Annotated in this window: 112 protein-coding genes, 1 tRNA gene, 1 rRNA gene and 2 pseudogenes (1 of these 116 running past the window's edge); 41 read left to right on the top strand and 75 right to left on the bottom strand. The window is 68.4% G+C overall.

Annotation, left to right across the window (positions count from 1 at the left end; all coding sequences use genetic code 11):
* Positions 1-622: the 3' portion of an acyl-CoA dehydrogenase family protein gene (locus BHQ18_RS12930; RefSeq protein ID WP_069414018.1), read on the top strand. It extends 176 nt beyond the left edge of the window; 622 of the gene's 798 nt are visible here — the last part of the coding sequence; its start codon lies off the left edge, out of view; it ends in the stop codon at positions 620-622.
* Positions 623-813: 191 nt separating this feature from the next.
* Complete coding sequence (locus BHQ18_RS12925; RefSeq protein ID WP_069414147.1) at positions 814-1701, top strand: type IV toxin-antitoxin system AbiEi family antitoxin; 888 nt, start codon at positions 814-816, stop codon at positions 1699-1701.
* Positions 1702-1773: 72 nt separating this feature from the next.
* Here the strand turns inward: BHQ18_RS12925 and BHQ18_RS12920 are convergent, their stop codons facing one another.
* The gene (locus BHQ18_RS12920) at positions 1774-2556 is read right to left on the bottom strand and encodes an enoyl-CoA hydratase (protein WP_069414017.1); all 783 of its coding nucleotides are present in this window, start codon (positions 2554-2556) and stop codon (positions 1774-1776) included.
* A gap of 11 nt (positions 2557-2567) precedes the next feature.
* Positions 2568-3743 carry an acyl-CoA dehydrogenase family protein gene (locus BHQ18_RS12915; RefSeq protein ID WP_069414016.1) on the bottom strand — a complete coding sequence of 392 codons (1176 nt, stop codon included), beginning with the start codon at positions 3741-3743 and terminating at the stop codon, positions 2568-2570.
* A 121-nt stretch (positions 3744-3864) separates the two neighbouring features.
* On the opposite strand from BHQ18_RS12915, the gene BHQ18_RS12910 reads away from it, so the two are divergent.
* The 5 genes from BHQ18_RS12910 to BHQ18_RS12890 all read left to right on the top strand — a co-directional run bounded on the left by BHQ18_RS12910 (position 3865) and on the right by BHQ18_RS12890 (position 9496).
* Positions 3865-4581: a TetR/AcrR family transcriptional regulator gene (locus BHQ18_RS12910; protein ID WP_084294039.1), complete on the top strand. Its 717-nt coding sequence runs from the start codon at positions 3865-3867 to the stop codon at positions 4579-4581.
* A 218-nt stretch (positions 4582-4799) separates the two neighbouring features.
* On the top strand, positions 4800-6011 hold the full coding sequence (locus BHQ18_RS12905; RefSeq protein ID WP_069414014.1) for a cytochrome P450: 1212 nt from the start codon (positions 4800-4802) through the stop codon (positions 6009-6011).
* Positions 6012-6049: 38 nt separating this feature from the next.
* The gene (locus tag BHQ18_RS12900) at positions 6050-6889 is read left to right on the top strand and encodes a mycofactocin-coupled SDR family oxidoreductase (RefSeq protein WP_069414013.1); all 840 of its coding nucleotides are present in this window, start codon (positions 6050-6052) and stop codon (positions 6887-6889) included.
* A 4-nt stretch (positions 6890-6893) separates the two neighbouring features.
* Entirely contained in the window at positions 6894-7964 is a 1071-nt protein-coding gene (locus tag BHQ18_RS12895) for a phosphotransferase (protein ID WP_069414012.1), read from the top strand.
* A gap of 83 nt (positions 7965-8047) precedes the next feature.
* Positions 8048-9496, top strand: coding sequence for a WS/DGAT/MGAT family O-acyltransferase (locus BHQ18_RS12890; protein ID WP_069414011.1), 1449 nt, complete (start codon positions 8048-8050; stop codon positions 9494-9496).
* Here the strand turns inward: BHQ18_RS12890 and fadD12 are convergent.
* Together fadD12 and BHQ18_RS12880 are read right to left on the bottom strand one after the other, a co-directional pair.
* Positions 9493-11094 carry an acyl-CoA ligase FadD12 gene (fadD12, locus tag BHQ18_RS12885; RefSeq protein WP_069414010.1) on the bottom strand — a complete coding sequence of 534 codons (1602 nt, stop codon included), beginning with the start codon at positions 11092-11094 and terminating at the stop codon, positions 9493-9495. The two genes, BHQ18_RS12890 and fadD12, sit on opposite strands and share 4 nt — an antisense overlap.
* A 6-nt stretch (positions 11095-11100) precedes the next feature.
* Positions 11101-11910, bottom strand: a complete 810-nt coding sequence (locus BHQ18_RS12880; protein ID WP_069414009.1) for a lysophospholipid acyltransferase family protein — start codon at positions 11908-11910, stop codon at positions 11101-11103.
* A 100-nt stretch (positions 11911-12010) separates the two neighbouring features.
* On the opposite strand from BHQ18_RS12880, the gene BHQ18_RS12875 reads away from it, so the two are divergent.
* Together BHQ18_RS12875 and BHQ18_RS12870 are read left to right on the top strand one after the other, a co-directional pair.
* Positions 12011-13075: an NAD-dependent epimerase/dehydratase family protein gene (locus BHQ18_RS12875; RefSeq protein ID WP_069414008.1), complete on the top strand. Its 1065-nt coding sequence runs from the start codon at positions 12011-12013 to the stop codon at positions 13073-13075.
* Between the two features lie 19 nt (positions 13076-13094).
* On the top strand, positions 13095-13919 hold the full coding sequence (locus BHQ18_RS12870) for an SDR family NAD(P)-dependent oxidoreductase (RefSeq protein WP_069414007.1): 825 nt from the start codon (positions 13095-13097) through the stop codon (positions 13917-13919).
* Positions 13920-14003: 84 nt separating this feature from the next.
* Here BHQ18_RS12870 and BHQ18_RS12865 read toward each other — a convergent pair whose 3' ends face one another.
* From BHQ18_RS12865 to BHQ18_RS12775, 19 genes are read right to left on the bottom strand one after another with little or no spacing between them, the layout of a single operon-like run.
* Positions 14004-14810: an SDR family NAD(P)-dependent oxidoreductase gene (locus BHQ18_RS12865; protein ID WP_069414006.1), complete on the bottom strand. Its 807-nt coding sequence runs from the start codon at positions 14808-14810 to the stop codon at positions 14004-14006.
* A gap of 8 nt (positions 14811-14818) precedes the next feature.
* Positions 14819-17236: a CaiB/BaiF CoA-transferase family protein gene (locus BHQ18_RS12860; RefSeq protein ID WP_084294038.1), complete on the bottom strand. Its 2418-nt coding sequence runs from the start codon at positions 17234-17236 to the stop codon at positions 14819-14821.
* Positions 17236-18186 carry an enoyl-CoA hydratase/isomerase family protein gene (locus BHQ18_RS12855; RefSeq protein ID WP_069414004.1) on the bottom strand — a complete coding sequence of 317 codons (951 nt, stop codon included), beginning with the start codon at positions 18184-18186 and terminating at the stop codon, positions 17236-17238. The genes BHQ18_RS12860 and BHQ18_RS12855 overlap by 1 nt, the downstream gene beginning before the upstream one ends.
* Before the next feature lie 4 nt (positions 18187-18190).
* Positions 18191-19333, bottom strand: coding sequence for a M24 family metallopeptidase (locus tag BHQ18_RS12850; RefSeq protein ID WP_069414003.1), 1143 nt, complete (start codon positions 19331-19333; stop codon positions 18191-18193).
* Complete coding sequence (locus tag BHQ18_RS12845; RefSeq protein ID WP_205866094.1) at positions 19334-20515, bottom strand: M24 family metallopeptidase; 1182 nt, start codon at positions 20513-20515, stop codon at positions 19334-19336.
* A 59-nt stretch (positions 20516-20574) separates the two neighbouring features.
* Entirely contained in the window at positions 20575-21741 is a 1167-nt protein-coding gene (locus BHQ18_RS12840; protein WP_069414001.1) for an amidohydrolase family protein, read from the bottom strand.
* A gap of 36 nt (positions 21742-21777) precedes the next feature.
* On the bottom strand, positions 21778-23016 hold the full coding sequence (locus BHQ18_RS12835) for a cytochrome P450 (protein WP_069414000.1): 1239 nt from the start codon (positions 23014-23016) through the stop codon (positions 21778-21780).
* Positions 23017-23023: 7 nt separating this feature from the next.
* Positions 23024-23218 (bottom strand): ferredoxin, encoded by a 195-nt coding sequence (locus BHQ18_RS12830; RefSeq protein WP_069414146.1) that lies wholly within the window; start codon positions 23216-23218, stop codon positions 23024-23026.
* A complete protein-coding gene (locus BHQ18_RS12825) occupies positions 23215-23877 on the bottom strand; it encodes a TetR/AcrR family transcriptional regulator (RefSeq protein ID WP_069414145.1) in 663 nt (220 codons plus the stop codon). Before BHQ18_RS12825 ends, BHQ18_RS12830 begins: the two co-directional genes overlap by 4 nt.
* A 53-nt stretch (positions 23878-23930) precedes the next feature.
* A complete protein-coding gene (locus BHQ18_RS12820; protein WP_069413999.1) occupies positions 23931-24740 on the bottom strand; it encodes an SDR family NAD(P)-dependent oxidoreductase in 810 nt (269 codons plus the stop codon).
* Positions 24737-25615 carry an alpha/beta fold hydrolase gene (locus tag BHQ18_RS12815; RefSeq protein ID WP_069414144.1) on the bottom strand — a complete coding sequence of 293 codons (879 nt, stop codon included), beginning with the start codon at positions 25613-25615 and terminating at the stop codon, positions 24737-24739. The genes BHQ18_RS12820 and BHQ18_RS12815 overlap by 4 nt, the downstream gene beginning before the upstream one ends.
* Before the next feature lie 32 nt (positions 25616-25647).
* Positions 25648-26232 carry an NADPH-dependent FMN reductase gene (locus BHQ18_RS12810; protein WP_069413998.1) on the bottom strand — a complete coding sequence of 195 codons (585 nt, stop codon included), beginning with the start codon at positions 26230-26232 and terminating at the stop codon, positions 25648-25650.
* A gap of 9 nt (positions 26233-26241) precedes the next feature.
* Positions 26242-27237, bottom strand: coding sequence for a cyclase family protein (locus BHQ18_RS12805; protein ID WP_069413997.1), 996 nt, complete (start codon positions 27235-27237; stop codon positions 26242-26244).
* A gap of 10 nt (positions 27238-27247) precedes the next feature.
* Positions 27248-28066, bottom strand: a complete 819-nt coding sequence (locus BHQ18_RS12800; protein WP_069413996.1) for a coniferyl-alcohol dehydrogenase — start codon at positions 28064-28066, stop codon at positions 27248-27250.
* Positions 28067-28072: 6 nt separating this feature from the next.
* Positions 28073-29383, bottom strand: coding sequence for an LLM class flavin-dependent oxidoreductase (locus BHQ18_RS12795; RefSeq protein WP_069413995.1), 1311 nt, complete (start codon positions 29381-29383; stop codon positions 28073-28075).
* Complete coding sequence (locus BHQ18_RS12790) at positions 29380-31149, bottom strand: FAD-binding protein (protein ID WP_069413994.1); 1770 nt, start codon at positions 31147-31149, stop codon at positions 29380-29382. Before BHQ18_RS12790 ends, BHQ18_RS12795 begins: the two co-directional genes overlap by 4 nt.
* Positions 31142-32086, bottom strand: coding sequence for a 3-carboxyethylcatechol 2,3-dioxygenase (locus BHQ18_RS12785; protein WP_084294048.1), 945 nt, complete (start codon positions 32084-32086; stop codon positions 31142-31144). The genes BHQ18_RS12790 and BHQ18_RS12785 overlap by 8 nt, the downstream gene beginning before the upstream one ends.
* On the bottom strand, positions 32010-33698 hold the full coding sequence (locus tag BHQ18_RS12780) for a bifunctional 3-(3-hydroxy-phenyl)propionate/3-hydroxycinnamic acid hydroxylase (protein WP_069413993.1): 1689 nt from the start codon (positions 33696-33698) through the stop codon (positions 32010-32012). The genes BHQ18_RS12785 and BHQ18_RS12780 overlap by 77 nt, the downstream gene beginning before the upstream one ends.
* A complete protein-coding gene (locus BHQ18_RS12775) occupies positions 33691-34566 on the bottom strand; it encodes an alpha/beta fold hydrolase (RefSeq protein WP_069413992.1) in 876 nt (291 codons plus the stop codon). Before BHQ18_RS12775 ends, BHQ18_RS12780 begins: the two co-directional genes overlap by 8 nt.
* A 139-nt stretch (positions 34567-34705) precedes the next feature.
* On the opposite strand from BHQ18_RS12775, the gene BHQ18_RS12770 reads away from it, so the two are divergent.
* Positions 34706-35434 (top strand): IclR family transcriptional regulator domain-containing protein, encoded by a 729-nt coding sequence (locus BHQ18_RS12770; protein ID WP_069413991.1) that lies wholly within the window; start codon positions 34706-34708, stop codon positions 35432-35434.
* Positions 35435-35460: 26 nt separating this feature from the next.
* Positions 35461-37074, top strand: a complete 1614-nt coding sequence (locus BHQ18_RS12765; protein ID WP_069413990.1) for an FAD-dependent oxidoreductase — start codon at positions 35461-35463, stop codon at positions 37072-37074.
* Positions 37075-37135: 61 nt separating this feature from the next.
* Here the strand turns inward: BHQ18_RS12765 and BHQ18_RS12760 are convergent, their stop codons facing one another.
* A complete protein-coding gene (locus BHQ18_RS12760) occupies positions 37136-38011 on the bottom strand; it encodes an ArgK/MeaB family GTPase (protein ID WP_069413989.1) in 876 nt (291 codons plus the stop codon).
* Positions 38012-38152: 141 nt separating this feature from the next.
* Here BHQ18_RS12760 and BHQ18_RS12755 point away from each other — a divergent pair, with 141 nt between their 5' ends.
* Complete coding sequence (locus BHQ18_RS12755; RefSeq protein ID WP_069413988.1) at positions 38153-38917, top strand: SDR family NAD(P)-dependent oxidoreductase; 765 nt, start codon at positions 38153-38155, stop codon at positions 38915-38917.
* Positions 38914-39654 carry an SDR family NAD(P)-dependent oxidoreductase gene (locus BHQ18_RS12750; RefSeq protein WP_069413987.1) on the top strand — a complete coding sequence of 247 codons (741 nt, stop codon included), beginning with the start codon at positions 38914-38916 and terminating at the stop codon, positions 39652-39654. Before BHQ18_RS12755 ends, BHQ18_RS12750 begins: the two co-directional genes overlap by 4 nt.
* A 275-nt stretch (positions 39655-39929) precedes the next feature.
* Here BHQ18_RS12750 and BHQ18_RS12745 read toward each other — a convergent pair whose 3' ends face one another.
* From BHQ18_RS12745 to BHQ18_RS12730, 4 genes are read right to left on the bottom strand one after another with little or no spacing between them, the layout of a single operon-like run.
* Positions 39930-40697: an enoyl-CoA hydratase/isomerase family protein gene (locus tag BHQ18_RS12745; RefSeq protein ID WP_069413986.1), complete on the bottom strand. Its 768-nt coding sequence runs from the start codon at positions 40695-40697 to the stop codon at positions 39930-39932.
* On the bottom strand, positions 40697-41782 hold the full coding sequence (locus BHQ18_RS12740) for an acyl-CoA dehydrogenase family protein (RefSeq protein ID WP_069413985.1): 1086 nt from the start codon (positions 41780-41782) through the stop codon (positions 40697-40699). Before BHQ18_RS12740 ends, BHQ18_RS12745 begins: the two co-directional genes overlap by 1 nt.
* A complete protein-coding gene (locus tag BHQ18_RS12735) occupies positions 41769-42581 on the bottom strand; it encodes an acyl-CoA dehydrogenase family protein (RefSeq protein ID WP_069413984.1) in 813 nt (270 codons plus the stop codon). Before BHQ18_RS12735 ends, BHQ18_RS12740 begins: the two co-directional genes overlap by 14 nt.
* Complete coding sequence (locus tag BHQ18_RS12730) at positions 42566-43966, bottom strand: class I adenylate-forming enzyme family protein (protein ID WP_069413983.1); 1401 nt, start codon at positions 43964-43966, stop codon at positions 42566-42568. Before BHQ18_RS12730 ends, BHQ18_RS12735 begins: the two co-directional genes overlap by 16 nt.
* Before the next feature lie 104 nt (positions 43967-44070).
* Here BHQ18_RS12730 and BHQ18_RS12725 point away from each other — a divergent pair, with 104 nt between their 5' ends.
* Positions 44071-44379 carry a 2Fe-2S iron-sulfur cluster-binding protein gene (locus BHQ18_RS12725; protein WP_069413982.1) on the top strand — a complete coding sequence of 103 codons (309 nt, stop codon included), beginning with the start codon at positions 44071-44073 and terminating at the stop codon, positions 44377-44379.
* Here BHQ18_RS12725 and BHQ18_RS12720 read toward each other — a convergent pair.
* From BHQ18_RS12720 to BHQ18_RS12705, 4 genes are all read right to left on the bottom strand, one after another.
* On the bottom strand, positions 44367-45422 hold the full coding sequence (locus BHQ18_RS12720; protein ID WP_069413981.1) for a CaiB/BaiF CoA transferase family protein: 1056 nt from the start codon (positions 45420-45422) through the stop codon (positions 44367-44369). The genes BHQ18_RS12725 and BHQ18_RS12720 overlap by 13 nt on opposite strands.
* On the bottom strand, positions 45419-46375 hold the full coding sequence (locus BHQ18_RS12715) for an LLM class F420-dependent oxidoreductase (protein ID WP_069413980.1): 957 nt from the start codon (positions 46373-46375) through the stop codon (positions 45419-45421). The genes BHQ18_RS12720 and BHQ18_RS12715 overlap by 4 nt, the downstream gene beginning before the upstream one ends.
* Before the next feature lie 93 nt (positions 46376-46468).
* Positions 46469-46879, bottom strand: a complete 411-nt coding sequence (locus BHQ18_RS12710; RefSeq protein WP_069413979.1) for a cobalamin B12-binding domain-containing protein — start codon at positions 46877-46879, stop codon at positions 46469-46471.
* A gap of 25 nt (positions 46880-46904) precedes the next feature.
* On the bottom strand, positions 46905-48482 hold the full coding sequence (locus BHQ18_RS12705; RefSeq protein WP_069413978.1) for a methylmalonyl-CoA mutase family protein: 1578 nt from the start codon (positions 48480-48482) through the stop codon (positions 46905-46907).
* 208 nt (positions 48483-48690) lie between these two features.
* Between BHQ18_RS12705 and BHQ18_RS12700 the strand changes: the two genes are divergently transcribed.
* The 6 genes from BHQ18_RS12700 to BHQ18_RS12675 are packed head-to-tail and all read left to right on the top strand — an operon-like array spanning position 48691 to position 55504.
* Positions 48691-49515 carry an SDR family oxidoreductase gene (locus BHQ18_RS12700; RefSeq protein ID WP_069413977.1) on the top strand — a complete coding sequence of 275 codons (825 nt, stop codon included), beginning with the start codon at positions 48691-48693 and terminating at the stop codon, positions 49513-49515.
* A complete protein-coding gene (locus BHQ18_RS12695; protein WP_069413976.1) occupies positions 49512-51002 on the top strand; it encodes a class I adenylate-forming enzyme family protein in 1491 nt (496 codons plus the stop codon). Before BHQ18_RS12700 ends, BHQ18_RS12695 begins: the two co-directional genes overlap by 4 nt.
* 10 nt (positions 51003-51012) lie before the next feature.
* Positions 51013-51315, top strand: a complete 303-nt coding sequence (locus BHQ18_RS12690) for a hypothetical protein (RefSeq protein ID WP_069413975.1) — start codon at positions 51013-51015, stop codon at positions 51313-51315.
* A 13-nt stretch (positions 51316-51328) separates the two neighbouring features.
* Positions 51329-52798: an adenylate/guanylate cyclase domain-containing protein gene (locus BHQ18_RS12685; RefSeq protein ID WP_069413974.1), complete on the top strand. Its 1470-nt coding sequence runs from the start codon at positions 51329-51331 to the stop codon at positions 52796-52798.
* 29 nt (positions 52799-52827) lie between these two features.
* Positions 52828-54126, top strand: a complete 1299-nt coding sequence (locus BHQ18_RS12680) for an MFS transporter (RefSeq protein WP_069413973.1) — start codon at positions 52828-52830, stop codon at positions 54124-54126.
* 46 nt (positions 54127-54172) lie between these two features.
* Entirely contained in the window at positions 54173-55504 is a 1332-nt protein-coding gene (locus BHQ18_RS12675) for an MFS transporter (protein ID WP_109789275.1), read from the top strand.
* Here the strand turns inward: BHQ18_RS12675 and BHQ18_RS29105 are convergent.
* From BHQ18_RS29105 to BHQ18_RS12615, 14 genes and pseudogenes are all read right to left on the bottom strand, one after another.
* A pseudogene (locus tag BHQ18_RS29105) lies at positions 55421-56009 on the bottom strand (isomerase). The gene BHQ18_RS12675 and the pseudogene BHQ18_RS29105 sit on opposite strands and share 84 nt — an antisense overlap.
* The gene (locus tag BHQ18_RS12670) at positions 56009-57229 is read right to left on the bottom strand and encodes a cytochrome P450 (protein ID WP_069413971.1); all 1221 of its coding nucleotides are present in this window, start codon (positions 57227-57229) and stop codon (positions 56009-56011) included. The pseudogene BHQ18_RS29105 and the gene BHQ18_RS12670 overlap by 1 nt, the downstream one beginning before the upstream one ends.
* Positions 57226-57648 carry a VOC family protein gene (locus tag BHQ18_RS12665; protein ID WP_069413970.1) on the bottom strand — a complete coding sequence of 141 codons (423 nt, stop codon included), beginning with the start codon at positions 57646-57648 and terminating at the stop codon, positions 57226-57228. Before BHQ18_RS12665 ends, BHQ18_RS12670 begins: the two co-directional genes overlap by 4 nt.
* On the bottom strand, positions 57645-58700 hold the full coding sequence (locus BHQ18_RS12660) for an NAD(P)H-dependent amine dehydrogenase family protein (protein WP_069413969.1): 1056 nt from the start codon (positions 58698-58700) through the stop codon (positions 57645-57647). The genes BHQ18_RS12665 and BHQ18_RS12660 overlap by 4 nt, the downstream gene beginning before the upstream one ends.
* Complete coding sequence (locus BHQ18_RS12655) at positions 58693-59742, bottom strand: NAD(P)H-dependent amine dehydrogenase family protein (RefSeq protein ID WP_069413968.1); 1050 nt, start codon at positions 59740-59742, stop codon at positions 58693-58695. Before BHQ18_RS12655 ends, BHQ18_RS12660 begins: the two co-directional genes overlap by 8 nt.
* Positions 59739-60956, bottom strand: coding sequence for a cytochrome P450 (locus BHQ18_RS12650; protein ID WP_069413967.1), 1218 nt, complete (start codon positions 60954-60956; stop codon positions 59739-59741). Before BHQ18_RS12650 ends, BHQ18_RS12655 begins: the two co-directional genes overlap by 4 nt.
* Complete coding sequence (locus tag BHQ18_RS12645) at positions 60953-61393, bottom strand: hypothetical protein (protein ID WP_069413966.1); 441 nt, start codon at positions 61391-61393, stop codon at positions 60953-60955. The genes BHQ18_RS12650 and BHQ18_RS12645 overlap by 4 nt, the downstream gene beginning before the upstream one ends.
* Before the next feature lie 16 nt (positions 61394-61409).
* Complete coding sequence (locus BHQ18_RS12640; RefSeq protein WP_069413965.1) at positions 61410-62111, bottom strand: hypothetical protein; 702 nt, start codon at positions 62109-62111, stop codon at positions 61410-61412.
* Positions 62096-62224 carry a hypothetical protein gene (locus tag BHQ18_RS30755; protein ID WP_264010335.1) on the bottom strand — a complete coding sequence of 43 codons (129 nt, stop codon included), beginning with the start codon at positions 62222-62224 and terminating at the stop codon, positions 62096-62098. Before BHQ18_RS30755 ends, BHQ18_RS12640 begins: the two co-directional genes overlap by 16 nt.
* Positions 62225-62239: 15 nt before the next feature.
* Positions 62240-63043 (bottom strand): CbbQ/NirQ/NorQ/GpvN family protein, encoded by an 804-nt coding sequence (locus tag BHQ18_RS12635; protein WP_069413964.1) that lies wholly within the window; start codon positions 63041-63043, stop codon positions 62240-62242.
* 31 nt (positions 63044-63074) lie between these two features.
* Complete coding sequence (locus BHQ18_RS12630) at positions 63075-64607, bottom strand: nitric oxide reductase activation protein NorD (RefSeq protein ID WP_069413963.1); 1533 nt, start codon at positions 64605-64607, stop codon at positions 63075-63077.
* A 157-nt stretch (positions 64608-64764) separates the two neighbouring features.
* Positions 64765-65367, bottom strand: a complete 603-nt coding sequence (locus BHQ18_RS12625) for a TetR/AcrR family transcriptional regulator (protein ID WP_069413962.1) — start codon at positions 65365-65367, stop codon at positions 64765-64767.
* Between the two features lie 62 nt (positions 65368-65429).
* Positions 65430-66077 (bottom strand): hypothetical protein, encoded by a 648-nt coding sequence (locus BHQ18_RS12620; protein WP_109789282.1) that lies wholly within the window; start codon positions 66075-66077, stop codon positions 65430-65432.
* Positions 66078-66186: 109 nt separating this feature from the next.
* Complete coding sequence (locus tag BHQ18_RS12615; RefSeq protein ID WP_069413961.1) at positions 66187-66786, bottom strand: TetR family transcriptional regulator; 600 nt, start codon at positions 66784-66786, stop codon at positions 66187-66189.
* Positions 66787-66860: 74 nt separating this feature from the next.
* On the opposite strand from BHQ18_RS12615, the gene BHQ18_RS12610 reads away from it, so the two are divergent.
* From BHQ18_RS12610 to BHQ18_RS12600, 3 genes are read left to right on the top strand one after another with little or no spacing between them, the layout of a single operon-like run.
* Positions 66861-67649, top strand: coding sequence for an SDR family NAD(P)-dependent oxidoreductase (locus BHQ18_RS12610; protein WP_069413960.1), 789 nt, complete (start codon positions 66861-66863; stop codon positions 67647-67649).
* Between the two features lie 17 nt (positions 67650-67666).
* Positions 67667-68740 (top strand): NAD(P)H-dependent amine dehydrogenase family protein, encoded by a 1074-nt coding sequence (locus BHQ18_RS12605; RefSeq protein WP_069413959.1) that lies wholly within the window; start codon positions 67667-67669, stop codon positions 68738-68740.
* Complete coding sequence (locus tag BHQ18_RS12600) at positions 68737-68964, top strand: hypothetical protein (RefSeq protein ID WP_131815682.1); 228 nt, start codon at positions 68737-68739, stop codon at positions 68962-68964. The genes BHQ18_RS12605 and BHQ18_RS12600 overlap by 4 nt, the downstream gene beginning before the upstream one ends.
* Before the next feature lie 6 nt (positions 68965-68970).
* Here the strand turns inward: BHQ18_RS12600 and BHQ18_RS12595 are convergent, their stop codons facing one another.
* Positions 68971-70233 carry an amidohydrolase family protein gene (locus BHQ18_RS12595; RefSeq protein WP_069413957.1) on the bottom strand — a complete coding sequence of 421 codons (1263 nt, stop codon included), beginning with the start codon at positions 70231-70233 and terminating at the stop codon, positions 68971-68973.
* A 25-nt stretch (positions 70234-70258) separates the two neighbouring features.
* Between BHQ18_RS12595 and BHQ18_RS12590 the strand changes: the two genes are divergently transcribed.
* Positions 70259-71122, top strand: coding sequence for an AraC family transcriptional regulator (locus BHQ18_RS12590; RefSeq protein ID WP_069413956.1), 864 nt, complete (start codon positions 70259-70261; stop codon positions 71120-71122).
* Between the two features lie 3 nt (positions 71123-71125).
* On the opposite strand, the gene BHQ18_RS12585 is transcribed toward BHQ18_RS12590, so the two are convergent.
* Positions 71126-71752 carry a TetR/AcrR family transcriptional regulator gene (locus tag BHQ18_RS12585; RefSeq protein WP_069413955.1) on the bottom strand — a complete coding sequence of 209 codons (627 nt, stop codon included), beginning with the start codon at positions 71750-71752 and terminating at the stop codon, positions 71126-71128.
* A 127-nt stretch (positions 71753-71879) separates the two neighbouring features.
* On the opposite strand from BHQ18_RS12585, the gene BHQ18_RS12580 reads away from it, so the two are divergent.
* The 3 genes from BHQ18_RS12580 (at position 71880) to BHQ18_RS12570 (ending at position 73025) form a co-directional block, all read left to right on the top strand.
* A complete protein-coding gene (locus BHQ18_RS12580) occupies positions 71880-72185 on the top strand; it encodes a WhiB family transcriptional regulator (RefSeq protein ID WP_109789274.1) in 306 nt (101 codons plus the stop codon).
* An 84-nt stretch (positions 72186-72269) separates the two neighbouring features.
* Entirely contained in the window at positions 72270-72488 is a 219-nt protein-coding gene (locus BHQ18_RS12575; RefSeq protein WP_069413954.1) for a hypothetical protein, read from the top strand.
* Between the two features lie 45 nt (positions 72489-72533).
* Positions 72534-73025 carry an SRPBCC family protein gene (locus BHQ18_RS12570; protein WP_069413953.1) on the top strand — a complete coding sequence of 164 codons (492 nt, stop codon included), beginning with the start codon at positions 72534-72536 and terminating at the stop codon, positions 73023-73025.
* 9 nt (positions 73026-73034) lie between these two features.
* On the opposite strand, the gene BHQ18_RS12565 is transcribed toward BHQ18_RS12570, so the two are convergent.
* Positions 73035-73117 (bottom strand) — tRNA-Leu (locus BHQ18_RS12565).
* A 92-nt stretch (positions 73118-73209) separates the two neighbouring features.
* Here BHQ18_RS12565 and BHQ18_RS12560 point away from each other — a divergent pair.
* Positions 73210-73590 (top strand): hypothetical protein, encoded by a 381-nt coding sequence (locus BHQ18_RS12560; protein ID WP_084294036.1) that lies wholly within the window; start codon positions 73210-73212, stop codon positions 73588-73590.
* Positions 73587-73916: a DUF3817 domain-containing protein gene (locus BHQ18_RS12555; RefSeq protein ID WP_069413951.1), complete on the top strand. Its 330-nt coding sequence runs from the start codon at positions 73587-73589 to the stop codon at positions 73914-73916. The genes BHQ18_RS12560 and BHQ18_RS12555 overlap by 4 nt, the downstream gene beginning before the upstream one ends.
* Here BHQ18_RS12555 and BHQ18_RS12550 read toward each other — a convergent pair.
* From BHQ18_RS12550 to map, 3 genes are read right to left on the bottom strand one after another with little or no spacing between them, the layout of a single operon-like run.
* Complete coding sequence (locus tag BHQ18_RS12550; RefSeq protein ID WP_069413950.1) at positions 73894-75351, bottom strand: MFS transporter; 1458 nt, start codon at positions 75349-75351, stop codon at positions 73894-73896. The two genes, BHQ18_RS12555 and BHQ18_RS12550, sit on opposite strands and share 23 nt — an antisense overlap.
* Positions 75352-75399: 48 nt before the next feature.
* The gene (gene rdgB / locus BHQ18_RS12545; protein ID WP_069413949.1) at positions 75400-76008 is read right to left on the bottom strand and encodes an RdgB/HAM1 family non-canonical purine NTP pyrophosphatase; all 609 of its coding nucleotides are present in this window, start codon (positions 76006-76008) and stop codon (positions 75400-75402) included.
* Between the two features lie 18 nt (positions 76009-76026).
* Positions 76027-76797: a type I methionyl aminopeptidase gene (gene map, locus BHQ18_RS12540; protein WP_069414140.1), complete on the bottom strand. Its 771-nt coding sequence runs from the start codon at positions 76795-76797 to the stop codon at positions 76027-76029.
* 91 nt (positions 76798-76888) lie between these two features.
* On the opposite strand from map, the gene BHQ18_RS12535 reads away from it, so the two are divergent.
* A complete protein-coding gene (locus BHQ18_RS12535) occupies positions 76889-77155 on the top strand; it encodes a helix-turn-helix domain-containing protein (protein ID WP_069413948.1) in 267 nt (88 codons plus the stop codon).
* Here the strand turns inward: BHQ18_RS12535 and rph are convergent.
* From rph to clpS, 10 genes and pseudogenes are all read right to left on the bottom strand, one after another.
* Positions 77152-77934: a ribonuclease PH gene (rph, locus tag BHQ18_RS12530; protein WP_069413947.1), complete on the bottom strand. Its 783-nt coding sequence runs from the start codon at positions 77932-77934 to the stop codon at positions 77152-77154. The two genes, BHQ18_RS12535 and rph, sit on opposite strands and share 4 nt — an antisense overlap.
* A gap of 38 nt (positions 77935-77972) precedes the next feature.
* Positions 77973-78748, bottom strand: a pseudogene (locus BHQ18_RS12525) (cyclic nucleotide-degrading phosphodiesterase).
* Positions 78749-78806: 58 nt separating this feature from the next.
* Positions 78807-79628 carry a glutamate racemase gene (gene murI, locus BHQ18_RS12520; protein WP_069414139.1) on the bottom strand — a complete coding sequence of 274 codons (822 nt, stop codon included), beginning with the start codon at positions 79626-79628 and terminating at the stop codon, positions 78807-78809.
* Between the two features lie 8 nt (positions 79629-79636).
* Positions 79637-80326, bottom strand: coding sequence for a rhomboid family intramembrane serine protease (locus BHQ18_RS12515; protein WP_069413946.1), 690 nt, complete (start codon positions 80324-80326; stop codon positions 79637-79639).
* Positions 80317-81291: a cysteine synthase gene (locus BHQ18_RS12510; RefSeq protein ID WP_069413945.1), complete on the bottom strand. Its 975-nt coding sequence runs from the start codon at positions 81289-81291 to the stop codon at positions 80317-80319. Before BHQ18_RS12510 ends, BHQ18_RS12515 begins: the two co-directional genes overlap by 10 nt.
* Positions 81292-81293: 2 nt before the next feature.
* Positions 81294-81575 carry a MoaD/ThiS family protein gene (locus BHQ18_RS12505; protein WP_069413944.1) on the bottom strand — a complete coding sequence of 94 codons (282 nt, stop codon included), beginning with the start codon at positions 81573-81575 and terminating at the stop codon, positions 81294-81296.
* 13 nt (positions 81576-81588) lie between these two features.
* Positions 81589-82002 carry a M67 family metallopeptidase gene (locus BHQ18_RS12500; protein ID WP_069413943.1) on the bottom strand — a complete coding sequence of 138 codons (414 nt, stop codon included), beginning with the start codon at positions 82000-82002 and terminating at the stop codon, positions 81589-81591.
* 77 nt (positions 82003-82079) lie between these two features.
* Positions 82080-83099 (bottom strand): P1 family peptidase, encoded by a 1020-nt coding sequence (locus BHQ18_RS12495; protein ID WP_069413942.1) that lies wholly within the window; start codon positions 83097-83099, stop codon positions 82080-82082.
* Positions 83100-83103: 4 nt separating this feature from the next.
* Complete coding sequence (aosR, locus tag BHQ18_RS12490; protein WP_069413941.1) at positions 83104-83688, bottom strand: oxidative stress transcriptional regulator AosR; 585 nt, start codon at positions 83686-83688, stop codon at positions 83104-83106.
* 7 nt (positions 83689-83695) lie between these two features.
* Complete coding sequence (gene clpS, locus BHQ18_RS12485; protein WP_069413940.1) at positions 83696-84010, bottom strand: ATP-dependent Clp protease adapter ClpS; 315 nt, start codon at positions 84008-84010, stop codon at positions 83696-83698.
* Positions 84011-84034: 24 nt separating this feature from the next.
* Between clpS and BHQ18_RS12480 the strand changes: the two genes are divergently transcribed.
* From BHQ18_RS12480 to BHQ18_RS12470, 3 genes are all read left to right on the top strand, one after another.
* Positions 84035-85396 carry a nicotinate phosphoribosyltransferase gene (locus tag BHQ18_RS12480; protein WP_069413939.1) on the top strand — a complete coding sequence of 454 codons (1362 nt, stop codon included), beginning with the start codon at positions 84035-84037 and terminating at the stop codon, positions 85394-85396.
* Between the two features lie 67 nt (positions 85397-85463).
* Positions 85464-87341: an ATP-dependent DNA helicase gene (locus BHQ18_RS12475; protein WP_276046312.1), complete on the top strand. Its 1878-nt coding sequence runs from the start codon at positions 85464-85466 to the stop codon at positions 87339-87341.
* 48 nt (positions 87342-87389) lie between these two features.
* Entirely contained in the window at positions 87390-88826 is a 1437-nt protein-coding gene (locus tag BHQ18_RS12470) for a neutral zinc metallopeptidase (protein WP_069413937.1), read from the top strand.
* A 5-nt stretch (positions 88827-88831) separates the two neighbouring features.
* Here the strand turns inward: BHQ18_RS12470 and BHQ18_RS12465 are convergent, their stop codons facing one another.
* From BHQ18_RS12465 to BHQ18_RS12455, 3 genes are all read right to left on the bottom strand, one after another.
* A complete protein-coding gene (locus BHQ18_RS12465) occupies positions 88832-89593 on the bottom strand; it encodes an MspA family porin (protein ID WP_234794164.1) in 762 nt (253 codons plus the stop codon).
* Between the two features lie 82 nt (positions 89594-89675).
* A complete protein-coding gene (locus BHQ18_RS12460; protein WP_069413936.1) occupies positions 89676-90524 on the bottom strand; it encodes a virginiamycin B lyase family protein in 849 nt (282 codons plus the stop codon).
* Positions 90521-93145, bottom strand: coding sequence for a glycosyltransferase family 1 protein (locus BHQ18_RS12455; protein WP_069413935.1), 2625 nt, complete (start codon positions 93143-93145; stop codon positions 90521-90523). Before BHQ18_RS12455 ends, BHQ18_RS12460 begins: the two co-directional genes overlap by 4 nt.
* 137 nt (positions 93146-93282) lie before the next feature.
* Here BHQ18_RS12455 and BHQ18_RS12450 point away from each other — a divergent pair, with 137 nt between their 5' ends.
* On the top strand, positions 93283-95370 hold the full coding sequence (locus BHQ18_RS12450; RefSeq protein WP_069413934.1) for an alpha-1,4-glucan--maltose-1-phosphate maltosyltransferase: 2088 nt from the start codon (positions 93283-93285) through the stop codon (positions 95368-95370).
* 4 nt (positions 95371-95374) lie between these two features.
* Positions 95375-97573 carry a 1,4-alpha-glucan branching protein GlgB gene (gene glgB / locus BHQ18_RS12445; protein ID WP_069413933.1) on the top strand — a complete coding sequence of 733 codons (2199 nt, stop codon included), beginning with the start codon at positions 95375-95377 and terminating at the stop codon, positions 97571-97573.
* Positions 97574-97657: 84 nt separating this feature from the next.
* On the opposite strand, the gene BHQ18_RS12440 is transcribed toward glgB, so the two are convergent.
* Genes BHQ18_RS12440 through BHQ18_RS12430 form a run of 3 tightly spaced genes read right to left on the bottom strand, consistent with a single transcriptional unit; the run spans position 97658 to position 100176 of the window.
* On the bottom strand, positions 97658-98557 hold the full coding sequence (locus tag BHQ18_RS12440; protein ID WP_205866089.1) for a tetratricopeptide repeat protein: 900 nt from the start codon (positions 98555-98557) through the stop codon (positions 97658-97660).
* A gap of 13 nt (positions 98558-98570) precedes the next feature.
* On the bottom strand, positions 98571-98945 hold the full coding sequence (locus BHQ18_RS12435; RefSeq protein WP_109789273.1) for a DUF3817 domain-containing protein: 375 nt from the start codon (positions 98943-98945) through the stop codon (positions 98571-98573).
* A 49-nt stretch (positions 98946-98994) separates the two neighbouring features.
* Positions 98995-100176 carry an acetyl-CoA C-acetyltransferase gene (locus BHQ18_RS12430; protein ID WP_069413931.1) on the bottom strand — a complete coding sequence of 394 codons (1182 nt, stop codon included), beginning with the start codon at positions 100174-100176 and terminating at the stop codon, positions 98995-98997.
* 81 nt (positions 100177-100257) lie between these two features.
* On the opposite strand from BHQ18_RS12430, the gene mce reads away from it, so the two are divergent.
* A complete protein-coding gene (mce, locus tag BHQ18_RS12425; RefSeq protein ID WP_069413930.1) occupies positions 100258-100728 on the top strand; it encodes a methylmalonyl-CoA epimerase in 471 nt (156 codons plus the stop codon).
* Between the two features lie 13 nt (positions 100729-100741).
* Here the strand turns inward: mce and BHQ18_RS12420 are convergent, their stop codons facing one another.
* Both BHQ18_RS12420 and nucS read right to left on the bottom strand, forming a co-directional pair.
* Positions 100742-101023: an Rv1322 family protein gene (locus tag BHQ18_RS12420; protein ID WP_069413929.1), complete on the bottom strand. Its 282-nt coding sequence runs from the start codon at positions 101021-101023 to the stop codon at positions 100742-100744.
* Positions 101023-101694: an endonuclease NucS gene (gene nucS / locus BHQ18_RS12415; RefSeq protein ID WP_069413928.1), complete on the bottom strand. Its 672-nt coding sequence runs from the start codon at positions 101692-101694 to the stop codon at positions 101023-101025. The genes BHQ18_RS12420 and nucS overlap by 1 nt, the downstream gene beginning before the upstream one ends.
* A 45-nt stretch (positions 101695-101739) precedes the next feature.
* On the opposite strand from nucS, the gene BHQ18_RS12410 reads away from it, so the two are divergent.
* Entirely contained in the window at positions 101740-103344 is a 1605-nt protein-coding gene (locus tag BHQ18_RS12410; protein WP_069413927.1) for an adenylate/guanylate cyclase domain-containing protein, read from the top strand.
* Here the strand turns inward: BHQ18_RS12410 and glsA are convergent.
* Positions 103333-104610 (bottom strand): glutaminase A, encoded by a 1278-nt coding sequence (gene glsA / locus BHQ18_RS12405; protein ID WP_069413926.1) that lies wholly within the window; start codon positions 104608-104610, stop codon positions 103333-103335. The genes BHQ18_RS12410 and glsA overlap by 12 nt on opposite strands.
* 10 nt (positions 104611-104620) lie before the next feature.
* Complete coding sequence (locus BHQ18_RS12400) at positions 104621-106054, bottom strand: carotenoid oxygenase family protein (protein WP_069413925.1); 1434 nt, start codon at positions 106052-106054, stop codon at positions 104621-104623.
* A 64-nt stretch (positions 106055-106118) separates the two neighbouring features.
* Here BHQ18_RS12400 and BHQ18_RS12395 point away from each other — a divergent pair, with 64 nt between their 5' ends.
* Positions 106119-106769: a TetR/AcrR family transcriptional regulator gene (locus BHQ18_RS12395; RefSeq protein WP_084294034.1), complete on the top strand. Its 651-nt coding sequence runs from the start codon at positions 106119-106121 to the stop codon at positions 106767-106769.
* Positions 106770-106895: 126 nt separating this feature from the next.
* Here BHQ18_RS12395 and BHQ18_RS12390 read toward each other — a convergent pair whose 3' ends face one another.
* The gene (locus BHQ18_RS12390; RefSeq protein WP_069414136.1) at positions 106896-108332 is read right to left on the bottom strand and encodes a cytochrome P450; all 1437 of its coding nucleotides are present in this window, start codon (positions 108330-108332) and stop codon (positions 106896-106898) included.
* 94 nt (positions 108333-108426) lie between these two features.
* Here BHQ18_RS12390 and BHQ18_RS12385 point away from each other — a divergent pair, with 94 nt between their 5' ends.
* Positions 108427-109086 (top strand): TetR/AcrR family transcriptional regulator, encoded by a 660-nt coding sequence (locus BHQ18_RS12385; protein WP_069413923.1) that lies wholly within the window; start codon positions 108427-108429, stop codon positions 109084-109086.
* Between the two features lies 1 nt (position 109087).
* On the opposite strand, the gene BHQ18_RS12380 is transcribed toward BHQ18_RS12385, so the two are convergent.
* On the bottom strand, positions 109088-109579 hold the full coding sequence (locus tag BHQ18_RS12380) for a hypothetical protein (protein ID WP_069413922.1): 492 nt from the start codon (positions 109577-109579) through the stop codon (positions 109088-109090).
* A gap of 149 nt (positions 109580-109728) precedes the next feature.
* Between BHQ18_RS12380 and BHQ18_RS12375 the strand changes: the two genes are divergently transcribed.
* Both BHQ18_RS12375 and BHQ18_RS12370 read left to right on the top strand, forming a co-directional pair.
* On the top strand, positions 109729-111213 hold the full coding sequence (locus tag BHQ18_RS12375) for a DNA-3-methyladenine glycosylase 2 family protein (RefSeq protein WP_069413921.1): 1485 nt from the start codon (positions 109729-109731) through the stop codon (positions 111211-111213).
* The gene (locus BHQ18_RS12370; RefSeq protein WP_165614557.1) at positions 111213-111716 is read left to right on the top strand and encodes a methylated-DNA--[protein]-cysteine S-methyltransferase; all 504 of its coding nucleotides are present in this window, start codon (positions 111213-111215) and stop codon (positions 111714-111716) included. Before BHQ18_RS12375 ends, BHQ18_RS12370 begins: the two co-directional genes overlap by 1 nt.
* Positions 111717-111778: 62 nt before the next feature.
* Here BHQ18_RS12370 and rrf read toward each other — a convergent pair.
* Positions 111779-111893: ribosomal RNA gene (gene rrf / locus BHQ18_RS12365) — 5S ribosomal RNA — on the bottom strand.
* Positions 111894-111896 lie beyond the last annotated feature (3 nt).

Below are 111896 nucleotides of genomic sequence, written 5' to 3'. Positions count from 1 at the left end.
TGGCTCGCACGCCTCGGTTCTCAACGATGTGCTGCTCGAGACCATCGGCGGTCTGCCCGGCGGCACCCCGCCGATGCCGTTCGCCGGTGGCGGCTGGGTGGTGTGGGAGCGCACCGCCAACGCGGAGCCGACGCTCGGCGGGCTGCCGCTGCGCGCGGTGCCCGACGGTGAGCTGATGCGGATGGGTGAGGCGCGGCGGGCGGTCGGCTGGTGGTTGGTCGGTACGGCCAGGGCGATGCTGGCGCTGGCCCGTCAGCACGCACTGGACCGGGTGCAGTTCGGTAAGCCGATCGCGTCGTTCCAGGCGATCCGGCATCGGCTGGCCGAGACGCTGGTGGCCATCGAAGGCGCCGAGGCGACGTTGGGCCTGCCGGGCACCGAAAGCCCCGACCTGACCGCGATGCTGGCCAAGGCCGCCGCGGGCAAGGCGGCGTTGACCGCGGCCAAACGCTGTCAGCAGGTGCTCGGCGGGATCGGCTTCACCGAAGAACACGACCTGCACGTGCACATCAAGCGCGCACTGGTGCTGGACGGATTGCTCGGCAACACAAGGGAGTTGACGCGACGGGCCGGCGCGGGTCTGCGGGCGCGCGGCTCGGCCCCCCGCCTCGCCGAACTGTAGCCCCCGCCTCGTTGGGGCGAGGGCCCTCACCTCGTCGGGGCGAGCGTGCATTGCTTTGCACTCGACACGCCCACGAAAATCGTGCACTTGTGCACGTTCGCGCCGCCGCGACTGTGCACAAGTGGTGATCCATCCACAGGTTAAGTCTCACGTGTGTTCGCGACGGCGTCACCAGGCTGACGATGGCCGGTATGGATGCGGCACTGAAGCAGTTGTTCGACGCGCAGGGTGGAGTGGCGACGAGCGGTCAGATCCTGGCGCTCGTCTCGCGCTACGAGTTCGAATCGGTCCTCAAAACCCGGTATCTGGAGCGTCTCTGGCACGGAGTGTATGGCCTCGGCGAACCGACCGACGACATGCGGTTGCGCGGTCTCGACCTCGCGTGCGGGGTCACCGTGCCGGTGTGTCTGTCGACCGCGGCCGCGCTGTTCGGCTTCGACACCGAGCAACCCGCTGACCTGCATGTGCTCAATCCGCCCCGCCGGCAACTGCGCAACGCTGACGGTCTGGTCGTGCACCGCCGCGACGGGGCGCCGCTGGTGATGGTCGACGGCCGGGCGGCGACGACGCCGGCCTGGACCGCCGTCGAAGTGGCCCGCGCGCTGCGCCGCCCGCGAGCACTCGCGACACTCGATGCGGCGTTGCGTTCCGGCACCTGCAGCCGCGGCGAAATGTGGCGCGCGGCAATCGAACAGGCTGGCCGGCGCGGGATCGTCGCGGTACGGGATCTTCTGCCGCTCGCCGATGCCCGCGCGGAGTCGCCGATGGAGAGCGAGACGCGCCTGGTGATGATCGACGGGGGGCTGCCGGTGCCGGACCTGCAGTACGAGGTGGTCGACGGCAACGGCGAGCTGCGTCGCCTCGACTTCGCATGGCCGGAGTTCCGCGTCGCGGTCGAGTACGACGGCGTCGACTGGCACTCCGATCCCGAGGCGGTGCGCAACGACCGTCGTCGCCGACTGGCATTGCAGGACATCGGCTGGATCGTCATCGCGATCGTCTTCGACGACGTACGGCATCACGCCTGGGACTTCGTGGCCCGGGTCCGACGACAGCTTGTGCACGCTCAGGCGGCGTGAGCGTGCACAAGATGCTGAAAATGCGCGGCGTGTCGTGTGCACACGCGCACGCTCGCCGTAAAAAGGGGGGCGCTACTTGATGTTGGCTTTCATCTCTTCGAGGTTCACCAGCACCGGCCACCCGCCGACACTGAGCGCGTTGCCGTGCCCGGTCTGATGGATGTCGAACACCGACTGGATCGCCGCGTAGAAGCCCTGCACGTCGAGCGTCTGGTTCACCGCCCGCTTGGCCTGGCGCAGCTTGAACGGCGGCATCTTGGCGATCTGCTCGGCCAGCGCCCTGGTCTCGGTGTCCAGGTCCTCGCGCGGCACCACCTTGTTCACCATGCCGGTGGCGGCGACCTCCTCGGCGGTCATCGCGCGGCCGGTGAACAGGATCTCCTTGGCCTTCCGCGGCCCCAGTTCCCAGGTGTGTCCGTGGTATTCGACGCCGCCGATGCCCATCAGCACCACCGGATCGGAGAACTGGGCGTCGTCGGCGGCGATGATCAGGTCGCACGGCCAGCACAGCAGCAGTCCCCCGGAGATGCAGCGGCCCTGCACCGCGGCGATCGACGGCTTGGGCACGTTGCGCCAGCGCAGCGTGTACTCCAGATAACGCCTCGCCTCGTGCTGGATGATGAACTCCAGCGTGATCTTGTCCGGCACCGGTCCGCCACCGCGCAGGTCATGACCGGCCGAGAAGTGCTTCCCGTTGGCGCGCAACACGATCACCGACACCTCGGGATCCTCGGCGGCGCGGGTCCACGCGGCGTCGAGTTCGTCGAGCAGTTCCGGGTTCTGCGCGTTGGCGGCCTCGGGCCGGTTCAACGTGATGGTCGCGATCCGGTCGGCGACCTCGTAGTCGATGTACATGGCCAGTCCTTCTAGTTGCGGGGCAGACCCAGCAACCGCTGGGCGATGATGTTGCGTTGGATCTCCGAGGTGCCGCCGGCGATCGTGCCGCCGAAGGTGCGCGCATAGCGTTCGAACCACCCGCACCGGTACAGGTCGAGGTGGTGCGCGCTGTACGGGCCGCTGAAGTTCGGAGCGGGCAGCGCGTCCGGCCCCGCGGCCGCCAGCGCGTACTCCGTCGCCGCCTGCGACGCCTCCGAGCCGAGGAGCTTGAGCACCGACAGCGCAGGCACGTCCTCATCACCGCGCGCGGCCCGCGCCAGCGCCACCGACCCGAGCAGGCGCAGCGCGTGATTGTCCATCACCAGCCCGGCGTAGCGGTCGCGGTCGAGTGCCGACGACGGGCGGAAGTCTTCGACCAGTTCCTGCAGGCGATCGGCGTAGCTGAGCCACAGCATGTTCCGCTCGTGGCCGAGCGAGCCGTTGGCCACCCACCAACCCTCGTCGAGCGGTCCGATCAGGTTCTCCGCGGGCACCCGGACGTCGTTGAAGAAGACCTCGTTGAAGTCGAGGTCGTCGGTGCCGCACAGCGACGCGAACGGGCGCCGCACCACACCGGGAAGGTCCGTGGGGATCATCAGCACGCTGATGCCCTTGTGCTTGGCGGCTTTCGGGTCGGTGCGCACGAAGGTCAGCAGCACATCGGCGTCGTGGGCGCCCGAGGTCCACACCTTCTGGCCGTTGACGACGAAGTGGTCACCGTCGCGCACCGCGGTGGTGCGCAGCGACGCCAGGTCCGAGCCGGCGCCGGGTTCGCTCATCCCCAGCGACGCGGTGATCTCCGCGCGCAGGATCGGCACCGCCCAGCGCTGCTGCTGTTCAGGTGTCCCGAACGAGATCAGCGATGCCGAGATGATCCCGACCCCCTGCACGTTGTAGGTCAGGTACACGCGCCGGCGCGCGAGTTCCTCCTGATGGACGTACTGCTGCAGGATCGTGGCGTTGCGCCCGCCGAACTCGGGCGGGTAGCCGGGCAGCAACCAGCCGTTGTCGAACAACAGCCGCTGCCAGTCGCGGGCCCACGCCGGCACGTCGCTGCTCGAACGCGACCGCGCCAGCGCGACCGCCTCGTCGGGAAGATTCGCATCGAGGAAACTGTTGAACTCCGCGCGGAAAGCCTCGACGTCGGCATCGAAGGTCAGCTGCACGAGACTCCCGCGGATCAAATTTTTGGTAGGACTACAGTTATCCCGGAAATGAGAATACTATTCTCATCGTGAGAAAGTTACAATCTCTGACACGTTGGCCGCGAGGGGGTCGAGGACCGCAATGGCAAGGCGTTCTCCGGTACAGTCAGTTCATGTTCTCCCCACTCGGCCTGCGTCTGAGCCGCCGGTGACGAGCCCCAGCGAGGAACCCGCGTGGAAGCAGCGTGCGGTCGAGCGGTCGATCAAGACCGCCAAGCTGCGGGCTGCGCAGCGCGTTCAGCGCTTCCTCGACGCGGCCCAGGCGATCATCATCGAAAAGGGCAGCACCGACTTCACCGTGCAGGAGGTCGTGGACCGCTCGCGGCAGTCGCTGCGCAGCTTCTACCTGCAGTTCGACGGTAAGCACGAGCTTCTGCTCGCACTCTTCGAGGATGCGCTGAGCCGATCGGCCGACCAGATCCGCGCGGCCACCACCACCGAGGACGAGCCCATCGAGCGGCTCAAGGTCGCGGTGCAGTTGCTGTTCGAGTCCTCGCGGCCCGATCCGACCGCCAAGCGACCGCTGTTCACCGATTTCGCGCCCCGACTGCTGCTCTCGCACCCGTCCGAGGTGAAGATCGCGCACGCGCCGCTGCTGGCCCTGCTGACCGAGCTGATGGAAGAGGCCAGCGAGGCCGGCCAGTTGCGCGAAGGCATCAACCCCAAGCGGATGGCCGCGATGACCATGCAGACGGTGATGTTCGTCGCGCAGTCCAACGGCGCCGACGACGCCGGGCCCAAGCCGATCACCGCTGACGAAGTCTGGGACTTCTGCTCCCACGGATTCGCCGCCAAGTAACCGGAGAACTCCGTTCTCACTTCCATCGTGAGAACCATGTTCTCGGCGATGCGCGCCGGATCGGTGCGCCTTTGCGAGAACGTGATTCTTCAGACAGAAGAGCTGGCATGGTCGAAAATGAATCCGTTATTGACACTTTCGCCGGCTGAATGCCAGAGTTGTGAGACAGATGCCAGCCCCGTGTCTTACGTGACCCCCGGTTCATCGAGAGGCGACCTGTGACGATCAGCGCTGAGAACTCCGACGTGCAGCAAGCGACGGATGAGCTCTACTACGACCCGTACAACATCGACCTCAACATGAACCCCTACGCGGTGTTCGCCCGACTCCGCGAAGAAGCCCCGCTGTACTACAACGAGCGGCATGACTTCTACGCGCTGAGCCGCTTCGAAGACGTCAACAAGGCGGTCATCGACCACGAGACGTTCATCTCCGGCCGCGGCGCTCTGCTGGAGATCATCAAGTCCGGCATGGAGATTCCGCCCGGCACGCTGATCTTCGAGGATCCGCCGATCCACAACATCCACCGCAACCTGCTCTCGCGAGTGTTCACCCCGCGCAAAGTGCTCGCGCTGGAACCGCAGATCCGCGAGTTCACCGCCCGCTGCCTGGACCCGCTGGCGGACTCGGACAAGTTCGACTTCGTCAACGACCTCGGCGCGCAGATGCCGATGCGGGTCATCGGCATGCTGCTGGGCATCCCCGAAGAGGACCAGCGACGGGTCACCGACCACGGTGAGGCCACCCTGCAGAGCGACTCGGTCGACCTGATGGCCACCGGCGAGGTGTTCGCCGAGTTCATCGACTACCGCACCGAACACCCGTCCGACGACATCATGACCGACCTGCTCAACGCGGAGTTCGAGGACGAGACGGGCACGAGGCGCAAGCTGCGCCGCGAAGAACTGCTGATGTACCTCACCGTGATCGCGACCGCCGGCAGCGAAACCACCACACGCCTGATCGGTTGGGCCGGAAAGACTCTCGCCGAATACCCCGACCAGCGCGCCGAACTCGGCGCCGACTACAGCCTGATACCGCAAGCGGTCGAGGAGATCCTGCGCTGGGAGCCGCCCGCGCTGCAGATCGCCCGCTACGTCACCCGCGACATCGAGTATTACGGTCAGACGGTGCCGGAGGGGTCGGCGATGCTGATGCTCGTCGGGGCCGCCAACCGTGACCACCGGCGCTTCCCGCCCGACGGCGATGTCTTCGACATCCACCGAGTGCAGCGCTCGCACATGACCTTCGGGGCGGGCACCCACTTCTGCATGGGCAATGCGCTGGCGCGGCTGGAGGGCCGGATCGCGCTCGAGGAGATCCTCAAGCGCTTCCCGACATGGGAGGTCGACTGGGACAACGCGACACCCTCCCCCACCACCGCGGTGCGTGGTTGGCAGTCGATGCCCACCTTCGTCACCCACGCTTGATCACAACCAATCCCGACAATCATCAAAAGGACTGACACATGGCAGGACGCGTAGAAGGCAAGGTCGCATTCATCACCGGCGCGGCGCGCGGTCAGGGCCGCGCGCACGCGGTGCGGCTGGCGCAGGAGGGCGCCGACATCATCGCTGTCGACATCTGTAAGAAGGTCGACACCGTCGAGCTGATCGAAGCGTCGACGCCCGAGGACCTCGCCGAAACCGCGGACCTGGTCAAGGGTCTGAACCGGCGCATCTACACCGCCGAGGTCGACGTCCGCGACTACGACGCGCTCAAGGCCGCAGTCGACACCGGCGTCGAGCAGCTCGGCCGCCTCGACATCATCGTCGCCAACGCCGGCATCGGTAACGGCGGGCAGACGCTGGACAAGACCAGCGAAACCGACTGGACCGCAATGATCGACGTCAACCTGGGCGGCGTGTGGAAGACCGTCAAGGCCGGCGTCCCGCACATCCTCGAAGGGGGCCGCGGCGGTTCGATCATCCTGACCAGCTCGGTCGGCGGCCTGAAGGCCTACCCGCACACCGGCCACTACGTCGCCGCCAAGCACGGCGTGGTGGGCCTGATGCGCACGTTCGCCGTCGAACTCGGCGCGCAGAACATCCGCGTCAACTCGGTGCACCCGACCAACGTGAACACCCCGCTGTTCATGAACGAGCCGACGATGCGGCTGTTCCGTCCCGATCTGGAGAACCCGGGCCCCGACGACATGAAGGTCGTCGGCCAACTGATGCACACGCTGCCGATCGGCTGGGTCGAGCCCGAGGACATCGCGAACGCGGTGCTGTTCCTGGCGTCCGACGAGAGCCGCTACATCACCGGCGTGACGTTGCCGGTCGATGGCGGCAGCTGCCTGAAGTAGCCCGATGACCGCTGCTGAGCTGTCGCTTCCGCGCAGCTGGGACGAGATCACGCCGAGCTGGATGACGGCGGCGCTCGGGAACCACTTCCCGGGCGCCACCGTCGACGGTGTCACGGTGGCGCTGCGCGACGACGGTACCAACCGACGCGCGCGGCTGGCGCTGACCTACGCCGCGGGGAGCGGACCGGCGACCGTGTTCGCCAAGGCCGTCGATCCCGACCACGCCGAACTGGTCGCGCTGACCAGCGGGCTGTTCCATGAACCGCGGCTGTTCAGCTCCGATGTCGAGCTGCCGCTGGACCATCCGGCCGTCTACGCCGCGCTGATCGACGAGCCCGGCTCGAACTTCGTGATGATCATGGAGGACGTCGTCGCGCGCGGCGCCGACCCGCGTGACTCCACCCGGCCGATGTCAGTCGAGCAGGTCGCCAACGGCGTCCGCGGGCTGGCCCGGATGCACAGCCGGTTCTGGGACGAGCGGCTGGCGGCCACGCCCGGCCTGGATTGGTTGGAACCGTTCGTCGCATTCGAGGGCCTCGAGCACGCGCCGCTGCACATCGCGCACGAGCGGTTGGGCAACACGGTTCCCTCGGTGGTGCTCGGGCTCAGCGGCACCGAACTGTTCGTCGACCTGTGGGCGCGCTACATCGGCACGCTGACGACCTCCCCGCAGACGCTGTTGCACGGCGACCCGCACATCGGCAACACCTACGTGCTGCCCGACGACGACGTCGGCTTCCTGGACTGGCAGATGGCCCGGCGCGGCAACTGGTCCCTGGACCTCGGCTACTTCTTACAAGGTGCGCTGACGATCGAGGACCGCAGGACCGCCGAACGCGAACTGCTCGACGAATACCGCGGCGCGCTGGCGTTGCCGGCCGGGGAACTGCCGTCGACCGATGAGGTCTGGCTGCGGTACCGGGCGTCGGTCGCGCACGGGCTGGCCATCTGGATGGCGACGCTGTCGGGCGGCGACGCCTGGCAGGGCGCCGAGATCAGCCTGGCGTTGGCGCAACGCTACGCCGCGGCCTACGTCGACCTCGACACCCCTGCCGCGCTCGATGCGCTGACGTAAAACCCCGGGCCTGACCCGAAACCCACCGATCTTGACGGTGCGGATGGTTCGATGGAGCCTTCGACGGGTGCAGGGGGTGGGATGTGAAGCGACTCAACGGCATGGACGCCATGCTGCTGTACAGCGAGACCCCGAACCTGCATACGCACACGCTCAAGGTCGCGATCATCCACGCCGCGGACTACCACGCCGAACACGGTGAGCCGTTCACCTTCGACGTGTTCCGCCGCACGGTTGCGCGGCGACTGCACCTGCTCGACCCGCTGCGTTACACGCTGGTCGACATCCCGTGGAAGCTGCACCACCCGATGTGGCTCGAGGACTGCCCGGTCGACCTCGACTACCACCTGCGGCAGGTGCAGGTGCCCAGCCCCGGCGGCCGCCGCGAACTCGACGAGGTGATCGGTGCGATCGCCAGCACACCGCTGGACCGCCGTCGTCCGCTGTGGGAGTTCCACTTCGCCGAGGGGATGGCCGACGACCGGTTCGCGCTGATCGGCAAGGTCCACCACACGCTGGCCGACGGTGTCGCCTCGGCCAACCTGCTGGCCCGGTTGATGGATCTGACCGGGTCCCCGTCGGCCGACGAGCGCGACGACTACGACACCTGCGAGGCTCCCTCACCTGGTGAACTGTTGCGCGCCGCGGGCCGCGACCACATGCAGAACGTCGCCGCCCTGCCGAAGGTCGCGCTCGACGCGGTCCGCGGCGTCACCCGGGTGGGCCGACGCTCCCGCGAGCGTGACCGCGACACCGAACGTGCCCGGTTGTTCCGGACACCGCCGACGTTCCTCAACCACGTCGTCTCGCCCGGGCGCACGTTCGCGACGGCGTCGGTGGCACTCGCCGAGGTGAAGGAGACGGCGCGCGCACTCGGGGTGACGTTCAACGACATCGTGCTCGGCACCGCCGCGGGCGGCCTTCGCGAGCTGCTGCTGCGCTACGACGGCCGCGCCGACCGGCCGATCCTGGCGTCGGTGCCGGTGTCGACCGACCGCTCCCCCGACCGGGTCACCGGAAACGAGATCAGCGGGCTGGCGGTGTCGCTGCCGGTGCACGTCGACGACCCGCTCGAGCGCGTGCGTCTGACGTCGCGGGCGACGGCGAGCGCCAAGGAGATCCACGATCTGCTCGGGCCGAAACTGCAGGGTCAGATGATGGAGTACCTGCCGCCTCCGCTGGCCCCGGCGCTGTTCCGTTGGCAGTCCTCGCGCGCGGCGCACAACCGGGTGATGAACGTGGCGATCTCCACGGTCCCGGGGCCGCGCGAACACGGGCACGTCGGCGGGGCCCGGGTCACCGAGATCTACTCGGTCGGGGTGCTGTCGGCAGGCAGCGCGTTCAACATGACGGTGTGGAGTTACGTGGACCAGGTGGACATTTCGGTGCTCTCCGACGACGCCACGTTCGATGACGTGCACGAGGCCACCGACGCGATGATCCACGGGCTGACCGAGATCCGCCGTGCGGCAGGGCTTCCCGGCCTCTCGACGGTCGACACCGCGATGGCCCCGGCGCCCGCCTTGCGCTAGTCCACCAGGTCGAGCAGGTCCTTGCGGACCACCTTGCCGGTGCTGCCGCGCGGCAACTCGTCGAGCACCGTGATCTGCCGCGGCACCTTGTAGTTCGCGAGGTTGTCGCGCACGTGCTGTTTGAGGTCGTCCGGCGTCGTGCCCGCCCCGGATTCGAGGACGACGAACGCGACCAGACGCTGCCCGTACTGTTCGTCGTCGACGCCGAGCACGTTGGCCTCGGCGACCTCGGGGTGCGCGGCGAGCACCTTCTCGACCTCGATCGGGTAGACGTTCTCGCCGCCGGAGACGATCATCTCGTCGTCGCGCCCGACCACGAACAGCCGGCCCGCGTCGTCCAGGTAACCCACGTCCCCCGACGCCATGAAGCCGTCGTGGAAGTCCTTGGTCTTACCGGAGGTGTACCCGTCGAACAGCGTGCCGCTGCGCACGAAGATCTGGCCGGTCTCCCCTGTCGGCATCTCGTTGAACTCCGCGTCCAGGATGCGGATCTCGGTGCCGTCGGCCGGTGTTCCCGCCGTCTCGGGTGCGGCGCGAAGGTCGGCCGGGGTGGCGGTGGCGATCATCCCGGCCTCGGTCGCGTTGTAGTTGTTGTAGATCACGTCACCGAACTGGTCCATGAACTTGATGACGACGTCCGGCCGCATCCGCGAGCCCGAGGCCGTGGCGAAGCGAAGTGAGCGGCCACTGTAGCGATTTCGGGTCTCGTCGGGCAGGTCCATGATGCGGTCGAACATCACCGGCACGACCGCCAGACCGGTCGCGCGGTGCTGATCGACCAGCGCCAGCGTCGCCTCCGGGTCGAACTTGCGCCGAGTGACGATGGGGCAGGCGAGCAGCGCGGCGAACAGCAGCTGCGAGAAGCCCCACGCGTGAAACATGGGCGCGACGATCACGATCGGTTCCTCGGTGCGCCACGGGGTGCGGTCGAGCACGGCCTTCAGGTCGCCGACCCCGCCGCTGCCCGCACCGCGTTTGGCGCCCTTGGGGGTGCCCGTCGTCCCGGACGTCAGCAGGATGATGTCGCTCTTGCGCTGGCTCGGCTCGGGCCGCCTGCCGCGGTTGTCGTCGATGATCTTCTCGGCGGTCAGCGTGTCCGCGGACCCGTCGGTCCAGCTCAGGATCCGCACCGCATCGGGTTTGTCGGCCATCGCACGGTCGACGATCTCGGCGAACTCCTCGTCGTAGATGACGACGTCGGCGCCTTCGCGGTCGACCACCTCGGCCAACGCAGGGCCGGCGAAGGACGTGTTGAGCAGCAGCACGTCCGACCCGATCCGGTTGGCGGCCACCAGCGCCTCGATGAATCCGCGGTGGTTACGGCACATCACCGCAACGGTTTTCGGCGTGCCCAGCCCCTGAAGACCCGCGGCCAGCGCGTCACACCGGTCGTCGAGCTGCTTCCAGGTCAGCGTGCCGCGCTCGTCGATCAGCCCGGGTTTGTCCGGACAGCGCTGCGCGGCGATCGCGAAGCCCACCGTCGCGGTCATCCCGACCCGGCGCACCGCCGTACCCATCCGCAGGTACTTGTCGGGGCGCAGCGGGGCGATCAGACCTGCGCGCCAAAGCGTTTGAACGAGTCCGAGAGTGTCAGCCATGTCGGTTCACCCAAGCACAGGGAAGCGGCGTTCGCGGGCCAATTCGTCGAGCGCGGCCTGCATGACCGCCCGGACGTGGAGGTCGACGGCGTCGATGTCGGGGTTCTCGCCGAACTCGGCGGTGACGTCGATCGGGTCGAGGACGCGGGTGACGATCTTCGACGGCAGCGGCAGATTCGGCGGGAAGAAGACCGACATCCCGAAGGGAAGTCCGAAGCTGACCGGCAGGATTTCCGCGCGCAGTTTCTTGAGTCCGATGCGCCGGGCGATCGAGTCGCCGCGCGCGAGGAAAAGCTGTGTCTCCTGCGCGCCGATCGACACCATCGGCACGATCGGCACACCGGTCTCGATCGCGGTGCGGACGTATCCGGTGCGGCCGGCGAAGTCGATGACGTTCTCGGTGAACGTAGGCCGGTACGAGTCGTAGTCGCCCCCCGGGAATACCAGGACGACAGCGCCGTCCCGGAGGGCATTGGCGGCGTTGCCCCGGGTGGCTTCGATGACACCCGCGCGCCGCAGCAGGTCGCCGACCGGTCCGACGAAGATCATCTGGTGGCCCAGCGTGTACAGGGGACGGTCGAAACCGAATTTCTTGTAGAACGCCGGCGCGAACACCAGCACGTCGGGGGTCAACATGCCGCCGGAGTGGTTCGACACCACCAGTGCGCCACCCACGGCAGGTATCCGGTCGAGGTCACGGACCTCGGCGCGAAAGTACCGCTTGATCAGCGGCCCCACCCGATCGACGATCTGCTCGGCGAAGCCGGGGTCCCACTTGGCGACTTCCTTGTTCTGGCCCGCACCGCCGCTGCTCATACCCGTGTCTGTTCCCACTTCTGGTCCCCCACTATCGACACCGGATGAAATAGAGTACTCTCCAAAAAAGAGAATACCATATCCGCAGGTAGGAGAGTCAATGGCTGGCACGGTGCTCGTCACCGGCGGGTTCGGGCTGGTCGGTTCGGCGACCGTGCGCCAGCTGGCCGCCGACGGTCGCCGGGTCGTGGCCGCCGACCTCGACACCCCCGCCAACCGCAAAGCCGCGGCGAAACTGCCCGACGGCGTCGAGTTCCGCTGGGCCGACCTTACCGATGCCGAACAGGTCGAGCGCCTGGTGTCCGAGACCGCACCGGCGGCCGTCATCCACCTCGCCGCGGTCATCGCGCCGGCCATCTACCGGGCCCGGAAGGCCGCCCGCAAGGTCAACGTCGAGGCCACCGCGACGCTGGTCCAGATTGCCGAGGCGCAGCCGACGCCGCCGCGGTTCGTCCACGCGTCGAGCAACGCGGTGTTCGGTGCCCGCAACCCGCACCGCACCCCCTCGCCGCTGCGCGCCGAGGACCCGATGCGCCCGTGCGACATCTACAGCGGAACGAAGGCCGAGGCCGAGGAGATCGTGCGGGGCTCGACACTCGAATGGGTGGTGCTGCGGTTCGGCGGGGTGCTGAGCACCGACCTCGCAGCGCTGCCGCTGAGCAGCGACGCCATGCTCTTCGAGAGCGCGCTGCCCACCGACAACCGCGTGCAGACCGTCGACGTCCGCGACGTCGCGTTCGCCTGCGCGGCAGCCACCACCGCCGACGTCGCCGGCGAGATCCTGCTGATCGCCGGCGACGAGTCACACCGGCACTGCTACGGCGACCTCGCGCCCGCTCTGGTCGCGGCACTGGGCATGCCCGGCGCGATCCCGCCCGGGCGTCCCGGCAACCCCGACAGCGACACCGACTGGTTCGTCACCGACTGGATGGACACCACCAGAGCCCAGGAGGCGCTGGGCTTCCAGCGGTACACGTGGGACGACATGATGGGCGAGCTGAAGTCGAAGTTCTGGTTCGCCCAGCTTCCGGGTCGGCTGCTGGCGCCGGTGGTGCGGGAGTTCATGAAGCGCCGCAGCGTGTACTTCAACGCGCCGGGACAGTACGCCGACCCGTGGGGCGCCATCCGCGACAACTTGGGCGATCCCTCCTGGGAGCGGCCGTAACCGCATAGGGTGGCGCGCTGTGGACGGTTACCAGGGCCGCGCGGCGGTCATCACGGGCGGCGCGAGCGGCATCGGTCTCGCCACCGCCAGGGAGTTCGCCCGCCGCGGCGCGCGGCTGATGCTGGCCGACGTCAACGCGGCCGCGCTGGACACGGCGGTGGCGGCGTTGCGGGACGACGGCGTCGACGTCCGCGGCGTGGTCTGCGACGTGCGCAAGCTCGACGACGTCACGGCGCTGGCCGACGAGGCTTTCCGCGAGTTCGGTTCGGTGCACGTGGTTTTCAACAACGCGGGCATCGCGTATGCGGGTCCGGTCGCCGAGACCAGCCACGAGGACTGGCGTTTCGTGCTCGACGTCGACCTGTGGGGCCCGATCCACGGGGTCGAGGCGTTCCTGCCGCGGCTGATCGCCCAGGAGGAGCCCAGCCACATCGCGTTCACCGCGTCGTTCGCCGGGCTCATCCCCAACGTCGGCCTCGGGCCCTACTGCGTCGCCAAGTACGGCGTCGTCGCGCTGGCCGAGACGTTGTCGCGGGAGGTGCGGGCCAACGGCATCGGGGTTTCGGTGCTCTGCCCGATGATCGTCGAGACCGACCTGATGGCCAACAGCGAGCGCGTGCGCAGCGACGACTACGGCCCGCCCACCCCGGCGGGTGACCTGCCCGCCGCGACCACCGACCCCGAGGTCACCGCCGACGACGTCGCGCGTCTGATGGCCGACGGCATCCTCGCCAACCGCCTCTACGTCATTCCGCACAGCGCCGCGCGGGGTTCGATCCGTCGCCGCTTCGAACGCATCGACCGGGCGTTCGAGGAGCAGGCCGCCGAGGGCTGGACCCACTGACGGCGCTGTGTTTCGGCCGCCGAGCGTCGGGTTTTTACGCGAAAATCGCGCGAAACCCGCCAAAAAGTCGACTCTCGGCGCAATTTACGCCGGGCCCAGCGTCGGCCGCCCGGTCTGCGGATGGTGATACCAGCCGCCCGCGGCCTCGGTGCCGCCGTCGACGTGCAGCGTCTGCCCGGTGATGTAGCGGGCCATGTCGGAAGCCAGAAAGACCGCGGCAGAGGCGATCTCGTCGACATGCCCGGGACGCCCCATCGGTATGGCCGGCGCGGAGTCGGGCGACAGCGTGCCGTTCGCCAGATGCGCGATCCCCTCGGTCAGCGCGAGGTCGGGCGCCAGCGCGTTGACCCGGATCCCGTGCGGTGACAGCTCGAACGACGCGGTCTGGGTGTAGTTGATGACGCCGGCCTTCGCGGCCGCGTAGGCGGCGTATCCGGGTGCGGCCCGCGCACCCTCGATCGAGGTCACATTGATGACGCTGCCCGGCGTCCGGGCGTCGACGAGTCGGCGGGCCACCCGCTGCGTACACAGCAGCACGTGGCGCAGGTTGGCTTTGTACAGTGCGTCCCAACCGTTTTCGGTGGTGTCGAGCAGCGGCGAGAAGAATGTGCCGCCCGCGTTGTTGACCAGGATCGACACCTCGCCCAGCGCGTCGACGGTCTGCTGCAGCGCGGCGTCGACCTGCCCGGTGTCGCGCACGTCGGTGACGACGCCCAGCCCGCCGCAGCTTTCCGCGGCCGCCGCGCAGGTGTCGGGGTCGCGCTCCCAGATCGCCACCGTGGCCCCGAATGCGGCCAGTCCGTCGGCGATGGCGCGCCCGATGCCCGCTCCCCCGCCGGTGACGACCGCGACGCGGTCGGTGAGCAGGATGTCGGACGGGTCGATCGCCATGGGTCGAGTCAACCAGTTTTCGTGGTGCGAATGGTCAGACCCGCCGGAGCCGAACCGATGACGCCGTCGGTTTCCAACGCGTCGATCTGGTCGTCGCTCAATCCCAACCCGGTGAGGACCTCGCGGTTGTGCTGCCCGAGCAGCGGTGCGGGTGCGCGGTGCAGCGGCGAGGTCACCGACGACATGCGCATCGGCACCGTGCTGTAGCGCGCGACGGGGCTGACCGGATGGTCCACGCGCTCGTAGAATCCGCGGTGCACCAGTTGCGGCAGATCGCCCACCCGGTGCGGCTGCATCACCTTGGCCACCGGAACACCCGCCGACCACAGTGTCTCGACGATCTCGTCGCCGGTCCTTTCGGCGCACCACTCGGTCAGCCGGGCGTCGATCATGTCCTGGTGGTCACGACGGCCGTCGACGTGCACCAGTTCGTCGGTCACCCACGCCGGGTCACCGAGGGCGTCGACCAGCGCGGCCCACTGCTCGTCGGTGGCGACGGCGATCGCCACCCAGTCGTCGGGGCGGCCGAACTCGTCGAGTTCTGAGGTGCGGTAGAGGTTCTGCGGTGCCGCGGTCGGCCCGCGGTTGCCGTGACGCTGCAGCAGGGTGCCGGTCGCCGCGTACTCGACGACCTGTTCGCCCGCGACGTTGAGGGCGGCGTCGACCATCGCGGCTTCGATCCGCACACCCTGCCCGGTCTTGCGACGGTGTTCGAGCGCCAGCATCAGCGCGGTCAGGCCGTGCACCCCCGCGTTGGGGTCGCCGACCGAGTACGGTTCGACCGGATTCTGGTCGGGATGTCCGGTCAGCCAGGTGATTCCGGAGCAGTCCTCGATGACGTAGGCGAACGCGGGCTTGTCGCGCCACGGTCCGTCGAGTCCGAAGCCCGGCATCCGCAACATGATCGCGTCGGGCCGTAGGCGCTGCACCGCCTCGAAGTCGAGCCCGATCTGCTCGAGCACCCGCGGTGTGTAGTTCTCGACGACGATGTCACAGGTCTTGACCAGTTCGCGCAGCAGTTCGACGCCCCGTTCGGAGCGGATGTCGAGCGTGAGGCTCTTCTTGCCGGTGTTCAGGCCCGCGAAGATCGGCGACTGTTCCCACCACCGCTGCTCGGTGACCGGCACCCCGGCGATCAACCGGGTGCCGTCGGGCCGCGCCGTCGACTCGACGTGGATCACCTCGGCGCCGAGCATCGCCAGCACGTGGGTGCACGACGGCCCGGCCCAGAAGCTGGTCATGTCGAGCACGCGCAGACCGTCGAACGGCAAGCGCCCCGAAAGAGCATTCCTGGCTGTTGTACGGCCCGATTGACAACCGGGAATGCTATTTCGCGACTGGTAGGCCTCGGTGTGCTCGCCCAGTCGCGGCGCCGGCTCGGGCGACCGCAGCAGCGGCGGGGACGTGCGGTAGGGCGGGCCCGGCTGGGTGAACCCGTCGCGCGGGTTGGTGACGAACGTGCCGCGCTCGACGAACTGCTCGAATGCCGTCACGGTCGCGCCGTTGCCCACCGGCGCGTTGGGGATCCGGAACGCCGACGACAGCTCCAGGATGTCCTCCACGCGGTTTTCACTCACCCACTCGTAGATCTGCTCGGCGTGGATGTTGGCCTGCTCGGTGATCGACAGCTCCGAGGTCTCGTCGATCCACTCGTCGTGGCCGACCATCGCGCACAGGTCGAACCACTGCTGCGCGGTGCCGCAGCCCAGCGCCACCAGCCCGTCGGCGGCCGACGCCACGCCGGGAACCGTCAACCTCCGGCGGTCCCGGAACGGGCGGCCGAGCGCGTCGTGAAACGACACAGAATAGTAAGTGAGGCACAGGATCTGGGTTTCGAGTATTGACAGGTCCACAAGCCCGGCTGGTACCGCCACGGTGGCCGCCGCAGCGTAGGCACCCGCGAGGTACTCGCCGATCTGGCCGGCGACGAACACCGGCGCCCGGTCCTGCGCGCCGCGGCCCAGGCCGATCACCCCGCCCGACCACGCCTGCGTGGTGAACTCGGTGGCCGGCTTGTCGGCCCAGGGCCCGTCGAGGCCGAACGGGGTGATCGAGGTGACGGTCAGATGCCCGTAGGCCTGCTCGATGGCGACGGGACCGAACTCGTCGAGTTCGGCGACCGCCGACCCGCGCGACCACACCACCGCGTCGGCGCCCGACAGCAACCCGCGCAGCATGTCGCGGTCGGCGGCGACGGCCGGGTCGACGACGACGCTGTGCTTGGAGCAGGCCAGGTAGCTGAACAGCGGGCCGTCGCCGCCAGGCTCCACGGCGGCGCCCGACGCCGACCATGTCCGCAGCGGGTCACCCTGCGGGCCTTCCACTTTGATCACCGTGGCGCCGCCGTCGGCGAGCAGTTTGGTGCAGTAGCCGCCGGCGATCCCGCTGGACAGGTCGACGATGGTGTAGTCGTCAAGCGCCGCCACTATTCCTTCTTTCTGCGGTTGGACTTGCTCAGCCGGAACTCGGGCGGGAACTTGTCGTCGTTGCCGTTGACCGCGTCGGCCAGACCGGCGTCGAGCGCGTCGCCGAGCATGAAGTCCCCGCCGTCGGGCCGCGCCGCCCCGCCCATCGACTCGAACATCGCCGAGATCAGGCTGCCGAGGTATTCACCCTGGAACTGCTTGACCACCTCGAAGAACATCTTCTGCTGGAACACGCTGTCCACCGGCCGGTTCCGCGCGCACGCGGTGGCGTACTTGTCGACCTCGGCTTCGAGTTGGCCGCGCGGCACCACCTTGTTGAGGAAGTTGCACTCCTTCATCTCCGCCGCGGTGAACGGCCGGCCGGTGAACACCATCTCCTGAAACGGCCGCAACCCCATCGTCATCACCCAGGTCCACATCCGCGGGCCCCACCCGAAGTACCGGAACGACGGATGCCCGAACAGCGCGTCGTCGCTGGAGATCACCAGATCCGCGTCGGCGCACTGGTAGAAGTGCCAGCCGTAGCAGTACCCCTTAGCCTCGACGATGCTGATCTTCTTCAGCTCCTGCAGCGCCCGGTTGCCTGCCGCGACGTTGGCGTACCACTGCCCCATCGTCGCGCCGTGGCGGAACGACTCTTTCGGCGGATACGTCACCTGCGGGTCATCGACCCGCAGTTCGGCGAGCCGCGCGGCGTCGTCACCGGCCATGAAGTCCGGCAGATCGGCCCCGCTGCCCAGGTTCTCGCCGACACCGCGGATAACCACGACCTTGACGTCGTCGTCGACCGTGGCCCCGCGCAGCAGGTCGGCATACCGCAGCCGCGCCGCCGATGTCGGGGCGTTCAGGTACTCGGGACGGTTGAACGTGATCGTCGCGATCTTGGTCGCCGGGTCCTTCTCGTAGAGGACGATCTCCTCAGGGGCGGGCCGACTCCCGGAGTCCGACATGGCCTCAACCGATTCCGACGCTCGCACCACTGTAGAACGGGCTGGAGGTCAGCACGTCGGCGCCGTCGGCGGTGATGTGCACCGCCTCCCGGCTGAACACCGCGCCGACACCCTGCTGCCAGACGTAGCCGCTGACCGCGAGCACCATGCCGGGCTCGAGCACCTCGTCGGCCACCGTCGCGCGCAGCGCAGGCGTGACCACAGGCGAGTCGTAGCCCAGCCCGAGCCCGTGCGCGACGGGCATCGCCGGCAGCGGTTCGCCCACCGCTTCGTAGGCGGCCAGCAGGTCACTGGCGCGGTTGCCGGGACGGCACGCAGCCAACAGCTTGTCCCACAGTCGGTTCCAGCGGTCGTAGACCTCCGGTATCGCGGTGCCGCCGACCTCGCCGACCGGCCAGGTGCGGCCGACCTCGCCGACATACCCGTCGGCCAGTGCGCCGGCGGAGAACGCCACGAGGTCACCCTCTTCGACGCGGCCGTCGCTGCGGGCCCGCCGCCACGGATGCTCCTTGCTGGTCACCCACGCGCCGTCCTGGGTGGCCGGGGTGGTGACGCCACCGGCGGCCATCGCCTCCATCAGCGCACCGAGCAGCGACCGTTCGGTGACGCCGGGCGCCAGTTCGGCACGGGCCGCGTCGAGCGCGGTCTCGGCCACCGACAGCGCGCCGCGCAGCACCGCGATCTCCTCGGCGGTCTTGATCCGCCGCGCGGCCCGCAGCGCGGGTTCGGCGTCGACGAGTTCAGCGTTGGGGAACGCCATCGGCAGCAGCTGCGCGAAAGTCGGTGTCAGCGAATCGGTTCCGACCCGCTTGACCGTGGCCGCGCCCGGCAGCGCCTTGAGCACCTCGACCAGGGTCATCGGGTTCCACGCCAGGCCGTAGAGGTGGTCGTGGGGGATCTCGTCGGGGATGCCCTCGTCCCACGTGCTGTTGAGGTGGATCTCCCCGGTCGAGCGGACCACCTCGCAGATCGGACCGAACGGCCGCGTGCCCGCGACCCACAGCTGCGGTGCGCCGGTGACATAGCGCACGTTGGCCTGCCGGCCCAACACCAGGATGTCGATGTCGCGGTCGGCCATCTGGGCCAGTGCCCGCTCGCGGCGTCCCCGACGCAGATCCGCTGCGTCAGGCAGAATCTCGAGTGCCATTCAGATCCGATCCTGTCCGTAGGGCGCGTAGGGGTAGTCGGTGATCGAGCGGTAACCGTCGTCGGTGATCACCACGATCTCCTCGCTGCGGTAACCACCCGTGCCGTCCTCCCACACGACGGGTTCGAGCACCAGCAGCATGCCGGCGGGGAACACGAAGTTGTCGTCGAACTCCTCGCCGAGATCGGTTCCGATCATCGGCATCTCGGCGGCGTTGGTGCCGATGCCGTGGCCGAGGTAGAAGTGCGGCAGCCACGGTTTGGTGCCGCCGTTGGCCGCGATCGCCGCGCGCGCCAGGTCGCCCGACGTCGCGCCGGCCTTGGTCACCGCCAGCACGGCGGACAGGATCTCACGCCACTTGTCGAACTGGGCCTGCTGGCGCTCGGACGGCTGCTCGCCGACCAGCCAGGTGCGGCCGAAGTCCGAGCAGTACCCGGTGTAGGTGATGCTGACGTCGGTCCACAGCACGTCGCCGCGCTCGAGTTCACGCTCGGTGGTCAGCAGCGGCAGCGCCAGGTCACCGGTGGTGGTCCACACCGAGCCGCTGGTCCTGGTGGTCGGCATCACCTGCCAGATGGCCTCGAGCATGTTGGCCGTCGCGCCGAGTTCGAACGCGCGCCGCACGAACGCCGCGGACAGATCGACCTGGCGCACTCCCGGTGCCAGCGCCTTCTGCACATCCACCATGGCTTCTTCGGTGATGCGGCAGGCGTTGCGCACACACGAGACCTGGTCGGGGGTCTTGACCAGCTTGGCCGGGCCGACCACCTGCGCGGCGTCCGACGGCGGGCCGGCCGGGAACAGCGTGCTCGACGCGCGACGCATCGCGCCGGTCAGCTCGTCGACGGCGACCGTGCCGCCCGCCGGCACCAGGTCGGCCAGTACCTTCGCGAACACCTGTACGCCCTCGTCGAATTCGAGGTAGAGCGGGCCGTGCACGTGGTCCTCGGGCACCTCGCTCTGCGCGGCCGAGCCCTCGCGCAGCGGCATGAACAGGTGCGGGTGCGGATCGTCGGCGAGCACGATCGCCACCGGACGTTCCACGTGCGACAGGCCCGCGTCGAGCAGCGGCCAGCTGACGCCGGTCGCGTATACGACGTTGCCGTTGCCGAGCAGAACCAGCGCGTCGACACCCTTGTTCCGCATCGAATCCCGCAGCCGGGCACCGCATTCGCGGTACATCCGGGCCCGGTCGGGCAACTCGGGGATGTCGAACGACGTCGACTGAGGTGCAAACGTGGTCACGAGACCCCCAGGAAGTTCTTGATGTTGGTGGACACGATCTTCACGGCGTTCTCCGGCCCAACCGCGTCGACGACGGTTTTCAGCGACTTCTCCGAGTAGCCGAACGTCGACTCGTTGTGCGGGTAGTCCGACGACCACATCACGTTGTCGACGCCGATCTTGTCGATGAGCTGCAGGCCCAGCGGGTCCACCATGAACGACGCGCTCATGTGGTTGCCCCAGTAATGCCGCACCGGGTGCTCGAGCTGGTGGTTGAACATGTGCCGGTACGACGCCAGCATGTGCTCGGCGTCCTGCAACGCCGTTGGCACCCAGGCGATCCCGCCTTCGAACCAGCCGATCTTGAGGTTCGGGTGGCGGTCGAGGATGCCGGAGAACACGTACTTGGCGAACTGTTCGCGGAACGAGTCGACGTTGACCATCATGCCGACCACGACGCTGTTGTGCTGGCACGGCGTCTTGGGCGGCGTCTCGCCGATGTGGTGGCTGACCGGCAGCCCGGCGGCTTCGATCTCGTCCCAGACCGCGTCCATGTCGGTGCTGCCGTAGTCGTAGATGTTGCCGTCGTCGTCCTTGCCGGGGTTCAGCGGCAGCAGGAACGTCTTCAGGCCCAGCGCCTTCAGCTCCTCCAGCGTGCTCCTGGTGCCTTTGGGGTCCCACCAGTTGATCAGACCGACGCCGTAGAAGTGGCCGTTGCTGCGCTCCTGCAGGTCGGCGATGTGCTCGTTGTAGATGCGGAACACCCGCTCGCGCAACGACTTGTCCGGGTAGTGGAACAGCGCCAGCACGGCGTTGGGGAACGCCAGCTCCTTGTCGATGCCGTCCTCTTTGAGTTCACGCACGCGGGCCTCGATGTTGTTCGACGCCGCACCGGCGAGGTCGTCGTACTGCATCAGCACCCGGCCGAAGTCGCCGCCGGTCCAGGCCTTGCCCTTCATGCCCACCATGTAGGCGCCGTCCTCGTACCAGATGCGCGGCGCGGCGCCCTTGAGCTCCTCGGGGAAGCGGTCGTAGAAGATGTCGTCGGCGACCGAGATGTGGTTGTCCGCCGAGAAGATCTCGGTTCCGGCGGGCAGCCCGAAATCACCGGTGGCGTGGCCCTTGCGGTGTTTGGGGGCGCCGAAACCCTCGGGCGGATACAGGGTCGTAATTGGTGCTGACATCGTTGACACTCCAATCGGGCTGAGGAACGGACCTGACTACCAGGTCACCGGAAGTTCGTAGACGCCGTAGGCGAGGCGGTCGTGTTTGAACGGCACGTCCTCGAACGGGATGGCCAGCTGCAGCGTCGGGATGCGGCGCAGCAGCGTGTGGAACACGATCTGCAGTTCGGCGCGGGCCAACTGCTGGCCGACGCACTGGTGCCGGCCGTAGCCGAAGCCCAGCTGCTGGCCGGCGTCGCGGCTGAGGTCGAGCTTGTCGGGTTCGGGGTAGGCCGCGGCGTCCCAGTTCGCCGGGGCCAGGTCGAGGATGATGCCCTCGCCGGCGCGGATCGTCTCACCGGCGATCTCGATGTCCTCGATCGCAACGCGGCGCTGCCCGTTCTGGATGATGGACAGGTAGCGCATCAGCTCCTCGACCGCGTTCGCGATGAACTTCGGATCATCCGAATCCCGCAGCTGCGCCGCCTGTTCGGGGTTCTCCAGCAGCGCCAGCACGCCGATGCCGATCATGTTGGCGGTGGTCTCGTGGCCGGCGATGAGCAAACCGGTGCCCAGCTGCGCGGCCTCCTTGACGCTGATCTCCCCGGCGTTCACCCGCTCGGCGAGGTCGGAGACCGCGTCCTCCGACGGGTTCTCCATCTTGGCCCTGACGAGGTCGCTGAGGTACTTCGCCAGGCTCATCGCGCCCTTCTGGCCGTCCTCGGCCGAGGCGTAGCGGGCCAGGCCGACGTTCGCGTGGTGCTGGAAGAACTCGTGGTCCTCGTATGGGACGCCGAGCATCTCGCTGATCACCCGGGTGGGCACCGGCAGCGCCAGTTGGGCGACGATGTCGGCGGGCTGCGGGCCGGCCAGGATCGTGTCGATGCACTCGTCGGTCACCTGCTGGATGGCGGAGCGCAGGCCCTCGACCCGCTTGAAGGTGAACGGCTTGGACAGCATCCGGCGGAACCGGGTGTGCTCCTCGGCATCTGAGGTGAACACCGAGCGCGGGCGTTTGTAGACCGTGGAGAGCATGTGCTCGTTCCAGTGCGGGAAGCCCTCGATCCGGTCGTCGACGCTCACGCGGGCGTCGGCGAACAGCTCGCGCGCGACGGCGTGTCCGGTGACCAGCCACGGTGTGGTGCCGTTCCAGATGCGCACGCGCGACAGCGGTTTGACCTCGCCCATCCTCAGCATCTGCGGCGGCGGGGCGAACGGACAGCGCGCGTCGCGCTCCATCGGGTACTCGGGGATCTCCGCGGAGACGTCGGGGGTACCGGTCAGGGTGTCAGACATTGAGCTCTCATTCCTCGATGTGAATGGCGAGTGCGGGGCAGGCCGCGGCCGCTTTGCGGGCGTCCTCGGCCCGGTCCTCGCCCGGGCTGTCGTCGAGCAGGACGACGACACCGTCGTCGTCGCGTTGGTCGAACAGGTCGCCGGCGTTGAGCACACACTGGCCCGACGACACGCACTTGTCCTGATCCACAGTCACTTTCATCGCGCGGGCGCCTCCGTGATCGGCGCTTCCCACAGGCCGACGATGGCGTCGATCAGCCCGGAGGCCACCGAACTCCACGTCGTCCTGGGCATGTCGGCACCCTCGGCGAAGGCGCGTTCGAAATCCGCACAGGTGTGCATCATCAAGTTGCGCACCATGATGTTTCGCTCGGTGACCACGGCCATCGGCAGGTCGGGCAGGCAGCGGGTGATGCCGTCGACCACGCGCTGCAGCGACGGTGAGGCCAACGCGTCCTTGACCACGATCTTCTGGTAGGCGGGGTCGGCCAGCGCCTGCGCGGCGAACCGCGCGTACCAGGTGGGGTTGCCGAGTTGATCCAGGTGTTCGGTCAGCGAGCACACCATGCAGGCGATCCAGTCGCGCAGCCGCGCGGAGTCACCGGTGGCGGCGACCATGCGCTCGAGCAGGCCTTCGATCGAGCCGCGGTGCTTCTGCTCGATGGCCCGCACGAGGTCGGTCTTGGTGCCGAAGTGGTAGCCGACCGCGGCGTTGTTGCCCTGCCCCGCGGCCTCACTGACCTGACGGTTCGACACCGCGTAGACGCCGTGTTCGGCGAACAGCCGTTCGGCGGCGGCCAGGATCGCCTCCCGCGTGATGCTGGCTCTCTCGGTACGCACACTTCTGGCAGCGGTGGTCACGGTCACAGTCAACCGCGACCGAAGGGTTAAGTCAAGTGACTGATTTAAAGTCGTCACGGCTTCGGTTTACGCACGATGACCTTGCCCGCAGTGGTCCCACCGTCGATCGGCAACACCGTGCCGGTGACGTACCGGGAGCGGTCGCCGGCGAAGTACAGCGCGGCCTCGGCGACGTCGTCGACGGTGCCCTCCCGCTTCAACGGACGGTCGTTGCGCATCTGCTCGCGGATCTTGGCCTCGAACTCCTCGAGGCGCTGCAGGTCCTCGCCGACCGCGGATTTGCGCACGATCGCGGTGCGGATGTTGCCCGGCGCGATCGCGTTGACCCGTACCTCGTAGTGCGCGAGATCGATCGCGGCGGACTTGGTGAACTGGATGACCGCGGCCTTCGACGCGCGGTAGGTCATGACACCGCCGCCGGCCTGGATGCCGCCGATCGAGGTGAGGTTGATGATCGACCCGCCGCCGTTGCCGGACATGTGCCGCGCGGCGTCGCGGGTACCGGCCATCACGGCCAGCACGTTGACCGCCATCACCTGGTGGAAGTCGGCGAGGTCGTCGTCGAGGAACTTGCCGAACATCTTTCCTGACACGCCCGCGTTGTTGACCATCACGTGCAGGCCCCCGAAATCCTCGACCGCGGTGGTCACCAGGCGGGTCACCTGCGCGACGTCGGCGACGTCGGATTCGAGGAACCGGATGCGCTCGCCGAGTTCGGCGGCCAGTCGCGCGCCGGCATCGCCGTCGATGTCGCCGACCACGACGCGCGCGCCCTCGGCGACGAACCGTCGCACCAGGCCCTCACCCAAACCCGATGCGCCGCCGGTGATCACCGCGACCTTGCCCTCGAGTTCGCCGGTCATGTCGTCGCTCCTTCATCAAGCTCGGCCCAGAAGCCGAGTAGCAGTTCGTTGACCGCGTCGGGTTGTTCGATTTGCGGGCAGTGACCGGCCGCGTCGATCACCGCCGACCGTCCGCCGCGGATCTGGCCGGCGATCTCGGCCGCCCACCCGGGGGGCAGCAGCTTGTCGCCTCCGCCCTCGACGACCAGTGTCGGCACGTCGATCCGGTCATACGCGCGCCGGCTGGACGGCAGTGGCGGCGCGTCCAGGCCGGGGCGGCGAAAGCGGGCCGCCGCCAACGCCTCCCATGCTCCCGGCGCGATGCTGGCCTCATACCTCCGCTGCACGTATGCCTCGTCGGTTGGGTAGGACGGGTCGTAGAACAGCGCCTGCACGATGCGGCGCATGCCGTCGAGCGTGGCGTCGTAGTCGTAGAGCGCCGCGGAGTGTTCGTTGCGCTGGATGTCCCCGCCGCCGCAGATCGTCACCAGGCTGCGCACCGGAAGCAGCGGCGCGTCCGACGTGATGTCGACGAACAGGTTCACCGCGCCCATCGAGTTACCGACGAAGTGTGCGGAGTCGATACCGAGCGCTTCGCAGAACCGGGCGATGTGGCGGATCCGCATGCCGCGACCGTCGGTGAAGTCGATGACTTTGGCCGACTCGCCGAATCCGAGCATGTCGAGCGCCAGCACCCGGTGGTGCTCGGCCAGCGCGTCGATGTTTCTCTCCCAGCCGATCTCGGCGCTCGCACCGAACTCGCCGCCGTGCAGCAGCACGACCGGGTCACCCTCACCCGCCTCGAGATACCCGGTGGTCAACCCGTCGACGAGGATGGTCCTTTTTTCTGCGCGAGCAGACGCAAAGTGACCGGAAATTGGCCCGGATGAGGACATTTTGCGTCTGCTCGCGCCGGAGGGCGTCACGGTCACGCGCTCTCCCGCGGGACCCTGGCGAACGTCAACACCTGGGCGGCGAGCATGTCCAGCTGATCGCGGATCGTCGGGTCGGTCAGTTCGCCTGCGTCATCCCAGATCTGGTCGGCGGAGTTGATCGCCACCCCCAGCGGTGTCGGCCACGCGCGCAGGGCGTGCCCGATCGACCGCAGCTGCCCGAGTGTGCCGACCGCCGCCTGCCAACCGTAGGCACAGCTGACGCAGCCCCACGGCGTGTTGTCGAGGTAGACCCGGGGGTCCTCGCGCAGGTCCTCGATGTAGTCGAGCGCGTTCTTCACCAAACCGGAGATCGCCCCGTGGTAGCCCGGCGACCCGACCACCACCGCATCGGCGTCGCGCAGCGCCCCGACCAGTTCGAGGGCCTGAGGGGTGCGCTCGAGCGAATGCGGGGCATACATCGGCAGGTCCAGATCGGGCCCCGCGAACAGCCGGGTGCGTCCGCCCTGCCGTTCCACCGACGCCAGGCAGTAGCGCAGCGCGCGTTCGGTCGACGAGTTGGCCCGCAGGGTGCCACCCAGTCCGACGACGAACGGCGCGCCGCCCGTAGTGGAAGTCATCGCTGTCACCTACTTGATCGCTATCGGGCTGACCGGTGCCCCCACCGCGCCAACGACTTTCAGCGGCGGGGCGATCAGCTGGAACTCGTACACACCGTCGGCCGCGCAGTCGGCGGCCAGGGCACCCAGGTCCCAGTACTCGCCGAACATCAACCCCATGTCGCGCAGGCAGATCATGTGCATCGGCAGGAACGTGCCCTCGACGCCGTTGGCGGGGTCGGGATCCTCGACCATCAGGTTGTCGGCGGCCACCGCTGCGACGTCGTGGTCGTGCAGCCACGACGCGCAGGTCCAGTCGAGCCCGGAGCCCGGTTCGGCGCCGTCGCCGGTGGACAGGAACCGCGTCCACCACCCGGTGTGCACGACGACGATGTCGCCGGCGGCGATCGCGACGCCCTGCGCGCGGGCGATGTCGTCGAGTTCGGCCGGGGTGACCGGGTTTCCGGGTTCGAGGAACACCTCGGCACCGCGGTGCTTGACCACGTCGAGCAGCACACCCCGCGACGTGATGCCCTTGACGTCGACCTTCTCGATCCCGAGGTGGAAGGCACCGAAACTGGTCACCGAGTCGGCGGGGAAACCGTTGTAGAGCTTGTCCTCGTAGTAGACGTGCGAGATCGCGTCCCACTGCGTGGCGGCCTGCAGCGGCATCACGACCATGTCGTCGTTGAACCGGAACGGGTTGTCGGCGAAGAACGCGCTGACGTCGCCGGCCACCGCGTTGCGCAGCCATTCGGGGCCGTACTGCACCAGCGTCGAGGCGTCACCGCCGTCGACGGTCATCACGTGGGTGGGGTTCTGGCGGAACTTGAACGCGCCCTGCGGTCCGCCCGCGCTGAAGTCACCGCCGAGCGGGATCACCGCGCCCCTCTTCACCAGCGACGCGGCCTCGGCGACCTTCTCCGGGGTGATGAAGTTCAGGGTGCCGAGTTCGTCGTCGTCACCCCAGCGGCCCCAGTTGCGCACCTCGTCGGCGACGCGCCGGAACTCGCTCATGCTGGCCATGATTCGCCTCTCATCGTCGTGTCACCGAGCCCGTGAGATCCGTCTCGCCGACAGTCCCGCCGTCCACCCAGATCACCTGTCCGGTCAGGTAACTGGCCGCCGGACTGTTCAGGAAGGTCAACACGGCGGCCTGCTCGTGCGGTTGGGCGGCGCGGCCCAGCGGGTTGCGGAAGGAGTCCAGGAACTCCGGGCCGTATGCGCTGCGCAACTGGTCGAGGATCGGTGTGTCGGTCACCCCGGGGGCGGTGCAGTTGATCCGGATCCCCTTGGCGCCCAGCGCCGCGACGTGAGCCATCCCGTAGAGGATGATCGCTTCCTTGGACAGCCGGTAGCCGCCGCCGTCGGCAAGCGCGTCGGGATTGGCCTTGCACCAGTCGATCCCGGCCTCGATCGAATCCGTGTCGACCAGGCCGGCGGTGACCGCGGCGTTCTCGCGATAGGCCGAGGCCGCCAGCGAGGACACGTTGGCGATCGCCGACCCGGCGGGCATCTTCGGCACCAGCGCCTCGGTGAAGCGCCGGGTGCCGAGAAAGTTGATCCGCACCACGCGCAGCGGGTCCTTGATGCCCGACGACACACCGGCGATGTTGAACAGCGCGTCGACGGGGCCGTCGATCTGGCCGGCCGCCCGGTCGATCGACTCGGCATCGGACAGGTCGAGTGCGACGAACTCGCCGACCGCGTCCGCGGGCGCCGCGAGATCGCAGCCGATCACCTCGGCGCCGAGGTCGGCGACCTGCCGCGCGACGTGCGCGCCGATTCCCGAGGCGCATCCGGTGATGACGACGCGGCGCCCGTCATACCGCCACAGTTCGCCGGTCTGGCTCACCGGCCGTCAGCCCGCCTGCTCGCGCGCCGCCTTCTCCGCCTGCGCTGCCTTCACGCGGCCCTCGTTGATCTCGGCCATCGCCTCGGGGATCTCGCCGGCGGTGAACTTGCCGCCGCGGCCGGTCGGCAGACCACCGAAGCTGTAGGTCTCGTCGAAGATCGGTGCCTCGGAGGCCTCCCGACGCGACTCGACCTTCTCGATGACCGGCTCGAGGCGCTTGGCCTTGTCGGCCCGCGCCTTCTCGTCGCGCTCGATGAACTCGGGCAGGATGTCGCGACCCATGATCTCGATCGACTCCATCGTGCCTTCGTGGCTGCGCGGGTTGAGCAGCAGGATGATCTCGTCGACCCCGCTGGCCTCGTAGCCGCGCAGGAACTCCCGAACAGTGTCCGGTGAGCCGATCGCACCGCGGCCGGGGCCGTACGCCAGCGTCGGGTCCTCTTTGACGGCCTGCTCGTAGAGTTCCCACACCCCGGTGCGGCCGGGGGTGTGCATGCCGGTCATGTAGTAGTGCATGATCCCGAACGAGAAGAAGCCGCCGCCGATTCCGAGCCGCTTGAGCGCCTCCTCGTCGGTCTTGGCCACCATCATCGACAGGTCGCCGCCGATGGCCAGCAGGTTCGGGTTGATCTCCGGGGTGACCGGTGCGCCCTTCTCCTCGAACTCCTTGTAGTAGCCGTCGACCCGCTCCTTGAGCGCCTCGGGGCCGGTGTAGGCGAAGCTCAGCGCCCCGATCGCCTTCTGCGCGGCCATCTGCACCGACGACGGCCGGGTGCAGGCGACCCAGACCGGCGGGTGCGGGGTCTGCAGCGGCTTGGGAATCACGTTGCGGGCCGGCATCTCGACGTGCTCGCCCTTGAAGCCGGTGAACGGTGTCTCGGTCATGCACCGGATCGTGACCTCGAGCGCCTCTTCCCACATCGTCCGCTTGTCGGCCGGGTCGATGTTGAACCCACCCAGCTCGGCGACCGAGGAACCCTCGCCGGTGCCGAATTCGACTCGCCCGTTGGACAGGTGGTCCAGTGTGGACACCCGCTCGGCGATGCGCGCCGGGTGGTTGATCGGCGGAGGCAGATGCATGACGCCGAAACCGAGCCGGATGTTCTTGGTGCGCTGGCTGGCGGCCGCCAGGAACATCTCGGGTGCGGTGGAGTGGCAGTACTCCTCGAGGAAGTGGTGTTCGGTCAGCCACACCGTGGAGAAGCCCGCCTTGTCGGCGAGTTCCACTTCGTCGAGCCCGTGCTGGAACAGCTGATGCTCGTCGTCGTCGCTCCACGGCCTCGGCAGCGGAAACTCGTAGAACAGCGAGATCTTCATTTCGTTACCTTCCGGTGTGTATCGGATGCCGTATCGGTTCTGGTGCCGGCCTGACCCACAGAACCGGACAGTTGCTCGGCGATGTGCTTGGCGGCGACATAGCCGAAAGTCATTGCGGGACCGATGGTCGCACCTGCGCCGGCGTAGCTGCGGCCCATCACCGCCGCTGACGCGTTGCCCACCGCATAGAGGCCGTCGACGGCCGTGTCGTCGGCGCGCAGCACCCTGGCGTGCTCGTCGGTGCGCAGCCCCCCGGACGTGCCGAGGTCCCCGAGGATGATCTGGAACGCGTAGTAGGGCGGCTTGCCCAGCGGATGCAGGTTCGGGTTGGGCAGCGTCGGGTCGCCGTAGTAGTTGTCGTAGGCCGAGTCGCCGCGGTTGAAATCGTCGTCGTGGCCGGTGCGCGCCAGCGCGTTGAACCGGTCGGCGGTCGCGCGTAACTGGCCGGGCGGCACCCCGATCTTGGTCGCCAGCTCCTCGAAGCTGTTGCCCTCGTGCACAACTCCGGACTCCAGCCACGCCTTGGGCACTTTCCACCCGGTGGGCACCGGCGCGAACGGGATCTTGGGGATCGGCAGATGCCCGGCGACCACGTAGCGGTGGAACGAGCGGATGTCGGTGATCAGCCAACACGGGATGTGGGTGACCCCGGAGTTGTGGCCCTCGATCATCGCGTGGGCGAAATCCATGTAGGGCGCGGCCTCGTTGATGAAGCGCTTACCCTCGCCGTTGACGACGAACTGCGACGGCATCATCCGTTCGTTGAGCATGAACTGCAGACGCCCGTCGGGCCAGCAGATCGCGGGGAACCACCACGCCTCGTCGAGCAGGTCGGTCGAACCGCCGACCTTCTCCCCCGCCCGGATCCCGTCCCCCATCGACGCCGGATTGCCGAAGCTCCAGTCCTTTTCGAGCAGCGGCAGGTGCTGGCGGCGCCACTCCATGTCGTGGTCGAAGCCGCCGGAGGCCAGGATCACGCCGTGCCGGGCACCGATGCGCTGCTGGTGCCCGTCGCGTTCGACCACCGCGCCGACCACCTTCCCGTCGACGTCGGTGATCAGTTCGGTCATCGGCGAGCTCAGCCACAGCGGCACGTTCTGCTGTTTGAGGGCCAGCCGCATCCGCGCGGCCAGCGACTGCCCGATGGCGGCCATCCGGTCGCCGAACACCCGGGCGCGCACCATCCGCCAGATCAGCTTGAGCAGCACGGCCTTACCACGCCAGTTCTGTCGCACCTGGTAGAACAGCCGCAGATCCTTCGGGGCGAACCAGATTCCCTTGGGCGCCAGGGCCAGCGGCTGCAGCAGGTGCTGTTCTTCGTCGCCGAGCTTGCGCAGGTCGATGGCGGGCACGTTGATGGTGCTGCCGAGTTCGGAGCCGCCGGGCAGTTCCGGGTAGTAGTCGGCGTAGCCGGGTTTCCAGACGAACTCGAACCACGGGCTGAGCCGCTCGAGGAACTCCATCATCTCCGGTGCGGCGTCGACGTAGGTGCGCAGGCGTGCCTCGCTGACCAGTCCGCCGGTGATCTGACGCAGGTACTCCACGACGCCGTCGGGGTCGGGGACGTAGCCCGCCTTGCGCTGCGCGGGTGCGCCAGGAACCCAGATGCCGCCGCCGGACAGGGCCGTGGAACCACCGAAGTGGGCGGCCTTCTCGACGACCAGCGCGTCGAGGCCGAACGCGTCGGCGGCCAGCGCCGCGGTCATGCCGCCGCCACCGGAGCCGACGACGAGCACGTCGACGGTGTGGTCGAACTTCTCAGACATCCAATACCGCCGTCCTGATCGCGAACCCGGCGATCAACTCGGGTGCCGCCCGGTAGAACCGCTGCTCGGTGCGGTAGGGCCCGTGCGCGGCCAGCCCGGCGAATGCGGCTATCCAGGTTCTGATTTCGTGCGCCGAGTGGCCGGCCTGCTGTTCGATCCAGCTGTTGGACCAGGCGTCCACCTCGGCGAGCCGGTTGCCGTCGACGAGGTCGAGGAACGCGGCGTCCCACTCGGGGTTGAGCGGCTGCAGCGGGCTCTCCCCGTGCGCGAAGGCGTGTGCGGCGTCCATCACCGCGGTCTGGCGGGCCTGCCGCTGCTCGGTGCTCATCGGCAGCCCGTGCACGATGCGCTCCAGCGCGGCGGGCGGTGCGCTGGCCAGTGTCGGCACCGGGGGGTCGTGGGAGAGCCCGCCGGAACCGACGATCAGGACCCGCCGGCCCAGCGTGGCGAGAAAGGTGCCGACCGCGGCGCCCAGCGCGCGCACCCGTCGTACCGGCCCGAGCGGGGTGGCCACCGAGTTGATGAAGATCGGGACGACCGGGCGCGCGGTCGCGTCACCGAACAGTTTCTGCAGGGGCTGGACGGTGCCGTGGTCGACGTCCATACTCGCCGAGATCGCGATGTCGATGCTCGATTCGAGAACCGCTCGGGCACAGTCGGTTGCGATATCGGCGGGCACGTCGAGCGGGCCGGCGTGGGTGCCGTAGTCACCGACCCCCTGCGCGGCGGTGCCGATGCAGAACGGCGGCATCGTCCGGTAGAAGAACCCGTTGTAGTGGTCGGGCGAGAAGATCACCACCAGTTCGGGGTCGAACTCGGCGACGAATCGGCGGGTGTCGTTGAGCGCCGACTCGATGTCGTCAAGGAGTTCCGGTGACGGTCCCGGAAGATTCAGTAGCGGGCTGTGCGACATGCAGCACAGGGCCAGTGTGCCCATGAGAACCGGAGCCTCCTCCCTGGGTCAGACAGAGAACGTCGAAGAGCGACTCGCTCACTTCGGGCGCGCGCTGCGCGATGCAGGCCCCGGCGATGCAGCGGTCGGGACGCAGGAACAGCACGGAGTCGGTGTAGACGTCGAACCACGACTTCAGCGCGCCGGTCTTGTCGCCGATCACGACGATGTCGGGGTCGTCGTGCCCGGGCCAGTTCAGCTGCGTCATCGGGCGGGCCTCGATGAACTCGGTACCCAGCTCCTGCCACCGCCGGAACGCCTTGTCGCCGAGGATCGCTCGCAGGTTGTTGCTCCAGCACAGCACCGCGAAGCCCGGCCCGAGGACGTCGTCGAGCAGGACGTTCTGGCGTTCGCGGGTGTCGACGCGGGGCTGGATGAACAGGGTGCCGGTGGGTGAGTTGGCTGCCGCGCTGGGCTCGCCGTGGAACACCGCTCCCTGTTGGTAGCGCGGCATCGGCTTGAACCGCATCTCCAGGATGTAGCGCTTGAGCGACGGCACGATCGACGCGCCGTGGATGACGCGGTCGCGCAGCGCCGCCACCCGCTTGTTCGTCGGCGAGATGACCCGGCCCACCATCGTCGACAGGTCGATCATCGCGCGGGCGTGCTTGCGCCGTTCCAGGTCGTAGGTGTCGAGCAGCGCGTCGCCGGCCTGACCGGTGACCACCGCGGCCAGTTTCCATCCGAGGTTGGCCGCGTCGCGGATGCCGCTGTTGTAACCCTGCCCCTGCCACACCGGCATCAGGTGGGCGGCGTCGCCGGCCAGCAGCAGCCGGCCCTTGCGGAACGAACCCGCGATCCGCGAATGGTGGGTGTAGACCCGGTGCCGGATCATGTCGACGCGGTCGGGATGCGGAACCCGGGTCGCGAGCATCCTGCGCACGAACGCGGGATCGTCGGCCTGCTCGTCGGTTTCGTCGGGGTGAATCATGAACTCGAAGCGGCGGATGCCGTGGGCGATCGAGATCGACACGTACGGGCGCGCCGGGTCGGCACCGACCTCGCTGTTCGGGTGCCCCAGTGGGTCGTTGGCGACATCGACGACCAGCCACCGCGTCGACGACGTCGTCCCGTCGAACGACACGCCCATCAGCCGGCGGGTGGCACTGCGGCCACCGTCGCAGCCGACGACGTAGCGGGCGCGCACCGGGTCCTGCCCCGTCGCGAACTGCACGCTGACACCGTCGTCGTCCTCGGTGCAGGTCTCCATCCGGCACCCGAACCGGACCTCGACATGGTCGAAACGCTCGAGGCCACCGAACAGTTCGGCGTCGACCATCGGCTGCACGAAACCGTTGCGCTTGGGCCAGCCGAACCGCGCGTCCGGCGGTGCCATCTCGGCCAGCAGCTGGCGCTTGGCGTCGTAGAACCGCAGGATCTGATTGGGCACGGTGTGCGGGAGCACCCGGTCGACCAGGCCGATCGACTGGAAGGTGCGCAGCGCCTCGTCGTCGAGGCCCACGCCGCGCGGATAGTCGATCAGCGTGTCGCGCTCCTCGACCACCAGGGTTCGAACCTTGTGCAGGCCAAGGATGTTGGCCAGGGTCAGCCCGGACGGCCCGGCGCCGACGATCAGGACGTCGACCTGCTCACTCACTGGTACGCCCCAGCAGGAAGTCCAGGTGCAGCCGGTTGAAGGTCTTGGGGTCCTCGTACTGCGGCCAGTGGCCGCAGCCGGGCATCACCTCGAACCGGGCGCCCGGGATCATCGAGGCGATGCGGCGCCCCTCGTCGACGTCGGCGGTGGGGTCGTCGCTGGTCCACACCACCAGCGTGGGTGCGGTGATGGCGCCGTACTCGTTGGGCCCGAGCAGGTTTCGGCCTCGGATCTCGGGGTCCTGCAGGGCCATGATGTCGCGCATGGCCGACACGAAGCCAGGTTGACGGTAGACCCGCTGCCTGCTGGCGACGATGTCGTCGTAGTCCTTGGTCTTGTCGGCCATCAGCCATTTGATCCTGGCCTGCACCGTCTCCCAGGTCGGGTTCTCTGCGGCCGCCATCGACAGCGTGATGATCCGCTTCATCACCTCGGGGTCGGCCTGTGATCCACCAGCGGTGTTGAGCACCAGTCGATTCAGGCGGTCGGGGTGATCGACCGCGGCCCGCGCCGCGACCCATCCGCCGAGCGACTCACCGCTGATGTGGGCGCGCTGCGCACCGATGGCGTCGAGGAACGCGATCAGGTGGTCGACGTAGTGGCGCACCTCGAGGGGATGGCCGGGCTTGTCGGTGTAGCCGTGCCCCAGCATGTCGATCGACCAGACCGAGAAGTGTTCGGCGTGCGACTCCAGGTTGCGGACGTAGGCCTCCGCGTGCCCGCCCGAGCCGTGCAGGAAGACCAGCACGGGCCGATCCGTGCCGCCGGCGTGCAGGTACCGGGTGCGGACGCCGCCGGCGTCGAGGTAACCCTGGGAGAAGGCGACGCCCTGGAGGTCGCTCCAGACGCTCTCGAACTCGGCGGACACACTCAGCCCTCTCTTGACTGCGAGAATCGAATTCTCGTATTTTGTAAGCGTTCTGCTCATTTATCGCACACTCACGTGCACTATAGTCAGAGCATCACTCTCGTCGCAGCGGAATGTCAAGGGTCGAGGAAGGGGCGCCATGCCGCCGGGCCGAAGCGCACAAGTGGGCAAATCCCCTGCCCGGGATGAGCCGGTCAGCGGTGCGCCGGGTTCGCAGACCCTGGCCCGAGGCCTGGCCGCGCTGCAGCTGGTCGCGGCCGCCCGCACCGGGCTGACCGCACAGCAGGTCGCCGACCAGATCGGGGTGCACCGGACCATCGCCTACCGACTGCTGTCGACGTTGTCGCAGTTCCGGCTGGTGGCCAAGGGCGAAGACGGCCGGTACCGCTCGGCGGCGGCGCTCGCGGTGCTCGGGGCGTCGTTCGACAACAACGTCCGCCAACTGAGCCTGGCCACACTGCGCGGGCTGGCCGACGAACTCGGCAGCACCGTGTCCCTGCTGGTCGCCGAGGGTGATCAACAGGTCGCGATCGCGGTGATCGTGCCGACCAACGTCTTCTACCAACTGTCCTTCCACGAGGGCAGCCGTTATCCGCTGGAGCGCGGCGCGGCGGGCATCGCGCTGCTGGCGAGCATGCCGCCGCGACCCGGCGAGCGCGACCTGGTGCCGCTGACCCGACAGCAGGGCTGGGTCATCACCCACGGTGAGGTCGAGCCCAACACATACGGTCTCGCGGTGCCGGTCCGTCGGCGTCCGCCGGCGCCGCCGACCTGCATCAACCTCATCTCCCACCGCGAGGACGTCGTGAGGGACGGCCGGGAGGCCGTCATCAGGGCGGCCGAGGAGTTATCCGCGATCCTCAGCTAGAGGGTCAGTTCAACGAGGAGCAGCACGTGACGGACTGGGATCACGACGTCGACGTGGTCGTACTGGGCAGCGGCGGAGCCGGGCTGACGGCCGCTTTGACCGCGGCCACCGGTGGCGCTTCGGTGCAGGTCTACGAGAAGGCCGCGACCGTGGGCGGCACGACCGCGGTGTCGGGCGGCATCATCTGGATTCCGGCGCACGACCGGTCCCCCGACGGTGAACTGACCGTCGAGGACGCGATGAGCTACCTGCGGGCCCAGTCGCTGGGCTACATGGACGACGAGCTCGTCGAGACCTTCGTGCGCACCGGCCCGGAGATGCTGGATTACGTTGAGGCGCACAGCGAGCTGCGTTTCGAGGTGGCCGAGGGCTTCCCCGACTACAAGCCCGAACTGCCCGGCGGTCGCCCCTCCGGCGGTCGCTCGCTCAACGCCAGGCCGTTCGATCTGAGCCGCCTCGGCGAATGGCGTGACCGCATCACCTCGTTCCCCGCCGATTTCAGCAACGTCGGCATCGACGCCGAGACCCGCGCCCGTATCCACGCGTCCGTCGACGACGAGTCCGGGGACTACTGCGTGGCAGGAACGGCACTGATCGCCGGGCTGCTCAAGGGTCTGCTGGACCTCGGCGTCGCACCGCAGACCAACGCCCGCGCGGTCGAGCTGCACGCCGACGCTTTGGGTATCACCGGTGTGCGAATCGAACAGGGCGGCAACAGTTTCAATGTCCGTGCCCGCCGCGGCGTGGTGCTGGGAACCGGCGGGTTCGAGTGGGACCGCAAGCTGGTCGAGGCTTATCTGCGGGGGCCGATGCGCGGGCCGGTGTCACCGCCGAACAACACCGGCGACGGGCTGCGGATGGCGATGGCGCACGGTGCGGATCTGGCCAACATGGGTGAGGCGTGGTGGGTGCCGATCGTGCAGCTGCCCGGCGACACGTTCGAGGGGCGTCCCCGCAGCCGCAGCGTGCGCCTCGAACGCACCCGTCCGCGCAGCATCATCGTCAACCGCGCGGGTAGGCGGTTCCTCAACGAGGCGGGCGAGTACAACTCGATGGCCGGCCCGTTCCACTACCTCGATCCGCGACACGGCTACGCCAACGATCCGGCCTGGATCGTGTTCGACTCGCTGCACCTCAAGAAGTATGGCTTCCTCGGCATCGACCCGGACGGCCCTGCGCCGGAATGGTTCTCGCCGTCGAAGGATCTGGCCGAGCTCGGCGACAAGACCGGAATCGACGCCGACGGGCTGGCCCGGACGCTGCAGTCCTGGAACGACAGCGTCGCGCAGGACACCGACCCGGAGTTCGGCCGCGGTTCGAGCGCCTACGACGGCTACTGGGGCGACGACAAGGCGCCCACCCCCGCGGGCCGCACCCTCGGTCCGATCGACACGCCGCCCTACTACGCGGTCCCGGTGTCGATCGGCGCGATGGGCACCAAGGGCGGACCGCGCACCGATGCCGACGGCCGGGTGCTGCACGTCAACGGCTCGGCCATCCCGGGACTGTTCGCCGCGGGCAACGCGATGGCCGGCGCGACCGGCAAGGCCTACGGCGGCGCGGGCGGCACCATCGGCCCGGCGATGGTGTTCGGCTACCGAGCGGGCCTCGCCGTTTCCGCGCGAGCAGACGCAAAGTGACCCGCTGCGGCGCGATTTCGGGGCACTTTGCGACTGCTCGCGGGGATTATCCCGGGCGCGGTCAGGGGTTCAGCGGCACCCCGAACAGCCGCTCGGCGGCGGCGTAGACGTCGTCGCGGCCCTCGGCCACGGCGTCGGCCAGCCGATCCAGTTCGGGGTGGGTGCGCAGCAGGCTCTGGGCCAGGGACAGGATCTGGGAGCGGGCCCGCGCCGCCCGACGCTGCGGGCTGTCGGAGCGGTGGTGGGCCGCGATGGCCTCCATCAACTCGTCGATGCCCTCACCCTGTGCCGCAATGAGTTTGAGGATCGGCGCCGAGGTCTCGGCGTGCAGATCGCGCACCGTCTGATCGGCGCCGTCGCGGTCGGCCTTGTTGACCACCACGATGTCGGCGACCTCGAGCAGCCCCGCCTTGGCCGCCTGAACCGCGTCTCCGGCACCCGGATTGAGGATCACGATGGTCGGGTCGGCAACCGCGGCGATCTCGATCTCGGACTGCCCGACACCGACCGTCTCGAGCACCACCAGGCCGTACGACAGCGCGGCGAGCACCTGTAGCGACGCGGGCACCGCGGCGGCCAGACCGCCGAGGTGGCCGCGGGCCGCGACCGACCGGATCAGCACGCCGGGATCGTTGATGTGGGCGGCCATCCGGATCCGGTCGCCCAGCAGCGCTCCCCCACTGTAGGGCGACGACGGGTCGACCGCCAACACCGCGACCCGTTCCTCGCGTTGGCGGTAGGCGCCGACCAGCACCCCGACCGTCGTCGACTTCCCGGCGCCGGGCGGCCCCGTCACACCGATCACGCGAGGCGGGTCGACGGGTCCGATCGCCTCGAGAACCTCGGTGCGCCGCGGGCTTTCGGCCAGACTGAGCAGCCGGCCCGTCGCCCGCGTCGAGCCGCCGCGCGCCGCCTCGATGAGTTCTTCGATAGTCATCGTCGTGAATCCTACGGAGCCGGTACCGCGACGACCGCCAGCGATGACCTTGCCGACACCAATGCCTGCACCTCTGTTTCCAACCGTAGGAGAATGTTATTCTCTCAGACCGAGAGCGACAGTTGCAAGAAGGGGAATCACATGCAAATCGCAGGTAGCTCGGCGATCGTGGTCGGTGGTGCCGGTGGCCTCGGTGAGGCGACGGTGCGACGGTTGCACGGCGCAGGCGCCAAGGTCGTCGTCGCCGATCTGGCCGACGACAAGGGCAGGCAACTGGAGAACGAGCTCGGCATCCGCTACGTCTCGACCGACGCCACCTCCGAGGAGTCGGTGCTGGCCGCGATCGCGGAGGCGGAATCCCTCGGCCCGCTGCGCATCTCGGTCGACACCCACGGCGGGCCCGCCGGCGGCGGCCGGCTGGTCGGCAAGGACGGCTCCCCGCTCGGACTGGACGCGTTCGAGAAGACGATCAAGTACTACCTGACCGCGGTGTTCAACATCATGCGGTTGAGCGCGGCGGCGATCGCCAAGACCGAACCGCTCGAGGAGGGTGCCCGCGGCGTCATCGTCAACACCGCGTCGATCGCCGGCTATGAGGGCCAGATCGGTCAGCTCCCGTACGCCGCCGCCAAAGGCGGGGTCATCGGCATGACCCTCAATGCCGCGCGCGATCTTTCGCCGCTGGGAATCCGCGTCGTCACGATCGCTCCGGGAACCATCAACACGCCTGCCTACGGCCAGGCCGCCGATCAGCTCGAGCAGTACTGGGGTCCGCAGGTGCCGTTCCCCAAGCGGATGGGCCGCGCGACGGAGTACGCGCAGCTGGCGCAGAGCATCATCGAGAACGACTACCTCAACGGCGAGATCATCCGCCTCGACGGAGCCCTACGCTTCCCGCCGAAGTGAGTCTGTCGGGGAAGGTCGCCTTCGTCGCCGGGGCCAGCCGCGGCATCGGTGCGACGGTCGCGGCTGCCCTGGCGCGCGAGGGCGCGGCCGTCGCGGTGGCCGCGCGTACCGAGCGTGAAGGCAAGGTGCCTGGCACGATTCACCGGGTCGCCGACGGCATCACGGCCGCGGGCGGTCGGGCGTTGCCCGTCACCTGCGATGTCACCAGCGAGGAGTCCGTCGAATCCGCAGTGGCCGCGACGGTTTCGGAGTTCGGCGGCATCGACATCCTGGTGGCCAACGCCGGGGTGTTGTGGCTCGGGCCGATCGAGTCGACGCCGCTCAAGCGTTGGCAGCTGTGCCTGGACGTCAACACCACCGGCGTGTTCCTGGTGACGAAGGCGGTGATCCCGCACGTACGGGCTCGCGGCGGCGGGTCGCTGATCGCGATCACCACGACCGGCGTGGAGATGATCGACCACGGCGCGAACGCCTACTGGGTGTCCAAGGCCGCCGTCGAGCGGATGTATCTCGGCCTGGCCGCCGACCTGCGCGGCGACAACATCGCGGTGAACTGCCTGAGCCCGTCGCGCGTCGTGCTCACGGAGGGCTGGCAGGCCGGCGGCGCGGGTATGCAGGTGCCGCCCGAGATGGTCGAACCACCCGAAGCGATGGCGGTCGCGGCGGTCCGACTGGCCCAGCAGACGGCCGCCGGGGTCACGGGCACGATCCAGCGCAGCGAGTCACTCACCTTCTAAGTTGCGGCGAGCGTCAGTTGCGGCGAGCGTCCGTGTCTGCGCACGACACGCCGCGCGTTTTCCGCAGTTTGTGCACGCTCGCGATCGCGCGAGCGTGCACGAAATGACATTCCCGGTCGTGATTTCCGCGGCTCGACGACCATGGCCGCTATCTCGCAGCATGCGCGGGCGCCGCACCGGCGAGATGCGCTCGCTCGCAACGGGTCGAGCGTGCGCGAACGCTGAAATTGTCCCGGCGTGTCGTCTGCAGACATGCACGCTCACGCCAACAAGCGCTACTTGTTCTTGGCGACCAGACCGTCGACGATCTTGTTGAAGTCGGCCGTCCCGAACGACACATACTCGGCGAGGTTCGCGTAATCCAGCGACGCCAGCACCGACTTCTCCAACTGCAGATTCATCAGGCGCTTGGTGGCCTCGACCGCCTGCTGCGGCAACTCGATGAGCTTCTTCGCGCACGCGACGGCCTCGGCCAGCGGGTCCTCGACCACGTGATTGGCCAACCCGAGTTCGACGGCACGCTGCGCCTTGATCCGCACACCGGTCAACGCGAACTCCTTGGCCTGCAGCAGGCTGATCTGCGAGCCCCACACCAGCGGTCCGCCGTCGGCCGCGACCAGCCCGATCGTGACGTGCGGGTCGGCGAAGAACGCGTTCTCCGCGATGTACACCACGTCCGACAGCGCCGCCAGGCTGCACCCCAGGCCGACCGCCGGGCCGTTGACCGCCGCGACCACCGGGATGCGGCAGCGCACCATGCCGATCACCAGATCGCGACCATGCTTGATCGTCTTCTGGCGCAGCGCTTCGTCTTTGCGCAGCTCGTCGAGGTAGTTGAAGTCACCGCCGGCCGAGAAGGCCCGCCCCGCACCGGTGATGACCGCCGCGCGTGCGCCGGTGTCCTCGTTGAGTTCCTCCCAGACCCGCGCCAGTCCGACGTGCAGCGCGTCGTTGACCGCGTTGAGCTCGTCGGGCCGGTTGAGCGTGATGATGCGCAACGCCCCGTCGGCGCGGACGTCGATTTCGTCTGGCATGTCGTACATCAGGACCCCAATCCAAGAATTCGCTGCGCGATGATGTTCTTCTGAATCTGCGACGTACCGCCCATGACGCTCTGCGCGCGGCTGTACATGTAGGCGCCGAACAACTCCTCGTCGCCGGTGCCGACGGTGGCCAGCGCGGCATGGCCGACGGACTGCTCAGTCCACGTCATCAGCAGCTTGTCCAGCGAGCCCTGCGGCCCGTGGGTCAACCCGTCCAGCTGCTCGGACAGCCGCCTGCGCACGTGCAACCGCAGCATCTCGGTCTGCACCCACGCCCACGCCAGTTCCTCGGGTGCCGGGCCGACCCGGGTGGCCAACTGGCGCACCAGCTTTCCGTACCGCGCCGAGAAGCCCAGCGTCGACGGTTCGCGTTCGTGGCTGACGACGGTCATCGCCAGCTTCCAGCCCTCGCCGGGCGCGCCGACCATGTTGGCCGCCGGCACGCGCGCACCGTCGAACAGCACCTGGCCGAATTCCTTGGTGACCCCGCTGATCATCTTCAGCGGCCGCTGTTCGATGCCGTCCTGGTGCATCGGCACGATGAACGCCGAGATCCCCTTGTGCTTGGCCACATCCTTGTCCGTGCGGGCCAGCAGCAGACACCAGTCGGCGACGTCGGAGTAGCTGGTCCAGATCTTGTGCCCGTGGATCACGTACTCGTCGCCCTCGCGGGTCGCCGTCGTCGTCAGCGACGCCAGATCCGAGCCCGCACCGGGCTCGGAGAAACCCTGACACCAGCGTTCGGTGCCGTTGATCATGCCGGGCAGGAACCGCTGCCGCAGTTCCTCGCTGCCGTGATGCGACAACCCCACGACCAGGTACCCCAGGCTCGGCCGCGCGGGGGCGCCCGCCTTGGCGATCTCCTCGTCGACGATCACGTCGTAGACCGGCGGAAGATCCTGCCCGCCGTACTCTTCGGGCCACGAGGTGCCGAAGAACCCGGCCTGGTACAGAGCCTGGTGCCAGGCGCCCTGAGCGGCCCAGTACTCGTCACCCGATGTCGGGAACTTGCCCTTCTGCTCGGTCAGCCAGTCGCGCAGCCGGGTCCGGAACTCCGCTTCCTCCGGCGAATCACGAAAGTCCAATGGTCAACTCCTCCAGCTTCACGGGCCACGTCTCGGTCGCGGCCAGTACCCGCCGCAGATACACATGCGCGAGGCACTCCCAGGTGTTGCCGATCCCGCCGTGCACCTGGATCGACGTCTCGCACACCGTCAATGCGCTTCGCGCGCAGTAGATCTTGGCTACCCGGGCCGCCTCGATCGCCTCGGCGACCGGCAGCTCGTCGACCGCCCACGCAGCGTGCCGCGACACGCTGACCGCCCCTTCGATCAACGCCAGGCTTTCGGCCAGCAGGTGCCCGACCGCCTGGTAGGACCCGATCGTCGCGCCGTACTGCTCGCGGACCTTGGCGTACTCGACAGCCAACGCATGCGTGCCGCGGGCCGCCCCGACGAGGTCGGCGCAGGTCACGGTCAACGCCAGCGCACGCCACCGGCCGGCGTCCTCCTCGGAGAGCTCGGCCAGTTCCGGCGGGGACTCCACGACACCGGCGAGGCTGCGCGTCAGGTCGACCGACTCGCCGTCGTCGGCCGCGGCGGGGGCATGTCCGCACCGCGACTGCAGGTCGTCGGCGAGTATCGGACCGACGAACGGCACGTCGACCAGCCCGCGCGCGAACTCCTCGGCCACGATCGCCACTTCCACACCCGACGCGCCGTCCGAGCGCAACGTGCGAAAACCGGTGGCGTGCACGGCCTTCTCCAGCCGCGCCACCCGACTCGCGTCGTCGAGATCGGCCACCGAACCGGGTCCGAGTTCGTCGGCCACGGCCGCGGCGGCCGCCCGCAGCTGCTGTTGTTCACTGGTCAGACGGACGTCCACAGACGCTCCTTCAACACTCGACGCAAGACCTTTCCTGATGGCAGCCGCGGGATCTCGGCGACGAACGCCACCCGCGTGAGCCGCTTGTATGCTGCCAGCCGCTCGCCGACCAGCGCTTGCAGTTCCTCGGCGGTCACCGACGCGTGGGTCTTGACCGCGGCGACGATCGCCTCTCCGTTGACCGGGTCGGGGACGCCGAACACCGCGCAGTCGTCGACCGCGGGATGGCCGTGCAGCACCGCTTCGATCTCGGCGGGCGCGACCTGGAAGCCGCGCACCTTGATCATCTCTTTCGACCGGTCGGTGATCCGCAACCAGCCTTCGCTGTCGAGGGTGCCGACGTCGCCGGTCCGGTACCAGCCGTCGTCGAACGCGTCGGGGGTCGCCGACTCCGGAAGATAGCCCGCCATCACCGATTCCGAGCGCACCTGGATCTCGCCGACACCGTCGGCGCCCAGCGGCTCACCGTCGTCGAGTGACACCACCCGCACGCGAACCCCCGGAACCGGTTTGCCCACGGTGTCGAGGTGCTTGCCGTCGAGGTCGTTGCACGCGATCACCGGCAGTTCACTGGCCCCGTAGGCGGTCACCCACGTCACCTGAGTCCTGGCGGTGACGGCCTCGGCGACGCTCTCGGTGACCGGTGTGGCGCACCACATGATGTACCGCAGCGACGAAAGGTCGTGTGATTCCAGGTCCGGGTGCGCCGCGAGTGCCAAAGCGATTGGTGCGACGGCCATCTCGATGGTGATCCGGTCGCTCTCGATGTGCTGCAGCATCAGGTCGATGTCGAAGCGCCGGTGCAGCCGGATCCAGGTTCCGGTGTCCAGCGCCATCACGATGTTGAGCAGACCGAGGATGTGCGACGGTGGCGTCATGATCTGCATGCGGTCGGCCGAGGTGAGCTGCAGCGCCGCGCGCCAGTGCTCGACGGCGACGGCGAACGACGCGTGCGTGTGCCGCACCGCCTTCGGCATGCCGGTGGTGCCGGAGCTGAACACGAACAGCGCGTCACGGTCGGCCGGAACCACGTCGAACGTCCGTTGCCCGGGGGTGATCGGATCGTCGAGGGACAGCATCGGCATGAGCTCGGCCAGTACCGGATGGTCACCGACGGCGTGGCCGGGTCGGGTCAACGCGATCGCGTGCTCGGCTTCGGTGCGTTTCCACGCCGGGCTCATCAGCACGGCGGCGGCACCCAGTCGCCAGACCGCCTGCAGCGCAATGACGAACTCGGGGCGGTTGGACGACATCAGCGCGACCCGGTCGCCGGCCCGGACCCCGCGGTCTGCGAGTGTGGCCGCCATTCCGCTGGTCAGTGCGTCGAGTTCGGCCAGGCTGTACTCCCGCTCCTCGAACGCGAGCGCGACCGGCTCCTCACTCACACCCTGTCCTCACTACCCGTGTCGCACGATGTTGCGAGAAGATCGTATCATTAAAAGAGAATGATATTCTCATCTGAACAGAACCTATGTGCCCAGGAGAGCTCATGACCGCGGATCCGACGCCTGAGGCCACTCCCGGCGGGCAGGTGACGATCGTGCTCGACCGCAAGAAGGTCTCGGTGGTGCGCAAGCCCGACGAGACGCTGCTGGAGAGCGCGCGGCGGGCAGGACTGTCCCCGCCGTTCTCCTGCGAAGCCGGCAACTGCGGCACCTGCATGGGCAAGGTGTTGGAGGGCCACGCCACGATGCGCGTCAACGACGCCCTCGAGGACGACGAGGTGGAAGAGGGATACATCCTGACCTGCCAAGCGACTCCGGACACCGATTCGATCAGCGTCACCTACGACGACTGAGTCGCCGCATCGCCGTGCTCGTCGACGGCGGGCGCCGGCCGGTACTCGGGTTGGTAGCCGTCGATCCGGATCGGGCTGCCGACCAACCGGAAATCGCCAGCGGTGACCACCATCTCGGGTGTGCGCTCCAGCGCTTCGGGCAGCGTGCGCACCGCGGCCACCGGAATGCCCAGCGGTCGCAGCCGCGTCTCCCAGTTGGCGGCGGTGTCGGTGGCCAGCGCCGAGGACACCACTTCGAGCACCGCGTCGCGCCGCGCCGCGCGCTCGGCCATGGTCGGGAAGCCCTCGATGCCGGCCTCGCCCGCGAACGCGCGCCAGAAGCCGTCGTGGGTGATGAACAGCGCCAGGTACCCGTCAGCCGTCGCAAACAGTTGCGCGGGAACGTAGTACGAGTGCGCGCCGTACGGATAGCGCAGCGGCGCGGCGCCGTCGTTGAGATACGCCGACGCCCGGTAGTTCAGCTGCGACAACATCACGTCTCGCAGGCACACGTCGACCTGCCCGCCCCGGCCGGAGACGATCTGCGCCAGCAACCCGAGCGCGGCGGCCAGACCGGTCGAGTTGTCGGCCGACGAGTATCCGGGCAGCGTGGGCGGCCCGTCGGGATGGCCGGTCATCGCGGCGACCCCGGTCGCGGCCTGGATGACGTAGTCGAACGCCGGGTCGTCGCCGCCCTCGAGGCCGAAGCCGGTCATCGCCACACACACGATCCGCTCGTTGTACCGGCGCAGCGACTCGTAGGTCAGCCCGAGCTTCCTGATCGCCGACGGCTTCATGTTCACCAGCAGCGCATGGGAATCCGCGACGAGTTCGCCGAGTCGCTGCCGTCCGGCGTCCGAGCGCAGATCCAGGACGACGCTCTTCTTGTTGCGGTTCAGGCTCGCGAAGTAGCTGTCGCTGACCTGCCGGGAGATCTCGCCGCCCGGCGGTTCGACCTTGATGACCTCCGCGCCGAGGTCGGCCAGCAGCATCGTCGCGTACGGACCGGCCAGCATGACCCCGACCTCGATGATCCGGATGCCGGCCAGCGGGCCGGCGCTCACCGCACCTGCTTGGCCAGTTCGGCGATCACCTCGCGGGTCCGGTACTTCGACGCGACCAGTTCGTCGCGGTTGTCGCCGATCGGCAGCAGGCGGACCGACAGATCGGTGACACCGGCGTCGGCGAACCGCCGGAAGCGCCGCAGTATTGCTTCCTCGTCCCCGGCCGCGCACAGGTCACCGACGCTGCGGGCGTCGCCGCGGTCGAGCAGCCGCTGATAGTTCGGCGAGGTCTCGGCTTCGGCGAGGATGCGGTTGGCCCGCTCCTTGGCCGCCTCGATCTCCGAGTTCGCGCACAGGCACACCGGGATGCCCGCGACGATGCGCGGTGCGGGCCGGCCCGCCTCGGCGGCGGCCTTGTTGATCTTCGGGGCGATGTGCTCGCCGATCGCCTTCTCGTCGGCCATCCACAGCACCGTGCCGTCGGCGCGCTCACCGGCGATCTGCAGCATCACCGGGCCCAGCGCGGCCACCAGCACCGGCAGCGGGCTCTCCGCGCCGAGCACCGTGGGGTTGTGCACCGTGAAGCTGTCGTTCTCGACGTCGACGTCGCCGGGTCCGGCCAGCGCGGCGTTGAGCACCTCGAGGTAGTCGCGGGTGTAGGCCGCCGGTTTCTCGTAGGGGATGCCGAGCATGTCGCGCACGATCCAGTGGTGCGACGGACCGACACCGAGCGCGAGCCGGCCGCCGGCCATCGCGTGGACCGAGAGCGCCTGGCGCGCAAGAGCGATCGGGTGCTGCGCCTGCAGCGGGACCACTGCGGTGCCGAGCTCGATCTTCGAGGTGTGGGCGGCCATCACCGCGACCATCGTCAGACAGTCGAAATCGTTGGGCACCTGCGGCATCCACGCGGTGTCCATACCCGCCGATTCCGCCCACTCGATGTCGGACACCAGCTTGCTGACCTTGCGGGACATGTCGCCGCGCTCGGCCCCGATCATCACACCAAGGCGCATGTCACTTCATCCTCCGGCAGTTGCGCGCCGAGTGTGAATCCTCGGCGGGAAAAGCTCTGAAAAATCACCGACGTTTCACATTCGGCGACAATTTCATCTGTCCACCTGCGAACCGGCGGTCAGCTTGCGCACCTCGTCGACGAGGGTGTCCAGCGGCGTGCCCGTCGGGAACACCGCCGCGGCGCCCGCGGACAGCAGTTTGTCGACGTCGCCCTGCGGGATGGTGCCGCCGACGACGACGGCGATGTCACCGGCGTCGGCTTCCCGCAGCGCATCCACCGTGCGCGCGGTCAACGCCACATGCGCGCCGGACAGGATCGAAAGACCCACCAGCGCAACATCTTCCTGCAGTGCAATCGACACGATGTCCTCGATACGCTGCCGGATCCCGGTGTAGATCACCTCGAAACCGGCATCGCGCAGCGTCCGCGCGACGATCTTGGCGCCGCGGTCATGACCGTCGAGACCGGGTTTGGCGACCAGTACGCGGACCGGCTGAGTCACAGATCTGCTCCTTGTGTACGCGCCATCAGAACACCACCGGCTGCTGGAACTCGCCCCACACGGCCTTGAGCGTCGACACCATCTCGCCCACCGTGCAGTATGCATTGGCGCAGTCGACGAGCTTGTGCATCAGGTTGTCATCACCTTCGGCGGCCTTGGCCAGCGCCGCCAGCGCCTCCTTGACCGCGACGCCGTCGCGCTCGGCCTTGACCTTCGCCAGCCGCTTGAGCTGTTTGTCGCGCCCTTCGGCGTCGAGTTCGTAGGTGGCCAGGTCCGGCGGCGGCTCGTCGACGACGAACTTGTTCACCCCGACCACGGGCCGGGCTCCGGACTCCACTTCCTGGTGGATCTTGAACGCCTCGTCGGCGATCAGCCCCTGCAGGTACCCGTCCTCGATACAGCGGACCATGCCGCCGTGGGTCTCGAGATCAGCCATGATCTCGACGATCTTCTCCTCGGTCGCGTCGGTCAGCGCCTCGACGAAGTAGGACCCGCCGAGCGGATCGGCGACCTTGGTGACCCCGGTCTCGTAGGCCAGGATCTGCTGGGTGCGCAGCGCCAGCGTGGCCGACTCCTCGCTGGGCAGGGCGAACGGCTCGTCCCACGCCGCGGTGAACATCGACTGCACCCCGCCCAGGACCGCGGCCATCGCCTCGTAGGCAACCCGGACCAGGTTGTTCTGCGCCTGCGGTGCGTAGAGCGACGCCCCGCCTGCCACACAGCCGAAGCGGAACATCGACGCCTTGTCGGTGGTGGCGCCGTAGCGCTCCCGCACGATCGTCGCCCAGCGCCGACGGCCCGCGCGGTACTTCGCGATCTCCTCGAAGAAGTCGCCGTGGGTGTAGAAGAAGAACGAGATCTGGGGCGCGAACTTGTCGATCGTCATCCGGCCGCGCTCGACCACGGTGTCGCAGTAGGTGACGCCGTCGGCGAGAGTGAACGCCATCTCCTGGACCGCGTTGGCGCCGGCGTCGCGGAAGTGGGCGCCGGCCACCGAGATCGCGTTGAACTTGGGCACCTCGGCCGCGCAGAACTCGATGGTGTCGGCGATCAGCCGCAGCGACGGCTCCGGCGGCCAGATCCACGTGCCTCGGGAGGCGTACTCCTTGAGGATGTCGTTCTGGATGGTGCCGGTCAGTTTTTCGCGCGGCACGCCCTTCTTCTCGGCGGCCGCGACGTAGAACGCGAGCAGGATCGCCGCGGTGCCGTTGATGGTGAAGCTGGTGCTGATCTTGTCGAGTGGGATCGAGTCGAACAGGATCTCGGCGTCGGCCAGGGTGTCGACGGCGACGCCGACGCGGCCGACCTCTTCGCCGTACTCCTCGTCATCGGAGTCGTACCCGCACTGGGTCGGCAGGTCCAGCGCCACCGACAACCCGGTGCCGCCCTGATCGAGCAGGTAGCGGTAGCGCCGGTTGGACTCCTCGGGGGTGCCGAAGCCGGAATACTGGCGAAAAGTCCAGGTCTTACCCCGGTACCCGGACGCGAAGTTGCCCCGGGTGAACGGGTACGTGCCCGGAGGTGGGGGATCACCCGCGCGGTCCGCCGGCCCGTAGACCGGCTCGAGCGGGATCCCCGACGGGGTCTGCACTGGCTCGCTCATCCCCGATAACGTACTTGCAGAAAATGAGAATGCCAATACCGCAGGCCGGAAACGTGCACTGGAGAGCGGTTGCCGCTTCTCGGGAGAGGCCGGCGAAGGGCCGGTACACAGCGATTATGGCACTTGCTTAAAATGAGAACGTCAATACCGACCGGGGTGCCGGGTCGGCTAGCATCGAGTGACGCCGGTCGCATGTCAAAGGAGTTCAATGTCCGCCTTCACTGACCGCACGCTCGTCGTTTCGGGCGGCAGCCGCGGTATCGGCCTGGCGATCGCGCTCGCCGCGGCCAGGCGCGGCGCGAACATCGTGTTGCTGGCCAAGACCGCCGAACCGCATCCCAGGCTGCCCGGCACCGTCCACACCGCCGTCGCGGAGGTGGAGGAGGCCGGCGGCAAGGGTGTCGCGGTCGTCGGCGACGTGCGCCGCGAAGAGGACGTGCAGCGGGCGATCGACGCGGCCGTGGAGCACTTCGGCGGCGTCGACATCGTGATCAACAACGCCAGCGCCATCGCCACCGAGCCGACCGAGGAACTGTCGGCCAAGAAGTTCGACCTGATGATGGACATCAACGTGCGCGGCACGTTCCTGCTGACCAAGGCGGCCCTGCCGCACCTGCGCCGGTCCGCCGACGCGCACGTCATCACGCTGGCTCCGCCGCTCAACATGAGCCCGCACTGGCTGGGCGCGCACCCCGCCTACACGCTGTCCAAATACGGTATGACGCTGCTGTCGCTGGGCTGGGCTGCCGAATATGCCGACGCCGGAATCGGATTCAGCTGCCTGTGGCCGCAGACCTACATTGCGACCGCAGCGGTGGCCAACGCCCCGGGCTTCTCCGACGCGATCGAACGGTCCCGCGACCCGCAGATCATGGGTGACGCGGCGGCGCTGATCCTGTCCCGGCCCGCGGCCGACGTCAACGGAAGGTGCTTCATCGACGCCGAGCTGCTCGCCGAGTCCGGCGTCACCGACCTGTCCCGTTACGGCGGTGGGGACGACCCCATCCTTGATATTTTCGTCGACAAATCATGAGCATCGCGCTGTTGCTCGAGATGGCCTCGAGCAACCCGGACCGCACCGCCGTGGTGTCAGGCGAATTACGGCTGACCACAGGCGAGTTGAGCGCGCTCGCGGACGGCGGTGCCGGTGTCATCGCCGCGTCGGGCGCGTCGCACGTCGCCTACGTCGGCATGGGCGGGGCGATGCTGCCGCTGCTGCTGTTCTCCTCGGCGCGCGCCGCGGTTCCGGTGACCCCGCTGAACTACCGGCTGTCCGCCGACGGTCTGCGTGAACTCATCGACCGGCTTACCCAGCCGCTGGTGGTCGCCGACGACGAATATCGCGCGATGGTCGAGGGTGCGGGCAAGCAGGTCATCGGTTCCGACGAGTTCCTCGCCGCCGCGCACACCGCCGAACCGGCCGCAGAGTTCGCCGACCCCGAGGACGTCGGGGTGGTGCTGTTCACCTCCGGGACCACATCGCGCCCCAAAGCCGTTGAGCTGACCCACAACAACCTCACCAGCTATATCACCGGCACGGTCGAGTTCGACTCCGCAGAACCCGGCGACGCGGCGCTGATCTGTGTGCCGCCGTACCACATCGCCGGGGTCAGCGCGGCGCTGTCGAACCTCTACGCCGGCCGCAAGATGGTGTACCTGCCGCAGTTCGACGCCGCGGAGTGGATCCGGTTGGTGCGCGACGAAGGCGTCACGTCGGCGACCGTCGTACCCACCATGCTGGACCGGATCGTCACGACGTTGGAGACCCAAGGCACCGCACTGCCGACGCTGCGCAGCCTGGCCTACGGCGGCTCGAAGGTGCCGCTTCCCCTGGTGCGCAAGGCCCTCGACCTGTTGCCCGACGTCGGCTTCGTCAACGCCTACGGCCTGACCGAGACCAGTTCGACGATCGCGGTGCTCGGCCCCGACGACCACCGCGAGGCGCTCGCCTCCGCCGAGGACGCGGTGCTGCGTCGGCTGGGTTCGGTCGGCCAACCGGTGCCGGGCATCGAGGTACAGATCCGCGACGAGAACGGCAACGTCCTCGGACCGGGCGAAACCGGCGAACTCTACGTGCGCGGTGAGCAGGTGTCCGGCCGCTACGCCGAGATCGGTTCCGTGCTCGACGCCGAGGGCTGGTTCCCCACCAAGGACGTCGCGATGGTCGACGAAGGCGGCTACCTGTTCATCGGCGGCCGATCCGACGACACGATCATCCGCGGCGGGGAGAACATCGCACCCGCGGAGATCGAGGAGGTGCTCGTCGAGCATCCCGCGGTGCACGACTGCGCGGTGTTCGGCGCCGAGGACCCGCAGTGGGGCCAGATCATCGTCGCCGTGGTGGTCCCCGCCGACGGCGCGTCCCCGGATCCCGACGAGCTGCGTGAGTACGTGCGCGGCCAGCTACGCGGATCCCGCACCCCCGACCGGGTGGTCTTCCGCGACGAATTACCCACCAGCCCGACCGGCAAGGTGTTGCGGCGCGAACTGGTCGACGAATTCACCGCTGCCAAATCCTAAGGAGCACAACATGGTCAAAAACGGCACCCGGCTGCAGAGCCAGGTCTGCGACACGCAGGTCATCGTCGTCCGCGCGTCGGACAGCCTCGACGACCTGCGCGCCGGCGGCGTCCCGATGATCCCGCTGGACGCGGAGAAGTCCGCGGACGCCCAACTGGATCCCGCGTTCTCCGACGGCACCGCGATGGGCAAGCGCTACGTCGACGAGGGCGGCGCGGAGGTGCTGGTGACCAAGGCGGGCGCCGGCACGTTGAGCGTGGGCGACACTCCCCTGGCCCTCAAGGAAGCCAAGCCGCTGCCCGCGAGCGACTGATACCGTCCACTGCGTGAGGCCACGCCGCCTGCTGCTCCGGTACGCGGCGGGCCTCGCGTTCGCCTATGTGCTGACCGCAGGCGAGGTCATCGTGATCGTCGCCTCGCTGGCGGGTAAAAGCGTGCTCACGGTCGGCAACGTGGTGACCGCGGCGACGCTGCTGGCGGTCGGTACCGCGATCGTCGCGGCGAGCGCGGTCGCGATCCTGCTCCCCTCGTTGCGTTTCCTGGCCGCGGGCCGACGGCCCACCCCCGCCGAACGCCAAGCGACCCTGAACATCATGCGGCGCCAGTCCGCGGCCACCGTGGCGCCGTGGCTGCTCACCGCCGCGGTGCTGGTTCCACTGAACCTCGACGCGCGACCCACCACGCTGGCCGTGATCGGATCGGCCATGCTGTTCGGCGCGATCGCCACGGTGTGCACCGGGTTCCTGTTCACGCTGCGCACGCTGCGACCCGTGTTGACCAGTGTGGCACCGGATCCCAGCACGCCGCGGCTGACAGCACCCGGGGTGCGGGCCCGGCTGCTGCTGATGTGGCTGGTGTGCACCGCGTTGCCGGGGCTGGCGATCGCGACGCTGCTGGTGATGCGCAACCGCGGCTGGCTCACCGAACAGACCGGCGCCATCGAGCTGGCGCTACTGGTGCTGGCCCTGGTGGCGGTCGTGCTGGGTCTGCGCGCGATGATCCTGGTCTCGATGTCGATCTCGGACCCGCTGCAGGATGTCGTGCAGGCGATGGCCGAGGTGGAGCGCGGGCACATCGACCGGTCCGTCGACGTCTACGAGTGGTCCGAGATCGGCCGCCTGCAGCGCGGATTCAACAGCATGGTGGCCGGGCTGCGGGAGCGCGACCGGCTACGTGATCTGTTCGGCCGCCACGTCGGCGAGGAGGTGGTGCGCCGCGCCGTCGAGGAGAACGAGTCACTGTCCGGCGACGAGCGCGACGTCGCCGTGCTGTTCATCGACCTGGTCGGCTCGACGCGGCTGGCCGTCACGCACGAGCCGGTGGAGATCGCCGAACTGCTCAACGAGTTCTTCCGCATCGTCGTCGCCGCGGTCGACGAGCGGCACGGGCTGATCAACAAGTTTCAGGGTGATGCCGCGCTGGCGGTCTTCGGGGCGCCGCTTCGGCTCGACGACCCGACCGGCGCCGCGCTGGCCACCGCCCGTGTGCTGGTCGCCGAGTTGCAGCGCCTGGGCGTCGACTTCGGCATCGGGGTGTCGGCCGGGCCGGTGTTCGCGGGCAACATCGGCGCCGAGAACCGCTATGAGTACACCGTTGTCGGTGACCCGGTCAACGAGGCGGCGCGGCTGGCGGACCGCGCCAAGGAGTTCGGCGCCCGCGCGCTGTGCTCGGGTGCCGCGCTGGTCCGCGCCACCGACGCCGAAGCGGCCCGCTGGGCGGCGCAGGGTTCGGAGATCCTGCGGGGCCGCGACACTGTGACCGAGATCTTCGCCCCGGGCCCGCCCCGACCGGGTTAAAGACGACGCCGATCGGGGAACAGGCGGGTATGACTGTGCGCAGCCCGGAGACCCGGGTGATCCGGACCGCGGTCGGCGGCGCGGCGATCGGCAACACCGTCGAATGGTTCGACTTCGCGATCTACGGATTTCTGGCCACCTACATCGCCGATAAATTCTTCCCGCCCGGCGACGAGACCGCAGCGCTGCTCAACACATTCGCGATCTTCGCCGCCGCGTTCTTCATGCGCCCCCTCGGCGGGTTCTTCTTCGGCCCATTGGCCGACCGGATCGGCCGCCAGCGGGTACTGGCGCTGGTGATCCTGCTGATGTCGGCGTCGACGCTGGCGATCGGTCTGGTGCCCAGCTACGAATCGATCGGCGTGGCGGCGCCGCTGCTTCTGCTTCTGCTGCGGTGTTTACAGGGCTTCTCCGCCGGCGGCGAGTACGGCAGCGGTGCATGCTTTCTCGCCGAGTACGCCAACGACAGGAACCGCGGGTTCATCGTCTCGTTCCTGGTGTGGTCGGTGGTCGTCGGATTCCTGCTCGGCTCGCTGACTGTCACCGGACTGGAGACCGTGCTCAGCGAGTCCGCGATGAATTCCTACGGCTGGCGGATCCCGTTCCTGATCGCCGGCGCCCTCGGCGTGGTGGGTCTCTACATCCGGTTGCGCCTGGCCGACACGCCGGAGTTCGAGCGGCTGCGCGAGGAAGGCGAGGTGTCGTCGACGCCGCTGCGCGACGCGGTCACCACGTCGTGGCGCCCCATCCTGCAGATCATCGGGCTCGTGGTGATCCACAACGTCGGCTTCTACCTCGTGTTCACCTATCTGCCAAGCTATTTCACCGAAACACTGAACTTCACCAAGATCGACGCGTTCATCTCGATCACGGTCGCCTGCCTGGTCGCGATGATCCTGATCCCGCCCCTGGGTGCGCTGTCGGACCGGATCGGCCGCAAGCCGCTGCTGTACGCGGGTGCGATCGGGTTCGCCGTCGGCTCCTATCCGCTGTTCCTGCTGCTCAATTCGGGGTCGCTGGCCGCGGCGGTGACCGCGCATGCGGCGCTGGCGGCGATCGAGTCGGTGTTCGTGTCGGCGTCCCTGGCCGCCGGTGCCGAACTGTTCGCCACCCGGGTGCGCTCGAGCGGCTACTCCATCGGCTACAACCTGTCGGTCGCGGTCTTCGGCGGGACCGCACCGTATGTGGCGACGTGGCTGGTCGACCGGACCGGAAACCAGATCGCGCCGGCGTTCTACGTCATCGCAGCCGCGGTGCTCACGTTCGCCACGCTGCTGACGATGCGCGAGACCGCCGGTAAACCACTGGAAGCCACCGTTCGCACATAACGCACATCCATTCATCCGGCGGCCGTTATCAGGCACACTCTCAGGCATGCCGACGGTCTCATCACGGTCGCCGATGCGGGTGGCCCTGGCCAGCTTCATCGGAACGACGGTCGAGTTCTACGACTTCCTGATCTACGGCACCGCCGCAGCACTGGTGTTCCCGAAGCTGTTCTTCCCCGCGGTGTCGCCGGCGACGGGACTGCTGTTGTCGTTTGCGACCTTCGGTGTCGGCTTCGTGGCGCGGCCGCTCGGCGGCGTCGTGTTCGGCCACTTCGGCGACCGCGTCGGACGCAAGAAGATGCTCGTCTACTCGCTGCTCATCATGGGCGGTGCGACGGTGCTGATGGGGCTGTTGCCGACGTACGCGCAGATCGGGCTGGCGGCGCCGGTTCTGTTGACGCTCTTGCGTCTTGCCCAGGGCTTCGCGGTCGGCGGCGAGTGGGGCGGCGCCACGCTGATGGCCGTCGAGCACGCCTCGGCACACCGTAAGGGCCTCTACGGCGCCTTTCCTCAGATGGGGGCGCCGGCGGGAACGGCGTGCGCGACGCTGGCGTTCTGGGCGGTGTCGCAGCTGTCCGACGATCAGTTCCTGAGCTGGGGCTGGCGGGTGCCGTTCCTCGCCAGCGCGGTGCTCATCGTCATCGGGTTGGCCATCCGGTTGTCGGTGTCGGAGAGCCCGGACTTCGCCGCGCTGCGTCAGCGGGAACGGTTGGTGCGGATGCCGATCGCTCAGGCCTTCCGAAAGCATTGGCGCCAGATCCTTCTCGTCGCGGGCGCCTACCTCTCGCAGGGGGTGTTCGCCTATATCTGTGTGGCCTATCTGGTGTCTTACGGGACGACCGTCGCCGGCATCGACCGCACCCAGGCGCTGTTCGGGGTCGCGGTCGCGGCCGTGGTCGCGGTGATCACCTATCCGCTGTTCGGCGCCCTGTCCGACCGCGTCGGCCGCAAACCGGTGTTTCTCGCCGGTGTGATCCTGATGGGTCTGTCGGTGTGGCCGGTGTTCGCGCTGATCAACACCGGCAGCGCTGCACTATTCGCGGTCGCGCTGCTGTTGGTGTTCGGTTTGGCGATGGCCCCGGCCGCGGGGGTGACAGGCTCGCTGTTCAGCCTGGCGTTCGATCCCGATGTCCGCTACAGCGGGGTGTCGATCGGTTACACCCTGTCACAGGTCGTGGGCTCGGCGTTCGCTCCCACGATCGCCACAGCGTTGTATGCGGCGACGAAGACCAGCAACTCGATCGTGGCGTACCTCGTTGCAGTGTCGGTGATCTCGGCGGTGTCGGCGTGTTTCCTACCGGGTGGGTGGTCGAGGGCGACCACGGATCAGCCGGGCGAACTCGACGCTCGAGCGGCGGACCGACTCGAGTTCCAGTGACACCAGCAGGGTGTCGACCATGGCGAAGGGCAGGGTGGTCGCCACCGCCCCCCGGCCGTACTCGAGATGCCAGGAGCCCGGGTGGATGGTCAACCCGCGGGCCTGTCCCTTCGGCAGGCAGGTGCGCTCGCCGGGCCGCAGCGTCGTCGCGGTGAGATCGTCGGATTCCAGGTCGTAGGAGTCGATCTGGGGCCATCAGGAACTTGTGGATCTCCACGCGCTTGTAACGTCCCGAGAATCCCTGCGTGCCGGTGGGAGATCCGAAGATGACGATGTACTCGCGCGGGCTGAAGTACAGGAACCGCACCTTGCCGAGGATGCCGCCGGCCTTGCTGCCGACCCACCGACCGGTCGTCGGCGCGATCAGATCCGGGTAGGCCTGCGCGAGCAGTTCTACCGCACGGGTGACCAACTCGCCGCTGTCTACCGAGGTGTTGTCGAGCGGGGCACCGACGGCCCGGCGCGCGACGTCGTGCAGGACATCGGGGTCGATCCGGTAGGCCATCAGCCGAACTCGATCGGCAGGCTGACGGGTCCGCTCATCCCCAGCAGGGGCCGCCAGGGCACCGGCCCGACGACGCGCGGGTCCGGGACCCGTCGCGCCAGGATCGTGAGCGCCTCGGCGAGTTCGCGCCGCGCCAGGTTGGCGCCGAGACAGTAGTGCGCTCCCCCGCCGAAGGTCAGGATTGGCGGCGGCTCGTCCCGGGTGATGTCGAACCGGGCGGGGTCGTCGTAGATGGCCGGATCCCGGTTCGCGGCGAAGGTGTTGACGAGGATGAAGGTTCCGGCGGGGAACGTGTGGCCACCGATCGTGACGTCGTCGAGGGCGCTGCGCACCGTGCTGCACATCGACGGTGAGTGACGCATGGTCTCCTCGACGGCCGGCATGGCGAGTTCGGGTCTCTCCCGCAGCAGCGCCCATTGCTCGGGGTGGTCACACAGCACCTGCATCGACGCGGCGAGCTGGCTGCGGGTGGTGTCGGTCCCGGCGATCAGCACGCTGAACGCCAGCATCCGCAGTTCGGCCGCGTCGAGGCGGTCCCCGTCGTCCTCGGCGCGGATCAGCTCGGAAAGCAAGTCGTCGGTGAGGTTCTCGCGTCGGTGCGCGATCATCTCGTCGATGTAGGCGTCGAATTCACCCCAGGCGCGCAGAATGACGGGCTCCTCGGCGGCCAGGTCGCAGTCGAAGCTGACGATCTTGAAGATGTCCTCGGCCCACCGCGAGAAGCGTTGCCAGTCTTCGCGCGGTGCGCCGAGCAGCGCGCAGATCACCGGAATCGGGTACGGCCTGGCGATCGCCTCGACGAACTCACAGCTGCCCTGCCCTTCGATGCGGTCGACGAGTTCGTTGACCACGGTGTGGATGGTGGGATCCATCCGCGCGGTCCCACGCGGTGTGAAGGCGCGTGACACCAGCCCGCGCAGCCGCCGGTGCTCGTCGCCCTCCATGTTGAGGATGCTGCGGGTGACCCTGTCCCACAACGGGCCCGACGTGATGCCGTGTGCCGACAGATGGATTCCCGGCGGGATGCCGAAGCGGGGATCCCGCAGAACGGCCCTGGCCAGCTCATAGGACAGCACCTCGGGTCCGATCGGTCCGAGCGCGACCGGCGCCTGCTGCTGAGCCGAACGGAACTCGGGATAGATCTGTTGCGGTGTCGCGGTGAGGTCGTAGGTCAGCGTCGGCAGATCGGCCTCGAAGACGCTGAGCGTGGCCGCGGTCATGACACGTTGGTGGCGAGGAAGGTCAACGGGAGCCCGAGCACCGACAGGTCGATCTCCTCGAGGTAGGACCCCTCACCGGAGAAGCCCTGCCGGAATCTCGTTGTCGACCCGTGACGCCCGGCGACGGCTTCGGCGGCAGCGGCGTCCGGCACCCGGACCACGACGGTGTAGACGCCGTCGCCGTTGCGGTCGAGGAATGCGTTGACCTTCACCGCCACCGACGCGGTCGATCCGGGCACCGGGCTGATCAACTCGATGCCGCGGTCCCAGTCCAGATGAACCCGCACACCGAGTTCGGTCAGTTCGGCCTCCTCGAGCGCGAACCCGAGCTCGGTGAACAACGCGGCCGCCTCGGTGCGACGTTCCGGCGCCACCGCGAACACGACGTGGTGCAACCGCGGCTGCGGACCGGCTGTCATCTGCGCACCAGCCCGCGCGGTCGGATCAGGCCCAGGTCCAGATGGGTCAACCAGCCCGGCTCCGCGTCGCAGACATCCGGGATGGCGTTGATCGCGCCCATCGCCGTCCAGGTGTATCCGGGGTGGGTCATGGTGCCGTCGGCGGCTACCCGCCCGTGCATGGTCAGCTCGGTCGGCGGATCACCCTCGATGACGATGCGGTACCGGGTCCGGCCCCAGTCCCACGGTGGGTCGAGCTCGTCGGGTCCGCCGGTCAGGTAGATGGCGTGGTACACGATCAGCGGGGCGCCACCCACCATCGCGGTCCACGTATGGTGTTGTGCGGCCACGGTTCCGCGCGGGATGGCGCCCTCGTCGTGCGGGATGTCGCGGGTGGCTGTCGCGGCCTCGAGGCCGGCGGTCACCTCGTCGATGGTCACGCCCAGACCGTCGGCGACCATGTGCATCGACTGCGCGAAGAACGGGACCCCGAGCCCGAGGATCGTCGGCTCCGAGAGGAACTTGTCCCTGTCCTTTCCGAATCCCATCCAGTCGATGTGGTCCATCGGCGCGTCGGTGAGAACGTTGACGACCTCCCACACCTCGACGCGGTCGACGCGGGAGGCGACGCGGGCGAGCGTGAGCGGCAGGATGTCACCGGCGTAGCCAGGGTGGATACCGCCCGCGTGAAACGACGTTCCGCCCTCGGCGCACGCGGCGCGGATCAGTTCACCGCCGTCGCGGAAATGCTCTGTCGGATGGAAGAATCCGCTGGTGGTGACGACGTTCTTGCCCGAGCGCAGCAGCCGGCACACGGTGTCGACGTCCATGATCACCGGGGTGTAGAAGACGCAGTCGGCGTCGAGCGCGATGACCGCTTCGGCGTCGTCGGTGGCGATGACCCCCGTCGGTCCGATTCCGGCGATCTCCCCCGCGTCCCTGCCGACCTTGTCGGGGCTGTGCACCAGCACGGCGGCAAGTTCGTAGACCGGGTTTTCGGCGAAATGCCGTACACCGACCCGGCCGACGTCGCCGGTCATCCACTGGATCACCCGGTACTTCCGTTCAGACATTGAGCACTCCTCTCGGGAGCAGCAGCGGCAGATCGGTGTAGGTCGCGATGCCCGGTGGCGCTGCGACGACGGCGGGTATCGCGGTGATCGCGGGCATGGCGGTGATGGTCAGCCCGAGCATGATGAAGTCGTCGAGCGTCTCGCCGACGAAATCCGCCGGGGGTTCGAAGCTCAGCGTGCTCTTGATGGTGGGCCGTCCCTCGACGGTGACGGTGTACCCGAACTCGGTGGACCAGACCGGCTCCAGGCTCTGGCCTTTGGTCCACACCCCGCGGATCTCGATGATCTCGCGACCGGCCGCGATGCCCGTCCACCGCACATCGATTCCGGCGACGCACCCGGCCTCGATCGTCCAGTCGCCGGGCAGCGCGAGATCTTGCGTGGCCTGCGCGTACCGGGCCTCGCAGCGGATGTCGTCGAGCTGCGCGCCGAGTGCGTGCGCGACCAGTTCTACGGCCTCCCGGAAGATCCGCGAGCCGTGCTCGGTGACCGCGACAAGCTCCGGGTGGTCGATGGGATAGCCGAAGCCCATGGGGATTTCGGTCTCCGGGGAGTTGTAGATGGTGGTGTCGAACGATTCGACGATGCGGATGCGGTCGACGCGGTCGGAGATGCCTGCGGTGACGACCGCGAACAGCTGGATGAAGCCCGGGTTGATGCCGCTGCCGAAGATCGTCGCGTTCCCGCTCCGACACGCCTCGGTGATGCGGTCACGGCCGTCACCGAGCCCGGTTCCGGTGATGAACTCCGAGGTGGTCACGACGTTGACGCCGGCCGCCAGGATCCGACAGAGTTCGTCGACGTCGGCGAACATCGGGTTGTAGACCACGCAGTCGGGGCGCAGGGCCAGCAGGGCGTCGAGGTCATGGGTGGCGGTCACGCCCAGCGATGCGATACCGCACAGTTCGCCGACGTCGACCCCGACCTTGTCCGCCGACCATGCGTAGCATCCGACGAGTTCCAGTTCCTGGTTGCGGGTGATGGCGTGCACCGACTTCGTCCCGACGTTGCCGGTCGTCCACTGCACCACCCGGTAGGTCATGCCGCCGACCGCTGCCCGGGCCGGAATACCACGGGGATCGACCGGTAACCCCGCGTCACCGACGAGCCGTGGAACACCGCTTCGGCGTCGGGTGCCAGCGTGTAGTCCGGCATCCGCTCGAGCACCTGTTCCAGGCCGATCTGGAATTCCAGCCGGGCGAGGTTCGAGCCCAGGCAGCGGTGGACCCCGGCGCCGAACCCGAGGTGACGGTTCTCGCGGCGGTCCAGCAGGCACTTGTCGGGGTCGGCGAAGACGGCGGGATCACGGTTGGCCGCAGCGTAGTTCACCAGGACCGACTCGCCCGGACAGAAGGACTGCCCGCTCATCTCGACCTGTTCGGTGACCGTTCGGGGAATGCCGTGGATCGACCCGGCGAACCGAATGAACTCCTCGACTGCACGCGGCAGCAGGTCGGGTTGGGCGATCAGCCGGTCCCGCTCCTGCGGGTTAGCTCCCAGGTGGTGGAACGCGAACGACATCGCGTTGGCCGTGGTCTCGAGCCCGGCCTGTACCAGTAGCATCGCGTTGGAGACCACGTCCTGCAGCGGAAGCCGCTGTCCGTCGATCTCCGCGGTGAGCAGGACGTCGATCATGTCGTCGCGGGCGGGCTGCGACATCCGCGCGGTGACCGCATCGTGGATGTGTTGGTAGAGCCCGCCCCAGGCGCCCATCCTGGCTTCCTCGGTCTCCCCGTTGAGCGCCGTGTCGGTCAAGTCGATACACAGCGGGACATCGTCGGTGGGCATCCCGAGCAGATACTTGAAGAACACGATGCCGGGCTGACGCCAGGCCACCTGGGCCAGGTCACCGCGTCCGGCCTGCACGAAATCGTCGATCAGCCGGTCGGTTTCGGCCCTGATCTGTGGTTGCAGCGCCTTCATCCGCGCCGGCGAGAAGTACGGGTTGAGCACCTTGCGAAACTTCTGCTGCCGCGGCGGATCCAGCGTGATGACCAGATCACCGGCGAGTTGTTCGGCTCCTTCGGGTGTCGGGTTGCTCGAGAAGTGCTGCCAGTCCTGCAGGATCCGGTAGCACTCGTCGTACCGCACCGCCACCCACGCGCCGCCGGCTGTCGCGGAGAGGAATGGGTGGTCGGTGTGGGCGAACGCCGACCTCTGCCGCATCACGTCGTAGACCTCGTAGAGGAAGTCGTTGTCGTTGAAATCCTCGTGCCGAAGATCCCAGTTGTCCGCGTGTTCGGCCGCCGAGCTCACCGAGCCGAATCCTCTTGCTGCTGAGCGGCCTTGCGGGCTTCGCTCTCTTCGTGAATCCGCACGAGTTCGCGGAACCCGATCCGGTCGTACTTCGGCACCGGCTGGATCCCCCACTCGTCGCGTGCGGTGTCCTTGCCTTCGGCGCCCTCCGGGGGACCCAGCGGCGGATACGGAACCTTGCACTCGAGCGTGTCGTCGGAGTAGCGGACCTTGAGCAGGCCGCTGCAGATCTCGGTCAGGCTCAAGGTCGGGTACCCGTACCACACCGCCATGAACGGCAACGTGAACGCGCCTTCGATGACGAGTGCGATCAGGCACACCAGCACTGCGCGCTTGATGTACTTGTGCATCCGCGCGTAGTACGGCGTGGTGCCCGCGGGAAGGTCCGCGGCGGGGTCTTTCTCATCGGTGGCCGATGAGCCCGCAGGTGGTGTCATGACGTGCTCCTTTTGCTCAGTCCGAGAAGATTTCGCGGTTGACCGTGTGCAGGTACGGGATCGCGAGGAACGGGGTTATGTAGAAGATGTCGTAGAGCCACCACCCGATGACCGGGAACAGCACACCGGCGTACCGGGCGTCGGCGTACATCGTCATGTTGAACACGTACGCGCACCAGATCACCACGCCCATCCAGCAGGTGATGATCATCCACTGGTGGCCCCAGCGTTTCATCTGCAGGAAGCCGATCGCCGCGGCGCAGCGCATAGCGAACACGGTCAGGATCAGGCCCGCGACGTACGCCTTCTCACCCGGCACCGCGGAACCGCCGACCCACGGCTCGTTGTAGTGCCAGAAGTAGGCGGCGTCGAACATGTGGCCCCACCCGATCATCAGCACCCGGTTGATCAGGGTGTGGTTGGCCACCAGGTCCAGCGCCCAGCCGAGGCTGTTGAGCATGCCGTCGATCAGCACCAGATAGCCGATGAGCGTGACGATCATCGGCCGCACCGACAGCCCGGCGCGCGCGGCCTGCCGTTGCAGCCAGACACCGCGCATGAAGATCGGGAAGCCGATCAGCCCGGGCGCCCACATGCCCATCAGCGCGGCGCCGATGATCATCCACTTGTCGGCCCGGCGTTGGGCGAGGCGGGATTCTTCGTGATGGTCTTCGAGGCTGACCGACGGGGCCGCACCGACGCTCACAGCGACCACCATCCGCGTTCGAACGACATGTAGAGCTGAATTCCGAACATCGCCAGTAGATAGCCGTAGATGACGATCTGCAGGATGATCAGCGCTTTCTTGCGCTGCTTTTCTTTCGGGTCCACGCGGGACGCTCCTTTCTAACGCGCTGAGTTCGGGGTGTCGGCGGGGGCCAGGCTGGCGACCGCCACTTCGCGCAGGCCGTCGGTGACCGCGCCGTCGCTGGACAACGGCGCCAGGATGCAGGCCTCGGCGGCGTCGAGTTCGGAGGCGCCCGCGGCGACCAGGTGCGCGGCGGTGACCAGCACCCGCGTTGACGGCGGCTCGAAGTGGAATGCCTCGTCGGCCGTGCGGATTGCGGTGGCGCACGCGACCAGTCGCCGCGCCACCGCCGGGTCGACAGCGGCCTCGGCGACGATCACCTCGGCCTCGCGGTCCGGCGGCAGGTAGGCCATCGGCAGCGTGACGAACCGTTGCCGGAACGACGGTTTGAGTTCCTTGAGCGAGCTGCGGTAGGCGGGGTTGTACGAGCAGACCAGCATGAAGCTCTCCGGCGCCTGCACGACTTCACCCGCGCGGTCCAGATAGAGCGAGCGACGGTGGTCGGTCAGCGAGTGCAGGATCGCCAGCGAGTCGTGGCGGGCCTCCACCACCTCGTCCAGGTAGCAGATCGCGCCGGCCTTGACCGCGCGGGTCAGCGGCCCGTCGGTCCACACGACGTCCCCTCCGGTCACCATGAAGCGGCCGACGAGGTCGGAGCTGGTCAGGTCGTCGTGGCAGCTGATGGTCACGACCGGCCGGCGCAGCAGCACCCCCATGTGCTCGACGAGCCGGGTCTTTCCGCAACCGGTCGGGCCGGTCAGCATCACCGGCAGCCGCTGGCGGTAGGCCTGCTCGAACAGCTGGACCTCGTTGCCGTTCGAGTAGTAGGTGTCGGATGTCACGATGGCAGCAGCTCCTTGAATTCGGTGTCGGTCATGCGGCGACGAGCTCGCGGTGGACGTGGGCGAGGACCCGAGGCAAGTCCTCGATGCGCTTGATGCGCTGAGACCGCTTGGGCCCGAAGACCTCCGGCAGCGGGTCGACCCGGGTGGGGCCGACGCCGACGTAGTACATCGACACGCCCGCCTCGGCGGCCTCCTCGACGGCGTGGGCGGCGTCGGCCCACGCGTAGCGACCTTCGTAGCCTTCGTCGGAGATGAGGCCGTCACCGATGACGATGAGCAACCGACGCTCGGACGGCTGGGCGAGGAGCCGGCTGGTCAGGTGCCGCAGCGGGGCACCGAGGCGGGTGTATCCGCCGGCCGACAGACCGAGCCGACTGGGCGGCACGAAGCGGCGATCGGCGAAATCTTTGAGGCAGTTGACCTCGACGCGGTGGCGGGTGTTGCCGGTGAACACGAAGATGCCGTGTCGTTCCCGCGCGTGGGTCATCGCGCGCGACAGGGCGTCCGCGCAGGCCAGTTCGAGTTTGAAGATCGTCCCGCCGTGCACACCCAGAGACGAGCTACCGTCTAGCAGAAGCGCGGTCGTGACGTCGCGGTTGCTGGGCAGCAGTTCCCGGAAGATCCGCGGTTCGATCGCCTCGCCGGTCGTCAGATCGATGTAGTGGCTGACGTACTGCTCGACGTCGAGATCGGAGCCGTCCTCGAGACGGTTCTTCATGGCGCGGTGGGTGTATTCGGAGAACCATCTGCGCAGATCGGCAGACGCCGCGTCGGGGCGTTGATCCCGGCTGGGGTGGGGGCGTTCCAGCACCGCGACGTGGTCGGGCATGAAGCTCTTGGTCCACTGGTTCCACTCGGGATACGGGATACCGGGCCGATGTTCGGGTGTGACGTCGAGGTCGTTGTCCTGGGGGCGGCTCGGTGGCGGCAGGTTCGGGTTGCGCACCCCGCCGTCCCCACCGACCGGCACCGAGTACGGGCGCGGCAGCCTCTTCTGCGTTGTGGTCCAAGGCATTCTGCCGAACGTGCGTCGCATCTTGTCCGACAGGCCCTGCGGGACGGTGTAGGCCAGTGGGAGCCTGCCGAGCAGGGCCGGCACGATCAGGGGGTCATTACCGCGCGCCATCGTGATCGCCCGGTCGAGCATGTCCTCGGCGCTCATGTCGGCCGGAAGCGGGGTCAGATCCGGCACCACCCGCTGCGTTTCGCTCAGCAGCCCCGGCCAGTTGTCCGCGATCCAGCCGAGCGCGACAGCCGCCTCGACGAGGGTCAGCGCTCGAAGTTCACGCGTGGCGAGTTCGTTGAGCCGATAGCCGACCAGGCGCTCCTTTGAAGGCGAGCATTGCAGCGCGACACCGCATGTCAGTGTCCGGCGGGTCCAGTCCCGGGCCAGGGACGGGTAAGGGACCTGGACATAGTCCAGTGCACCGCTCAGGCTGAACTGGCGGTGTTCGCCGGTGACCAGGCGAACGCCTTCGCGCCGCTGGCCGCTCAGCGCGAAAGCGGTGACCGCGCAGCTACGTTCGATCGCCAGCGCGTGCGCATCCGGGAGCTCGGTCATCGTGACCCTAGAACGTGCCGAGGCTGGAGAACATCCAATACCAGAACCAGATGACGAGCGCCGCCCCGCCCCAGGCACCTACGTAGCGCAGAATCTCCCAGATCCAGGCCCACATCGAGTACTCCTTCGTCGTCGTGTCGTTGTCTGTGCGATCCGCTCACCGCACCTCCAGCCCGTAGACGGCAGACGACACCAGCTTGGTGAGCATCGTGTCGCGGGTGGCGGGGTTTTCGGTCGTGGTGAGCACCCCGTAGATGCCGAGCAGGAAGAACGTGGCACTGTAGAAGGCGTCGACCTCGGGATGGACTTCGCCGTCGCCGCACGCTCGTTCGATCTCGGCTACCAGAAGCACGATCACCGGGTGGTCGGTCCACTCGTCCTTGTGCGGGCGGGACGGCGAGAAGTGCAGCGCCAGAATTTCTTTGAATAGAACTGACCCGAACCGCTGCTCCAGGCCGGTGACCAGGTCGACGAGCCCGGTCAGGGTGGTCGCCAGGTCGTGCCGTTGACGCAGGAAGCCGGCGAACTCGTCGGCGATCCGCGCCTCTTCGCGGCGTTCGAGTTCGGCGAGCACGTGTTCCTTGCTGGGGAAGTGGAAGAAGAAGGTTCCGTGCGCGACGCCCGCGGCCGTCGCGATCGTGTTGACGTCGGCGCCGGCCATTCCGGAGCGCTTGAACTCGGCGATCGCCGCGCCGAGGATGCGCTCCCGGGTCTGGAGTCGGCGCGCTTGGCGCGTCGACGGGTTGGCCTGTGCGGTCATGGTCCGCCCTTTGTAACGCAGCTACTGACTGAAGTCAATGAGTTCAGTCAGTAGAACTGCGTTCAATCCGAGAAGATCTCGCGATTGACCGAGTGCAGGTACGGAATCGCCAGGAACGGCGTGATGTAGAAGATGTCGTAGATCCACCACCCGACCACGGGCAGGATCACCCCGGCGTAGCGGACGTCGGCGTACATGGTCATGTTGAACACGTAGACGCACCAGATCACCACGCCCATCCAGCAGGTGATGATCATCCACTGGTGGCCCCACCGCTTCATCTGCAAAAAGCCGATGCCCGCGGCGATCCGCATGCAGAACACGGTGAGGATCAGGCCGACTTCGAGCGCCTTCTCCCCCGGGCCGGCCGCTCCACCGAGCCACAGTTCGTTGTAGTGCCAGAAGTATCCGGCGTCGAACATTGCGCCCCAGCCGTTCAACAACACTCGGGCCAGGATCGTATGGTGGGCCACGAGATCGAGCGCCCAACCGAACACGTTGATCGCGGCGTCGACGATGACGCAGTAGCCGAGCAGCGTCACCAGCATCGGCCGGACGCTGAGCCCCTCCCGGTGCGCTTGGCGCAGGATCCACACCCCGCGCAGGAACAGCGGCAGACCGAAGATGCCCAGCGCCGCGGTACCGATCAGCACGCTGCCCGAGATCAGCCACTTGTCGGCCTGCCGTTGCACCTGGCGCGAACGTTCCATGTGGTCATCGAGACCGCTTCCGGCCGCGATGTTCGCCGACATGGCCACTGGTCACCTCCTGTTCAGCCCAGGGGTGAGCTTTTCAGCCAGACTGACTGCAGTCAACTATTCAGTGCGCTTCGATCCCGCGCAGGGTCCGGGTCACGTAGTCGTCGAGCATCGATTTCTGGGTGGGCCACTCGTGGGTGGTCGTCAACAGTGCATACAGTCCGAGCAGGAAGAACACCGCGCTGTTGGTCGGGTTGACGTCGGCCTGCACCCGACCGGCCTGCTGGGCACGCTCGATCTCCTGGGCGACCCGGACGATGACCGGGTGCTCGTTGCTCTCATCGGCGGGCCGGGTCTGAGAGAAGTGCAGCGCGAGAAAGTCTTTGAACAACACCGCACCGAGGCGGCGCTCCAGACCCAGCACCAGTCGCACAGCCTCTTGGAGGATTTCTGACAGGTTGCGCTCGGCGTCGGCGTAGCGGCCGAGTTGTTTGGCGATGCGCTCTTCTTCACGCCGTTCGAGTTCGATCAGCACGTGCTGTTTGGTCGGAAAATGGAAGAAGAACGTGCCGTGCGCGACCCCGGCGGCGGCGACGATGGCGCCGACGTCGGCCTCGGCCATCCCGGATCGCTTGAACTCGGCAATGGCGGACCCCATCAGGCGCTCCCTCGTCTGCAGGCGTTTAGCTTCACGCGCTGAGGGTTTGTCGACCACTGCCATGCCCCGACGATAGCAACACACATCAGGTATTGACATGTGTGATTGACTTCAGTCAATTTTGTGGAGGAGTCGGGATGGCGCTGGAGCAGTTCAATCTCGCCGGGCAGGTGGCGATCGTCACCGGCGCGGGTAAAGGCGTCGGACAGGGGATCGCGCGGGTGCTCGCGGAGGCCGGTGCCACCGTGGTCGGAACCGCGCGCACCGAGTCGGACATCGTCGCGACGATCAAAGGCATCGAGGACGCCGGCGGTAGCGGCCTGGCCCTGGTCGCCGACGCAATGAGCCGACCCGACGGTGAGCGCGTGGTGAGCACCGCGATGGACCGATTCGGCCGGATCGACATCCTGATCAACAACGTCGGCGGTTCCACCTACGCACGGTTCCTCGACATCACCGACGACGACTTCCGGCTGACCTTCGACTGGTGTGTGACGTCGGCGTTCATCATGAGCCAGCTCTGCGCGCCACACATGCTGACGGCGGGGCACGGCTCGATCGTCAACATCTCCTCGGGCTCAGCGCGTTTCGGCATCCGGGCGTTGACGGCGTACTGCACTGCCAAGGGTGGGCTGGAGGCGTTGACCCGTGCCATGGCGCAGGAGCTGGCACCCAAGATCAGGGTCAACGCGATCGCGCTGGGCTCCTTCGCCACCGATGGCCTGCAGGGCAGCCTGGACATGATGCCGGGCTCGCTCGACAAGATGCTCGAGGCGACCCCGCTGCACCGCCTGGGCAGCGTCGAGGATCTCGGGCGGCTGTGCGTCTATCTGGCCACCCGCGACTGCTATGCGACGAACGCGATCTTCCACGTCGACGGCGGTATCGACTCGAACAACTCACCCCTGCCCATTCCCGACTACTGAGCGAAAGCAGAACCGAGATGCGCCGAGTAGTACAGTTTTCCACCGGTAACGTCGGCCAGCACTCGCTGCGGGCGCTGATCGGCCGACCCGACCTCGACCTCGTCGGAGTGCATGCCGCCAACCCCGACAAGATCGGCCGCGACGCCGCCGAACTCTGCGGTCTGGGCGAGCCGACCGGCGTCGTCGCCACAGACGACGTCGACGCGCTGATCGCGCTCCAACCGGACTGCGTGGTCTACACCGCGCTGGGCGAGACCCGGCCGATGGAGGCGATCGAGCAGATGGCGAAGTTCCTCGCCGCCGGGATCAACGTCGTCGGCACGTCGATGGTGTGGCTGGTGACGCCCCGACAGATCGACGACTGGCTGCGCGATCCGCTGGAAAAGGCCTGCGCGGCAGGCAATTCGTCGCTCTACGTCAATGGGATCGACCCGGGATACTCCGGGGACACCGCGGTGCTGGCCGCGCTGAGCCTGGTGGCTCGCGCGGAGTCGGTCACCGTGCAGGAGGTCTTCGACTACGGCAACTATGACGACTACGAGTACACGGGCACGGCAATGGGATTCGGCAACACCGCCGAAGACGAGACAGCGATGGCCTTCCAGCCCGGGGTCATCACCACGATGTTCGGCGGGCTGGTCCGCAACATCGCTCACCATCTCGGCGTCGAGCTCGACGACGTGACACAACGTTTCGAGCCGTGGTACACCGACCGGCGCATCGAGTGCAAGCTGATGACGGTCGAGCCGGGCGGCATGGCCGGGGTGCGCTTCGCGGCCGAAGGTGTGCGCGCCGGTGTCCCGCTGATCACCGTGGAGCACACCACGCGGCTCACCCCCGCGGCCGCGCCGGACTGGGAGTATCCGCCCGACAGCCACAGCGGCGTACACAAGGTCATCGTCGAGGGCGAACCCCGGGTCGAGATGAGCACGCTGCTGTCGCACCCGACGTTGGACGTCACCGAGGCGGGTTGCCTGTCCACCGCCGCGCGGGTGGTGAACGTCATCGACTGGGTGTGCGATGCGCCGCAGGGGATCATCGCCGTCGAGGACATCCCGCCGGCCGAGATGGTCCGCGGGCTGGTGTGGTGAGCAGCCTCGTGCCGCCCACCGTGCGCCAGGCGCGGTGGCTGATCGTCGGCGGCATCTTCGCCATCGTGCTCGGCGGGCTGCGCGGTCACACCTTCTTCACCCACGGCGGCCTCGTCTACCTGATGCTGAGCGTGGTGTTCGTCGGCATCGGGGTGGCGTCGATTCTGGCCTCGATACAGCGGATTCGGCTCGGCGATGCCCCGCGCGACGCCACCCGGGGCTGAATCAGGTCACGCCTTGGCGAGTTGCTTCTGCTCGTAGAGCCGCGCCCACTCCTTACGCGGGCGGATGGACACGTCGACGTCGGTTGCCTTGGCGCGCAAAGCACCTGAGGTGGCCTGCTCCTTGGGGGTCAGCTTGAACGGATCCCAGCCGAAGAACCGGCAGGAGTTCTGCCAGGTGATCTTGTCGATGTCGGAATCCGACGCCCCGGCGGCGTTCAGCTCGGCGAGGACCTGCTCGGGCGCATCAGGCCAGAAGCAGTCCGAGTGCGGATAGTCGCACTCCCAGGCGATGATGTCGATGCCGATCTCGTGACGCAGCTTCAGCGACGTCTTGTCGGTGACGTAGCAGGCCAGCGAGTGCTCCCGGAACACGTCGGAGGGCAGCTTGTCGCCGAAGTCGCGGCGCAGCCACTTCTGGTTGGTGTAGTGCCGGTCGGACCGATCCAGGTAGAACGGGATCCAGCCGATACCACCCTCGGAGAACGCGAACTTCAGGTCCGGGTAGTTGCGCATCGCCGGACCCCACAGCAGGTCCTGGGCGCACATCGCCGACACCTGGGTGGCCAGGATGATCAGGTTGTCGATCGGGGCATTGGGGGCCATGCTGATCGCGCCGAACCCGGTGCCGATGTGCAGGCACATCACCACGTTCTCCTCGGACAACGTCCGGAACACCGGTCCCCAGTAGTCCTCGTCGTGGTAGCTGGGCAGGCCCTCGAGGTGGGGCAGCTCGGGCATGGTCACCGCGCGGCAGCCCTTGGCGGCCACCCGGCGGATCTCGTTGCACATCCCCTCCGGTGACCAGGTCGGCAGGATCGCGATGGGGATGAAGCGGTCCGGGTAGGAACCGGCCCACTCGTCGATGTGCCAGTCGTTGTAGGCCGAGACCATCACCAGCGTGACCTCTTCGCGGGTCATGTTGAGGTGCCGCGCGGAGAATCCCGTGAACGTCGGGAAGCACATCGAGGCGAGGATGCCGTTGCGGTTCATGTCGCGGACCCGCTCGTGCACGTCGTAGACACCCGGGCGCATCTCGGCGAAGCCGGCCGGATCGCGGCCCCACTCCTCGGCGGGCCAGGACACCACCGCGTTGAGGCCGCTGACGCCCTGCGGTCGACCCTGGTACATCCACTGGTCGACGCCCTTGTCGTCGGTCACCACGACCGGGGCCTCGTCGCGGTACTTGGCAGGCACGTGCCGCAGGAACATGTCGGGCGGTTCCACCACGTGGTCGTCGATGCTCACCAGGATCAGGTCGTCAACGTTCATATCCCTACTAGTACCGTCTATTGCCGTGACCGTCTCTGCGCTATCGGACAGACATTTAGCCGAATCGGCCAACGTCGCCGACGGCAGGAGTCGCCGTGTCATCGAACTGCGCCGCGGCGGACAGGCCCTGGCGGGCAGCTATCTCTACGAGGGCGACGGGCTGATCACCGGCTGGCATTCGCATGAAGTGCACCAGATCGAGTACGCGATCGGCGGCGTCGTCGAGGTGGAGACCGACTCGGCGCACTACCTGCTGCCCCCGCAGCAGGCCGCCTGGATCCCAGTCGGGCTCGAACACCAGGCGACGATGAACCCCGACGTCAAGACCGTCGCGGTGATGTTCGACCCGCAGCTGATCCCGCAGGGCGGCGACCGTGCCCGCATCCTTGCGGTCTCGCCACTGATCCGCGAGATGATGATCTACGCACTGCGCTGGCCGATCGACCGCCGATCGGGCGATCCCGACGACGAGCGCGTCTCCGAGATGTTCTTCCGCACGCTGGCCAACCTGGTCTCCGAAGCGCTCGACCACGAGGCGCCGCTGAGCCTGCCGAGTTCGGAGCACCCGATCGTCGCGGCGGCGATGGCCTACACCAAAGAGCACCTCGACAAGGTCACGGCCGAAGAGGTCAGCCGGGCGGTGTCGGTTTCCGAGCGCACGTTGCGCCGCCTCTTTCAGGAGTCGATCGGATTATCCTGGCGCACATACCTTCTGCATGCTCGCATGCTCAAGGCGATGGCGTTGCTCGCCGCACCCGGTCAGTCCGTGCAGGAGACCGCAACGACGGTCGGATTCGACAACCTCAGCTCGTTCACCCGGTCCTTCACCCAGTTCTGCGGCGAGACGCCGACCAGCTACCGCAAGCGGGTCGGCACCGGATCGCTGTGAGCCTCAGGGCTCGTGCCGCATCTGCCCCTCGCGCAGCAGCGCATCGGTCGCGTTCTGCCAGCGGTGCAGTTGGGTCGGGGACTCGAACGGCTCCGGTAGGTGGCGCTCGATGTGGGACCGCAGGATCCACGCGCCCAGCGCGAGCACCAGCGGGTTGAGCGTGCCCCAGATCGGGTCGAGATCCTCGCGGGTCAGCCCCTGCTCGGCGCGAACCCGCCACCGCTGCGCGCCGATGGCCGCCAGCGAGTCGAACAACTGGTTACCCAGCTCGCTGCCGTCGGTCAGCGCCCGCCCGACGTAGGCGACTACGTCGGGTTCGTCGACGACCAGCGAGGTCACCCGGTTGCCGACATCGGTGATCGAGTCGGCGGGCGGATCGGGGATGGGCCGCGCGAGCGAGCTGTTCATCACCGAGAGCACATGGTTGTCGACGGCCTTGATCAGGTTGGCCTTCGTCGCGTAGTGGTGCTGCACCAACCCCAGGGAGACACCGGCCTCCGACGCCACCAGACGCAGTGAGGTGGCCGCCGTCCCGCGGGCGGCGAAACATTTCAGCGCGGCGTCACGGATCCGTTCCGCGCTCGATCGCCGGTCGTCCGCCGACGCCGTCTCCGACGGTGGCGCGGACATCAATTCCCGCAGTTCAGGATGTGCACCTTCTCACGATATCCAATACGTCTGTATCGTAAAAAAGCGATACACGCGTATTGTCATCGAAGTGGGCAATCGCAGCGTTCGTAACCGAAAGGAGACTCAGATGGCGCCCGAGGATCGGATGATCCCCCGGACCATTCGTCCGGATGCGCCCGATGAGGCCCCGCTGGGCGCGTGCATCCAGGATCCGGACCGGTGGATGACGCGCGCCGACGAAGGCGCCAAGGAGCTGTGCCGGGCATGCCCGAGGCGATGGCTGTGTGCGCAGGACGCCTGCCAGACACCGGGCGCGGTGGGGCTGTGGGCCGGTATCTACATTCCGAATACTGGGCGGGCCCGGCAGTTCGCGTTGCGGCAACTTCAGTCTCTGGCCGAGCGCAACGGCTTCCCGGTCCGAAACGTGAGCTGAGGCGCATTCGCGCCACCCTGGGTTTCGTCGCCGTCAGCAGCGGGCAATCTCCGCGCAACAAATCCTGCGCACCAAGGAGAACCGATGCGCGAGCACGCCCTCGCCCCCGCCGACAACCCGTCCGTCGAAGCCCTCGCCACGACGGGCCTGTTCCTGATCGTCACCGCGGTGATCGCCGTCGCAGTGTGCCTGGCCAGCTGGGGCGCCTCCGATACGGCGCTGGCCGCGGTGTCCGGGGCGATCGCCTCACTCAGCTTCGTCTCGAGCCTGATCTGCTTCGCCGTGCAGAGCCGGGACACCTGACCGACGCCGTGTCGGATGCCTCGTCGGCTGCCATGATGAGCAGCTATGACGCGCTGGTATCCGCTCGAGCCGGCCGACGCTGACTTCCTCGCCTCGGCTCCTCACGTGTTCCGCTACGAGAAGCTGTTCGCCGCACCGCCGGAGAAGGTCTGGGAGTCGTTGACCTCCGACGAGTCGCTGGCCGCGTGGGGACCGTCCATCCGAAGCGTGACGTGGACCTCACCGCGTCCGTTCGGTGTCGGCACCACCCGCGACGTGGTGGCGCCCGGCGGAGCCACGATGCGCGAGCGGTATTTTCGCTGGGACGACGGCCGCAATCATTCCTTCTACGTCTACGAGTCGACGCTGCCGGCCTTCAAGCGCTTCGCCGAGGACTACCTGATCGAACCCGACGGCGACCAGACGCGGTTCACCTGGGTCGTGGCCATCGAACCGAAGAACGCCGTCGCTCTGCCGGTGAAGATCATGGCGCCGCTGCTGAAGGCCGGCTTCGGCCGGATTCCGGCCGGCGGCGTGGGCTACTTCGCGAAGACCTGATCGCCGTTGTGCGGGCGGGGGGACTCGAACCCCCACGCTCTTTCGAGCACGGACACCTAAAGACCGCGCGTCTGCCATTTCGCCACGCCCGCAGCGTGCCGATCGTACCGTCTGGACCGAACCGTCCCGCCGGGCTCGGGCCGACGAATTCGTCGGGAGATGAGCGTCACGGTACCGTTGGAAGGTGTCCACTACACGACGTAGGAGACCAGCGCTCATCGCGCTGGTGGTCCTGGGTGCCGCTGGGTGTCTGGCGCTCGCGTGGTGGCAGTGGACCCGATTCGAGTCGCACTCCGGCAGCTTCCAGAACCTCGGATACGCGCTGCAGTGGCCCATGTTCGCCGGATTCGTGGTGTACGCCTACTACAAGTTCGTGCGCTACGAGGACGCCCCGCCTGCCCCGCCGAGCCGCGAGGACGTCACCGAGATCCCCGAGGGGTTGCTGCCGCAGAAGCCAACCGCCGCAACACGATCCGAAGAATCCGTCGACGACCCCGCACTACGCGAGTACAACGCCTATCTGGCCGAACTCGCGAAGAAAGATAAGGAACACCCCGCCCCATGACCGAACCGTCGATCACCTCCGGCGAGATCCGCAAGGCGCTCACCGGCTACCGCGCGCTCGCCTGGATGACCGGCATCTGGCTCATCGCCCTGTGCTACGAGATGGTGATGAAGTACGTCTACCACGTGGAGGGCCTGAACTGGATCGCGGTGGTGCACGGCTGGGTGTACTTCGTCTACCTGCTGTTCACCGCCAACCTCGCGGTCAAGGTGCGCTGGCCCATCGCCAAGACCGTGGGCGTGCTGCTGGCCGGCACCATCCCGCTCGTCGGCATCATCGTCGAGCAGGTTCAGACCAAGGAGATCAAGGAGCGCTACGGGCTGTAGCCAGCTTGCGCTGTGCACCGTCCTCGCCGGGCGCCGGCTTCGGGATGGCCAGCGCGATGAGCGCGGCGAGCGCTGCCGCGCTGGCCGCGATGATCAGCGCCGCCTGAAGACCCGCGAGCGAGGGCACCTCGTGGCCCGCGACCGTGATGGTCATCCCCGCCAGCACCGCGCCGATGACCGCGCTGGAGATCGAGGTGCCCAGCGAGCGGGCCAGCGCGTTGATCCCGTTGGCGGCCGCGGTCTCCGAGACGGGCACCGCGGCGTTGATCAGCGCGGGCAGTGACGAGAACGCGAACCCGACGCCGACGCTGACCAGCACGTTGAACACACACAACTGCCAGGCGCTGTTCATCAGAAACAGGCCCGCCAGATAACCGCCTGCGACGATCGCCGAACCCACGATCAGCGTGAACCGCGGCCCACGCGTGCCGGCGATCCGCGCGGCCACCGGCGAGACCAGCATCATGGTCAGGCCGCCGGGTGCCATCCACAGCCCGGTGGTGAGCAGGGACTGACCCAGTCCGTATCCCGTCTCCAGCGGCAGTTCGAGGATCTGCGGGGCGATCAGCGACATCGCGAACAGCGAGAATCCCACCGCGATCGACGCGAGGTTCGTCGTGAGCACCGGCCGGCGGATCGTCGTGCGCAGGTCGACCGTCGGGGACGGGACCCGGAACTGCCAGACCCCGAACAGCACGAAGATCACCGCGGATGCGGCGAACAACCCGAGCGTCATGGCGCTGGTCCAGCCCCAGCCCGAGCCCTTGGTGATCGCCACCAGCAGCGCGCTCAGCCCGGCCGCCAGTCCCAGCGCACCCAGCGGGTCGAGGCGCTCAGACGAACTGGCCGGGATGTGCGGGACCAGGAACGCGAACAGCAGCAGCGCCCCGGCGCCCAGGCCGGCCGACACCCAGAACAACATATGCCAGTCGAAGTTCTGGGCGATGATCGCCGACAGCGGCAGCCCCATCGCGCCGCCGACGCCGAGCGATGAGCTCATCAAACCCATTGCCGCGCCGACTCTTTCCGGTGGCACCGCGGCGCGCAGCACGCTGATGCCCAGCGGGATGATCGGCAGGCCGAAGCCCTGCAGTCCCCTGCCGACGATCAGCGGCAACAACTCGCTGGTCACCGCCGCCAGCAGCGAGCCCGCCGTCAGTAGCGCCGCGCACGCGATCAGGATCGGCCTGGGACCGTACAGGTCGCCGAGGCGACCGAACACGGGTGTGGCGACCGCGCCCACCAACAGCGTCGCGGTGATCGTCCACGAAGCGTTGGCGGGGCCGGTGTGCAGCAGCACCGGAAGTTCGGGGATCAACGGGATCATCAGCGTCTGCATCAGCGAGACGCTGATGCCCGCGGCGGCCAGCACCGCGATCAGGACGGCGGGGTGACGGGTGCGCTCGGTCTCGGACGGGGCAGCGGAGCGACGCACCTCGGGGATGCTACCGATTAGTCCGGCTAGACAAAATTTGCGCCGGCCTCACCCGCGAGCGGCCAACTCCCGCAGTGCGGGCAGCAACGCCGCCAGCGCCCGGCCCCGGTGCGACGCCGCGTCCTTCTCGTCGGGGCGCAGTTCGGCGGCGGTGCGCGACGAACCGGTGGGCACGAACACCGGGTCGTAACCGAATCCGCCGTCGCCGCGGGGTTCGCGGGCGATGCTGCCGGGCCACTCCCCCCGCACGACGACCGCGGCCCCGTCGTCGACGAGCGCGCACGCCGACACGAACGCCGCGCTCCGGCGCTCGTCAGGCACGTCGGTCAACTGGGCCAACAGCAGTCGGGTGTTCTCGGCGTCGTTTCCGTGCTGCCCGGACCACCGTGCCGACAGCACGCCCGGCATCCCGTTGAGTGCGCTGACCTCCAACCCCGAGTCGTCGGCGATGGCGGGCAGGCCGGTGGCGGCGTGCGCGTCGCGCGCCTTGGCCAACGCGTTGTCCTCGAAGGTCGCTCCGGTCTCGGGCGCCTCGTCGAACGCGGGCACGTCGTCGAGCGAGACGAGGTCCAGCCCCGAGATGCCGGCGGCGTCGAGCACCCGCTGTAACTCGGCCAGCTTCTTGGCGTTTCGGCTGGCCACCAGCACCCGGGTCATCGACTCCTCCTCACGAGCTCATGCCGCGCGTCGCGTCAGGACCAGCGCGTCTCCGTCGGTGATCGCGATGGTGTGTTCACTGTGGGCGGTGCGCGATCCGTCCGCCGATCGGATCGTCCACCCGTCGGGGCCGTAGACGATCTTGTCGGTGCCCGAAGCGAACCACGGCTCGAGTGCGAGCGTGAGACCGGGCCGCAGTTTGAGGCCGCGCCCGGCCCGCCCGAAATTCGGCACGTGCGGATCCTCGTGCATGGTGCGGCCCAGACCGTGACCGCCGAAGTCGGTGTTGACCGGATAGCCGTACTGCGCGGCGACCGCACCGATGGCCGCCGAGACGTCGCCCAGCCGGCCACCGGGCCGCGCGGCCGCGATGCCGGCGGCCAGCGCGCGTTCGGTGGCCTCGATCAGGCGTTGATCCTGTGCGCGTGGTGTCCCGACGATGATGCTGCGCGCCGCGTCGGCGACCCACCCGTCGATCGAAACCGCCATGTCCATGCTGAGCAGGTCCCCGTCGCGCAGGGTGTAGTCGTGCGGCAGGCCGTGCAGCACAGCGTCGTTGACCGACAGACAGATCACGTTGCGGAACGGTCCGCGACCGAAGGACGGGGCGTAGTCCCAGTAACACGACACCGCGCCGCGCTCGGCAACCATGTCCCGGGCCCGCTGCTCGAGGTCGAGCAGGTTCGTTCCCACGCGGGCGCGCGCCTGCAGATCGTCGAGCACCTCGGCGACGAAGCCACCGGTGATCCGCATCGCGTCGACTTCGCGCGGCGTTTTCAACTCCAGCATGTGCATCCTCCGCGGCGTCGGGCGGTATAGAAATACCACCCTAGACCAGGAGGCCGGTATTTTCATACCGCGCTGACGTATCCTGCAGGACATGGTCCGTTCACCCCTGACTCCGCAGCAGCGCGCGGTCGGTAAACGGCTCGGCGCCTACCTCCGGCAGGCCAGGGGCGACCGCAAGCCGGCCGAAGTGGCCCGGGCCGCATCGATCTCGCCGGAGACCCTGCGCAAGATCGAGACCGGACGCCTGGCCACCCCGGCGTTCACGACCGTGGCCGCACTCGCGGCGGTGCTGGAGATCCCGCTCGACGAACTCGCCCGGTTGTGCCTGCCGACACTGGACCTTCAGGACACCGGCTAGCTGCCGAACGCCTTCTTCGGCGGCGTCGTCGGTTCCGGCAGCACCCCCGGGTACGGCAATTCCAGTGCGCTGCGCTGGATTTCGAATATCTTCTCGCAGGCGGCCATCGCGGCGTCGAGCATCTTGTCCAGCGTCGAGCGCGGGAACGTGGCGCCTTCGCCGGTGCCCTGGATCTCGACGAGGGTCCCGGTGTCGGTGGCGACGACGTTCATGTCGACCTCGGCGCGCGAGTCCTCGGTGTAGGGCAGGTCGACGCGGATGCGGCCGTCGACGACCCCGACGCTCACCGCGGCGATCGCGCACGACAGCGGCCGCGGATCGGACAGCTTGCCCGCTGCGGACAGATAGGTCACCGCGTCGGCGAGAGCGACGTAGGCCCCGGTGATCGCCGCGGTGCGGGTGCCGCCGTCGGCCTGCAGCACATCGCAGTCGATCGCGATCGTGTTCTCGCCCAGCGCAGCCAGGTCGATGCACGCCCGCAGTGACCGGCCGACCAGCCGGCTGATCTCCTGTGTGCGGCCGCCGACCCGGCCTTTGACCGATTCGCGGTCGGAGCGCTCGTGGGTGGCGGCGGGCAGCATCGCGTACTCGGCCGTCAGCCACCCCTGCCCGGAACCCTTGCGCCAGCGCGGCACACCCTCGTTGACGCTGGCCGTACACATGACGCGGGTTTCGCCGAACTCCACGAGCACCGACCCTGCCGGGTGGGTGGTGAAGCCCCGGGTTATCCGGACCGGTCTCAGTTCGTCGTCGGACCGACCGTCTTCTCTTGCGGACACGGCGTCAACCCTATCGGCTCGGCCTGACCCGTCAGAACCTACGCTGCGCGCCTGACCTCAAAGGTCTCATTGCACACCACCGCGTGCACCGGCCCGTCGAACTCGGCCTTGGCCTCGCTGATGACGTCCTCGCGCGACGTCCACGGCGGGATGTGGGTCAGCAGCAGTTCGCGGACACCGGCCTCGGCGGCGGCGCGCCCCGCCTCGGTGCCCGACAGGTGCAGCCGCGGCGGCCGGTCCGGCGAATGCGTCCAGGACGCCTCACAGAGGAAGACGTCGGCGTCGCGGGCCAGGTCGATGAGTTGTTCGCAGTACCCGGTGTCGCCGCTGTAGACCAACGTGGCGCCGTCCGGATCGGTGATCCGCATGCCGTACGACTCGGTCGGATGGCAAACAAGTTTCGGGACGACCGTCAGCGACCCGATGGTGACTTCCCCGTGTCGACCCAGTGGCGGATCTCGAAGATGTCGGTGAAGTCGTCGACCTCGCCGCCCTCGGGCGAGGACGCCGCGCCCAGACGCGCCCAGGTGTTGGCCGGGCCGTACAGCACGCCGCGCTCCTGCGCGGGCGACGGGTGGTAGCGCCGCCACACGAACAGTCCCGGCAGATCGAGGCAGTGGTCGGCGTGCAGGTGCGACAGCAGAACGTGGACGTCGTTGGGGTCGGCGTGGCGCTGCAGCGCGCCCAGCACACCACCGCCGAAATCGAGCACCAACGGCGGAGTATCGGGAGCCGTCACGAGATATCCGGACGCCGGCGAATCAGGCCCGACAACACTGCCGGAGCAACCGAGCACGGTGATTCGCACGCCCACTAGCTTGCCATGCCCCAGAACCTCGTGACGAAAACATCGCCGGTTTGCGCGACGGAAATCATCTTGCGGCGCCGGAGTGACGTTGAACAGGGCGAACGCCGTCGAGTGTCGGGCCGAGGAAACGCGCGGCCAGCGCGGTGAACGCGTCGGGGTCGCCGGTTGCCTCGAACAGTCGGCGTGCCGGCACACCGCCGTGCGGCCGCAGCAAATCGAGTTGGGTCAGCACGCGAAGCAAGTCCTTGGCGGTCTCCTCGGCGCTGGACACCAGCGTCACGTTCTCGCCCATCGCCAGCTGGATCAAACCCGACAGCATCGGATAGTGCGTGCAGCCCAGCACCAGGGTGTCGACCTGAGCGCGTTGCAGTGGTTCCAGGTAGCCCTCGGCCAGTCCGAGCACCTGGCGTCCGCTGGTCACCCCGCGCTCGACGAAGTCGACGAACCGGGGGCAGGCCACCCCGATCACCTCGGTGTCGCGCGCCGCCGCAAACGCGTCCTGGTACGCGCCGGAGGCGATGGTGGCGGCGGTGCCGATGACACCGATGCGCCCCGTGCGGGTGGCCGCGACCGCGCGCCGCACGGCGGGCAGGATCACTTCGACGACGGGCACCGGTGCGTACCGTTCGCGGGCGTCGCGCAGGCACGCCGCCGACGCCGTATTACACGCGATGACAAGCGCTTTGACCCCGCGCTCGACGAGGTCGTCGCCGATGGCCAGCGCGTGGGCGCGGACCTCGGCGATCGGTAGCGGTCCGTATGGGCCGTTGCCGGTGTCGCCGACGTAGACGATGTTCTCGTCGGGCAGCTGGTCGATGATCGCGCGCGCGACCGTCAGCCCGCCGACACCGGAATCGAAGATGCCGACGGGGGCGTCGGCGGACACCTCCGCCGTCACGTCGTGAGGTACGGGTTGGCCGGGCCCCTGCGTCGTTCCCGCGCCTTGCGTTCCGGACCGGAGAGCAGATACGCCGCGATCACCCCGGCGACTGCGCCGCTGAGATGACCCTGCCACGACACGCCCGGGGTACCGGGCAGCACGCCGAGCAGGACGCTGCCGTAGACCAGCAGCACGATCACGCCGATGACGATCTCCCACGCGTTGCGGGTGAAGAACCCGAACACGATGAGGAAGGCCAGCCAGCCGAAGATCAGCCCCGAGGCCCCGATGTGGTTGGCCTGGCACGGCACCCCCACATACGGGCAGTGCATGCCGACGTTGCCGATCAACCACGTGCCCAGCCCGCCGAGGATCCACACGATGGCCGTCGCGTAGATGAACCGCGCCAGCCCCGCCAACGTCATCAGGAAGCCGAGCACGAGTGCCGGAACGGTGTTGGCGATCAGGTGATCCCAATTCGAGTGCAGCAGCGGCGCGAACAGGATTCCCGTCAGCCCGTCGGTCTCCAGCGGCCGGATCCCGTTGTCGTCGAGGCTGTGGTCGGACAGGGCGTCGAACAGTTCGATCACCCACAGCAGCGCGACGAAGCTGAGCACCGTCGCGCCGCCGACCACCCACGCGGGCCGCTTCTTCGGCCCCGGTGTCGCGGCGGGATGTCCGTATCCCGGACCGCTCAAGCCCATAGCTGCCCTTCCAACGCGTCTTCGGCGTCATCCAGGCTACCGGCGTAGGCACCGGTGGACAGATACTTCCACCCCGCGTCGGCCACCACGAACGCGATGTCGGCCTGCTCACCGGCCTTGACCGCTTTGGCGGCCATGCCCAGCGCCGCGTGCAGCACGGCGCCGGTGGAGATCCCGGCAAAGATCCCCTCGACCTGAACCAGGTCGCGGGTGCGCCGGATCGCGTCGTAGGACCCCACCGAGAACCGTGTCGTCAACACCTCGGGGTCGTACAGCTCCGGGATGAACCCCTCGTCGATGTTGCGCAGCGCGTAAACCCCTTCGCCGTAACGAGGTTCGGCCGCGACGATCTTGACGTCAGGTTTGCGTTCGCGCAGGAACCGGCCCGTACCCATCAGGGTTCCGGTGGTGCCGAGGCCGGCGACGAAGTGCGTGATCTCGGGCAGGTCGGTCAGCAGCTCGGGACCGGTGCTCTCGTAGTGCGACAGTGAGTTCGCCTCGTTGCCGTACTGGTAGAGCATCACCCACGACGGGTTCTGCAGCGCCAACTCCTTGGCGTGCGCGACCGCGGTGTTCGATCCGCCCTCGGCCGGCGAGTAGATGATGCGCGCGCCGTAGAGCTCGAGCAGTTGGCGCCGCTCGATCGACGTGTTCTCCGGCATGACGCAGATCATCTGGTAGCCCTTGAGCAGCGCCGCCATGGCCAGCGAGATGCCGGTGTTGCCGCTCGTCGGTTCCAGGATCGTCGCGCCCGGCGACAGCCGCCCCTGCTTCTCGGCCTCCTCGATCATCCGCAACGCGGGCCGGTCCTTGATGGAACCGGTCGGGTTGCGGTCCTCGAGCTTGGCCCACAACCGCACGTGTGGGGCGCCGTCGGTGTCGTCGTCCCACCGCGGCGACAACCGCTGCAGCCCGACCAGCGGGGTGTCGCCCAGCGCGCGCAGCAGCGAGTCGTAGCGCGCCAAGGTCAGCCTCCTGCGACTGCGGGCAGGATGGTCACCGAATCGCCGTCGGAGATCGCGGTGTCCAGCCCGCCCGAGAACCGCACGTCCTCGTCGTTGACGTAGATGTTGACGAAGCGGTTCAGCTTGCCCGGCTTGTCCTTGTCCATCAGCCGGTCCGAGATGCCGGAGTAGTTGGCCTCCAGGTCGCTGATCACGGCGGCGAGCGTCTCGCCGGTCGCGGTGACGCGCTTCTCCCCGCCGGTGTGGGTGCGCAGGATGGTCGGGATCGACACGGTGACTGCCATCGGTGAAGCCTTTCTAGTACTGCTCGACGATCTTGACGGGTTCCTCGGTGACGACGCCGTCGACGATGCGGTAGCTCCGCAGTTCGTGTTCCTCGGGGTCGCGGGTCGACACCAGCACGTAGTGGGCGTCGGGTTCTTGGGCCAGGGAGATGTCGGTGCGGCTGGGATAGGCCTCGGTCCCGGTGTGCGAGTGGTAGATCACGACGGGCACCTCGTCGGCCTCGTCCATCGCCCGCCACACCCGCAGCTGCTCCATCGAGTCGAACCGGTAGAACGTCGGCGAGCGCTCCGCGTTGGTCATCGCGATGAAGCGCTCGGGACGATCGGAGCCCTCCGGGCCGGCAATCACCCCGCACGCCTCGTCGGGATGGTCGGCGCGGGCGTGGGCGACGATCGCGTCGACCAGATCCGCTCGGATGACCAGCACAGCTACCCCTTTCTGCCCGAAACTGTATTCCAGCAGCGAAAGATCGAGTAAACGGCTGCGGGAACGCAGTTTCGCGGTTACTCGAACGCTCCGGGCAACAGATCCCGGTATGCGGGTATTCCTGCCACCGGTTCCGCGGCCAGCACACCGACCATCACGGCGCGGGCCAGGCAGTCGGCCGCGGCCGCCCCGACCTGCGTGATCAGCGGGACCTCCGGCGACATCGACGCCGGCGTCGTCGGGTCCGGCGGCACCTCGACCGCGCCGGTGGCCAGCGCGAACACGGTGTCGCCGTCGATCGGGGTGTGGCACGGCCGGATGGTGCGGGCCAGCCCGTCGTGGGCGGCGACGGCGACGCGTTTGCAGCCCGCTGCGCTCAGCGCCGCATCGGTGGCCACGACGGCGATCGTGGTGTTGAGCGGGCTGTACTCCAGCCTGCGAGCCGCGAACGCGGCGATCTGCTCGGCCGGCGGACGCCGCAGCCCGAACTCGTCGATCTGATAGGCCAGCCACGGCAGACCGGTCGCGGTGTCGGCGATCTCGCCGGCGCTGTTGACGATCACCAGCGCGCCGACGGTGACGCCGGAATCCAGTTGTACCGACGCGGTGCCGACCCCGCCCTTGAGCACGCCGGCGCGCGCACCGGTGCCTGCGCCGACGGTCCCGACCGCCACCTCGGTGCCCGCCTGCTGGGCGGCGGTGTAGCCGAACTCCGCGGTCGGTCGGCACTGCCAGCCGCCGACCGGCAGGTCGAAGATCACCGCGGCGGGCACGATCGGCACGACGCCGCCGTCGAGCGCGACCCCGCGGCCCTGTTCCTCGAGCCAGACCATGACGCCGTCGGCGGCCGCAAGGCCGTAGGCGCTGCCGCCGGTCAACACCACCGCGTCGACGTGCTGCACCGAGTTGGCGGGATCGAGCAGGTCGGTCTCGCGGGTGCCCGGCGCGCCTCCCCGGCCGTCGACCGCGCCGACGGTGCCCGGCGGGGTGAGCACGACCGTGGTGCCGCTCGCCCAGCCCGACCCCAGGGCCGCGTCCGGGTCGAGCCGGTGGTGCTGTCCGACCCGGATCCCGGCGACGTCGGTGATCGAACTCATCGGCTCACCTGTTCTTTCCCATCAGCCCCAGCACCAGGTACTCCTGCAGCACGGTCAGCCAGTGGTAGACGTCGAGGTGACCGGCCATCGGATGTTCGGCGGGCAGCGCGTCGGGGCCGTCCGAGGAGATGCCCAGCATCGTGCCCAGCGCCAGCCGCATGTCGTTGACCGTCGCCGCCCAGGCGTGCGCGTCGTCCTCGGACAGCTCGAATTTGCCGCCGTCGCGCGGAAGCGTGTCCAGAAGTGTCTGCGCCGCATCGCGTTTGGCGTTGATGATCTCGGGCTCGTGCAGGCTGCGCAGCGCGCCGTTGAGGCTCTCGGCGGCGGTCGACCCCGCGGGGTGCTCGGTCTGCGGCCGGAAGAAGTTCGGCAGCAACCGTTTCATGGTCTCGTCGTCGGGCGGAGTGGAGTTGCCGGTGCGCATACCGGTGATCGCTTCGAGTTCGTCTGCGGGCGCAGAGGATTCGCGCTCCTCCAGCATGCCGAGAAGCGACTGGGCCAGGCTCTGCAGCAGGGCGGCCTCGTGCGCGGCGACGGCTGACCGAAAGCGCGGGCCGTCAGCGGTCTCGACCCGTTTCCATTTACGCACGTGTCTGTCAGCGGTCCTGTTGCATGGTGGCCCACAGCCCGGCGGCGTGGAGCTTGGACACGTCGATCTCCATCGACTCGCGGCTGCCCGCCGAAACCACCGCCTTGCCCTCGGTGTGGACCTGCATCATGAGTTTGGTGGCGTGCGGCTCGCTGTAGCCGAACAGCTTCTGGAACACGTAGGTCACGTAGGTCATCAGATTCACCGGGTCGTCCCACACGATGGTCACCCACGGGGTGTCGGCGGCCGCGTCCTCGCGCTGGACGGACTTGACGTCCCGCTCCTCGCGGGTCCCCGGTCGAGCCTTGGCCGGCGTAACCATGTCGTTCAGGATAGCCAACGCCGAATGGCGGCTCCGAGCTACTACGGTGGCGGTGTGACCGGCGCATCGTCTGCTCTGCTGACCGACAAGTACGAGCTGACGATGCTCGCGGCGGCGCTGCGCGACGGCACCGCGCACCGGCGCACCACTTTCGAGGTGTTCGCCCGCCGACTGCCCGAGGGCCGCCGCTACGGCGTGGTGGCGGGCACCGCACGGTTCCTCGATGCTTTGGCGCAGTTCGTATTCGACGACGACACACTGGCCGCGGTATCGGAATTCCTGGACCGCGAGACGCTGGCCTTCCTGGCTGACTACCGGTTCACCGGCGACGTCGACGGCTACGCCGAGGGCGAGCTCTATTTCCCCGGCTCCCCGGTGCTGTCGGTGCACGGCACGTTCGCCGAGTGCGTCGTCCTCGAGACCCTGGCGCTGTCGATCTTCAACCACGACACCGCGATCGCCTCGGCCGCCGCCCGCATGGTCAGCGCCGCCGGAGACCGCCCGCTCATCGAGATGGGCTCGCGGCGCACTCACGAACACGCTGCGGTCGCCGCCGCCCGCGCCGCCTACCTCGCCGGGTTCGCCGGCTCGTCGAACCTGGAGGCGCAGCGCCGCCACGGGGTACCCGCGCTGGGCACCAGCGCCCACGCGTTCACGCTGCTGCACACCACCGCCGACGGCCCCGATGAGCGCGCCGCGTTCCGCGCGCAGGTCGACGCGCTCGGAGTCGGCACCACGCTGCTGGTCGACACCTACGACATCACCGCCGGTGTCGCCGCGGCGGTCGAGGTTGCCGGCCCCGAACTCGGCGCCGTCCGCATCGACTCCGGCGACCTCGGGGTGCTCGCCCGCCAGGTGCGCGCCCAACTCGACCGGCTGGGTGCCACCAAAACGCAGATCGTCGTGTCCGGCGACCTCGACGAGTTCGCGATCGCGTCGCTGCGCGCCGAACCGGTCGACAGCTACGGCGTCGGCACGTCGCTGGTCACCGGGTCGGGCGCGCCGACGGCGGGCATGGTCTACAAGCTCGCCGAGGTCGACGGGATCCCGGTGGAGAAGCGCAGCAGCCACAAGCAGTCCCACGGCGGCCGCAAGCAGGCGCTGCGACTGGCCAAGCCGACCGGCACGATCGTCGAAGAGGTCGTCCACCCGTACGGCCGCCCGCCCGAGCTCCCCGAAGGGGTGCAGGCGCGGTCGCTGACCGTGCCGCTGGTCTGCGGCGGCGAGCCCGTCGTCTCCTTCGACTTCGACGCCGCCCGCAGGCACGTGGCCGACGGGCTGACGAGCCTGCCGTGGGACGGGCTGGCGCTCTCCCGCGGCGAACCGGCGGTCCCGACGCGGCTGATCCCGCCAGGCGTGGGAGGTCGCCACGTCCGACACCTCTGAGGTCATCGAACTGCTGCACACCGCGGTGGCCGCGCTGGGCGGCAGCGAGCGCACCGGCCAGATCGAGATGGCCGAGGCCGTCGCGCGCGCGTTCGACAGCGGCGAGCATCTCGCGGTGCAGGCCGGCACCGGCACCGGCAAATCACTGGCCTACCTCGTGCCGGCGATCGCGCGGGCTGTCGCCGCGGAAGAACCCGTGGTGGTCTCCACCGCGACGATCGCGCTGCAGCGCCAACTCGTCGACCGCGACCTGCCCCGGCTCGCGGACTCGCTTGCCGGCGCCCTGCCCCGCACCCCCGAATTCGCGTTGCTGAAGGGCCGCGGAAACTACCTGTGCCTGAACAAGATCCACAACGGGGCCGCCGAACCAGACGACCGGCCGCAGGAGGAGCTGTTCTCACCGGTCGCGGCCAGCGCGCTGGGCCGCGATGTGCAGCGGCTGATCGCCTGGTCCTCGGACACCGACACCGGCGACCGCGACGATCTGAAGCCCGGCGTGCCGGACCGCTCCTGGTCGCAGGTCAGCGTGTCGGCGCGTGAGTGCATCGGGGTGGCGCGCTGCCCATACGGCGCCGACTGTTTCGCGGAGAAGGCCCGCGAGAAGGCCGGCCACGCGGACGTGATCGTCACCAACCACGCGTTACTGGCCATCAACGCGATCTCCGACGCGGCCGTGCTGCCCGAACACCGGCTGCTCGTCGTCGACGAGGCCCACGAACTGGTCGACCGGGTGACGTCGGTGGCCACCGGGGAGTTGTCGGCGACGTCGATGTCGGTCGCGCAGCGCCGGTCGGCGCGGTTGGTCGACGAGGAACTCGCCCAGCGACTGGAGGCGGCGACGGCGACGCTGGCGTCGGCCATCCACGACACCGCGCCCGGCCGCATCGACGTCCTCGACGACGAGCTGGCGACCTACCTGACCGCGGTCCGCGACGCCGCGCACCGGGTCCGGTCGGCCATCGACACCGCACCCAGCGATCCGGCCGCCGCGTCGGCCCGCACCGAGGCCGTCACCGCCTTGACCGATCTCGGCGACACCGCGTCGCGCATCCTCGACTCCTTCGTCCCCGCGATCCCCGACCGCACCGACGTGGTGTGGCTGGAACGGGACGAGTCGCGCGGCACGACGCGCACACTGCTGCGGGTCGCGCCGCTGGCCGTCTCAGGTCTGTTGCGCACCAGGCTGTTCGAGCACGCAACCACGGTGCTGACTTCGGCGACGTTGACCATCGGCGGCACGTTCGACGCGATGGCCGCGGCCTGGGGACTCACCGACGAACGGTGGCGCGGAATCGACGTCGGCTCGCCGTTCGAACACGCCAAATCCGGAATCCTCTATGTCGCAGCGCATCTGCCACCACCGGGCCGCGACGGTTCCGGTTCGGCCGAACAACTCGACGAGATCGCCGCGCTGATCACCGCCGCCGGCGGCCGCACGCTCGGGCTGTTCTCCTCGATGCGCGCGGCCAAGGCCGCCAGCGAGATCATGCGGGAGCGACTGGACACCCCGGTGCTGTGTCAGGGCGAGGACACCACGTCGGCTCTGGTCAAGCGGTTCGCCGAGGACCCGGAGACGTCGCTGTTCGGCACGCTGTCGCTGTGGCAGGGCGTCGATGTGCCGGGGCCCTCGCTGTCGCTGGTGCTGATCGACCGGATCCCGTTCCCCCGGCCCGACGACCCCCTGCTGACCGCGCGCCAGCGCGCGGTGGCGGCGCGCGGTGGCAACGGGTTCATGGCCGTGGCCGCCAGCCACGCCGCGCTGCTGCTGGCCCAGGGCGCGGGCCGCCTGCTGCGCAGCGTCGACGACCGCGGCGTGGTCGCGGTGCTCGATTCCCGCATGGCCACCGCCCGCTACAGCGGGTTTCTGCGGGCCTCGCTGCCGCCGTACTGGGCGACGACGAACACCGCACGGGTGCGCGAGGCGCTCGAACGTCTCCGCGCGTGATGATTGTTTCCTATTCTGGTCAGCGATTTCTGACGAGAGGCGGCGTCCATGAGCCGACGAACGCTGGCGGCCGCCCTCACGGCCGTGTCGGCGGTGCTGGTGTCGGGCTGCACCACGACGCTTGCGGGCGAACCGGTTTCGGTGTTCGCCGACCCGTTCCGCGTCGCGGGGATGCCCGCCACCGACGGGCCGACCGGCCTGCGGCCGGACGCCGAGGCGCCGACCCGCGTGGTCATCGGGACCGACGGCGGTGAGGACGACACACTGGCCCGCCAGGCGATCAGCGACATCGAACTGTTCTGGGAGGGCGCCTACGGCGATGTGTTCGGCGGCCGGTTCACCCCGGTGGATGACGTGTACTCCTGGGACGCAAACGGATTCGACAGCATCGGCTTCTGCGGCACAGACACCTACGCGCTGGTGAACGCGGGCTTCTGCCGCGACGACAACACCATCGGGTGGGACCGCGGCGAGATGCTGCCGAGCCTGCGGCGCGCGCACGGCGAGATGGGCGTGACGATGGTGCTGGCCCACGAGTACGGGCACGCCGTCCAGTTCCACGCGGGCCTGGTCGACCAGGACACCCCGACGCTGGTATCCGAACAGCAGGCCGACTGCCTGGCGGGGGCGTACATGCGCTGGGTGGCCGAGGACAATTCGCCGAGGTTCACCGTGTCGACCGGGGAGGGGCTCAACAGCGTCCTCGCCGCGGTGATCTCGTTTCGCGATCCACTACTCAGCGAGGACGACCCGGAGGTCGGCGTGGACGAGCACGGTTCGGCGTTCGAACGGCTCTCGGCGTTCCAGTTCGGCTTCACCGACGGCGCCACGGCGTGTGCGGGCATCGACCTGCGCGAGATCGGCCAGCGCCGCGGCGATCTGCCGGTCCTGCTGGAGGCCGACGAAAGCGGCGATTGGGAGGTCTCCGAGACGTCGGTGCGGGCCATCGTCGACGCGATGGACATCGTGTTCGCGCCGGCGAACCCACCGCAACTGTCCTTCCAACCGGCCGACTGCCCCGACGCGCGACCCAGTCCCCCGGTCTCGTTCTGCCCCGCCACCAACACGATCTCGGTGGAACTCGATGAACTCGCCGAGCTCGGCGCGCCGCCGGAGATCGACGACCCGATGGCGCTGGCCGCCGGCGACAACACGGCCTACTCGGTGCTGATGTCGCGCTACGTGCAGGCCCTGCAGCGGGAGCACGGCGGCGTCGACCTCGACGACGCCGAGGCCGCGCTGCGCACCGCGTGTCTGACCGGGGTCGCGACCACGGAGCTGTCGCGGCCGGTCGTCACACCCGATGGCAACACCGTCGCGCTGACCGCCGGTGACCTCGACGAGGCGGTTTCGGGCATCCTCACCAACGGGCTGGTGGCCAGCGACGTCAACGGCGAGTCGGTGCCGTCGGGATTCTCTCGCATCGACGCATTCCGCGTCGGGGTGCTCGGCGACGTCGAACGGTGCTTCAAGCGGTTCGACTGATCCGCTCACACCTTCTTGGTCACCCCGTACCAGGCCACGATCGCGTCCGACATGTCGGTGGACCTGCTCAGGAACGCATACGACCGGATGAACGACTCGCCGACGCAACCGTCGATCTTGACCCGGAAGTGGCTGACCATCACCCACGGTTCGGCGCCGGTGTACTCCTTCTTCGTCACCGGGATGACGTTGACGAGGCCGGGTTTGAGACCGACGGTGATGCCGCCGCCGATGTTGCCGCCCAGCCCGGGCACCAGGCCGTCGGGAAACGGCGAGATGAAGTCGGTGCCGATCAGGCCGATCGACGGGTTGATGCCCGCGGTGCCGGTCAGCGACACACCGTTGGACGTGCTCATGTCGATTCCGCAGCCGATCTCGTAACCGACTTCCAGCGTGCCGTGCGGCGGTTCGTCCTCGCCGGGGCCGGTCAGCGACCCGGTGTAGGTCCCACCGACGACGTACTCGCGCGACGACAGCGCCGTGGTCAGCGGTGGTATCGGTGCCTGGGTCTCGTCTTTGGCGCCCAGCGTCAGACGCCAGCCGTCGGGGGTTTCGGTGGTCGCGGGCGGGGTGGAGGCCACCGCCCCCTCGGGCGGCGGGGGCAGCTCACCGGGAGGAGGCGCGGCCTCGGGCGGCGCCGATGACGCGTCGACCACCACGGGTTGCGGTTCGGGGTCGGCCGCCCCCGGCGCGACCGCGCCGCTTCCCAACACACCCGCGATAGCGGCCACCGTGATGCCGCGTCGCAGCACAATCCCGAACGTCACCGACGTGTCCTCCAGTCGTTAGCAACGCTTCGGAACCTACCGCGCGCCGTTTGCCCGCCGACGACAGATCCCCGAATTGAGCTCAGGAGGGCATGCGCAGCACGAACCCCGCCTCCAGCGCGACCCACACCGCGCCGTCACCGTCGACGGCCACGCCGTGCGGTTCGCTGTCCCTCGGCAGGTCGATCGTGACGATGTCGCCGTCGCCGCCGACGCGGGCCAACTGGCTCGAACCCCACAGCGTGACCCACACCCCGTCGTCGGGATCGGCGGCCACCGCGTGGGGCTTGCCGGGCAGGTCGATCTCCTGGATCGCATCGTCCATCGGGATGCGGCCGAGCCGCTCGGCGCGGATCTCGGTGAACCACACGGCGTCGTCGTGGGTCGCGGCGATGCCGACGGGTCCCGAAGCGGGCGTAGGGGTTTCGCGCACGGTCAGGTCGCCGGAGACGGTCAGGCGCCCGATGGCGGCGGTCTCGTTGAGCGTGAACCACAGCGCGCCGTCGGGCCCGGCGGTGATCATCGACGGCATCCCGCCCACCACCGCCCGGCTGGTCACCTCGCCGCCGACCGTGATGCGCCCGATCTCGCCGGAGGTCATCGCGGTGAACCACAGCGCCCCGTCGGGTCCGGTGGTGATGCCGTAGGGGTCGCTGCCGTCGGGCAGGTCGAACGCGACGGCCTCGCCGCCGGTGCTGATGCGGCCGATGCGGTTGTCCCCGCTGCGGGTGAACCACAGGGCGCCGTCGGGCCCGGCGGTGATGATCGTCGGGCGGGCCTGCGGCTCCAGCGGGTACACCGTCGCCTCACCGGTGCGCGACACCCGCGCGATTGCGCCGGACTGCGCCAGCGTCACCCACAGCGCGCCGTCCGGACCGGCCGTCAACCCGTAGGGTCCGCCGTCGAGCGCGACCTTCAGCGCGGCCGTCACGCGAGCGTGACGAGGCCGAGTTCGTTGTCGCCGGCGAGCAACCGGTGGTGCGGCAGCACCCGCACCGTGTAGCCGACGGGCCCGGCGACCGGCAGCGGCGCCGTCGCAGAGAAGACCTCGTTACCCCCGTCGGCGGTCGCGGTGTGCGCCATCGGGACCGTTACCGGGTCGATGAGCACATCGGTCGCGTCGACGCGGCCCAGCACGGCTTGCACGGTGACTTCGTCGGGCCGCAGCCCGGCCAGATCCACGGTCGCGGTCAGCGACAGTTCCGAGCCCAGCAGCGGGGTGTCCGGCAGCCCGTAGCTGTCGACGTCGGTGATCTTGATCTTCGACCACGACTCCTGCACCCGGCGCCGGTACGCGGCCAGATCCCTTGCCGCGCCGAACGGCTGGCCGTCGTCGCCGGGTTCGACGGTGCGCCGCACCGACTGCGCGGCCGGCGCGTAGTACTTCTCGGTGTAGTCGCGAACCATCCGCGAGGCCAGCACCTTGGGCCCCAGCGCGATCAGCGTATGCCGCACCATCTCGACCCACCGGGTGGGCACGCCGCGCTCGTCGCGGTCGTAGAACTTCGGCGTGACCACACTCTCCAGCAGTTCGTAGAGCGCCGCGGCCTCGATGTCGTCGCGCCGGTTCTCGTCGGCCAGACCGTCGGCGGTCGGGATTTCCCAGCCGTTCTCACCGTCGTACCACTCGTCCCACCACCCGTCGCGGATCGACAGGTTCAGCCCGCCGTTGAGCGCGCTCTTCATCCCCGAGGTCCCGCACGCCTCCAGCGGCCGCAGCGGATTGTTGAGCCACACGTCGCAACCCCAGTACAACTGGCGGGCCATCGACATGTCGTAGTCGGGTAGGAATGCGATCCGGTGCCGCACCTCGGGCCGGTCGGCGAACCGAACCACCTGCTGGATCAACGCCTTACCGCCGTCGTCGGCGGGATGCGATTTCCCCGCGACGATCAGCTGGATCGGCCGTTCGTCGTTGAGCAGCAACTGTTCCAGCCGCTGCGGGTCGCGCAGCATCAACGTCAGCCGCTTGTAGGTCGGCACCCGCCTGGCGAAGCCGATGGTCAGCACGCCGGGATCGAATGCGGTTGCGATCCAACTTAATTCGGCTTCGGAGGCACCGCGTTCCCGCCAGGACCGACGCAGCCGGGCGCGCACGTCGTTGACCAGTTGCTCCCGCAGCTGCGACCGGATCCACCACATGTGCCCGGGGTCGACCTGGTGCAGACGCTCCCAGACGGCGGGTTCGCGCGCCTCGGCCAGATCCTCGCTGCCCAACAGCTCGCGACCCAGTTGCATCCATTGCGGGGCCGCCCAGGTCGGCGCGTGCACCCCGTTGGTGATCGAGCCGATCGGCACCTCGCCGGGGTCGAAGTCGGGCCACAGATCGTTGAACATCTCCCGGCTGACCCGGCCGTGCAACTGCGAGACGCCGTTCGCGCGCTGCGCCAGCCGCAGACCCATGTGGGCCATGTTGAACTTGGTCGGGTCCTCCTCCTCGCCGAACGCGATGATGCGGTCCAGCGGCAAACCCGGCAGCATCCGCGACATCGCGCCGGACGGCCCGTCGGTGGAGCCGCCGAAGTAGCGCCGAACCATCTCGACCGGGAACCGGTCGATACCCGCGGGCACCGGCGTGTGCGTGGTGAACACCGTCGAGGACCGCACGACCGTCAGCGCGGTGTCGAAATCCAGTCCGGCGTCGATCAATTCGCGGATGCGCTCGACACCGAGGAAACCCGCGTGCCCCTCGTTCATGTGGAACACCTCGGGCGCCGGCCTGCCCTCCAGCTCGGTGAAGGCCCGGATGGCGCGCACGCCACCGACCCCGGCCAGGATCTCCTGCCTGATCCGGTGTTCCTGGTCACCGCCGTAGAGCCGGTCGGTGACCGAGCGCAGGTCGTGGTCGTTCTCGGGGACATCGGAATCGAGCAGTAGCAACGGGATCCGGCCGACCTGGGCGATCCAGACCCGCGCCCGCAGCTCGTGGTCCTGCTGGTTGTCGTCGGGCATCGCGACCGCGACGAGAACCGGGCGGCCGTCGCGGTGGGTGAGCAGCCGAAGCGGCAGGCCCTGCGGGTCGAGCGACGGGTAGCTCTCGTGCTGCCAGCCGTCGGCGGTCAACGACTGCCGGAAGTAGCCCGAGCGGTACAGCAGCCCGACCGCGATCAGCGGCAGACCCAGATCCGACGCCGACTTGAGGTGATCGCCGGCGAGGATGCCCAGCCCGCCGGAATAGTTGGGCAGCGATTCGGCGACGCCGAACTCCATCGAGAAGTACGCGATGCCGTTGGGCAGCTGCGCGCCGTGCTCGACCTCCTGCTGATACCACAGCGGCCGGCTCAGATAGTCGTCGAGATCGGCGGCCAACCCGTCGAGACGACGCAGAAACGAGTCGTCGACGGCCAGTTCGTCGAGCCGTTTGGGGCTGACCAGGCCGAGCAATCCGACCGGATCGCAGCCGACCCGCTTCCAGAGTTCCTCGTCGACGGTCTCGAACAAATCCTGGGTGGGGCGGTCCCACGACCAGCGCAGGTTGACCGACAGCCGTTCGAGCGCGGCGAGCCGGTCGGGCAGGTGGGCACGGACGGTGAACCTGCGGAGAGCTTTCACGCGACTCAACCTTACTGACTATCCGGCGGTGTGCAGACCGCGCGGTCGCACTGCTTGGCCCGCTTTGGGTTGGGCTGAGCATTACGGTGGGTATAGGGCGCGACGAGGCTTGTTGAACTCGACTGAAGGAGTGGTGAGTGGCCGGTCGTATCGGGATCGATGACGTCGCGCCTGTCATTTCGGGCGGGCGTTACCCGGCCAAGGCAGTCGTCGGCGAGGTCGTGCCGATCAGCGCGACGGTCTGGCGCGAAGGCCACGACGCCGTCGCGGCCACCCTCGTCGTGCGCTACCACGGCCCCGGCTATCCGCAGCTGGCCGCCGATCCGCCCGGACTGGTCAAATCGGCCGATCCGGTGCCGATCGAGACGGTGATCGGCGCGTCACCGCGCAAGAAGCCCCAGCACTTACCGATGTCCACCGGCCGGACGCCCGACGTGTTCCACGGCACCTTCACCCCCGACTGCCCCGGCCTGTGGACCTACCGGGTCGACGGATGGGGGGATCCGCTGGCGACGTGGCGCAAGAACGTCACCGCGAAACTCGACGCCGGCCAGAGCGAATCGGAACTGAACAACGATCTGCTGGTGGGCGCGAAACTGCTGGAACGCGCCGCCACCGGTGTGCCGCGCCAGCACCGCTATCCGCTGATCGACGCGGCGGCGCGGCTGCGCGAACCCGGTGACCCGTTCGCCCGCGCCGGCGCGGCACTGTCGCCCGAGGTCAGCGAGCTGCTCGACGCCTACCCGCTGCGCGAGCTGGTCACCCGCGGCGACCAGTACGGCATCTGGGTGGACCGCCAGAAGGCGCGGTTCAGCTCCTGGTACGAGTTCTTCCCGCGCTCCACCGGCGGCTGGGACGCCACCGGCAATCCCGTGCACGGCACCTTCGCGACCTCGACCAAGGCGCTGCCGCGCATCGCCAGGATGGGCTTTGACGTCGTCTACCTGCCGCCGATCCACCCGATCGGCAAGGTGCACCGCAAGGGCCGCAACAACAGCGTGACCGCCGCGCCCAACGACGTCGGGTCGCCGTGGGCGATCGGCAGCGACGAGGGTGGCCACGACGCGGTGCACCCGGAGCTGGGCACGCTCGCCGACTTCGACGACTTCGTCGCCGCCGCCCGCGACGAGGGCATGGAGGTCGCGCTCGACCTCGCGCTGCAGTGCGCTCCCGACCACCCGTGGGCCAGGGACCACCCGGAGTGGTTCACCGTGTTGCCCGACGGCACCATCGCCTACGCGGAGAACCCACCGAAGAAGTACCAGGACATCTACCCGCTGAACTTCGACAACGACCCGGCCGGCCTCTACGAAGAGGTGCTGCGGGTGGTGCGCCACTGGATCGCGCACGGGGTCAAGATCTTCCGGGTCGACAACCCGCACACCAAGCCGCCGAACTTCTGGGCCTGGCTGATCGGCCAGGTCAAGAACGAGGACCCCGACGTGCTGTTCCTCTCCGAGGCGTTCACCCGTCCGGCGCGGCTGTACGGGTTGGCCAAACTCGGCTTCACACAGTCGTATTCGTACTTCACCTGGCGCACCGCCAAGTGGGAGCTCACCGAGTTCGGCGAACAGATCGCCGAACACGCCGACTACGCGTGCCCGAACCTGTTCGTCAATACCCCCGACATCCTGCACGAGAGCCTGCAGCACGGCGGCCCGGGCATGTTCGCGATCCGCGCGGTGCTGGCTTCGACGATGAGCTCGGCGTGGGGGGTGTACTCGGGCTTCGAACTCTACGAGCACCGCGCGGTGCGCGAGGGCAGCGAGGAGTACCTGAACTCCGAGAAGTACGAACTGCGGCCCCGAGACTTCGAGGCCGCGCTCGCCGACGGCGAGTCACTTGAGCCATTCCTGACCCGGCTCAACGAGATCCGTCGGGTGCACCCCGCCCTGCACCAACTGCGCACCATCAGGTTCCACCATGTCGACAACGACGCGCTGCTGGCCTACAGCAAGTTCGACCCGGTCTCCGGCGACCAGGTGCTGGTGGTGGTCACCCTCAACCCGTTCGGTGCCGAGGAGGGGACCCTGTGGCTCGACATGGGCGCACTGGGAATGGAGCCGTTCGACCGGTTCTGGGTGCGCGACGAGATCACCGGAGACGAATACCAGTGGGGCCAGGCCAATTACGTGCGCCTGGAACCTGCGCGGGCAGTGGCCCACATTCTGAACATGCCACAGGTGCCCGCCGACCAACGACTCAATCTGCTGCGTAGGGAGTGACGACATGACGCAGACCACCCAGGCGAGCAGCCCGCATCTGCGGCCGCACACCGCCGACCTGAACCGACTGCTGGCCGGTGAGCACCACGACCCGCACTCGGTACTCGGTGCGCACGAATACGACGACCACACCGTGATCCGCGCCTACCGACCGCACGCGCTCAAGGTGATCGCGTTGATCGGCGGCGAACACCACGAGTTCCAGCACATCGAGGCCGGGCTCTTCGCGGTCGCGCTGCCGTTCACCGGTCTCGCGGACTACCGCCTCGAGGTGCACTACCCGGACGGCGTGCACACCGTGGCCGACGCGTACCGCTTCCTACCCACTCTCGGCGAGGTGGACCTGCACCTGTTCGCCGAGGGCAGGCACGAACGGCTGTGGGAGATCCTCGGTGCGCATCCGCGCCGCTACACCACGCCCGACGGTGTGGTCGACGGGGTGTCGTTCGCGGTGTGGGCACCGAATGCCAAGGGCGTCAGCCTGATCGGCGAGTTCAACCACTGGGACGGCAACGAAGCCCAGATGAGGGTGCTGGGCTCGACCGGGGTGTGGGAGGTGTTCTGGCCCGGCTTCGAGATCGGCGGGCTCTACAAATTCCGCATCCACGGTGCGGACGGCTCGGTCAGCGAGCGCGCCGACCCGATGGCGTTCGCCACCGAGGTTCCGCCCAAGACCGCGTCGAAGGTCACCAAGAGCGAATACACCTGGGAGGACCAGGACTGGATGGCCCGGCGGGCCAGCCAGAACCCGGTGTTCGAGCCGATGAGCACCCTCGAAGTGCATCTGATGTCGTGGCGGCCGGGGCTGACCTACCGCGAACTGGCCACCCAACTCACCGAGTACGTCGTCGAGAACGGCTTCACCCACGTCGAGTTGATGCCGGTGGCCGAGCACCCGTTCGGCGGCTCGTGGGGGTACCAGGTGACGTCGTACTACGCGCCGACGTCGCGGCTGGGCACCCCGGACGAGTTCCGCCATCTGGTCGATACGCTGCATCAGGCCGGCATCGGCGTGATCATCGACTGGGTGCCCGCGCACTTCCCGAAGGACGCCTGGGCGCTCGGCCGTTTCGACGGCACCGCGCTCTACGAGCACTCCGATCCGCGTCGGGGTGAGCAACTCGACTGGGGCACTTACGTGTTCGACTTCGGCCGGGCCGAGGTGCGCAACTTCCTGGTCGCCAACGCGTTGTACTGGCTGCAGGAGTATCACATCGACGGCCTGCGGGTGGATGCGGTCGCCTCGATGCTGTATCTGGACTACTCGCGCCCGGAGGGCGGGTGGACACCGAACATCTACGGCGGTCGCGAGAACCTCGAGGCCGTGCAGTTCCTGCAGGAGATGAACGCGACCGTGCACAAGGCGGCGCCGGGCATCGTCACGGTCGCCGAGGAGTCCACCTCGTGGCCCGGTGTGACCCGGCCGACGAACCTTGGCGGCCTTGGCTTCTCGATGAAGTGGAACATGGGCTGGATGAACGACACGCTGGAGTTCGTCAAGCGTGACCCGATCCACCGCAGCTATCACCACCACGAGATCACGTTCTCGATGTTGTACGCGTTCAGCGAGAACTTCGTGCTGCCGATCAGCCACGACGAGGTCGTGCACGGCAAGGGCACGCTGTGGGGCCGCATGCCCGGTGACGACCACCGCAAGGCCGCCGGACTGCGCGGGCTGCTGGCCTACCAGTGGGCCCATCCCGGTAAGCAACTGCTGTTCATGGGCCAGGAGTTCGGGCAGCGGGCCGAGTGGTCCGAGGAGCGCGGCGTCGACTGGTATCAGCTCGACGAGAACGGCTTCTCGACCGGCATTTTGCGCATGGTGCGGGACATGAACGCGATCTACCAAAGCAGGCGGGCGTTGTGGTCGCAGGACACCCGCCCCGACGGCTACTCGTGGATCGACGCCAACGACTCGGCCAACAACGTGCTGAGCTTCCTGCGCTACGGCGACGACGGGTCGGTGCTCGCGTGCGTGTTCAACTTCTCGGGCTCCGAGCACAGCCGCTACCGGTTGGGGCTGCCGCACGCCGGCACCTGGCGCGAGGTGCTCAACACCGACGCCGACATCTACAACGGGTCGGGCATCGGTAACTACGGCGCCGTCGAGGCCACCGAGGAGCCCTGGCACGGCCGGCCCGCGTCGGCGGTCATGGTGCTGCCGCCGCTGGCCGCCCTGTGGTTCGAGTACGAGCCCCACTGATAGCGCCGGGTGGCAGTGCCGCCGAAACCGACGAAATGGCGGAAAAACGCGCCGGAAACCCGCCAATTCGTCGGCTTCGATGAATCAGTAGAGCGCGTTGGCCAGCTTGCGCCGGCCCGCGATCACCTCGGGGTCGGCGGGGTCGAACAGGTCGAACAACTCGATCAGCCGCGTGCGGACCTTCGTGCGGTCATCGCCTGCGGTGCGTTGCACCAACCGGATCAGGCGGTCGAAGGCCTCGCCGACCTGCTGCTGCAGGATCTCGACGTCGGCCGCGGCGAACGCCATCTCGATGTCATCGGGTGCGGCGTCGGCGGCGATTATCGCGCCGGGCGCGCGTGTGGTGGCCCGCTGCAGGAACGCGATCTGACGCACGGCGCCCTTGGCCTCGGCGTGGTTCGGGTTGGCGTCGAGGATGGCCTGATACGCCGCGTGGGCGGCATCGAACTCGCCGGCGTCCAGATGCGAACGGGCTTGCGCGAGTGCGGGATCGACCTGTTCGGGCTCCTCCCCCTCGCCCGCACCGGGCAGCTTGCCTGCGACCGCGTTGAGCAGGGAGTCGATCCAGCGGCGCAGCTGCTCGGGAGGCTGCATGCCCTGGAAGCTCGACAGCGGCTGTCCGGCGGCCAGCGCGACCACCGTCGGCACCGCCTGCACACCGAACATCTGCGCCACCCGGGCCGCGACGTCGACGTTGACCGTCGCCAGCGACCACTTGCCGGCGTCGGCGCTGGCCAGCGCGGCCAGCGCGTCGCCCAGCTGGACGCTGGGTTCGCTGCGCGGCGACCACAGCAGCACGACGACCGGGACCTGGTTGGACCGGACCAGCACCTCGTCTTCGAGGTTGGCCTCGGTCACCTCCACCGCGCCGGGCGGGGCGGACGCGGCGGACGCGCCACCGTCGCCCGTAGGCCGCTGTTTGAGGGCAGACAGATCAACCGCACCGGCCATAGAGGCCGCCATGGGAGGGCGTGGACGACTCACGCGCTCAATTTTGTCACGTCGTCTCCGGCACCGGCCCGCGCGGTTGCGACACCGCCGCCACCTCGCCCATCCGACCGGTGCGGTCGGCCCACATGAGGAAGATCACGCTGCCCAGCGGCACGATGCTGGCGACGATCGCCAGCAGCCAGGTACCCGCCGCCCACGCGAACGCGATCCCCGCCAGGAACGCGGCCACCACGAACGCCACGAAGACCGCGCCGTGGGCAGGCCCGAAGATCTTCACGCCGATCTCGGTGCGCGGCGTCCCGAGGTACTTGAAGTACATCCCGATCAGCAGTCCGACCCAGCTGACCGCTTCCAGCAGGGCGATGACACGGAACCGGCCGGCGACGGTCCGGAGATCGAAGGCGCTAGTCATGGCCGCCATTGTGCCCGAGGTCCGGATCGATTACTACATGCCGTCGTAGACCGCGGCGCTACGGCCGGCGCAGGATCAGCGCGTCGCCCTGACCGCCGGCACCGCACAACGCCGCCACCGCGTAGCCCGAACCGCGCCGCGCCAGCTCCAGCGCGGCGTGCAGGGTGATGCGCGCACCCGACATCCCGATCGGGTGACCGATCGCGATCGCGCCGCCGTTCACGTTGACCTTCTCCGGGTCGACACCGAGCTCCTTGGTCGACGCCAGCGACACCGCCGAGAACGCCTCGTTGATCTCGATGACGTCGAGCTGGTCAATCGAGATCTTCTCGCGCGCAACCGCCTTCTTGATGGCGTTGGCGGGCTGGCTCTGCAGCGTCGAGTCGGGTCCGGCGACCACGCCGTGCGCGCCGATCTCGCACAGCCACGTCAGGCCCAGCTCCTCGGCCTTGGTCTTGCTCATCACGACGACAGCACAGCCGCCGTCGGAGATCTGCGAGGCCGAACCCGCGGTGATGGTGCCGTCCTTGCGGAACGCCGGCTTGAGGCCGGCCAGCGACTCCGCGGTGGTGTTGGCACGGATGCCTTCGTCCTCGCCGAACTCCAGCGGGTCGCCCTTGCGCTGCGGGATGGACACCGGCACGACCTCGTCGGCGAAGACGCCGTCCTTCCACGCCGCGGCGGCCTTCTGGTGCGAGCGGGCCGCGAACTCGTCCTGCTCGGCGCGGGTGAACTGGTCCTCGTCGTTGCGCTGTTCGGTCAGCGCGCCCATCGGCTGATCGGTGAACACGTCGTGCAGGCCGTCGTAGGCCATGTGGTCGAGCACGGTGACGTCGCCGTACTTGTAGCCCGAGCGGCTGTTGACCAGCAGGTGCGGCGCCTGGGTCATCGACTCCTGGCCGCCGGCGACGACGACGTCGAACTCGCCGGCCCGGATCAGCTGGTCGGCCAGCGCGATCGCGTCGATACCGGACAGGCACATCTTGTTGATCGTCAGCGAGGGCACGTCCCAGCCGATGCCGGCGGCCACCGCGGCCTGACGGGCCGGCATCTGGCCCGCCCCGGCGGTCAGCACCTGGCCCATGATCACGTACTCGACGGCCGAGGCGTCGACGTTCGCCTTCTCCAGGGCACCTCTGATCGCGATGGCGCCGAGATCACTGCCCGAGAAGTCCTTCAGCGATCCCATGAGCTTGCCGACGGGCGTACGTGCTCCGGCGACGATTACCGATGTGGTCATTTAGGTCCTCTCGGGATTGGGTACACCACTGTGTGCCATGACACATTCCGCAAACATCTGTCTCAAGGTTACCGTTACGTTATGACCACTGAACACGTAGACGCTCGTCCAGCGCTCGCCAGCGCCCTGGTGACGGCGATCGACCACGTGGGGATCGCGGTGCCGGACCTGGATGCCGCGATCAAGTGGTACCACGACCACCTCGGCATGATCGTGCTGCACGAGGAGGTCAACGAGGAGCAGGGCGTCCGCGAAGCCATGCTCTCGGTGCGCGGCAGTGCCGTCGGCAGCGCGCAGATCCAGCTGATGTCGCCGCTGGACGAGACCTCGACCATCGCGAAGTTCATCGACAAGCGCGGCCCGGGCCTGCAGCAGCTCGCCTACCGCACCAGCGACATCGACGCGCTCAGCGAGCGCCTGCGCGCCGACGGTGTCCGGCTGCTCTACGACGAGCCGCGCCGGGGCACCGCGAACTCGCGGATCAACTTCATCCACCCCAAGGACGCCGGCGGCGTGCTCGTCGAACTGGTCGAGCCCGCCGAGGACCACTAGCACCACTGGCCCCCTAAGACCATCGCCGCGTCGGGCCGCGGGTGGCCCGGTGCGTCCAGCACGGGGTGTGCCAGTGCCGCCGCTCGTCGACGGCGTTCTCGCCCATGTCGGCCGGTAACACCACCAGATGCGCTGTCTGCGGCCGGATTTCGTGGTCACATCCGGGACAGCGGTAGGTTTTGACGGCCCGCGCCGCGGGCACCGGGCGGACTTCGTAGTCGTATCCGTCGGGCCCGGTCTCGACGCGCCGCGGCAGCGGCGGCGGTGGCCGGTGCGGCCGGCGCCTGCGGGCCATCAGAACAACCGGAACTCGGAGTCGTCCATCCCGCGCATCTTGTCGTAATCGAGCGTCACGCAGCGGATACCGCGGTCGGTGGCCAGTGTGCGGGCCTGCGGCTTGATCTGCTGGGCGGCGAAGACGCCCGCGACCGGTGCGAGCAGGGTGTCGCGGTTGAGCAGTTCGAGATAGCGGGTGAGCTGCTCGACCCCGTCGATCTCGCCGCGGCGCTTGATCTCCACCGCGACCGACCGGCCGTTCTCGTCGCGGCACAGCAGGTCGACCGGCCCGATTGCGGTCATGTACTCGCGGCGCACCAGGGTGTAGCCGGCGCCGAGCAGTTCGACGTGCTCGGCCAGCAGCTCCTGCAGGTGCGCTTCGACGCCGTCCTTGACCAGCCCGGGATCCACTCCGAGTTCGTGGCTGGAGTCGTGTTCGATGGATTCGACGGTGATCCGCAGTTGTTCACCGGCCTTGTTCTCGACCACCCAGACCGGCGTCGGTCCGGAGGTGTCCTCGGTGAGCCGGCACGGCGGCGTCATCCAGTTCAGTGGTTTGTAGGCGCGGTCGTCGGCGTGCACACTCACCGAACCGTCGGCCTTGATCAGCAGCAGACGCCGGGCCGAGGGCAGATGTGCGGTCAGACGTCCGACGTAGTCAACAGTGCACTGGGCGATCACGAGACGCACCCGACCACCTTAGGCGCCGTCGCGGCGATTTAGGCTCTAGGCACGATGACCGTCAAACGAAGCGTTGCGCATCGGCTGGGACGCGTCCTGGAGACGGTCACCCAGCAAAGCGGTCGGTTGTCCACCACCCCGGAGTACGGCGCGTGGGTGCTCGGCAAGGTCAGCGAGAGCCAGGTGCGCCGCCGAGTGCGGATACAGATCATCCTCACGTCGCTGATCCTGTTCACCAACTTCTGCGGCATCGTCGTCGCCACCGTGCTGGTGGCGTTCGTGTTCCCGACTCCCAGCGTGTTCTCCGACGTGCCGGCGTGGTTGACCTTCGGGGTCAGCCCGGCCTACATCGTGTTCGCCCTGGGCATCGGCATCTTCTGGGTCACCAGGAAGATCGTCAGGTCGCTGCGGTGGGCCATCGAGGAACGCAAACCGGACCGCACCAACCAGCACGACACGTTCGCCGCGCCGTGGCGGGTGGCCCGCACGGTGCTGGTGCTGTGGGGTGTGGGTGCGGCGCTGCTGACCACGCTCTACGGCCTGCACGACGGCGACTTCATCCCCCGGTTCCTGTTCGCGGTCAGCTTCCCGGGCATCGTGGTGGCCACTGCGTGCTACCTGATCACCGAGTTCGCGCTGCGGCCCGTCGCCGCGCAGGCGCTCGAGGCCGGCCCGCCGCCACGGCGGCTCACCGCCGGGATCATGGGCCGCACGATGCTGGTGTGGCTGCTCGGATCGGGCGTACCGGTGATGGGCATCGCGGTCACCGCGATCTTCGCTCTGGCACTGCGCAATCTGACGCCCACCCAGTTCGGGTTCGCCGTGCTCAGCATCGCCGCGGCGACGCTGGTGTTCGGCTTCGTGCTGATGTGGCTGCTGTCGTGGTTGACCGCGACGCCGGTGCGGGTGGTGCGCAGCGCGCTCAAACGCGTCGAGGACGGCGATCTGGACTGCAAGGTCGTCGTTTTCGACGGCACCGAACTGGGCGAGTTGCAGCGCGGGTTCAACAGAATGGTCGAAGGGCTCAAGGAGCGCGAACGCGTGCGTGACCTGTTCGGCCGCCACGTCGGCCGCGAGGTCGCCGCGGCAGCCGAGAAGCAGCGGCCCAAGCTCGGCGGCGAAGAGCGCCATGTCGCGGTGCTTTTCGTCGACATCATCGGATCCACCCAGTTGGTCACCACCAAGCGCGCGACCGAGGTCGTCGACCTGCTGAACCGGTTCTTCACGGTGATCGTCGAGGAGGTCGACCGTCACCACGGTTTCGTCAACAAGTTCGAGGGCGACGGTGCGCTGGCGGTGTTCGGCGCGCCCAACCGCCTGGACCGACCCGAGGACGAAGCGCTGGCGGCCGGCCGGGCGATCGCCCGTCGAATCCATGAGGAAGTGTCCGGCCTGGAAGCCGGGATCGGTGTGGCCGCCGGCGAAGCGGTCGCCGGAAACGTCGGCGCCAAGGAACGTTTCGAGTACACGGTGATCGGTGAACCGGTCAACGTAGCGGCCCGGCTCTGCGAGCTGGCCAAGGAGACCCCCGCACATCTGCTGGCCTGTTCGGACGCGGTGGCGGGGGCAGCCGAGGACGAGCGGGCGCACTGGACGAACGGCGAGTCGGTGATGCTGCGCGGGCACGACGAACCGACCCGCCTGGCGCTACCCGTCTGAGGCACGCAGCTGCGCGGCGGCGGCCAGCGCCTCGTCCAGCGTGGCGAACACGTGGACGGTCACCTCCGCGTCGGCCATCGCCGCGTCGGGGTCGACGATGTAACCGTCCTTGTCCAACCGCCGCAGCGACTCGCGCATCCCGGCGAGCATGCGCCGTGCGGCGTCGTCGATGTCATCGACGCGCGATATCTCCAGGATCGCCACGTCGAAGTCCACGCATTCGCGCTCCAATGTGCGCAGCACCCGCTCGGCCCCGGCGAACAGCAGGTCGCCGTGCAACTCGTAGACCCGCACACCGGACTCGACGTCGTAGGACGCGCGGATGGTCGAGCGCGACTCGCGCGGCACCGACAGAAAGTGCAGACCGAGGCTCTCCGACAACGACCGGCACACCCGCACACCGCGCACGCTGTGGCCCTTCTCGTCGAGAAGCGGTGAGTAGACCCCGATTCCGAGCTGGCCCGGCAGCACCGCCGCAATACCGCCTCCGACACCGCTTTTCGCGGGGAGCCCGACAGCGCTGACCCAGTCCCCCGCCGCGTCGTACATCCCGCAGGTCACCATCACGCTGAGCGTGCGCTGCACCACCGCCGGGTGCATGAGCCGCCGTCCGTGGCCGGGGTCGACACCGCCGCGGGCCAGGGTGGCCGCCATCCGGGCGAGGTCGGTGCTCGTCACCGTGATCGAGCACTGCCGGAAGTAGACGTCGAGGATCCGGTCGGGATCGCCGTCGAGCACGCCGAAACTCTGCAGCATGTAGGCGATCGCGCGGTTGCGGGCCCCGGTCGCCTTTTCCGAGGCGTAGACGTCCTCGTCGACGCTCAACTCGCGGCCTGCGCAGGCGGAGTAGAACTCGAGGATCCGCTCGAACCGGTCGTCGACTCCGGTGCCCGGGACCAGGGAGGCCGCCGTGATCGCGCCGGCGTTGATCATCGGGTTCTTCGGGATCTTGGTGCGTTCGTCGACGCTGATCTCGTTGAACGCCTCGCCGGACGGTTCGACGCCGATCTTCGCGTCGACGGCGTCGGCGCCGATGTGCTCGAGAGCCAACGCGTAGGTGAACGGCTTCGACACCGACTGGATCGTGAATTCGACTGCAGCGTCGCCCGATTCGTAGATGTATCCGTCGGCCAGCGACAGCGAAAGGCCGAACCGGTCGGGGTCGACGGTGGCGAGTTCGGGGATGTAGTCGGCCAACGCCCCGTCGCCGTCGTCGGCGTGTTCGGCACGAATCTGGTCCAGGTAGCGCTGCACCAGTTCGGCCATGGGTGAGATCCTAGGCGGGCACCCAGTTGCCGTGAAACCCGGCGGGTACCCGGTGCGGCAGCTTGATACTGGCCACGTCCTGCAGAGTCTGCGCGTCGAGGATGGCCAGCTCGCTGCGGTCGGTGCGCTTGTCGTAGACGTAACCCATCAACACCCCGTCGTCCTCGGCGGCGTCGGGGGCCGACGGCACGAACACAAACTCGCCGACGATCTTGCCGTCCCCGAACGAACGTGGCTCAGACCCGTTCCCGACGAAGTCGTGCTTGAGCAGCGTGTCGCTTCCCTCGCCGTTCGGGAAACCCGGTGTGTAACCGTAGCGATGACGTCTGCCGACGCGGCGCTCGTCGATGCGGGGGAACTCCTGGCCGCGGTCGTCGGTGCGCGACTCGCGCACCTTCCCGTCGGCCAGATCGACGGACCACCGGTCGAGTGTGGGTGGGCCCTCGTCGGGTCCGAGTAGGTTGGTGTCGAACATCTTCGGATGTCGCACGACGTCGATGACGACGGTGCCGGCTTCGTCGTAGGCGTTCATCGGGTGGAACACGTAGCACGGTTCGACGTCGAACCAGCGCACGTCGCCGTTGTCGCCGTCGCGCGGCATCACGCCGACGCGCGCCGGGTACTTCGGGTTCCACGAGTACGGGAACCGGCGGTCGCCCGACCCGCGGCGAGGTTGCCGCGCGGCGATCGGGTCCGGGATGCGGATCCGTCCGATCAACGCCGACAACAGAAGTCGAGCGGGCAACCGCAGCGCGCGCGGTACGCCCATCTGCACCATCTGGCGGGCGTCGAGCGTGACCGGCAAGTCGTAGAAGACGACGTGGTTCTCGGTCAGCGAGAAGTCGTGCATCATCGGCGCGCCGGTGACCTCGACGTCGACCACCCGCCGGGCCCGGCCGTCGAGGCCGATGACCGAGTACTGCACCGTGTTTCCGCCGTAGACGTTGTAGGACACGGCGTGCAGCTCACCGGTGACCGGATCGCGCTTGGGGTGCGCGGTGTAGCCGCCGGCGAGGGTGCCGTCGAAATCGCACGCGCCGACGGTGTCCAGCTCGTCGGTCAATTCCACGGCGGCGACGCCGGATTCGATCAGCGCCAGGGTCTTGCCGGCGTGGCCGACGACGTTGGTGTTGGCGCCGATGCCCGAGACCGGGAAGCGCCCGTTCGGAGGCTGCTCCCCCAGTGCGCGCGCGGTCTGCGGACCGCGCACCCAGCGGTTGCGGTACCACTCGGCCTTTCCGTCGCGAATCCGGATGCCGTGCACCATGCCGTCACCGACGAACCAGTGATAGAGCTCGGGGTCGAGTTCGCCGACCGGGTTCGGGCCGTTGCGTAGGTAACGGCCGTCCAGGTAGTCGGGGATCGTGCCGGTGACCGCGAGGTCGGTGAGCGTGAACTCCTCGGCGAGCGGCGCGAACGCGCCCTCCAGGTAACGGTTCGCCATGCCGCCTCCCTATAACAGCGTTATACCCGCCTTTGTATAACACCGTTATGGCACGATCGCAAGGGTGAGCGCGCGGGAGCAATTGGTCGAAGCCGGCATCGAGATCCTCGAGCGCGACGGCCCGGCCGCGCTGAGCGCCCGCAAGCTCGCCGCCGAGACCGGAACCTCGACAATGGCGGTCTACACGCATTTCGGGGGCATGTCCGGGCTGATCGAGGCGATCGCCAGCGCGGCGTTCATGCGGTTCACCAGCGCGTTGACCGTCGAGCAGACCGACGATCCGGTGGCCGACTTCTTCGTGATCGGCATGCGTTACCGCGAGTTCGCGCTGGCCAATCCGCAGCGTTACCAACTCATGTTCGGTACGTCGGCGGAGTCACTGAACCGCTTCCACGCCGACCTCACGGTCACCGGCAGCGCCAGCGCCCGCGCGGAGTGGGCGGTGTCGTTCGAGGCGCTGCTGTCCAGTGTCCGCCGGATGATCGCCGCGCGACGCATCCGCGACGACGGGGAGGCGGTGGTCGCCGGGCGGATGTGGAGCATCACCCACGGCGCGGTGCTGCTCGAGATGGCGGGGTTCTTCGGACGCGAGGGGCACGGCATGAGCCAGATCCTGGGCCCCCTGGTGGTCGACGCGTTGGTCGGCATGGGCGACGACCGGGAGAGGACCATGCAGTCGCTGACCGCCGCGGTGGCGATCGTGTACGGCGCGTAGCCGTCAGCTGGTCGGCGAGGTCGGCACGTTCACGGCGTGCCACCGGCAACCCGACGTGGCCGACAAGCCGCTCGCCGGCTTCGCCGACGTCAAAAGCGCTCTGCAGGAACAGTTCCCCGGCTGTGCTCAGTAGGACTCGAGTCGGATGGGCAGGTCGTCGGCGGGTGTGGGTCCGGTGCCCCAGGTGAGCGGCACCTGGTAGCCGGCGGGGACTTCCCACCGGAAGCGGCGCAGCATGTGGTGCATCACGGTCTTGACCGTCATGTCGGCGAACTGCTGGCCGATGCACTTGTGCGCACCCCCGCCGAACGGCGCGAACGCGTAGCGGCTGACCGCCGCCCGGTTCACGGCGTCGGTGAACCGGGTCGGGTCGAAGGTGTCGGGGTCGGGCCACCAGTCCGACAGCCGCATCGACGCGTGGACGCTGATCGCGATCTGGCTTGCGCGCGGGATGAAGTGGCCACAGATCTCGGTGTCGCGGATGGCCTGGCGGAACAACGTGCCTGCGGGGGCGTACATCCGCAGTACCTCCTTGAACGCGCCGTCGAGTAGCGGATAGTCCTCGAGATCCTCGAGTGTGGGTGACTCGACCGGGCGCGCCATCGCCTCCTCACGAAGGAGCTGCTGCCAGTGGGTGTTTCGGCCCAGTTCGTAGGCGAGCATCGACAACGCGATGGCTGTTGTGTCGTGCGCGGCCATCAGCAGGAAGATCATGTGGTTGACGATGTCGTCGTCGGTGAATCGTTGACCGTCCTCGGACTCGCTGCGGCACAACATCGAGAACAGGTCGGTGCCGTCGCCGTTGCGGCGCTGCGCGATCTGGTCGCCGAAGTAGCGCTCCAGGCGTTCGCGGGCCCGAAGTCCGCGCGCCCAGGTGCCACCGGGTACGTCCGCGCGGATGATCGCCTGCCCGCCGTGCACGGTGTGGTGGAAGTCGTCGATGAGTTGGTCGGACTCGGCGCCGAGTTCGGTGCCGACGAACACTTCGGCGGCCTGTTGCAGCAGCAGATGCTTGATCGACGGATAGACCGGGAACCGCGGCGCCGGGCGCCACGCCGCGAGCGCGCGGTCGACGCCGTCGGCTGTGGACGCGAGATACCGGTTGAGCGCGGTTCGCGTGAACGCCTGCTGCATGATGCGCCGGTGGTCGCGGTGTTCCTCGAAGTCCAGCAGCATGATGCCGCGGTGGAAGAACGGACCGATCACCGGTTGCCAGCCCCGCGTGCTGGACAGCGCCTTGTCGCGGTTGACCCACGCCGCTTCCAGCGCTTCGGGTCCCAGCAGCATGACGACGCGGAAGCCCACGCCGCCGGCCCACGACACCGGTCCGTATTCCGCGTACCGGCGGCGGGCGAACTCCAACGGGTCGACGAGGGTGGGCAGGACGTGGCCGAGAAATGGCATGCCGTAATTGCCCATGACAGGCGCGAGCCCGGACCCGGCGGGCGGCGGCGCCAAGGGCCGGTCGCGACTGGGCCACCGGTCACTGACCGCCGCGCCGATCTCTTGCAGGCGCCCCTGGAGCCGTTGCCGCGCGTCGGACAGTGCGGCCGGCGGCTCCATGAGGTTGAGCATCGGGCGATCCCTTCGACGACCATCTGGTACGTAACCGTGCCAGTTTTGTCGAAGCGTTGTCAATGGTGCGACGATCGGAGTCATGGCCTCGTCGTCACCGCGCAGCTACGGAGGTGTCTCCGGCGCGCAGCGTCAGCAGCAGCGTCGCTCGCGACTGCTCGAGGCCGCCCTGGAGGCGATGAGCCGCGACGAGTGGCGCGATGTGACCGTGGAACGACTGTGCGCCGACGCGGGCCTCAACAAGCGCTATTTCTACGAGAGTTTCACCGAGGTCGACGCGGTGGCCGGCGCGGTGATCGACGACATCGCCGCGACCGTGCGGGACGCCACCGTGGGCGCGGCCGTCGCTAATTTCGCGAAACCCGTTGACCAGCAGGCGTTTGCGTGTGTCACGGCGTTGGTGCACAGCCTCGTCGACGATCCGCGCCGGGCGCGGGTGCTGCTGGGCGGGGTGTCCGCGACCCCGGGTCTGCGCGCGCACCGCGTCGCGGTGATGCGCAGCCTCACCGATGTGCTCATCGAGCACGCGCGCACCGTGCACGGCGTCGAACTCGCGAAGGACCCGCTGGCGAAAGTGGCGCCGGCGTTTCTGGTCGGCGGCACCGCCGATGCGGTTCTGGCGTTCGTCGACGGCACTGCGGCGATCACCGTGGACGAGCTGATCGCGCAGCTGACCACGCTGTGGCTGATCACCGGCGACGGCGCTGCGGCCGTCGCCCGTGGACGTCTCGGCGAACCGTGAGTCAGCTGCCGCCCACCTCGGCGGGCAGGGGCGGCGGCAACGGCTTCTTCGGCGTCGACGTCGCCGGTGGCGGCGATGCGCCCGGCGAATTGCCGGACTGTGCCTGGTGGAAGTCGACCATCGACTCTTCGCGGATCACCCGGGCGCCGTCGCTGATTTCCAGGGAGTCCTCGGTCACGGTGTAGGTGATCCCGTCGTTCTCGGCCGTGTATCCGTCGCCGGACTGGGTGGCGGGCGCGATGAGCTTCGCGCCGTCCCGCATCCGCACCCCGCGGTACTGGTACTCGCCGTCGGCCGATTCACAGATGGCGACGCGCGAACCCGCAGTGCTGCCGAACACGACAACCTTGCTAGGCGCCGCGCATCGGGCGGTCGAGTCGACATAGCCCTGCGCATCGGAAGTCGGCGCAGCAGTGGCGGTCGGCGCGAGGAGCACCGAGCACGCCGCCGCAATACTGCCCACGGAAACGCTGAGAAACGCTCGAGTCACCATCAGCCCACGACACCACAGCCGCGGTGCGACTGCCCGGCCACGACGCCGGGGACGGTCGAATCGTTAGCCATCCGAAATATTTGCGTGGTGCCGACGACGATGTCGGTTTTCCGCCAGTGGTGTCGGTGGTCGCGTGTAATCGTTAGGGCGTGCACGACCATTTCGACCGCTGCTACCGGGCCGTCCAGTCCAAGGACTCCCGGTTCGACGGCTGGTTCGTCACCGCCGTGCTCACGACGAAGATCTACTGCCGGCCCAGCTGCCCGGTCCGGCCGCCGTACGCGCACAACATGCGGTTCTATCCCACGGCGGCGGCCGCGCAGAAGGCCGGTTTCCGGGCGTGCAAGCGCTGCCGCCCCGACGCCTCGCCCGGATCGCCGGAGTGGAATGTCCGCGGCGACGTCGTCGCGCGGGCGATGCGGCTGATCGCCGACGGCACCGTGGACCGGGAGGGGGTCACCGGCCTGGCCCTCCGCCTCGGGTACACCACCCGTCAGCTCGAGCGGCTGCTTCTGGCCGAGGTCGGGGCGAATCCGCTGGCGCTGGCCCGGGCACAGCGAGCGCAGACCGCCCGCGTGCTGATCGAGACCACCGACCTGCCGTTCAGCGACGTCGCGTTCGCGTCGGGCTTTTCCAGTATCCGGCAGTTCAACGACACAGTGCGGTCGGTGTCGGATCTGACCCCCACCGCGCTACGTCAGCGTGCCCGCACGAAGTTCGGTCAGTCCGATGCGGCATCGGGAGCGCTGGCGCTGCGGCTGGCGGTCCGCACACCGTTCGCCTACGAGGGGCTGTTCGGGCATCTCGCGGCCAGCGCGGTGCCCGGCGTCGAAGAGGTCCGCGACGGCGCCTACCGCCGCACACTACGACTGCAGTACGGCAACGGAATCGTCTCCCTGACACCCCAACCCGACCATGTGCAGTGCCGCATCCAGCTCGACGACTTCCGCGATCTGGCCGCCGCGATCGCGCGCTGCCGGCGCCTGCTCGACCTCGACGCCGATCCGGAGGCGGTTGTCGACGCGCTGGGCGCGGACACCGACCTCAAGGCGCTCGTCGCCAAGGCACCGGGACAACGCATACCGCGAACCGTCGACGAGCACGAACTCGCCGTGCGCGTGGTTCTCGGCCAGCAGGTCTCGGTCAAGGCGGCCCGCACCCACGCCGGACGGCTCGCCGCCGCGTACGGCCGGCCGATCACGGACGCCAACGGCGGTCTGACACATGTTTTCCCAGCGGTCGACCAACTCGCCGAGGTCGACCCGGTGCATCTGGCCTTCCCGAAGGCGCGACAGCGTTCACTGGCCGCGTTGATCCGCGCCATCGCCGACGGCGAGCTGCTCCTCGACCCGGGCTGCGACTGGAACACCGCCCGCGCGCAACTGCAGGCGCTGCCCGGGATCGGGCCCTGGACAGCGGAATTGATCGCTATGCGGGGACTCGGAGACCCGGATGCGTTTCCGGTCACCGACCTTGGGGTTCGGGTGGCGGCCAGACACCTCGGCCTGCCCGACGATCCGCGTGCGCTGACCGACCGTAGCGTGCGTTGGCGCCCGTGGCGCTCATACGCGACCCAGCATCTGTGGACCGCTCTGGATCACGCGGTCAACGACTGGCCACCGAAGGAGAAGTGATGGTGCACTTAATGTTTCGGACGATGGATAGTCCGGTCGGTCAGCTGACCCTGGCGGGAGAAGATGGCCGGCTGATGCACTTGCGGATGGTTGATCAGACCTACGAGCCAGCCCGTGACGGCTGGGTGGCAGATGACAGTGTCTTCGGCGACGCGGTTGAACAGCTGGACGCGTACTTCGCCGGCGACCTGACGGAGTTCACCCTGGACCTCGACATGATCGGAACGCTGTTTCAGCGCAAGGTATGGGCGGCGTTGTTGACGATCCCCTACGGCGAGACACGATCGTATGGCGAGATCGCGCGGCAGATCGGCGCACCGAGCGCCTTTCGCGCAGTCGGACTTGCCAACGGGCACAACCCGATCGGAATCATCGTCCCGTGCCATCGAGTGATCGGCTCGAACGGAAGTCTCACCGGTTACGGCGGCGGACTCGAACGCAAGCGAGCACTGCTGGATATGGAGCGAAGCCACATCTCTCAGGCGCTCACGCTGTTCGACTGAGCATCCAGCGGCACAAATGCCTGTGGCCCCCAACGGAGTTGGGGGCCACAGGGCTAATGTGTGTTCGGCGGTGTCCTACTTTTCCACCCGTGTTGGGCAGTATCATTGGCGCTGGCAGGCTTAGCTTCCGGGTTCGGGATGGGTCCGGGCGTTTCCCTGCCGCTATTGACCGCCGTAACT

Origin of the sequence: Mycolicibacterium flavescens (assembly GCF_001722335.1) — a bacterium.
In the GTDB taxonomy this organism is placed as follows: Bacteria; Actinomycetota; Actinomycetes; order Mycobacteriales; family Mycobacteriaceae; genus Mycobacterium; species Mycobacterium flavescens.
The sequence above is the reverse complement of the archived record's forward strand: the minus strand, read 5'-3'. Positions and strand labels throughout refer to the sequence as shown.

Bases quoted from the DNA above. Each gene is read 5' to 3' on its own strand.
- BHQ18_RS12535 (WP_069413948.1), top strand. From the start codon at position 76,889: ATGGTCCGTTCACCCCTGACTCCGCAGCAGCGCGCGGTCGGTAAACGG.
- BHQ18_RS12495 (WP_069413942.1), bottom strand. From the start codon at position 83,099: ATGAGTTCGATCACCGACGTCGCCGGGATCCGGGTCGGACAGCACCAC.
- BHQ18_RS12830 (WP_069414146.1), bottom strand. From the start codon at position 23,218: ATGAAAGTGACTGTGGATCAGGACAAGTGCGTGTCGTCGGGCCAGTGT.
- BHQ18_RS12820 (WP_069413999.1), bottom strand. From the start codon at position 24,740: ATGACCGGCGAACTCGAGGGCAAGGTCGCGGTGATCACCGGCGGCGCA.
- BHQ18_RS12925 (WP_069414147.1), top strand. From the start codon at position 814: ATGGATGCGGCACTGAAGCAGTTGTTCGACGCGCAGGGTGGAGTGGCG.
- BHQ18_RS12785 (WP_084294048.1), bottom strand. From the start codon at position 32,086: ATGGGCACACTGGCCCTGTGCTGCATGTCGCACAGCCCGCTACTGAAT.
- BHQ18_RS12410 (WP_069413927.1), top strand. From the start codon at position 101,740: ATGACCGTCAAACGAAGCGTTGCGCATCGGCTGGGACGCGTCCTGGAG.
- BHQ18_RS12475 (WP_276046312.1), top strand. From the start codon at position 85,464: ATGGCCGAGGCCGTCGCGCGCGCGTTCGACAGCGGCGAGCATCTCGCG.
- BHQ18_RS12900 (WP_069414013.1), top strand. From the start codon at position 6,050: ATGGCAGGACGCGTAGAAGGCAAGGTCGCATTCATCACCGGCGCGGCG.
- BHQ18_RS12390 (WP_069414136.1), bottom strand. From the start codon at position 108,332: ATGGAGCCGCCGGCCGCACTGTCCGACGCGCGGCAACGGCTCCAGGGG.
- BHQ18_RS12380 (WP_069413922.1), bottom strand. From the start codon at position 109,579: ATGGTGACTCGAGCGTTTCTCAGCGTTTCCGTGGGCAGTATTGCGGCG.
- map (WP_069414140.1), bottom strand. From the start codon at position 76,797: ATGCTGGAGTTGAAAACGCCGCGCGAAGTCGACGCGATGCGGATCACC.
- glgB (WP_069413933.1), top strand. From the start codon at position 95,375: ATGACGCAGACCACCCAGGCGAGCAGCCCGCATCTGCGGCCGCACACC.
- BHQ18_RS12810 (WP_069413998.1), bottom strand. From the start codon at position 26,232: ATGACTTCCACTACGGGCGGCGCGCCGTTCGTCGTCGGACTGGGTGGC.
- BHQ18_RS12920 (WP_069414017.1), bottom strand. From the start codon at position 2,556: ATGTACATCGACTACGAGGTCGCCGACCGGATCGCGACCATCACGTTG.
- BHQ18_RS12705 (WP_069413978.1), bottom strand. From the start codon at position 48,482: ATGAGCGAGCCAGTGCAGACCCCGTCGGGGATCCCGCTCGAGCCGGTC.
- BHQ18_RS12370 (WP_165614557.1), top strand. From the start codon at position 111,213: ATGGTGCACTTAATGTTTCGGACGATGGATAGTCCGGTCGGTCAGCTG.
- BHQ18_RS12855 (WP_069414004.1), bottom strand. From the start codon at position 18,186: ATGTCGGACTCCGGGAGTCGGCCCGCCCCTGAGGAGATCGTCCTCTAC.
- BHQ18_RS12895 (WP_069414012.1), top strand. From the start codon at position 6,894: ATGACCGCTGCTGAGCTGTCGCTTCCGCGCAGCTGGGACGAGATCACG.
- BHQ18_RS12615 (WP_069413961.1), bottom strand. From the start codon at position 66,786: ATGGCAGTGGTCGACAAACCCTCAGCGCGTGAAGCTAAACGCCTGCAG.
- BHQ18_RS12700 (WP_069413977.1), top strand. From the start codon at position 48,691: ATGTCCGCCTTCACTGACCGCACGCTCGTCGTTTCGGGCGGCAGCCGC.
- BHQ18_RS12610 (WP_069413960.1), top strand. From the start codon at position 66,861: ATGGCGCTGGAGCAGTTCAATCTCGCCGGGCAGGTGGCGATCGTCACC.
- BHQ18_RS12725 (WP_069413982.1), top strand. From the start codon at position 44,071: ATGACCGCGGATCCGACGCCTGAGGCCACTCCCGGCGGGCAGGTGACG.
- BHQ18_RS12815 (WP_069414144.1), bottom strand. From the start codon at position 25,615: ATGTCCTCATCCGGGCCAATTTCCGGTCACTTTGCGTCTGCTCGCGCA.
- BHQ18_RS12385 (WP_069413923.1), top strand. From the start codon at position 108,427: ATGGCCTCGTCGTCACCGCGCAGCTACGGAGGTGTCTCCGGCGCGCAG.
- clpS (WP_069413940.1), bottom strand. From the start codon at position 84,010: ATGGTTACGCCGGCCAAGGCTCGACCGGGGACCCGCGAGGAGCGGGAC.
- BHQ18_RS12470 (WP_069413937.1), top strand. From the start codon at position 87,390: ATGAGCCGACGAACGCTGGCGGCCGCCCTCACGGCCGTGTCGGCGGTG.
- BHQ18_RS12715 (WP_069413980.1), bottom strand. From the start codon at position 46,375: ATGCGCCTTGGTGTGATGATCGGGGCCGAGCGCGGCGACATGTCCCGC.
- BHQ18_RS12605 (WP_069413959.1), top strand. From the start codon at position 67,667: ATGCGCCGAGTAGTACAGTTTTCCACCGGTAACGTCGGCCAGCACTCG.
- BHQ18_RS12625 (WP_069413962.1), bottom strand. From the start codon at position 65,367: ATGACCGCACAGGCCAACCCGTCGACGCGCCAAGCGCGCCGACTCCAG.
- BHQ18_RS12680 (WP_069413973.1), top strand. From the start codon at position 52,828: ATGACTGTGCGCAGCCCGGAGACCCGGGTGATCCGGACCGCGGTCGGC.
- fadD12 (WP_069414010.1), bottom strand. From the start codon at position 11,094: ATGGCTGACACTCTCGGACTCGTTCAAACGCTTTGGCGCGCAGGTCTG.
- BHQ18_RS12575 (WP_069413954.1), top strand. From the start codon at position 72,270: ATGCGCGAGCACGCCCTCGCCCCCGCCGACAACCCGTCCGTCGAAGCC.
- BHQ18_RS12430 (WP_069413931.1), bottom strand. From the start codon at position 100,176: ATGACCACATCGGTAATCGTCGCCGGAGCACGTACGCCCGTCGGCAAG.
- BHQ18_RS12770 (WP_069413991.1), top strand. From the start codon at position 34,706: ATGCCGCCGGGCCGAAGCGCACAAGTGGGCAAATCCCCTGCCCGGGAT.
- BHQ18_RS12850 (WP_069414003.1), bottom strand. From the start codon at position 19,333: ATGGCACTCGAGATTCTGCCTGACGCAGCGGATCTGCGTCGGGGACGC.
- BHQ18_RS12695 (WP_069413976.1), top strand. From the start codon at position 49,512: ATGAGCATCGCGCTGTTGCTCGAGATGGCCTCGAGCAACCCGGACCGC.
- BHQ18_RS12620 (WP_109789282.1), bottom strand. From the start codon at position 66,077: ATGGAACGTTCGCGCCAGGTGCAACGGCAGGCCGACAAGTGGCTGATC.
- BHQ18_RS12585 (WP_069413955.1), bottom strand. From the start codon at position 71,752: ATGTCCGCGCCACCGTCGGAGACGGCGTCGGCGGACGACCGGCGATCG.
- BHQ18_RS12515 (WP_069413946.1), bottom strand. From the start codon at position 80,326: ATGGGCTTGAGCGGTCCGGGATACGGACATCCCGCCGCGACACCGGGG.
- BHQ18_RS12690 (WP_069413975.1), top strand. From the start codon at position 51,013: ATGGTCAAAAACGGCACCCGGCTGCAGAGCCAGGTCTGCGACACGCAG.
- BHQ18_RS12675 (WP_109789275.1), top strand. From the start codon at position 54,173: ATGCCGACGGTCTCATCACGGTCGCCGATGCGGGTGGCCCTGGCCAGC.
- BHQ18_RS12660 (WP_069413969.1), bottom strand. From the start codon at position 58,700: ATGTCTGAACGGAAGTACCGGGTGATCCAGTGGATGACCGGCGACGTC.
- BHQ18_RS12760 (WP_069413989.1), bottom strand. From the start codon at position 38,011: ATGACTATCGAAGAACTCATCGAGGCGGCGCGCGGCGGCTCGACGCGG.
- BHQ18_RS12480 (WP_069413939.1), top strand. From the start codon at position 84,035: ATGGCGGCTCCGAGCTACTACGGTGGCGGTGTGACCGGCGCATCGTCT.
- BHQ18_RS12790 (WP_069413994.1), bottom strand. From the start codon at position 31,149: ATGTCTGAGAAGTTCGACCACACCGTCGACGTGCTCGTCGTCGGCTCC.
- BHQ18_RS12835 (WP_069414000.1), bottom strand. From the start codon at position 23,016: ATGTCTGACACCCTGACCGGTACCCCCGACGTCTCCGCGGAGATCCCC.
- BHQ18_RS12645 (WP_069413966.1), bottom strand. From the start codon at position 61,393: ATGACACCACCTGCGGGCTCATCGGCCACCGATGAGAAAGACCCCGCC.
- BHQ18_RS12755 (WP_069413988.1), top strand. From the start codon at position 38,153: ATGCAAATCGCAGGTAGCTCGGCGATCGTGGTCGGTGGTGCCGGTGGC.
- BHQ18_RS12670 (WP_069413971.1), bottom strand. From the start codon at position 57,229: ATGACCGCGGCCACGCTCAGCGTCTTCGAGGCCGATCTGCCGACGCTG.
- BHQ18_RS12805 (WP_069413997.1), bottom strand. From the start codon at position 27,237: ATGGCCAGCATGAGCGAGTTCCGGCGCGTCGCCGACGAGGTGCGCAAC.
- BHQ18_RS12435 (WP_109789273.1), bottom strand. From the start codon at position 98,945: ATGGCGGCCATGACTAGCGCCTTCGATCTCCGGACCGTCGCCGGCCGG.
- BHQ18_RS12745 (WP_069413986.1), bottom strand. From the start codon at position 40,697: ATGTACGACATGCCAGACGAAATCGACGTCCGCGCCGACGGGGCGTTG.
- BHQ18_RS12795 (WP_069413995.1), bottom strand. From the start codon at position 29,383: ATGAAGATCTCGCTGTTCTACGAGTTTCCGCTGCCGAGGCCGTGGAGC.
- BHQ18_RS12505 (WP_069413944.1), bottom strand. From the start codon at position 81,575: ATGGCAGTCACCGTGTCGATCCCGACCATCCTGCGCACCCACACCGGC.
- BHQ18_RS12875 (WP_069414008.1), top strand. From the start codon at position 12,011: ATGGCTGGCACGGTGCTCGTCACCGGCGGGTTCGGGCTGGTCGGTTCG.
- BHQ18_RS12665 (WP_069413970.1), bottom strand. From the start codon at position 57,648: ATGACAGCCGGTCCGCAGCCGCGGTTGCACCACGTCGTGTTCGCGGTG.
- BHQ18_RS12400 (WP_069413925.1), bottom strand. From the start codon at position 106,054: ATGGCGAACCGTTACCTGGAGGGCGCGTTCGCGCCGCTCGCCGAGGAG.
- BHQ18_RS12595 (WP_069413957.1), bottom strand. From the start codon at position 70,233: ATGAACGTTGACGACCTGATCCTGGTGAGCATCGACGACCACGTGGTG.
- BHQ18_RS12570 (WP_069413953.1), top strand. From the start codon at position 72,534: ATGACGCGCTGGTATCCGCTCGAGCCGGCCGACGCTGACTTCCTCGCC.
- glsA (WP_069413926.1), bottom strand. From the start codon at position 104,610: ATGGCCGAACTGGTGCAGCGCTACCTGGACCAGATTCGTGCCGAACAC.
- BHQ18_RS12865 (WP_069414006.1), bottom strand. From the start codon at position 14,810: ATGGCGATCGACCCGTCCGACATCCTGCTCACCGACCGCGTCGCGGTC.
- BHQ18_RS12555 (WP_069413951.1), top strand. From the start codon at position 73,587: ATGACCGAACCGTCGATCACCTCCGGCGAGATCCGCAAGGCGCTCACC.
- BHQ18_RS12845 (WP_205866094.1), bottom strand. From the start codon at position 20,515: ATGTACCGCGAATGCGGTGCCCGGCTGCGGGATTCGATGCGGAACAAG.
- BHQ18_RS12910 (WP_084294039.1), top strand. From the start codon at position 3,865: ATGGCAAGGCGTTCTCCGGTACAGTCAGTTCATGTTCTCCCCACTCGG.
- BHQ18_RS12630 (WP_069413963.1), bottom strand. From the start codon at position 64,607: ATGACCGAGCTCCCGGATGCGCACGCGCTGGCGATCGAACGTAGCTGC.
- BHQ18_RS12840 (WP_069414001.1), bottom strand. From the start codon at position 21,741: ATGTCAGCACCAATTACGACCCTGTATCCGCCCGAGGGTTTCGGCGCC.
- BHQ18_RS12655 (WP_069413968.1), bottom strand. From the start codon at position 59,742: ATGACCTACCGGGTGGTGCAGTGGACGACCGGCAACGTCGGGACGAAG.
- BHQ18_RS12880 (WP_069414009.1), bottom strand. From the start codon at position 11,910: ATGAGCAGCGGCGGTGCGGGCCAGAACAAGGAAGTCGCCAAGTGGGAC.
- BHQ18_RS12420 (WP_069413929.1), bottom strand. From the start codon at position 101,023: ATGGCCCGCAGGCGCCGGCCGCACCGGCCACCGCCGCCGCTGCCGCGG.
- mce (WP_069413930.1), top strand. From the start codon at position 100,258: ATGACCACTGAACACGTAGACGCTCGTCCAGCGCTCGCCAGCGCCCTG.
- BHQ18_RS12580 (WP_109789274.1), top strand. From the start codon at position 71,880: ATGGCGCCCGAGGATCGGATGATCCCCCGGACCATTCGTCCGGATGCG.
- BHQ18_RS12640 (WP_069413965.1), bottom strand. From the start codon at position 62,111: ATGGTGGTCGCTGTGAGCGTCGGTGCGGCCCCGTCGGTCAGCCTCGAA.
- rdgB (WP_069413949.1), bottom strand. From the start codon at position 76,008: ATGACCCGGGTGCTGGTGGCCAGCCGAAACGCCAAGAAGCTGGCCGAG.